We start from the raw sequence: 110567 nt of genomic DNA, 5'->3' as shown, positions 1-110567 counted from the left end.
CCTTCCATGCCGCCTTCGGGCTCCATGGGCTCACCCCAGGCTTCCAGCCAACCGGTCATCGTCTCGACCTCAGGACCCTGGGCGTCCTTGATCTTCGTCGCGAGATCCGTGATTTCCGGGCTGATGTCGTCCTTGGCGAGCATCATGTCGCTCATCTCCACCGCCTGCTGGTGGTGAGGGATCATCATCTGCGCGAACATGACATCCGCGTCATTGTGCTCCTCAGACACGGCATCCGAACCGGTGGTTGCTGACGCCTCAGCGGACGAGGTCGTTTCAGCAGCTGCGCTCGAGGCAGGAGCTGCCGCTTCGGTGCTGGTCGTGTCGGTGCTGGTGGTGCCGGAGTCGGCGCCGCAGGCGGAGAGGGTGAGGGCCGTGGCCAAACTCAGTGCGGCAAGGGAAAGGTAACGCTTCATAGTGGTCAGATCCTTCAAAGCTCAAAAAGTGGTGTGCTATCGGTCGCTCACCCCCGCCCAGACAGGGCCAACGGGGTGAGGCAGCGCCGGCTACGCCGTCGATCGACGCGCATGCATCGAGGGGCGTGCGGGCATGCTGGGATGTCGGCCTACCGCCCGTAAGGGGCGGGTACGGGCCGCGGATTCTATGTGCGACTGATGCAGAGTTGAGTCAGTGAAGGGGTAGGAGCTGGTCGGGACGCCCAGTACGTCAGGGGTGGTCCGCGGCGACGCAGCGAGGACGTGAGGGCCCGTCCGGTGGGGGTGAGGAGCCAGGCGATGCCGACGAGGACAAGGGCGAGCACGCACATGCTCAAGGCCATCTCGTCGGCGCAGTCCGCACCGCACCCTGCAGGCATTCCCTGATCCGCCAGGTCCCCGGCCGCCTGGGTCAGAGCGGGCAGCAGCTGCGCCGCAGCATCGCCGTGTGTGTGACCGGATGACACCACTGGGGACACTGCCGAAGACACTAGTGCGGAGCCAGAATGAATCGCGGTGGGGTCCGCCGGCGCGGTGTTCAGCGCTGTGGAGTTCGACGGTGTGGAACTCAGGGTCATGGAGCCGGCGCTGTGGTGCGCTGTCGCCCCGTGTCCGCCCATCCACACGTGCATGGCGAGGATCCCGACGATCACAGCGGTCAAACCGACGAACGAGAGCAGGGCAGGAAGCAGGGAGCCCAGGGACGTGCGGAGCATCGCGGGATGGCGCGTGCCGGCGCTGATCACCGTCCTCATCACGTCCTCATCTCCTTCCGGTTCCCTGACCGCCCTGACTGACCTTGCTGATCTTCATGCGCCTCATGCGGGTGCACTGACGCCGATAATGCTGATGACGCCAGGGTCAGGCTGACCGGTCGGCGCCGGTGCGGTGCTGCGTTCACGTCGTGGTATCTAAGCGTAACGAGATGCGTCCACGAGCACCGAACCTGCTCAACCAACCTGCCCAACGAACAGATTAGCGAGCAGGTTCAATGCCCGGGCGGAACACCTCAGAGGGGGTCGTCATCTCAGTGGGTGCTGATCCGTTCCGGCCTGAGGTCGATCCGCCGCAGCAGCTGCGCGTTGAGCGCCACCACGATCGTGGACACACTCATGAGCACCGCCCCGGCGGCGGGGGAGAGCAGGATCCCCGCGAACGCCAGGACACCTGCGGCCAGGGGAACGGCGAGCACGTTGTACCCGGTGGCCCAGATCAGGTTCTGGATCATTTTGCGGTAGCTGGCCCGGGACAGGTCGATCATCGCCAGCACGGCCCTCGGATCGTTGCCGGCGAGGACGACACCGGCGGACTCCATGGCCACATCTGTTCCGGCACCGATCGCGATACCGACCTCGGCCCGGGCGAGGGCTGGGGCGTCGTTCACGCCGTCACCGACCATCGCGACCCTCAATCCCCGGGACTGCAGTTCGGTGACCTTGGAGTCCTTATCCTGCGGCAGGACATCAGCGAACACCTCATCAATGCCCAGCTCCTTACCGACGACGTCGGCGACCTGGCGTGCATCACCGGTGATCATCGCGACCTTCACCCCACGGGCCTGCAGCGCTTTCACGGCGGCCCGGGATTCCTCCCGGACCTTGTCCTCCAGCCGGACCGCACCGATCACGGAGCCATCACGGATGACGTGCAGGACAGACGCGCCACGGCCCACCCAGTCCTGCACCGTCCCAGCGATATCGGAAGGAGTGCTCAGGCCGAGTTCCTTGAGCATGTTCGGGCCGCCCACAGCGACGTCAAGGCCGTTGACGGCCGCTCGGACACCGCGACCTGTCATCGACGTGAAGTTACTGCCCGTGTAGCCGAGGCTGGTTGCTGCCGGGTTGGTGCGGGCGGCGGTGACGATGGCCCGGGCGACGGGGTGCTCACTGTCGGCTTCCGCGGCCCCCGCCAGGGCCAGGAGCTCAGCCTCTGCGACACCGGTGACAGTGGTGGTCGCGGTGACCGCGTGCTGTCCTTCGGTGAGGGTCCCGGTCTTGTCGAACAGGACGACGTCGATGGTACGCATCCGCTCCAGGGCGATGCGGTTCTTGATCAGCACCCCGGCCTTCGCGGCGCGTTCGGTCGAGATCGCGATCACCAGGGGGATCGCCAGGCCCAGGGCGTGCGGGCAGGCAATCACCAGCACCGTGACAGTGCGGATGACAGCGTCATCCGGGCTGCCCAGGAGCATCCACGCGATGAAGGTCAGAATGCCGGCACCGAGGGCGAAATAGAACAGCAGGGCCGCGGCCCGGTCCGCGAGGGCCTGCGCCCTCGAGGAGGAGGCCTGCGCCTCGGCGACCAGGCGTTGGATCCCGGCCAGGGTGGTGTCCGCGCCGACCGCCGTGACCTGCACGCGGACTGCGTTGTCGGTCGCTACGGTGCCGGCGACGACCGTCTCCCCAATGGTGCGGGACACCGTGCGGGACTCACCGGTGATCATCGATTCGTCGAACTCCGCGGTCCCGTCGATGATCTGTCCGTCCGCGGGGACCCGAGCCCCGGAGCGGACGAGGACAACGTCCCCGGTGACCAGGGAGCTGACCGGCACGGTCTCGACCCGTGCAGCAGGTCCGGTCCCGGTGACCTTGTCTGCTTCGTCGGGCAGCAGGGCGGCCAGGGCATCCAGGGCGCCGGCCGCGGAGCCGAGGGCACGCATTTCCATCCAGTGCCCCAGGAGCATGATGACCACCAGCAGGGCCAGCTCCCACCAGAAGTCCAGGTCGAACCTGCCGATACCGAGCGTGGTCACCCACGAGGCGATGAAGGCGACGCTGATCGCCATAGCGATCAGCAGCATCATGCCCGGCTGCCGGGACTTCAGCTCCGTCACGCCGCCCTTGAGGAACGGGGCGCCGCCGTACACGAAGATGACCGTGCCCAGGATCGGGGCGATCCACCGCGAGCCCGGGAATTCTGGGGGCATGACCCCAAAGAGCATCGTGAACATGGGACTGAAAGCAACCACGGGAATCGCGAGGACCAGACTGAGCCAGAACTTGTTCTTGAACATCGCGGTGGAATGCCCCGCATGCTCGCCGTGGGAATGGACCTGATGATCCTCATCCGTGCCATGACCCGCGCCATGACCTGCGTGATTGCCCGTGCCATGACCCGCGTGATGACCCGTTCCGTGGTCCGGGTGGTTCGCGTGTTGGCCCGGTTCATGGTCTTTCTCGGGGTGCTCCTGGGTGGAGATCGCCGAGTGGGCGTGACCGTCGGGCATGGCCTGCCCGTGCGTCGATTCCGGTCCGTCCGGGTGGTGGTGCTGATTGTTGACGTTCTGATTTTTGCTCATGGTGACTCTTCCTTTGAGCCCGCTCGGGGAGAGGGGCCCGTGCCTGTGCCGGTCGGCTCAAGCGGTCGCGAGCTGGTAGCCGGCCTTCTCGACGGCGTCCTGAACGGACGACGCGGCAAGGGGCTGCGTGGTGGTGACGCTGACGGTGGACACGCCGCCAGGAACGAGAGCGATCTGAACATCCTCCACGCCGTCCAGGGCGCCGATGGCGGTACTGACACGGCCTGCGCAGGAACCGCAGGTCAGGCCAGTCACCGCATAGTCGGCAGACACGGTGCCTTCGATCGCCGGTTGCGGTGCCGTGGCCTGCTGGGGTGCGCAGCACCCACACGACCCTCCCGTAGGGGAGTCCGCATCCGAGTTCTGGGTTCCGCTGATGTCGGTGAGGTTCATCGGGGTCCTGACGAGGTCAGTCATGGTGGTCTCCTGCAATTAGTGAGCAACGAATTATTGAGGGAGCCGCGGCGAAGAACGTGTGAGTGCTGGTGAGGCCCTGGTTCCGTCGCGCAGTGCAGTTGACCTGTACGGCGTGCGTCCCGAGGAGAGGAGACTACCTTCTGAGGTACAGCCAAACTTATACCCCCCGGGGGTATAAGTCAAGGTGTGGTGCAACACAGCGGAAGTATCCGCTGGTAAGTCGATTCTGGGTGCGCGAAAACAGGCCTACAGCACAGGATGCCGCTGCGGATCGGGTTCGAGGCGGGGGTGGGGCTAGGTGTGGGGCTGTAGTGAGGGTGGGGGGTTAGCGCGGAAGCCGGCTGATGCGCTTGGGTTGCTTCCTTCACCTCGTCTCACAACTCATCACCTAGCCCCTCGAGGTCGCGTTCCTGTTACCGAAAAGAGCAGCCGAGATCACCCACCAAGAGCCTGCCGTGGTCTGGTGATCATTTTGTCCGCGACCTCGCTACGGCCGGCTGGCTGAACTGCTTTAAGTCATCGTTCTTCGGCAGGTACTGGCGCAGTAACCTGTTCGTCTTGTAACCTGCGTACTCCCCGCTTGATATTGAGTGCCGATGACCATTGTTATGTCAACTTTTGATGACGTCCGGGTCCGCCAGTTGGACGTTCGGGGAGTCTCGACCCCAATGGTCTTCGATGTCAGCGTCAGTGGCTGAACTAAGGGCTGAGAGCACTTAGTAGGAAGGTCAGGGGTTGTCTGGCTCGGGTGTGTGTCCGCGGGCGCTGATTACGGTTCCCAGGACCAGTAGCCCGACGCCGATAGAGACGAAGGTGTCAGCCAAGTTGAAGGTGGAGAACCAGGAGATGTAAAGGTAATCGACCACACCGCTGCCAAGCAGCCGGTCAAAGAAATTACCCAGTGCCCCACCAAGAAGGAAAGATCCTCCTATGTGACCCAACCGGCCCAGCGTCCTGACCGATGCCAGAAGGAACCATGCCAGTCCCGCGATGATTGCTCCAGTGCCCAGCAGGATGACGATCGGCGGAAGATTGGCTCCGAAGCTGAACGCAACACCTGGGTTGAAGTGCAGCCGCAAGTCCACGAATCCACCTTCGATGGTTTTCCCCTCACGCAGATGTCGCTCGACGATGGCCTTCACGGCGAGGTCAGCGCCGGCCAGGGCCAGAGAACCGACCAGCATCCACACCCGGGCTCTGTTGCGGGCTTTCAACGCAGCAGACGTGGCGGACTTGTCCTCACTCATCACGTTCTCCCGTTGTTGCTGCTACGCGCAATCCGAACGGTCTGGAAGAAAACCCAACGCCCTGATGCGGTAGGTAGGTGCACGCCGTCACAGGCCGAACGCTCCACCACTGATAAGAATGAACAGACCAAGAGCAATGAGGACGACCGGGAACAGGATGTGCTCCCAGCGTTCGAGGGCCTCAGCGACAGGACGTCGTGTGGCTACGAACTTGGCAAGCCACACGAGGACGATCACCAGGGCGAGGAAGACTACACAGTAGGCGACGACGGAGGTTGGCCCGACGTTCAGGAAGACCGGGACATAAACCCCGATATTGTCGCCGCCGTTGGCGAAGGTCACAGCAGCGACAGTCAGGACACCGACCTTCTTGCCGGCAACTTTCGCCTCGTCGTCGTCATCATCGTCGTCGTCTCGGTTGCGCCATACCTGCCATGCAACCCGAAGGCCCAGCAGCAAAGGTATGAGGCCGAAGTAGGGAATGGCCTCTTCGGGAAGGAAAGCACCTGCGCCGAGGGAGACGAGTAACGCGGCGCCCAGGATCCCGATGAAACCGAGGTACTGCCCGCCGAGGATTCGGGCTGTGGTTCCTCGTTGTCCCGCTCCGCGGGCAAAGAACAGGGCGAGGACGATGATGTCGTCGATGTTGGTGAGAAAGAACAGGCCGATGGCTGGAAGAACTGAGGACAGAATCACTCGGTCACCACCGCCTTCTGGCACCCCGGCAGAGAGCATCCAGCATCCAGGCACGGTGCTCCCTCGTTGACGGCGAGGCTCACCTCAACCAAGGAAGTGAGGACCTTAGCCAGGTGTGGGTCAGCGATTTGGTAGCGCGTCTGCCGGCCCTCAGAGTGAGCGATGACGATGCCGCAATCCCGAAGACAGGCGAGGTGATTCGAGACATTCGACCGGGTAAGTTCCAGTTCACGGGCAAGGTCCGCCGGATAGGCGGGATGGTCGAGCAGGGTCATAAGGAGACGGGACCGGGTCGGATCGGCCATCGCCCGTCCTAGCCTGTTCATCACGTCGAGGTATCGTTCATTAGTCAGCACGCGCTGTACTATACATGAATGGCTGAATTGGTAGGGTTGATGGCGTCACAAATGGCTCCGTGCCGCCCTCCTGATATCGACCACGGCCCCGGACTGCAGCGCTGGAGCGAAGCCTTCTGAATCAGCGCCGTCACTGTCCGCCGGTAGAATCAAGCAAGGCCATGCCATTGAGAACGAATGATGTAGCAGGAGCGTTGGGAGAGTCATGCATCAGATGATGCTCTTGAATCCCTCCGCCGTTCCCTCGCCCGCCCGGTGGTACCTGCGGGTCGTGGTTCTCCTGTTGGGCATTACTTTCCTGCACGTATGGGCCGGGCCCGCGCTTTCGACCAGCAGCGGCGTACCCGCACAGGCCGCCTCCATGACGACCATCACGCAGCAGGTCTCCGCAGCCCTGACACCTGGCGAGGTCTTTGAACAGGCTCCGCCGCCCCTCGTCGCGCCGGACTTTAGTCAGGACGTCCTCCTAGGAGATGTGTGTGCTGCCGCCTGCCCTGATGGGCATTTGGTGGCGACCGCGTTGTGTTCGATGGTCCTGGTCGTGGCCGGCTTCATTGGCCTTTATTGTCTGCGCGCCATGGTTCTTCTCCCCGGCAGTACTAGGACGCGCGAGCTCCGACCGCCGGTTGGTTCTCCTCTGCGTTCGGCCGGTGTCTGCCTGCTGCAACTGTCGGTCAGCCGCATCTAGGATTCAGCGCCCTCCCCGAGCCCGCCTCACTTTTCCGCCAGGTTCAACGACTGCCGGATGAGCCCTGCCTACTCTTCACACGGCTGCACGCTCTCTTGCTGCGCTGCCGTGTCCCAAGGACCCCACCTATGACTTCCCCCCATCACCTCCGGATCCACCACTATCCGGCGACCTCCGTGGCCTCGCAGGTGTACCGCTGATGACCATCGGCGAATACTTCGCGGACAGCGTCCAATCCGGAGCTTTACTGGCCGCGATACCTTTGGCGATGACCGCAGGACTCGTGTCCTTCCTCTCCCCCTGCATCCTGCCGCTCATTCCGGGTTATCTGGGCTATGTCTCCGGACTGGCGGAGCCTGGCCGCCCGGATAACCGGCGTCGACTGCTCACTGGTGTCGCCCTGTTCATCCTCGGCTTTGCCCTCGTGTTCACCTTCTACGGCGCCGCGTTCGGTGTCATTGGCTCCTGGCTCCTGCGCTGGCAAGACCCGTTGATTCGGGTCCTCGGCGTGTTCGTCATCGTCATGGGGGTGGCATTGGTTGGCCGGCTTCCCTTCCTGCAGCGGACCGCAAAGATTTCTTGGCGGCCCCGCACCGGTATTGCCGGAGCCCCCTTACTCGGTGTGGTCTTCGGCTTGGGTTGGACTCCCTGTATGGGCCCCACTCTCAGCGCTGTCCTGGCCCTGAGCACCACCACCGGTACGGCGTGGCGTGGAGCGCTACTGGGTTTTGTCTACTGCCTTGGCCTGGGCATACCGTTCATCCTCGTCGCGCTCGGAGTGCAATGGGTCACTACCGCCCTGTCCTTCGTTCGACGCCACATTCGCGTCTTCAACCTCGTCGGCGGCGCCCTGCTCGTGGGGGTTGGAGTCCTTATGGTGACCGGCGTCTGGATGCTGTGGATCTACCAGCTCCAGAACCTCGCAGGAACCTTCCTCACGCCCGTTTGATACTTCCACTGACCGCATCCATCCCTCGCGCACACCACGATCGGAAAGAGATCGCATCATGAGTGCCCCCGCCCGCATAAACCCAAACCGGCTCTATACACCAAGTGCCCCGTGGGCACCGCACACGGTCCGACGGGATGCATCCCCGCCCCGTATCTCGCTTCCCCGTACCCGCGCATCGGGTCTTGTCGCTCTGCTAGTGACGGCGGCACTTCTCATCACCGGTTGTTCTGCACAGAACAACTCCCTCGCTGAGCAAGCCAATGCCGGCGACGACAAAAACTACATCGCTGGAGATGGCTCAGTGGCGGAATACGCTGCGGGCACACGCAGCGATCCAGTGGAGATCGAGGGCACGCTATTCGACGGAACAACCGTCAGCTCCGACCAATGGGCCGGTGATGTCGTCGTCCTGAACGTCTGGTACGCAGCGTGCGCCCCGTGTCGCGTCGAAGCACCCATCCTGCAGAAACTCAGCACGTCATTCGCCCCCGATGGCGTCAGTTTCTATGGAATTAACGTCCGGGATGAGCAACCCACAGCCGAAGCCTTCGAGCGCAACTTCGGCGTCACTTATCCCAGCTTCGAAGATCTCGACGGCAAGCTTCTCCTCAGCCTCACCAACTACGTCCCGCCCCAGGCCGTACCCACCACCCTGGTCCTGGACAGAGAAGGACGCGTCAGCGCACGCATTCTCGGTATCGCGGACGAAAGTACCCTTCGAACCCTTATCGCCGACGTGCTCGCCGAAGACTCTGGGATCTCACCGGCTGCCTCGACCAGCAGTGGAACTGTCAGTGGACCCACTAATGTCCAGTAGTCCCTCGCCTGACCAGACCCCCCCACGGACCCCTACTCCGGCCACGGAAGACCCCGACCTCTCCTCACCCAGTCAAGGACTTGTCCCGCGCCCTGTGCAGAGGCAGGAAGTAGCTGTTGCCAGCCTCAACGCGCGCGAAATGCTCCGATGGATCTGGCGACAGCTGACGAGTATGAGGACGGCGCTTCAGCTGCTGCTGCTGCTGGCCGTCGCAGCCGTACCCGGAAGCTTGTTCCCCCAACGCAGAGCAAATCCCGCCGTCGTCACGCAATACATCAAGGACAACCCCGAGACAGGCCCCTGGCTCGATCGCCTACAGATGTTCGACGTATTCTCCTCGGTCTGGTTTTCCGCCATCTACCTATTACTCTTCACCTCTCTGATCGGATGTGTCCTACCCCGCACCAAAGCGCATCTCAAAGCTCTGCGCTCATCCCCTCCCCGTACTCCCCGCCGATTCACGCGACTACCCGAACACGGCACCCTTGAACTCCCCACTCCCGCCCCAGGATTCACGGCACGTGACCCGTTGACTGCCATCAATGACGCCGCAGCTGTCCTCCGGAAGCTGCGATATAAGGTCGACATCCGCGACGCAGGCACTGCAACTCCCTCCATCGGAGCCGAACGCGGGTTCCTCAAAGAAGCAGGCAATTTGCTCTTCCACACCGCTCTGATCGGAGTCCTCGTCTCTGTCGCCATCGGCGGTATGTTCGGGTACCGGGGACAGAAACTGATTGTCGAGGGTGAAGGCTTCACTAACGCCCTCATCGGCTACGACTCCTTTTCGCCAGGAACAAACTTCAACCCCGACACCCTGACGCCCTTCGCGCTGACCCTGAACGACTTCGACGTCCGCTTCAACCGCGACGAACCATCCACCTACGGCCAGCCACTGGACTTCACCGCATCCATGACTGTCCAGGAAAGCCCCGATAAGCCAGCTGAAGACCGAGCACTGAAGGTTAACGCGCCCATCGGCATCGGCGGCACCAACGTCTACCTCGTCGGTAACGGATACGCACCGCTCATCGAAATCCGCGACGGACAAGGGAACATCGCCTTCTCCGGGCCAGTACCATCCCAACCGACCGACTCGGCGTACACCTCGACGATCGTCATCAAAGCTCCCGATGCGCAACCGGATCAGCTCGGATTCGTCGGTTTCTTTCTCCCGACTGCCGTAGTCAACTCCGAAGGCCTCGCCTTCGGTTCTGACCCTGACCCCTTCAACCCCAGACTGAACCTCAACTCCTACTACGGAGACCTCGGCCTCGACGACGGAACACCGCGGTCCGTCTACCAACTCGACACCACGAACCTCACCCAACTCAACGGCCGAGACCTCGACGCCGGAGGTATCGTCCTTGAGCCCGGACAAACCTATGACCTACCCGACGGGCGCGGATCCATCACCTTCGACGGTCTCAAACGATTCGTCGCCCTCGACATCACCTACGACCCGGGGAAGATCGGCGCCTTGGTCTTCTCCACCCTCGCGCTAACCGGGCTCATCCTTTCGCTCGTCACCGCACGCCGTCGCATCTGGATCAGAGCACACACAACACCAGCGGGAAACACCATCGTCGAATACTCACTCCTCGCCCGAGGGGAGGACGCAGGCCTGCATAACGAGGCAACGAAAATCCGACACAAACTCTCATACCACTGGGGAATCGATCTCGATCAGCAACCCAGGGATCAGCCCATCACTACAGCTGCCAAGCAGCACCCATGACCGCCACTCGCACTAAGGCCACCACGCCCAAGAACCATCTCCAAGTAATCGGAAAGGTCCTCCTGCTCGTTGGACCTCTCATCGGCGTCGCACATGTACTGATCAACCCTCCGCAACGTCTCCCGCATATGCCCGCGCTATGGGACGCAGTGACTGGCTACCCCGCTGCCGCCCTGATCTTCATCCTCGGCGTCGTGCTCACCCAGCCTTCTCGCTGGAAACACCTGGCACCGAGCACGACCACACTTGATCCCACCCGGAGGACATCCATGAACCGACCGAACCACACTCCCGATCACCTTCCCCCCAACACAGAGAGCATCACTGCTCCTCAAAAGATTCTGTACGAGGAGAAGCTTTATCCCAGCCCGGGAATCTGGGTCATCACCGTCGGCCTCTCCACAGTCCCCGCGATCATCTTCGCTCCCATTGATGCACTCATCAGCCTCCTCGCGTCTGCGCTGACCCTCGCCGGCCTCGTGTTCGCCCTCTTCAACTCGACCCCAACCATCCGGGTCACTCCCACTGAGCTCCAGGTAGGAAGGGCTCGTATAGAGCGGCAATACGTAGGCCGAACGCAAAGCTTCATCGGTCCCAAAGCCACAGCCGAACGTGGCCCCAACTTGCACGGCCTCGCTTTCCTCTGTATTCGTGGCTGGATCGACGGGGTCGTACGCATCGAACTCACCGACAAAGAAGACAAAACGCCCTACTGGCTCGTCTCAACACGACGCCCCAAGGAACTCATCCACACGCTTCAGGGTTTGAAGTAAGGGAAAGCAGGAAATGAGACGAGGATGACATGCGACACACTTGAGTGAGCAGACATTCCACGGGAGCCCGAGGTCCGACCAGACGTAATTCTTGGCCCAATTCAGCAGAGTTCCTCACACCAGTAGCCACTCAGAGGGGATCAGCATGACCTCGACTTTCTCCCGCCCCGCGACGGCTCCGGGCACCGCGCCGGCCGTTCCCCGACCGTCGCCGTCGGCCGACCCGTGGCACTGGGCCGTGACGGGTGCCTGCCTCCTCGCGGTGCTCGCGGCCGCCACGAGCCTCAACGGTGTCGTCGAACCCTGGACGTGGCTCGCGCCCGTGGTCGGCACCCTCGTCCCCGTCCTGGTGGCGATGGCCGCCACGCGGGCGCTCCGCCTCGGCAGCATCATCACCGCTCTCGTGGGGGTTCTCGCCTTCATCGGGTCCCTGACCGCCCAGTTCTTCCCGCGCCAGAGCATCCTCGGGGTGGTACCCGGTCCGGGCACCTCGCTGGAACTGCAGCGCCTGCTCGCCCAGGCCGAGGAGACGGTGGTGTCCCAAGTCGCTCCCGTCCTGCCGAGTGCAGGGATCTTCCTCATCGTCTGCGCCGCGCTCGGGCTCATCGCGATCGTCGTCGACCTCTTCTCGACCACCCTGCGCATGCCCGCAGCCAGCGGCCTGGCCCTGATCACGGTCATGATCTCGCCGGCCGTCGTGAAGCCCACCGGTGTGGGCATGTTTTCCTTCATCACCACGGTCCTCGCGTTCCTGCTCCTCCTCGCCGTCGCGCAGTGGCGGGGGAATCGGCTCGCGTCGGGCGGGGCGCGTGCGTCCTCGGGCTTCGCCGGGCGCAGCGCGATGATCGGAGCCGCGGCCCTGGCCGTCGCCGTGGTCCTGCCGATGTTCGTGCCCGGCTTCACCTCGGGAGCCTTCCCGCAGGGCGCGCGCCTGAACCTGTGGGGCAATGCCACGGGGCTGAATCCCGCCGTCACCCTCGGCAACGACCTCCGGAACCCGACGGGCTTCGGGCGCATCGCCTACTCCACCAACGCGGACACCCCGGTCTACCTGCGGGCCGTGACGCTCGAGGACTTCAGCGGACGCCGCTGGGAGCCGGACGAGCGGAGGGGCGAACGCGAGGCGGGCGTCGAGGAGATCGGCGCGGAGACGGGAGCACCGGCTGCGGACGCCGAGGCCGAGCAGGTTTTCACGCGCATCACGACGCAGAGCTATGCGAGCCCCTGGCTGCTGTCCCCGTACGCACCCGTCGGTGTCTCGAACCTCGCGGGCAGCTGGGCCTGGGATCCGGCGAATCTGTCCATCCTCGCGACGGATGGCGGGTCGACGGCCCGGCAGGAGTACCTGGTGGAGACCCGCTCCGCGTCACTCACGCGGGAGGGGTTGGGGTCGATCGGGCCGTCGGACAGCGAGTCCGTTCCCGCGATCTTCAGCGAGCTGCCCGACGACACCCCGGAGATCGTCCGCACCAGGACCGACGAGATCACCGGGGAGTACGTGAACCCCTACGACAAGGCGATGGCCATCCAGAACTACCTGCGGGGACCGGAGTTCACGTACTCGGTCGAGGCCCCCGTGGAGGGCGGGTACGACGGCAGCGGCATGGATGTCATGGCCCGCTTCCTCGACTCGAAGTCGGGATACTGCGTGCACTACGCGGGGACCATGGCCGTGATGGCCCGGGCGGCCGGCATCCCCAGCAGGGTGGCCGTCGGCTACACGCCGGGAAGCCCGACCGGCGACACCGAGGAGGGCCCCGACGGCACCGAGCTCAACGAGTTCGTCGTCGACTCCCGCAATGCCCACGCCTGGCCCGAGCTGTACTTCGAGGGGGTCGGGTGGGTCCAGTTCGAACCGACGCCGTCCCGCGGCGTGGTGCCGACCTACGCGCAGCAGGCCTTCTCGCCGGTGGGACCGCGCGCGGACGACTCCGACGCCCTGAACCCGGGAAGCCTTCCCCGGGTCGGAGCGGAGGCCGACGCGTCGGCGGAACCCTCGGATGCTGCGGCGGGCGGCCAGGGTGCCGGACCGCGGAACGAGGCCTCGCCCGGCGCCGGTGCGGCCGCTCTCGGCGGGATCGCCCTGCTCGCCCTCGTCCCCCTGCTGCTGCGCACGGCCAGGACCCGGTCACGCCGCCGGACCGTCGCCGTCGCGGACGTGTCGACCGCCGTCGACGGTGCCGCGACCGCGGCCTGGGCCGAGACGACGGAGATCGCCGGCGACTACGGACACCCACTCGACGAGACCGACACCCCGCGCACCTTCGCAGCCCGCCTGGCCCACGAGGCGGATCTCGCGGGCGAGCCTGCCCAGTCGCTGGCCCGGCTCAGGAACGCCTACGAGCACGAGGAGTACGCCGCGCGGATCCCGGCGGACGGTGCGATCCCACCGGTCCGGCCGGGCGGCGGGAGCGGCGCGGTTCGCGGCGGTGGCTCCGCCACCCTCGCACGGCCCGTCCCAGCGCGCTGGGACGACGTCGATATCGTCACCCGTGCGCTGCGACGTGGGAGCCCGTGGTCCACGAGGGTCAAGGCCAGGCTGTTCCCGCAGTCACTGATGAACCGCTTCCGGTCCAGCCCGCGCGCGTAAGCATTAATGCACTCTCCTCAGCGCAATCAAACCATGAGTGATCAAGAGGTTGGTGCAGCACTATCACCGATATGGCGCGCCAGCTGTCTACGCCCACGATTTGCGAATGACCGTTGGTGAAAGAGTGGCTTGGAAGCTCACCCTCGACCTGATGAAGGCTGGTCAGCGAAATTCAGAATCGACACACCCCGACCCCCGAGGAATAGCTAGAGCCAAGAGGCACGACGGCAGACGTCAATGGAGGTCACTATCGGCGGACACGAGATGATCGCGGATCGGGACGCTGACCGTGACCAGGTAGGGCCGGGCGGCAACCGACAGCCGCAGCAGCCGGTCTGCGTAGGAGACCCTTTTATAGAAAGATGCAGCCATCGTCGGGGAAATGTGGAATTCAGGTGACCGTAGGACGAAAACTCGGTGAGTTTCTCATCGGGTCAGCGGACACCGATGAACATTGGCCGTGAAGGTGTCGCTGCCTCAATGATGATCGACCTCAGTAACGCAACCCAACCACCGGTTGCGGCGATACCCCTGCAGCTCTCGCGGTCGGTAGTCGGTCAAAGCCGTATAAGGGACTAACAAGACACCCCTGTCATCGAGCCGGGGGCCACGCCCTACTCATTGAGGACTCGGCCGCGATGGTGTTGGGAAGCTTCGGTTTTCTAGAGTGCCGAGGCCTGCGCTAGTGACCGGCTGTTGTCGTTGACCCCATCGAATGGGTTCTGTCATCTCAGCAGCCGCCCTATGGCTTGAGTCGCTTCCTTAATTCTCTGATCGATCAGACCTATGTCGGTTGTATCGCCGGTGATGTTCGTACCTGCTGCCTCCCGTGCAGCGTCTGCAACGCAATGCGTCAGGTGACTCTCAAGGAGCCCGAGACTGAAGGCATGCATGGCACTGTTGACGGCAGCGACCTGAGTGAGGATGTCGATGCAGTACTTGTCCTCCTCGACCATTCGGGCTATACCACGAACCTGACCTTCCATGCGCTTGAGCCGACGCAGGTAGGCACTTCTGTCAGCGGCGTAACCATGGTGAGTGCCACTACTCTCATCAACGTTCGGGGCTTCGCCCGATTGTGTCGCACCCCTGGAGGAGATGTCATTAAGGTTGTGTTCGGTGCGAAGTGTCATCTTTGCTTCCCTCATCATCATCGTCGACGACACGAGTGGCCCAGTGCGTTGACGACGCGGTTCTCAGCCGTGTGAGATGCACGGTCCCCTAAGTATCCGTGAAGAAGGTGAACCAGGTGAACGATCATCTGACCAAGAAGTTCCGCGTCGTATCTGGTCATCTGTTTCTCACCCCGTCACTGGCATCCTTCAGGAGTGTGCGTTATGGGAACGTGACAATCGATACCACCCTAGGGTATTGTCCTCACGTGACCCCGGCACCCGCCGAGTTCGCTCTCCCGCGCAGAATGCCGAGCCCTGCCGCTGCTCCCGGGACCCGTTCGCATCACCCAGTTGGCAGGGACGGGGGAACCACGTTTCCACCGGATCGCGACACGTCCCGTGTTGTTGATCCTCGGGGTTAAGCCGATCTACGAAGTCTGTCTGCCACGGTTCGTCCTATGACGCTGTGATGGATAGATCTTCGAGACGGCCGGGTGACTCCCATCCGAACCCGACAGCTCACCCCGCAGGCATGGGAGAGGCAATCACCATGTCACGATCGTCCATTCCGGCACGCCACCGCGCGGCCGTCACTCACTCCGTCGCCCTCGAAGGCCTGGCGTATTCGGCAAAGACCGGCGCCGTCGCACTGGGTAAGCCGGCCATCGTCGCCGCCGCAACCGGCGGCCTCGTCTTCGCCGTCGGAGCCCCCGCAGCGCAGGCAGGAACGTACTCCGAAGCCGCATCGACCGCCGTCACCACCCAGGCACCTGCGGTGCAGGCCCCCGCTGTCCAGACCCCTGTTGTTCAGGCGTCTGCAGCTGGTACCTACACGGTGGCTTCCGGTGACACCATGGGCGCGATCGCTGCACGCCATGGTGTGAACCTTGATGCGCTGCTGGCCACCAACGGCCTGTCCTTCGCATCGGTGATCTACCCGGGCCAGCAGATCAAGCTTTCCGGTCCGGCCGCTGCCAGTGCTGTTGTGAGCCCCGCAGCAGTGCCTGCCGCGCTCCCTGCCAACCAGGTCTTCTACAGTGCACCTGCCCCGGCACCTGCTCCCGCCGCAGCGCCTGCCGGCATCTCCCTCACCTCGGCATCCATTGCGCCCATTGCAGCAGCCCCGGCCGCTCCGGCTGCCGCTCAGCCCACTGTTGCCGCTAGCGGCGTCGGTGCTGCCCTGGTCGCCTCGGCCTACGCCCAGATCGGCTCCACCCAGGACTGCACCATTCTCGTCGAGCGGGCCCTGCGCTCGATCGGCAAGAACGTCGGGGACCTCGGCCCCATGCAGTTCTTCCAGTTCGGGACCGTCGTTGCCACCCCGGCTCCTGGTGACCTCGTCATCCGCCCGGGCCACGTCGCCATCTACGTCGGCGGCGGCAAGGTCATCAGCAGCGGCATGAACGGCATCAACGCCACCATGGAACACCCGCTGTCCGACCTCGCCGGATCCTCCTTCGTTCGCGTCAGCTAGTAGAACTGTCTGCTGAAGCGAATACCCTTGAGCTGAGATAGCGGCAAGTGCCCTGGACGGGGGTGCTTGCCGCTATTTCCTTTTCCACCTCCTCAAATCCCATCCACAGGCACCACGAGGAGGACAGCAGAACCGGCCCGACCACTGAAACCTGCACGTCAAAGTAACGAGCGTCGGCTCAAGTTCCACTGATGCAAGCCAGCCTGGTGCTGTTGCCTCGAGAGGTCCTCCTCACGCGACGCGCATTCGCTGTGGCACAGGCACGCATCACTGATCAGAACTCTTTGGCGGTGATGACCAAGGGGCGGCGATAATGAATGAGGAAGGGCGGGCAACAGTGAACGAACCATGGGTCAGCGGACCGGTATGGATACCGGAAGCACCTCCTTCATGGGCAACGTACCTGGCGCCAACCTTGCAGCCGATCCCGCTGATACCTGCAATCGCCTTACTACTGGGCCTTTTGTACCTGACAGGTGCGATCCGCCTGTGGACATCCGGTAGATCCTGGCCGGTGTGGCGGACAGCAGTTTTCCTCTCAGGGTGCATGATCATCATGATCACCATGGGTGCCGGAGTCGAGGGCTACGGGCTGCGAATGTTCTCCGTCTTCATGTTCCAGCAACTCACTCTCATGATGGCGGTGCCGCCCTTGCTGGTTCTGGGCCGGCCAGGCACGCTCCTCTTACGCGCAACTCCTCACCGTGGCCTCGGCCGACCGGTCCTGAGGCTTGCGCATGCTGGTCTAAAGTCCAGAACGGCTAGAATCCTGCTCCATCCGGCCTTCATGATCCCAGTGTTCCTGGTGAGCTTCTACGGGGTCTACCTCAGCGGTATCGCAGACGCGATGCTGCCCTCCTGGTACGGACACATCACGTTGGAGTTGCTGTTCCTGATTTCTGGAATCCTCTTCACGGTTCCAGTGCTGTCCACGGATCCGCTGCCGGTCAAACAATCCCATCTCGGTCGGTTCCTCGACATCTTCGCAGAGATGCCCTTGCATGCATTCTTTGGCGTCGTGCTGATGATGGCGACTACTCCGGTCGTAGATTTCTTCGGCACGTTACCGGCGGGATGGGATGTCGACCCGTTGACGGACCAGGGCATAGCAGGGGGGCTGGCCTGGTCCTATGGGGAACTGCCATCCGTATTGATGCTGCTGATCATCATGGTGCGGTGGCAGCGCGATGAGACAGTGACCTCAAAAGCAATGGACCGTAAACACAATCTCGAGGGCACACCGGAACTCGACGCATACAACGAATACCTCGAGCAGCTCAGGCAACGCGCTGCACGCCATGACCGCCACCGCTGACCATCACGAAGGACTACCCTTCCCCCAGCTGGTCCAAAGCGGCACTCCCGTCCACCCGATAGAAGTGAGCATCGAAGGAAAAGGCATCGTAGGAGACGGGCAACGCGCCATAGGCGGGTCCGCCGGACTCCTGGCGGTGCTGATCATCCCAATCGCACCTCCACTCGCGGCATCCTTGTTCCGCACACCCTTGTCCTGCGTTTAGCGTCCTGTAGTCCATGTTCTGGGTAGGGTCTGTGCGACGAGGGAGGCCCCGGTCCTAGGCTGCTCTCAGAGCATCCAGCCGCAGGTCAGCGTGCTACGAGTCGGACGGCCTCGCGAAAATCCTGGAGCGACGTGAGAGTGTTGTGGTTCTGGTCGTCGAGAAGAATTAGTGCCGGGGCTCGCGTCACGCCGGCGTGTGCGGCTTCAGCCTTGTCACTGTCGATCAAGGTTCGCACTTGCTCACTGTTCATGTCCGCTTCGAAGCGATCGCTGTTGAGTCCAAGCTCGCGTGCGATCATCAGGTACGTATCGGCCGTGATGGACGCGCTAAGACGGGGGCGTTCCTGCGCTTCGGGATCCAGTGTGAGGGCTTCCAAGTACTGAATGAAGTATCCCTGACGGTCCGCTGCCTCAAGGGCGCTGGCCGCGAGGTAGGCATCGTCCGTTGTGGGCAGGTGTCGTGTCACGAACGTTACCCGCCGTGAATAGTCAGTGCGGAGATTCGCCAGAAACTCCTGTACGGAAATCGTTCCGGGAGAATACAGGTCAATGAACTGAACGAGGACAGCGCGCTCGTGAGAAGCGCGCAAGATAAGTCTGTCGCTACTACTGACAGCCTGCCGAAGAGCAGCTTGCCGATTAGCTGCACTGGTGTTCGGCCTTACCTGATCACTCGTGGCCTGGTTGCTCGTGGCCTGATGACGTGGGGTCTGTTTAGAGACAGGACGTGCAGGCGGAGAGTCCTGGTCGGTGTCATTGTCGTTGGACAGGTACCCCTTACATCCAATGAAGAATGCTATCGATCCCAGGACCAGGATGATGGCTAGGGGAATCATTGCCGCAAACCAAGGATTCATGGGAAGCGTACCGGTCCTATCGCATCAGACCAGGCCCCACACCCTTGAGGTGTCGACGCCCGCCGGAGAGGTCATCTGCCGGCTTACTGCCGACACTGTGCCGCCTTGACACTAGGTACATCGTACCGTGAACAATTTAGGGTAATGATTTCCACCGCCAGCTGTGTCAATAGACCCCCGGTGATTGTGCTCAGTCCGAAGACCGTCAACCCAGACAAGTGCTGGTTGACGGGGGGGGGGGAGGGCAAGTTCAGGGGCCGAGCGCTGAACCGTCGGCCGTAGCCGGAATTTGCGGCTTAGATGCTCTTGGCATAGACGACGTAGTTGTCGTCGAATAGTCCGGTGGCGGGGTCGTAGCCGTCGCAGGTGATCAGGCGCAGTTCGGCGCCGTCGGTGTTGCCGTAGACGGTGAGGGTCGGGAAGTCGTTCTTGGGGTACTGCTCTCCGCGGTCGACGGCGAACTTCACGACGGTGCCGTCCTGCCGGGTGACCTCTACGACGTCGCCGGCTTTCAGGGCGCGGAGGTCCGCGAAGACACCGGGCCCGCCGTCGGTTGCGTTGACGTGCCCGAGGAGGACTGTTGGTCCTTGTTCGCCGGGGCTGGGGGACTGGTTGTACCAGCTGGCGGGAGCGCCTGGCCCGTCGGGTGGAACGTCGAGGGACCCGTTCTCACGCAGTCCCAGGGCCAGAAGATCCGAGCCTGCCCCGATCGCCGGGATGGTGAAGGACACCGGCGCTGATTCGGGGAGGAATTCTTCTGCGGCTTCGGTAGGAGCTGGGGTGGCGCTGGAGGGTGCGGCGGGTGCAGGTGTGACTGTCGGGGCGGCACTGCTGGTAGCCGGTACCGGGGCCGAGGAAGCGCTGGGTTGCTGGGTGGTTGTTGCTGTCTGCGGGTCTGCGGGTGCGCCGCATCCGGTGAGCAGAACAGCAGCGACCGCCGTTGAAACCAGGAAGTTTCGACGGCGGCCGCTGAGTGAACTAATCATGGTGTGAAATCGGTCCGATCAGTTCAGTGGTGCTCTGGTGTGACTAGTTGGTGCGGCGACGGACGGCGTAGGTTCCGCCAGCTGCAACGGCGAGGACGAGGCCGCCACCGAGGGCGAGCATCCCGGCGTTGCTGCCAGTCTCCTGTGCGACACCGGTGTCTGCTCCACCGGAAGGCATGGCGCCCATCTGGGTTGCGGCGAGGTTGCCACACAGTGCCGGCGAGGTGGCGCCGAGGGGGAGCGTGGGGTCGAGGTCGCTCGGGGAGTTGAAGACTTCCTCGGAGACGCCGGCCGTGGCGGGATCCAGGCCGTGGACGACGACAACGGCGGTGCCGGCGGCGAGAGCGTCCTTCGTGTTCTGGTTGACCTCGAAGCTGCGCTGGATATTGTAGGTTCCGCCCTGGCCACCGAGGGCGAGGTTCAGGCCCTCTTCGGGGCCGGTGGCCCCGCTGGTGGTGAGGGTGGTCTGGATTCCACCGTACTTGCCAGCACCTTCAGTGACGCTGACGATGCCGTCAGCGTTGGCGTCATCGGCGCTGGTCGGGCAGGTGCCCATGGCGAGGCCGTGGATGTGCTGGACGTGGGGGTACGGGCCGTCCATGAAGGTCTCGGCGAGGCCGTTGACCTGCAGGTTGACGGTAGCCGTGTCGCCCTTGACGTCGACGGTGACCGTTCCGGTACCGGTGGTGCCATTGAGCTGGCCCAGCGTGGACGAGTAGGAGCCATCAGCAGCCATGGCGGGGGCACCGGCCATGGCAACGACGCCAAGAGCCAGAGCGGGAACTGCGAGAAGCCGCATTTTCTTGTTCATGGGAAATCCTTCACTGTGCGGTGAGGGCGCACCCGTCGTAGGTGTGCCTGAATGTGATTCGGAGCACCCCGGTAAGCGGATGGGAAGGATGCGAACTAATTTTTTCGCGTCTGCCAGCCGCACGGCGCGTCCGGGTCGAGGTGCGCTTCGGGTCGGCTACGAACCTGCCCGAGGAAGAGTTCGACACCTCGTCCGAGCCGGGGTTTACGCCGACGTTCACCCCTAGGGGGTTATGCGGTGGTGAGTGCGCGACGGAGAACGATCAGGCTGTCCCTGATCCGGCTCTTGACCGTGGGGAGCGGAGCACCTTGGCGCACGGCAACCAGTTCGTAGGTCAGGTCCTCGTAGAAGGCCAGATAGATCGCTTCGCGCTGTACCGGGGTCAGTCTTGGGAGCAAAGCCCGAACAGTCTGATGTTCGACCCGGTCAAGTGCGGTCTCCGACGTGTCGTCGACCTCACGGCTGAGGTTGTTGATGAGGTATTGGAGTTCGTGGCGGTGTGCGCGCTCTTCGGTCGCTGCCCGGTCGAACGCACGGCGATGCGTAATAATCATGATCCAGGTGTCCGGGTGGCCACGGTCAGCATCGTAGGTGCCGGCTTTCCGCCAGATCTCGAGGAACACCTCCTGCGAGACCTCCAGGGCGATGCTCGAGTCAGCCACGACGCGTTCACTCCACGCAAAGATCCCAGGACCCATGAGCGACAGGAGCGCCCGATAGGCATCCTCGTCCCGGGCTGCGACAGCCTCGAGGAGAGACCGGAGCCTCACACGCACAGGAAGCGGCCGGGCATCAGCGTCCAGTGAGACCTCACCCATCACATTTCCCATCCCAACTCGTCCACCCAGACCTTCCCTGTTCAGCTTAGGAGCCGGATGAGCCAACACTGCTCGCCAGGGCTCGCACCGGTTTTGATCGCGGATACCTCTACCAGTGGAGAACGGGAATGGGGAGTAAGGTCGCCTGTCGCGTTTCGGGTCGTGGGAGGTTTTTCAGCGTCTTTGCAGAATCAGGGCCTACTGTTGGGTCATCCTCATGTGCGAGTGATCGGGACGGATGCATCTTCCATCTCACCCGGACGGCGCTGGAGATGGAAAAGAGCTGCGGTGAGCCCTTCCTCTCCGGCGCCGTCCGTCTCTAACCGTTCCCGCCCGCTACCAGGACCTCGATGACAAGACCCCGACTCAGCCGCTCGAGCACGGGCAGCCGCATATTGCAGCCTCAAATCCTCGCCGCCGACCGGGGTAAACCAAGCCAACGGGACCTGTGGTCCGAATCACGTCCGTCACGGTTCGCTTGCGGATCTCCGGACTACCAGGGGTGAATCCCATATGAGCTCATTCGGCCGCCCAGCTGCGTGCGTCGCGCTGGCCTTTCTGACTGCTGCCGCTCTAACCGGGTGCGGCGTCACCGAACAAAACCCGCTGAACGTCAATACCCAGGACGTCAATGCTCAAGGCTCAGCCAAACCGTCTGTCGGTGCGTCAGAGGCAGCCGACGCAGATGATGCTTCAAATGCGAGCGAAGCAGCTGGAGAGGGTCAGGAAGCGGCGTCCTTTCTTTCAGCGGACCTTGGTGATGATCCCTTGAACATCCGCGCGGACGGGGCCACCCTGTGCGGGGTGCAACCCAAGGACAGCTTCCTCCAGTACACGATCATGCTGCACAACCCAACCCTGGAAACCTTCACCTTCGACAGCGTCGACCTCGTCGATGCACAGGGCCTGCGGAAGATCGACGCCAAAATCACCCCTGCAAACCGGGAAGGCCACGGCAATCACGGCGCCTCACCCACCCCAGCCGGCGGGCACGGAGCAGGCCATAGTGCAACACCGACTCCAACACCCACGAAGAAGGAACCCAGTACCTTCTCCGTGAAGCCGGTTCCCGCCGTGGGGTACACGTTCGAGCCGGACCAGCACATCAACATTGTGGTATCCGTCGCTCTCGAAGACACTGTGACACGAGGCACCGCCGACGATGTCCTCGTCGGCTTCTCAGCACCAGGACGCGACTTCTCCGTCCCGCACGACCTCAACATCACCATCGACAAGACCACCTGCTCCTGAGGGACGGCCAATCGTCAGTGCAGTACATTCCCAGGGGGAACTTACGCGCATCAGTGAGAATAAGATCTATTTAGGCGCACCTAAAGCTGTTATCGTCGCCGCATGCTTCGTGCTCGCTCTCGCGCCGCCAACGACATTCCTCGCGTAGGTCGTCCGTCATCACGTGAGCCACGCGATCCGCTGGCATCCCGCTGGCTGTTGGGGCCAGCTCTCGTAGCGGGCGTGGCCTATCTCGATCCTGGGAACGTTGCCAGCAATATGACCGCTGGTGCGGCATTCGGCTACCTCCTCGTATGGGTCGTCGTCCTCGGTAACGTCATGGCCTGGCTGGTCCAATACTTATCAGCAAAGCTGGGTATCGTCACCGGCGAGAGCCTGCCGGAGATACTGGGAAAACGCATCAGATCGCAGTGGGGAAGGCGAGCCTTCTGGGCGCAGGCCGAGCTGGTTGCGATGGCAACTGACATCGCGGAGATCCTTGGCGGTGCGATTGCTTTGAACCTGCTATTTGATCTTCCTCTTGTCGTGGGTGGAATCATCACCGGGACCGTGTCGCTGGCCGTCCTGCAGCTACAGGGAAAGAACCGTCCCATGACTTTCGAACGAACCATCATCTCCATGATGGTGATAGTTGCCATCGGATTCTCAGCTGGTGTCTTCGTTAATCCACCCCAAGCTGCGGACGTGACCGATGGGCTGATTCCCTCGTTCGAGGGGGCCCAATCTGTACTTCTTGCAGCCTCAATTCTCGGAGCGACGGTCATGCCGCATGCGGTCTACGCGCATTCTGCCCTAGCTCGTGACCGTTTCCATGTCCGTCCGATCGCCATGGTTCCGCGGCTATTGAGAGCGACCCGTTGGGATGTGAGTATCGCGCTGAGTATCGCCGGAGCCGTGAACCTTGCCATTTTGCTGCTCGCCGCCACTTCCCTCCAGGGCCGGAATGACACTGACACCCTTCAAGGCGCCCATAGTGCACTCACCGATGTCCTCGGCCCCGTTATCGCAACTCTCTTCGCTGTCGGTCTTCTTGCCTCCGGGCTGGCTTCAAGCTCTGTCGGTGCATACGCGGGAGCTGAAATCATGCACGGGCTGCTGCGACTGCGTATACCCCTGAGTGCGCGTCGGATCATCACTCTGATCCCCGCCATCCTCATCCTGGCCTTTGGCGTCGACCCCACGCAGGCTCTGATCGCCAGTCAAGTCGTGCTTTCCTTCGGCATCTCCTTCGTACTGCTTCCGCTGGTCTACCTCGGGACCAGACCAGAGGTGATGGGAAAGCACCGAAACAAGTGGTGGACGACGCTGCTAGGGATGATTGTTGCAGGGTTGCTGGTGGCCCTAAACCTCACCCTCTTGTTTCTCGTCTTCACCGGCACGGGGTGAGTGCCATGACCTTCGGGCACATACGACGCCATCCAGCCCACGGGAGCAAGACTAAAACGCAAAGACTGTACGCCTGATCAGCAGCGATACCGAGGATGCTGAGAGATGACCGAAGACATGATGTAAGGAGCAGCGCCGTGAGAGCAGCGCAGAACTCGATGACAACGCGTGACGCCGGCTGCGATCGTCGCCAGCCCGATCAGACCCATGTGATATCTATGTGGCTGTGCAGCGGCCCGCGAGACGAGATCAGTTGATCATGACGACACAGCGCAAAGGCACTCTGCCGGATGCAGCCGTCGAGGATTACCTGAAGACCATCTATCAGCACACTGAATGGCAAGACGAGGCCATTACCCCGTCCGCCCTGGCCTCAAAACTAGGTGTGACTCCTGCATCAGTCACAGGGATGGTGAAGAAGCTAACCGCCCAGGGACTGATTGACCACGTGCCCTACGGGCCGCTCTACCTGACTCATCGAGGAACACTCCGAGCGATTGCCGTAGTGCGCCGGCATCGCCTGATCGAGACATGGCTTGTCCAGTATTTCGGCTACACCTGGGACGAAGTCCATGACGAAGCGGAACTATTGGAGCACTCAGTGTCCGATCGACTGCTCGCAGTGATGGACCAACGTCTTGGATACCCGTCCACTGACCCTCATGGTGATCCGATTCCGGGCACGACAGGCTTCACCCGACCAACAGGTTTCTCCCTCCTGGCAGAGCTTGGTCCGGATCAGCAAGCGGTCCTCTTACGGGTCGATGACAAGATCCCTGAACTGCTACGTGTACTGGCCGCCCACCAAATGCTCCCGGGCCGCACCCTCATGATCCAGGCGCGCCGTGGCAAGCATCTTTACATCTCCGTCCCGGGTTCGGAGGAAAACCAGACTGTGCGTCTGAACGCTTCCGACGCCAAGCGCATATGGGTGCGTTCGGTCACGGAGGAAAGTGAAACCTGAGGCGTAATCAGCCAAGCACTGCTAGATCAGCAGTGATCGTGACGGCCCGTGGCGGGTTCGAGCTGCAAGGTGGAGTGGCGGATGTCGAAATGCTCGCTGATGCAGGCATTGAGCTCGGACAGAATCTGCTCGGCTCGGCCGCTGGTAAAGGCACCAGAATCGATCTGTACATGCGCAGTCAGCGCCGGCAGGCCGGAGGTAATGGTCCAGGCGTGCAGGTCATCGACCAAAACGACTCCGGGCACTTCCTCCATGTGCCGTCGTACTTCGGCCAGATCAGTCTCCTCTGGGGTTGCCTCGAGGAGGACCAGGACTACAGCCTTCAAAAGGCTGTAGGCACGCGGCAGGATCAGCAGTCCGATCGCGATGCTGGCAAGGCCATCGGCGCGGGCAAATCCCGTGAATTGGATGACCACAGCGGCGATGATGACGGCGATGGAGCCGAGCATGTCGCCCAGCACCTCCAGGTACGCGCCCCGCACATTGAGGCTCTCCTTCTGGCCACCCATCAGAAGGCGCAGGGCGATGAAGTTTGCGATCAAACCAAGAGCCGCGGCGATGAGCATGATCGGTGCCTCGACCTCAGCCGGTGAAAGGGCTCGTTTTGTCCCCTCGATCAGCATCAGAACACCAATGACACCGACAATCAGGCCGTTGACCAGTGCGGCTAGGACCTCGACACGCTTCCAACCAAACGTCCGCCGCTCCGTTGCAGGGCGCGCTGCGAGCCACGTCGCGAAGATAGCGATCGCCAGGCCCAGGGAATCGCTGAGCATATGCCCGGCGTCGGCCAGCAGAGCCAATGATCCAGATACGGCCGCCCCGATAACTTCAATGAGCATCACCGACAAGGTGATAGCCAGAGCGCCCACAAGCCGACCTCTGTGGGAACCACCGACCGTCAGACCATGGGAGTGCCCATGACCTCCACCAGATCCGGCCGCCGTGCGGGTGTTCTGCCCTCCTACATGTGGGAGGTGTCCATCCGTCATGACCGAGCCCCTGCCGGTCGAAGCTCAGCCTTCGAGATCATGCTGGAAGCAACCAGAGAATCCGAAGGTCGGCCATCGGGGATGCCCGGGGAAGAGCCCGCGGGACTGACATCCACTACGTCGTCATGTCGCTCTGGAACACCGTGCATCTGGTTGTGCGAGTTCTGAACATCAGGTGCGACAAGTCGTTCTCCTGCATGGAGGAGATCATCCAATCCAGAATGGGCGAGTCTGTAGACAGTCGCGCGGCCCTCTGGCGTAGCCGATACGAGGCCGGCATCCCGAAGGAGAGCCAGGTGCGCTGACACTGTGGACTGAGCGAGACCGAGATGAGTGGAAAGCTCGCCGACACGGTGCGGTCCGTCAGCCAGACAGTGTATTAGCGTCAGCCTAGAAGGCTCCGCCAGCGCACGAAAGATCCTCGCTACGTCCTCGTGCTGATGAGCTTCATAATTAATCGGCATAGAACGTTTATATCGCTGATTGGCGATAAGTGCAAGTTGCGTTGAACCTTCGTCAGCTAGAACTCTCTGACAGCCTGCAGGAGACGGTCTTTGAGCCGCTGACGGAGACGTCGGCGAGCCAGGAGCGCGATGGCAGCGCTACCCCAAGCGGCGCAGAGGCAGAGGAGAGCGCTGTAGAGGATCGAGGCGGAAGGGGGGGTTGCGTCAACGGTGTTGAAGATCAAGGGTCCGAAGTACCACAGGAGGAGAAGCGCACTGAAGGCACATGCCACCCCCGCGATGAGCATCAGAGGTTGCTGTCGTGCTCGGGTTCCGTTCGTAGACAGCCCGATCGGCAGCAGGAGGAGCCCGGAATAAGTAAGGACCGGCCCGATGGCAACGATCGTCGACAACAAGGCTCCGATGACCATGAGCAACAGGGCAACGGCGACGATCCGACGGTGCACGAGGGGAAGCCTGATGGCGCTCGGCCCTGAAGTCAGGAGCACCTGAGCCAGCGTCGCTCCAATCTGTTGCTGGGTTGGTAGGGGCGGTTCCGCCGGCGGGAGAGCAGGTGTTGCCACGGCTGAATGTACCCCGAATTCGTCAGGATGCTCACCAGGCGCGTCGTCGCCCGTGTCAGCCCCAGGGGCCGCTGAGCCCTTCATCTGTTGCCTGACGTCAGCTGGTGAGGCTGGAACGACTTTCGAATCGATCAGGAGGACAGGTAGTAGATGCTCGGGCACGGACGGTCCAGTTTTGCGCGTGGCGGCCCGAGTGAGGCCAACATGGGCGTATGGGGCAAGGTCGGCTAGAGCCTGCTCGGTTCGTCGACGTAGCTCGTTGACCCGGGGAGTGGTGCCCGCATGCAAAATTTCGATGATCACGAAGAGTTTGTGACTTTCAGACGTCAGGAGTGGGAGCGGTAGGGCCGAGAAGGGCTCTGTCCGCCGACAAGTGTTCGATGTGCTGCTCCACGACCCTCCTCCCATCGTGTTGCAGAAGGAGGGCCGATGAGCTAAAGGCAAACAGCGGGGTAGGGCATCGGTGACGGAGACGAGACATGAAGCAAAGAGGGACCCGTGGGCGTCGACGAATCACTCCTGTCAGGCTCAGAGGGTGCTCTACCTCTGGTTCAGGCGCCGTCGGGTCAGCAGAATCAAAATCACGGCGACGATGACACCTCCAACGCCCAAGTAGACGACGAAGGCGGGCACAGTAGGAGCATCGGCGGCATCTGAGGAACCGGTCACCACGGGGTTGCTGTCCGAGCCTGAGGGCGTCGAAGAGTTAGTTCCTTCGGCAGTGGAAGCGGTAGCAATCGGTGAGCTGCCCGGCGTTACCGCGGGAGGTCCGGCTTGTGCAGCTTGACTCGTGAAGGTATAGGTCCCTTCGATCGGATGATCGTCCGAGGACACTACCCGCCACTGGGCAGTAAATGTTCCGGCCGGTGTGCCAGGCTTCAATGCTTGAACAGCGGTGTTGTTCACCACGGTCACCGGGCCTTCCGACCATGTCGCTCCAGCACTATCTTGGACGATGATCTCCGCCCCGATTCCCGACGGTGGATTGGTGAAGGTCAGCACTACCTCTGTGGGAGTAACTCCGACAGTGGCTTCGGCGGCGGGGGAACTTGAGGCGAGCTCATCGTGTGCCGCAGCCCCTGCGATGGGACCGACCAGAACGAGAATCGATGCTGCTATGAGGGCGAGGAGGCGACGGGAGTGCCGAAGGACGCGCAGACGGAAGTAGGGAAGGCGCGAGACTCGGGTCTCGACCTGCGGATCGATTGCAGACCTGGACGACTCTGCAAGGTGTGCGTTGGCGTGTGCACCAGTCGGCTGGGCGATATCAATGTTCATGTCTATTCCTTTCGGGCGGAACCACCAGGCGCAGGCACCCGTGAACGGACGCCTGCGCCTGGTGGTGTACCGGACTAGCTGTTGCGCTGACCTCGGGTGCGAGCGAGAGCGAGGGCCCCGACCAGCAGACCCAGGATCCCGGCGCCCAAACCGACCCACCCCACAGTGCTTCCTGCGGCATTTGATGTCGCCGAGGCCTGCTCGGTGTCAGGTGCGCTCATTTCGGACGCTGCGGCCTCATCCGTAGCTTCCGCGGTAGCTCCGCCGTGACCATCAGTGCCCTCGGACGCCGTTGTTACGAAAGAAGGCGCAGGGTTTTCGGGCTCATCCTCGCCTTCGACTGCAGGTTCGTCCCAGACCCGCTCCGTGCCGTCGGCATAGGACTGCGTAACCGGCAGCTCAACCGTCATACCCGCTTCGGGCAGCGTCCCTACCGACAGGGAGAACGTTTGGAACTGCTGAGCGTCGAGCTGGTGCTCCTCGTCAGTGGCGGTCCAAACCACCATCAACGGTGCTTCGGTCAGAGTTGCACCTTCCACTACGATCTGTTCGGGCAGGTCGCCACGGACGACCTCTGCAGTCCAACCCTCCACGGGTTTGACCCTGACGGAGGTGAACGGGGTTTCGGTTGGAAGGGCGACTTCGATCTTGTTGGTCTTCGTTTCGGTTGATTCGCTGGGGACGCTGAAGGTCAGCTGAGAGTATCCACCCTCTGTTGTGGACGTCGGCGTGACGCTGATATGGGCCGTAGCTGCTGCAGCACCGGCCAGAAGTAGACCTGATGTCGTCAGCAACGCAGCAACGGTGCGGATAGGGGCACGCCCGCGGAGCAGGTGTTTCGTGGTTACGACCTTGCCCTCGAGTGAGCGGTCGACGCGGGTTCCGTCCTTGGTGCGAGCAGCTGAGGTTGATCCGATAGAGATGTGCATGATGGTGTGCCTTTCAGACCCCGGCGCTTTCGTCAGCAGTCGCCGGGCATAGAACAGTGATGGATAGGAGGGGCCGTGCAGGCGACCGATCAATCACGTGTGAACACACGAGTCAGCAGGCCGCCACAATCCGGGGCAGGTCTGACGGGGGACCCCGTCGAGCGTCGACAGGCAGGGGTCGGCGTGCCGGCGGAGCAATCGGACGCTCGGAATAGCTGGCAAGGATTGGGTCAATGACGGCTGGCACAGGGTCGGCCACAGTAATCAGCGGCCGCAGCCAGGTCATCAGGAGGAAGATGGCGCTCTCTCCCCGGGCGAGGAGCGCGATCATCACCACAACAGCCACCAAGTGGCCCATCACCATCAGAGGCGCTGCACCACTGTCGATGAAATGAGGCAAAAAATGCCCGGAGGGCATTCCTGCTGATGTTGGTGCCGTCGACGTCGCGCACTGCGCGGCGGCGCCTGCATGACCAGTGCCACCGGCGTGACCTGCACTCGACGCACAAGAAGGCGACCTGGAAAGCATCTCAAATGAATGATGCAAGAGCACCTGCCCCCCAGCGACTAGCCCGATGAGAATCGGGAAGGACAACCGGCGTCGGGCAAGGAAAGCTACGGGCATCAAAGCGAGCGACGCCAAGCTGATCAGCACAGGCGTCGACGGCAGAATGCCGCCACCAACCACGTGAGCTCCTACAGCCAAAGACATCATGCAGAACGTGACAACAGCGGACCGCAGAAGACGCAAAGGGGCGCCGGTTCGTGTCACGCCACCCCTTCCGCCATCAATCACTGCCACCAGACCCATCTATCTCGTCAGTCCTGCCGACAATATCGCGATACTTTCCGATCGTTGGACCTGATTCGTTGCAGGGCTTCAGTTGGACCGCAACCACAGTCCCTCTTCCCTGCTCCGTGTCGCATCTTTCACCCCTCAATCAGATCGAGCACCTGGACTACTGCAGGACCTATGAGCTGAGAACCAACCAGATACCGTCTCACTACTCAGCACGACGTACCTAGCAGGCAAACGTCCTTAGATACACAGCGCCATGTATCATTGGGGGGGTGGAAACGTTGACCCTGCCAGCTGTCCTGGCGAAGTTCGGTTATGCCCTGTCGGATCCGACACGGGCCCAGGTGCTCCTGACCCTTCGGGAAGGCCCTGCATACCCGAGTGATTTGGCGGAGCTGGCGGGAGTGAGCCGGCAGAGCCTGTCCAACCATCTGACGTGCCTGCGTGGTTGCGGCCTTGTTGTCGCGCTGCCCGAGGGTCGGCGGGTGCGATATGAACTGGCTGACCGGAAGCTCGGTGACGCCCTGACCGCGTTACTGCAGGTCGTCGCAGTCGCAGATGCCGAGTGCTGCTGTACCGACGCGGCGAACCACGTCACCGGAAAGGCCTGCTGCTGATGAGCACCCACACCCCAGCCCGGACCTCAGCCCACTCCTCAGCCGATGGGGTTTCATTGGTGGACCTGGCTGCTTCGGGGCAATCACCGGTGCCGCCTGAGCGACGGGCGATCCTGGCTCGACGCATCCGCCTGTTCGTGGCCGCAACCATCACCTACAACGTGATCGAAGCTGTCATCGCAATCAGCGCGGGCACCGTCGCATCCTCGAGCGCGCTGATTGGCTTCGGGCTGGACTCGATCGTCGAGGTCCTCTCCGCGGCCGCTGTGGCCTGGCAGTTCGCCGGCCGTGACCCGGAGGCCCGGGAGAAGACCGCGCTGCGCCTGATCGCGTTCTCCTTCTTCGGGCTCGCCGCGTTCGTCACCTTCGATGCCGTCCGCGCGCTGCTCGGCGCAGCAGAGCCCCAGCATTCTCTGACCGGGATCATTCTGGCCGCGGTCAGTCTCGCCGTGATGCCGTTCCTGTCCTGGGCGCAGCGCCGTGCCGGGCGCGAGCTCGGCTCCCGCTCCGCTGTCGCGGATTCCAAGCAGACCCTGCTCTGCACCTACCTGTCCGGTGTCCTGCTGGTCGGCCTGCTGCTCAACAGCACCCTCGGGTGGTCCTGGGCCGACCCGATCGCCGCCCTGGTGATCGCCGCCGTCGCGATCAAGGAAGGCCTCGAGGCGTGGAAGGGCGATTCCTGCTGCGCCCCGACTTTCGGAAACCTCGGAGACGATGAAAGCGTTGAAAGTTGCGGAAGCACAAGCGCCGGCGGCGCTGATTCCTGCTGCACCAGCACAACCGACGACAAAGCCCCGCTTTCTACATCCCAAGTGACACCGGCAGTGGCCGCCCGGACGGAGCCCACCGTCCTCACACTGACCGACAGGCCAGCACAAGCACCAGCGACTGAGCGCACGACAGGGCAGACGTCCTGTGCCTGCTGCGCGAACGCCCAGAAGCACGACTAGATCACCAGCCCAGGGTCTGCACGCAGTGCAGACCCATCATCAGACCCATCGACCCGCCCGTCAGGGGTGGTTGAACGGTTGATAGTGACACCACGAGGAGACACCACCGTGCCCACCCCCGCTACGACACCGACAACACGCAAGGGTTTGAGCCTGCAGAACCGCATCGCCATCGGGTTGCTCGCCCTTGCAGCACTCGTCGTCGGACTGGTGATCGTGTTCAACAACCTCGGCGGCAACGCATCGCAGGCAGCCGATGCCGACGGGACCGCGGCCCAGATTGTCCGGGATGACAGCCACCGCTTGTCCCAGGCAACAGATGAGAAGGCCGTCCTCGTCGAGTTCCTCGACTTCGAGTGCGAGGCATGCCTGGCCGCCTACCCGGTCGTAGAGGACCTGTCCGCGGAGTACGGGGAGAACCTCACCGTCGTCGCACGGTACTTCCCGCTACCTGGTCACCCCAACTCTGAAACCGCAGCCGCCGCCGTCGAAGCTGCCGCCCAGCAAGGCAAGTTCAAGGACATGCACTCGGTGATGTACGAGAAGCAGACCGAATGGAGCCACACCAACGAAGACCGCTCCCCGGTGTTCCGCGGCTACGCCGAGGACCTCGGGCTGGACATGGAAGCCTACGACGCAGCTATTGCTGATCCGGCAACCATGGAACGGGTGAACCTCGACAAGAACGACGCGATGGCCATGAACCTCCAGGGAACCCCCACGTTCTTCCTCGACGGCGAAAAGATCGAACCCGCCACCCTTGAAGAGTTCCGCAGTCTCATCGAGACCGCGATCGCGGACTGACCCGCATGGCCTACACCGGACACGACACAACCGCTGATCCAGATCAGCGTGCAAAGCGGACTGAGGCAGCACGGCCGGCGGGTCCGGTCTTCGCCCAGAGGGTCCCCTTCGGTGCGATGCTCATCATCACCGGTATCACCGGCTGGGTCGCGGCCGGCATCCTGATCCTCGAGAAGCTCGAGCTCTACCGGGACCCGGACCACGTCACCAGCTGCGACATCAATCCGTGGGTGTCCTGCGGCCAGGTCATGGAGACCTGGCAGTCGGAGCTCTTCGGGTTCCCCAACCCCTTCATCGGCCTCGTCGGCTTCAGCATCATCATCACCACCGGCATGGCACTGCTCGCCGGCGCCCGGCTGGCCCGCTGGTACTGGCTCGGCCTGCAGGTGGGTGTCACCCTCGGGGCCGTCTTCGCGGTGTGGCTGTGGAGCCAGGCCCTGTTCGACATCTACATCCTGTGCCTGTACTGCATGATCGTCTGGGCGGCGATGATCCCCCTGGTCATCCTCACCACCCTCAGGAACCTGGCCCAGGGGGTCATCCCCGCGCCCGCCGGCCTCACCCGATGGCTCACGGACTGGGTCGGACCGATCATCGCCCTGACCTACATCGCCGTCGCCGCCTCCGTGTTCTTCCGCTTCCTCCACGTCTTCACCTGAGCGGCTACGGCGGATCCGGTACAGCAATGCCTCGCCCAACCCCACAGGAGTTCGAGTGCAGCAACCATTCGATCGTCTTCAAAAGGCACGTGACCGCACTGACTTGACTAGATGCAAACCCGAACCTAACGAGACTGGGCGGCCATGTAACGAGGTAGCCGGCTACCTGTGGGGCGAACCAAATAGGGTGTCAGTCGCACGAGAACCACCATGCCGACAAGCTCGATCAACGTCTGGGTCACGACTACAACGGGCGCCAAAGACAGTGGAACGGGAAGAGCCAAAGCCAGGGGAAGAACCACCAGCGAGTTCCTGGTTGCTCCGCTGAAGACCAAGGCCCGGGTTGAGCCGACGTCGAGCCTGAACAGCCGACCTGCGATGAGGCCGATGACGGTCATGGTGATCAGGAACCCTGCAAAGATCGGTACGAGGATCAGGAGCTTCGCGGCAACCGCGCCGACAGCGCCGGCTTGGGAGGCGACGACGGTTAAGAGGGTCATCATCATGAGCGGGACCATCAGGCCCAGCATGGTGCGCTCGATCAATCGGCCGATGCTGCGTTTTCTAGCTACCCACTGTGTGGCTGCGGCCGCGGACAGGGGCAAGACGATCAGGAGCAGGAACGCTCTCGCGAACGGGGCGACGTCGACGACCGCGACGCCTTCGGGGCCGAGGAAGATCAGCAGGTAGACCGGGAGCAGCAGGATCTGCGCGAGCATCAGCAGTGGAGCGGCCGCCAGCAACCGGTCGGACGCGCCGCCGGCGAGACCGGCGAACACGATGACGTAATCGATGCACGGTGTTAGCAGCACCAGAAGGACCCCGAAGAGTAAGGCTGGCTGATCAGCGACGAACCGGGACAGGCCATAGGCAACCATTGGTACGAGCAGGAAGTTCACAACCCCGACAGCGGACAGGAACCGGACATCCCGCAGGGACGCCCTGAGCGCTGTGAACGGCACACTGAGGAAAGTCGCGAACAGCAGCAACGCGAGGACGGGCTCGATACCGACCTCGAGATAGTGGGCTCCTGGCAATAGAAGCCCGAGCGCACCGCCAGTGGCGATAGCAAGTAAGTACAGGGCGATCTGATGGCGTTCCATCGACGCGATAGAGGCAGTCATCGGACAGGGAAGGTAGCGGGAGGATCGGCGGGACAGACAGGAAGGCAGGGCACGAGGATCAACGCTAAACGTTCGAGTCGCTTGAAGGTCAAGGAGCGTGGACGCCCGTAGGCTCGGCCCATGCGAATCTCCGCGGTCAGTCAGCGCAGCGGTGTGACCACGACCGCGTTGCGCTACTACGAAAGCATCGGCCTGATCACCTCCCGCAGGGCCTTGAACGGCTACCGCGACTACGACTCCGAGGTGCTGAACCGTCTGGACCTCATCGAGGCGAGCAAGGAGCTCGGCCTGCCGTTGGAGGACATCGGACGGTACCTGCGTTCTCTGGATGAGGAGTCCTGCACGACGGTCCGGGATAACCTGCGACCGTTGCTCGCTGAACGCCTGCGGCAGCTCGAGGAAAAACGAGCACGCCTGGATGCTTTGCGTGTGCGTCTCGACCAGGCTGATCAGGGCCTGGCGAATTGTCCCGACAGTGATGAGCATTGCTCCACTGAATGCATCTTCCGCGCACGTAACGCCGCACCGTAGGTAATAAGGGCGCCGATGCGACGCCGGGCGTGCGCTCAGGTGCGGATGCGTGATCGGTGTTGGCGGGCCATTCGGGAGATGACGTGGATTGTAGAAATCTACAGATGTTGGTCTGTAGATTCCGGATTGCTGGGCGCCGATGCCCCATATACGTCAGGCGCTCAGGTGAGAGTGTTCACTCACAGGTGGACGGCTTTGAGCTCCACCCTTCGGGCTCCACCCGTCCACAGGTGGATGACCACGCTCAAGAGTTCCGTGGCGCTGACTCTAGGGTTGTCGGGTGATCAGTGGTGGACAGGATCGGCCTCGTAGGGGCTTGGCGGCGATGTGCGTGTCGCAGACGACGAGCTGGGGGCTGCTGTATTACTCGTTGCCGGTGGCTTTGGTCCCGATCAGTGCGGACACGGGCTGGTCCGTACCCGCGATGACGGCGGCTTTCTCGGCCGGCTTGATCGTGTCTGCCATCGCTGGTGTCCGTGTCGGACGGATGCTGGACCGCACGGGACCGAGGCTGCTGATGACGGTGGGGAGCGTCATCGGTGTCCTGGCACTGCTGCTGGTCGGGGCTGCACCGAATTTTGCCGTGTTCGCGGCCGCATGGTTGGTCGCGGGGTTCGCGCAGGCCGCGGTGTTCTACCAGCCGGCGTTTGTGGTCCTCACTCGCTGGTACGGAATCCATCGGGTACGGGCGTTGACGATACTGACCCTCGTGGCCGGGTTCGCGTCGACGATCTTCGCGCCCGTCACGGCCGCTCTGATCGATGGGCTCGGATGGCGTACCGCCTACATCGTGCTGGCCGGGATTCTGGCCGTGGTGACGATCCCGTTGCACTGGTTCTTCCTTAACGCCCACTGGTCATCCGGGCCGACCTCCCACATACAGGAGGCACCGGTGCAGGACGTCCGGGCAGTAGCGCGAAGTGCCCCGTTCCGGTTCCTGCAGGTCACGATGGCCCTGTCCACGCTGGCGTTGTATGCGGTGACGTTCAACCTGATCGCCCTGTTCCTCGAGCGGGGAGTGAGCTATCAGACCGCGGCCGTTGCGTTCGGTCTGATCGGGGTCGGGCAGGTCATCGGGCGGGTCGCCTACTCGGCCCTGCCCGCAGGCATCTCGACTGTGGGACGGACCGTCGTGCTGACCGCAGCCGGCGCCGTCAGCGTATAGGCGCTGGCTTTGGTGCCCGGACCCACCGGGCTACTCGTCGTCGTCGCGGTCCTCGCCGGGATGGTGCGCGACTGCAACACCTTGCTGCAGGCCACAGCCGTGTCCGAGCGGTGGGGAACCCGGAACTTCGGGTCCCTGCAGGGTGTCTTCGCGGCGCCCGTGACCATCGTGGGCGCGTTGGCTCCCGCCGCGGGCCCGGCCCTGGCCGTCGTGCTCGGCGGCTACCCCAGCATGGGCATCGCCATGGCAGTCCTGGCCACCGTCGGCGTCGCCACCGCAACACGCACCCGCACCACAGCCCAGCCGCAGAACTGATATCCCATGACCGCGGGAGCGACTGTTCCGCGGCCTTCCGACTCCTAGACCCCGATGACGGTGAGCCAGCCGGCGAGGGCGAGGAGGGTGATGATCAGGACCGGGATGGTGAGGACGATCCCGGTGCGGAAGTACTGGCCCCAGCCGATGTGAATGCCCTTGCGGTCCAGGACGTGCAGCCACAAGAGCGTTGCGAGGCTACCGATCGGGGTGATCTTCGGGCCGAGGTCCGAGCCGATCACGTTTGCGTAGATCATCGCCTCCTGCGTCAGGCCCGTGGCCCCGGCTGCGCCGATGGCCAGTGAGGCGATCAGGACGGTGGGCATGTTGTTCATCAGGGAGGCGAGGACGGCGACGATCACTCCGACGCCGAGGGCAGTGATGAGAACCCCGTTGTTACTGATGTTCGAGAACACGCCGGCGAGTTCGTCAGTGAGGCCCTGATTCCTGAGCCCGTACACGACGAGGTACATACCGATGGAGAACAGGACGATCTGCCAGGGCGCTTCCCTGAGGATCCGGGGTACCGAGATCCGACCGTCCGGAAGTGCCGCAGCTCCGCCAGCTGAGAGGGACACCTCGTTGTTCGCGTCCGCGTCAGAGGTTTTCATATCGGCGGTGGAATGAGCGCTGTTCGCGGTGCCGCCGGTTGAGCGGTGAGCTGCGCCGACGGTTTCGTAGTCGAGGTCCGCTGCCCGATCATCAGCATCAGCTGCAGGCGTCACCACCTGCTTTGTCGACGCTGTCACCGATGTGGTCACCGGTGCTGCCACTGAGGCTGCTACTGGGACTGCGGTCCGGGGGAACAGGAACGCGGGTTTGCGGGATGCGACGAGCATGAGGACCACGGCGCCGAGGCCTGCCACAGCCGAGAGAGGAATGTGGAGTGGCTCGGCGGCGAAGTAGCCGATGAGCAGGACTCCGAGGATCACCCATCCGGTCTTGAACGTCAGGGGGTCCGCGATGGCGGATTTCGGTGTTCCCAGGACGCTCATGTCGTAGGTGCGGGGGATGGCTTTCCGGAAGAACAGGAACAGGACCCCGAGGCTCGCGACCACGGACACGATGCCCACGGGGACCATGACGACGGCGTAGCGCGCGAAGCTGATGTCGAAGAAGTCCGCGGTGACGATGTTGACCAGGTTCGACACGACCAGGGGCAGGCTCCCGGCATCGGCGATGAAACCACATGCGATCACGAACGCGAGAGAAGCCTTAGCGGGGAACTTCAGGGCCAGGAGCATCTGAATCACGATCGGGGTGAGGATCAGGGCCGCGCCATCATTGGCGAACACCGCCGCGATCGCGGCCCCGAGCAGGACGATCAGCGCGAACAGCAAACGCCCGTTACCCCTGCCCCACCGGGCGACGTGGAGTGCCGCCCATCTGAAGAACCCGGACTCGTCGAGGATGAGGGAGATGATGACGATCGCGACGAAGGCGAAGGTCGCGTTCCAGACGATGTCCCAGACCACCGGTATGTCCGACAGGCTCACCACTGTGGTGATCAGGGCGACGGCGGCGCCGCCGAGGGCGGACCACCCGATGCCGAGGCCCTTGGGCTGCCAGATGACCAGGGTCAGGGTGGCGAGGAAGATCAGAACAGCGACCACGGTCATGGCAGTCATAGCAGCAGGGCTCCTAACAGGAGGGCAGGAAGAAACGCACCGGTGAAGTCACTCATGAGCTCACCGGTGAGGAGGTGACAGTGGGGTCAGCTGGGGGTCAGCGGGTGGTGAGGGTGGTGTGAAGGGCGGTGACGCGCTCGAGGATGTCGTCGCGGACCAGACGCATCCGCTCGATACCGTCAATCCCGCGTTCGCTGGGCTCGTCGGTCTCCCACCGCTCGTACAAGGTTCCTTCGACCTCGTCGACCTGCGCCTCGGCACCCAGGATGACGACGACATCGGCCTGGCTCTGGTCCTCGACAGTGATCTGCCGGGGGACGTTCTGACTGACGTTAACGCCGACCTCGGCCAGAACCTCGGCAGACAGGGCGTTGACGGCGGACCCCGGCTTCGACCCGGCGGAGGCGGCAATCACGGAGCCCCCGGAGACCTTGTCCATGAGACCGGCAGCCATCTGGGACTTGCCGCCGTTCTTCACGCACACGAACAGGACGGAGGGCTTGTCGGCCTTGAAACTCACAGGAGTACTCGCTTCTTCTGGGCAAATAGGAATCAACCAGGACCCGGAGGGGCCTTAGGGCGACGTGGGGGGGGGTTACTTGGGTTCGGCAAGGACGCCGGCGAGGGCATCCAGCGCGCCGGGCACGATGGAGAAGTAGGCCCACACGCCGCGCTTCTCGCGGTGCAGGATCCCGGCGTCGACGAGGATCCTCAGGTGATGCGACACCGTGGGCTGCCCGAGGTTCAACGGTTCGGTGAGGTCACATACGCACGCCTCGTTCTCAGCACTGGCCGAGATGAGGGAGACCAGGCGCAACCGGTTCGGGTCCGCGATCGCCCTAAACTGCTTGGATAGCTCTTCAGCCCGCTGCGCGCTCATCGCCGGTGCCCCGGACGGCACGCAGCACCGATCCTCACTAACCACCTCTGTGGTCGCGAGGTCCGTATCTGCAGCCAGGATCCGGGGCTCGGAAATCGTCGTCATGCCACCCAGCATACCCGTACATTGACAACCATCGATATGGCTCCGCATACTCAATATCGAAGCCAGTCAATCTCTCCGAAGTGTTCGTACACGCGAGAAACCAGGAGTTGTTGACTCCTATCCACTATTCACAAGGCCTTTCCGGAGTGCCGGGACAGGGCGAAGACCGAAGGATTTCCCATGACCACCGAAACCTCTACGAAAGCAGCAGAGACGAACGCTACGGACACCCTGGCGGGTAAGAAGCCATCGGTCCTGTTCGTCTGTATTCACAACGCGGGCCGGTCCCAGATGGCCGCTGCGTACCTGAATCACCTTTCCGAGGGCCGTATCGAGGTCCTGTCCGCTGGCTCTCAGCCCGCCGACCAGATCAACCCATCAGCCGTGGAAGCGATGAAGGAAGAGGGTATCGACATCACTGCCGAGACCCCGAAGATCCTCACCACCGAAGCCGTGAAGGCTTCCGACGTCGTGGTCACGATGGGCTGTGGGGATAAGTGCCCGTACTTCCCGGGCAAGCGATACGAGGACTGGGTCCTCGAGGACCCCGCCGGTAAGGGCGTCGAGTCCGTCCGCCCGATCCGTGACGAGATCAAGGGCCGTATCCAGCAGCTCATCAGCGAACTCCTGCCCACCGGTGCCGGTACAGGCACGCAGAGCACCTGACTCCCAGCCCTCCCCGTTCGCCGCTTCCAAGATTTGAAAGGCACCGTCATGACAGACCTGCAGCAGGAAAAGATCATCATCGTGGGATCCGGCCCCGCCGGGTACACCGCGGCGATCTATGCCGCCCGTGCCGGTCTGAACCCGAGGGTCATCGCCGGCGCGGTGACAGCTGGCGGTGCGCTGATGAACACGACGGAGGTCGAGAACTTCCCCGGCTTCACCGAAGGCATCCAGGGACCGGAGCTGATGGAGAACCTTCGCGGGCAGGCCGAACGATTCGGCGCGGTCATCGAGTACGACGACGCAGCCACAGTCGAGCTCACTGGGAACCTGAAGACCGTCACGACCCTGAGCGGCATCACGTACCAGGCGCCGGCGGTAATCCTGGCGACCGGCTCCGCGTACAAGGAACTCGGGCTGCCTGACGAGAAGCGCCTCACCGGCCGGGGCGTGTCATGGTGCGCGACGTGCGACGGGTTCTTCTTCCGCAACCAGGACATCATCGTCGTCGGCGGCGGGGATTCCGCAATGGAGGAAGCCCTGTTCCTCACCCGCTTCGCGGCCACCGTCACCGTCGTCGTCCGCGGCTCGGCCTTGCGCGCGTCGAAGATCATGGCGCAGCGGGCCATGGACAACGAGAAGATCCACTTCGAGTACGCCAGCGCGATCACCAACATCCACGGAGATGAAAAGGTCACCGGGGTCACGCTCACCAACACGGTCACCGGGGACACCCGGGAACTGGCTGCCACCGGGATCTTCGTGGCCATCGGGCACCTGCCCCGCACCGACCTCGTCCAGGACCAGGTCACCCTCGACGCCGAGGGCTACATCGTCGTCGACGCACCCACCACCCTGACGAACCTCTCCGGTGTCTTCGCGTGCGGCGACGCCGTCGACCACCGGTACCGGCAGGCCATCACTGCAGCAGGATCCGGCTGCGCCGCAGCACTGGACGCCGAACGATACCTCGCCGCACTCGAGGACGCCCCCAGCATCGCTACCGCTCTCATCGAGGAGAACGCCCATGTCTGACACCACCACCATCAGCACCGCATCAGCCGCCGCGTCGGCGGACACGACGGGCGCCGGCGACATCACGGATCTACCGGTCGCCGTGATTGGTGCCGGACCGATCGGGCTGTCCGCGGCCGCGAACCTCCTCGAGCAGGGCCTGACCCCGATCGTGTTCGAGCAGGGAGACAGCGTCGGAGCAGCTGTTCGGCAGTGGGCGCACATCCGCCTGTTCTCGCCCTGGCAGTACAACATCGACCCCGCCGCCCGGCGCCTCCTGGAGACCACCGGCTGGTCCGAGCCACGCCAGACCGCCCTCCCATACGGGCGTGAACTCGTCGAGTCCTACCTCGAACCCCTCGCCGTCCTCCCATACGGGCGTGAACTCGTCGAGTCCTACCTCGAACCCCTCGCCGTCCTCCCGGCCATCGGGGAGACCTTGCACTTCAAGAGCACCGTCACCGCGGTCACCCGGCTGGGGATGGACAAGACCCGAACGAAGGACCGCGACACCACCCCGTTCCTCGTCCGCGTCACCAGCCCCGAGGGCACCACCGATCACCTTGTGCGCGCCGTCGTCGACGCCTCCGGCACCTGGGGCCAGCCCAACCCCCTCGGTCAGGCTGGCCTGCACGCGCCCGGCGAAGACACCGCATCCGCGTTCATCACCACCGCGCTGCCCGACGTCGTCGGCACCGAACGTGACCGCTTCGCTGGTAAGACCGTCATGGTCGTCGGAGCCGGCCACTCGGCCGCGAACACCCTCATCAACCTCGGCCAGGTCGCCAAGAACGAACCCGGTACCCGAGTCCTCTGGGCCGTCCGCGGGAGCGGATCCGCTCAGAAGCTCTACGGCGGCGGGGACCTCGACGGCCTGCCCGCCCGCGGCGCTCTTGGCAGCCGGCTGAAGACTCTCGTGGGCGACGGCGTGATCGAACTCGTCACGAACTTCACCATCACGAACCTCGATGCGACCGACACAGGTCTGGCCGTGACTGCGTCGACGCCGGACGGACCTCGTACCGTCGACGTCGACGTTCTCGTGCCCGCCACCGGGTTCCGCCCGGACCTCGACATCCTCCGCGAACTGCGTCTGGAACTCGATCCTGCGGTGGAGGCCCCGCGCGCCCTCGGACCCCTGATCGATCCGGAATTCCATTCCTGCGGAACAGTTCCCGCCCACGGCGCGGACGTCCTCGCCCACCCGGAGAAGGACTTCTATCTCGTGGGAATGAAGTCTTACGGACGAGCCCCTACGTTCCTCCTCGCCACAGGGTACGAGCAGGTCCGCTCCGTGACCGCGGCGATCGCCGGTGACCTCGAAGCCGCATCCCAGCTTCAGCTGGATCTTCCTGAGACAGGGGTCTGCAGCACCGACCTCGGCGGCTCCTGCGACACCATCCCTGCAACAGCCTCCGCGACCTCAACTGACTCCCAGGGTGCTGCGTCGACCTGCGGAACAGGTACGACCGGTGCAACGGGTGATGTTTCCTGCGGAACTGGCACACAGGAGAGCAGTAACACCTGCGGTACCCGTGGGGCCGGTGACGTTGTCGAAGCCGAGATGGCCAGTGGTGCTGATAAGGGCGGCTGCTGCTCCGCCCCGCAACTAGTCTCCGTCGGTTTCCCCACCGGGACAGCTCACGGCCGATCCGGCGACCCCGACTGCTGACCGGAGGCCCCTGTCCGGGCAGGAACCGGGGTGCGCACGTGAAGCAAGGGACTGGCAGGCGGACTCGACCGTCGGTCAGAGCACCTGAAAAGGACGAACAGATGCACGAGAGGCCCGTGATCAGGAAGGGTGTCCTCGGTACAGATTCAGGGTGTTCGGGCTGTGTGGCTCGTGCGACAAAGGGAAGGGACGTCCGATCCCGCTGTGTCATTTCCGCTACTTCTCTTTAGGCTGGTTAGCCTTTGGGGGAGGCGCTTCTGCGTCGTCCAGCCGCAGCGGTCATCTGGGGAGCCCGCCAACCGATGTCATAGCCGAGGTACCCGTATGCACCGTCCACCAGATCTGCCCCCCACTGCCTCCGATGGCGGGCACGGTCACGGCAGGGAGTCGCTGAAGGTGCAGAAGGCTCCGCGGCCGCGGGTCCTAATCGTGGCGACGGGCCGCGATCGGGGGGCCCTGGCCGCAGCGCGGGCGTTCAAAGCCGGCGGTTGGTACGTCGGTGTCGGGACCCCGGACGGCGGCGGTGTCCTCGGATCCTCGAAAGCCAGTGACGTTGCCTACCTGGTGCCGCGGCCTCGCAATGACGGGATGCCTTTTGTGGACGGTGTGCGTCGCGCTGCCACCGATGGAGGTTTCGACATCGTCTTCGGGGGAGGAGATGACTGGATGGCAGCGTTGGCGGCCTATCGGACGCAGATTCCGTTGCCGGTGGCGCACCCGGACTACGACGTCGTGGAAACGGTGCTGGATAAGGTCCGGCTCGCGGAGTATGCGCAGAAGGCGGGGTTGGCGTCCCCGCATACAGAACTAGCCACGGATCAGGCCCTTGCCGTCTGGTCGGGGCCATTGGTCATCAAATGCAAGGAGCACTGGGCGCCCAACCAGACGCACCCGCTGCGGATCGAGGCCAAGCTCTTCGCCAGTGCCTCGGCTGCCCGCGGGCAGGTCGAGCGGATCCGCAGTGCGGGGGCTGAACCGATCCTGCAGAAGCCGGTTGCGGGGAACCTCGGCGCCCTGATCGGGGTCTTCCATGATGGCCGATTGCATGGGCGTACCCAGCAGGTCTCAGCACGATTATGGCCCACCCCGAACGGAGCATCAGCCCGCGCTTACACGGTGCCTGTGGACGAGGCGCTGGTGGCAAAGGTCGAAGCAATGCTCCTGGAGCTCGGGTGGCACGGCCTGGTGGAACTGCAATTCCTTACCGGGGACGACGGGATCCCGTACCTGATCGACTTCAACGGCCGCTTCTACGGTTCACTCGCCCTCGCCGAGTCCGCCCGGCCCGGGCTCGTCACCGCATGGGCCGAGAGTGTCCTTGAATCCCGGACACCCGAGCTGCCGGACGCGCGTGTGGGCGCACGCTACTCCTGGGTTGCAGGGGATCTGCGACGGGCCCGGATCGAACGCCGCGGCGGGCTCACCCGCGACGTCATGAACACCTTGCAGTGGGCCGCGCGCGCCCGGCACAGCATCTGGGACCCCCAAGACATCCGCCCCTCGATCACCCTGGCCCTGGCACGGTTCCGCCGCTCCTGACCCGAACCTCCGGACCTCCGGACCTCCGGACCTCGAACCTCCGGACCTCGAACCTCCGGACCTCGAACCTCCGGACCTGACCCTACAGCCCAGTTCGCACTATTTGTTATCGGCGTTTGGCTGCCCTGAGCATCTCCAATGGGACGTGACGTTCAGGTGCGCGCAGCACGACCAGGCCCAGAATGTAGACGCCGAGGATCGCGACTCCGACAAGGCTTCCCTGCAGCAGGGCCCCGCTTCCAGCGCTGACGCGCATGAGGACGACGCCCACTGCTGCGGCGCAACCCCCGATCAGCGCGGCCCTGCCGAGCAGCCGGCTACCAGCCCGGGCGTCGAAGGCTTGGTGCCGGCGGGCCAGCAGCCAGCCGTTGGCGATTGCGGCGAACCCCAGTGAAGTGCTGGTCGCCACCGCGATCCCGGCCACGCCCATGATCGGGGCCAGGAGAATGTCGCCGGCGACGTTGATCGTCATCGCGATCAGGGAGACGACGACCGGGGCTTTGGAGTCACCAAGGGCGTACGAAGTACTGACCATGACCTGCCGGACACCCATCGCCACGAGCGCCGGCGCATACCAGAGCACTGCTACAGCGGTGGCCTGGGCGTCCTCGGTCGTGAAGGCGCCCCGCCCGTAAGCCACTACGGACAAGGGGAGTGCGGCGACCATCAGGACCACGGTCAGGGGTACGAGGATGGTCACGGTGACCGACAGTCCCCGGTACACCAGACGCCGCACTTCGGGAAGATTTCCCGCAGCGGCGCCGAGCGCCGGATACAGGGGTACCAGCAAGGACGCGATCAGGAGCGTTTCCGGCAGGTTCACCAGACGCCACCCATAAGACAGGGCGGTAATCGCCCCATCGCCGAGCGTCGACCCGACCGCCCGATCAACAAGGGAGTTCACATTTCCGATCGCGCTACCAACCAGCAGGGGCGGCATCAGCCGGGCAATCTCACGGAAACCCCGATCACCAAGATCCCACCGCGGCCTCACCCGCAATCCCAACGAGCGAAGGGGCGGGAACTGTAATATTAGGCGCGCCGCTGAGCCCACGACGAAACCGGCAGCCAAGGCCTCGATCCCGAAGCGCGGGCCAAAGAGTCCTGCAGCGCCGATCATGATGACGTTAAACGGGATCCCTTGCAACGAGGACCAGACCACCCGGCCATGGGCTTGTGCGACGGCGGCCAGGAGATCCGTGCCGGCGATCAGGACAGTGGCCAGCAGCACGATGCGGGTCAATAGTACGGCCAGGTCTGCCTGGTCACCCTCGAAACCAGGGGCTAGCACGGCTGTCACGGGACCCGCGCACAACCCGACCACAACAGCACCCAGGCCAAGAACCACCATGGTGACCGTGATCGCCGTATCGAAGCTTCGGTGGCTGCCACACGTAGGGCCCTCCGCGGTCACCTCCCGCGCGATCACCGGAGTCACCGATCGTGCCATTGCGTAGGCGACCAGGCCGAGGACCACATTCATCAAACCCTGTGCAACGAGGTACGCGTCTAGGGAGGGGCCCGCCCCGTACACGGCGGCGATCACCACGTCCCGGACGAACCCGAAGATGGTGGACAGCGCGGTCAGACCGGTCACGACAACAGCAGCCCGCGAGACACTCATCCACTGCCTCCCGGCCCTATGCACCCACTCGAAACCCTGCTCATCTAAGCACGGCGCCCGAAACAGCTGCCACTCGCGCTGAACCGTTGAATCCTGATTCACGCCGCCGATACATAAATACGAGGAACAGGACATGTGATCCCGACACTGCCGTGGAGCGGCTCGTTATAGGTGACCGGCGGCTTGCGCGGGCGCACCCAATACACCCACAGGCGGACGCTTATCAGCTCCACCGTCCGGTTGGAGCCGGCCAGTGATGGATGACCAGAATCACACCAACCATCAACCCGACCTTTGATCGGAATCCACACAGCATCGCTTGAAGATGCTGGTTGGAGGCTGTGTGGAGGCTGTAAAAGTAAGTAAAATTCCTAACCACTGACCCAGTAGGGCCTGAAGACTGGCAGCATGCTAGGAGTTCATCTAGGGGCGGCTTTGAGCTCCATTCGCCCACGAGTGGATGGTTAATATGGCGGACGACGAGCGAAATAAGTAAGCGATTGGAAGTAGCTTGGCGATGTAGCTCTGAGGACCACCGGTGAGCCGGGTATCCCCTGACCCACCAGTGGTCCTCTAGCGGACTCCTGACCAGGGCAGCGTTGGTGCTGCTGATTACAGCGTGGAGAGCAGTTGCTGCATCTGATCGATTTCGGCCTGCTGTGTCTTGACGATGGTTTCGGCGAGTTCGACCGGGTCGGGGTTTTGCCCGTGGTCGATCTCGTCCTGTGCCATGTCGATCGCGCCCTCGTGGTGCGCAGTCATTGACTCCAGGAACATGCGTGACGCTTCCACGCTTTCGGCGGACTCGAGTTCGGACATCTGCTCCTCGCTCATCATCCCGCCCATGCTCCCCATGTCGTGGCCTTCCATGCCACCTTCGGGTTCCATGGACTCACCCCACGCCTTAAGCCAGCCGGCCATCGTCTCGATCTCGGGGCCCTGGGCGTCCTTGATCGTGGTTGCGAGGTCGGTGACCTGCGAGTCGATGCCGTCATTGGCGAGGATCATCTCGCTCATCTCCACGGCCTGGCGGTGGTGAGGGATCATCATCTGCGCGAACATGACGTCCGCGTCGTTGTGCTCTGCCATTGCCTCATTAGAGGCATCCGACGACGCAGCAGCACTGGCCTCAGCGCTCGTTTTGGTGTTGAGGCCAGTGGTTGCGGTGGGGGCGGCCGTGGCGGAGCTTTCTTGGTCCATGTCCATGCCCTCCGTCTCGCCGCCGGAGGACGAGCCGCAGGCGGACAGGGTGATCAGGGTGGCCATGGACAGGGATGCTACGGAAAGAGAACGCTTCATGGTGGTCAGGATCCTTCACTACTCAGAGGGGACAAGCGATCAATCCCACGTGCCATCGACCAGAACGGTGTTGGCGTCGACGCAGGGGATGTGGCCGAGCCCCATATGGGGCGGGGCGCGGCCAGGAAACAGGCCTAGTCACCCCTTACAGCGAGGGTGAGTGTGGGCCGCGAATCCTATGTCCGACTGATGCAGAGCTGAGTCAGTGAAGGGGTGGGGGACGGTCGGGACAATCGGGCCAAAACGGGGGGGCCTCGACGGAGGACAGTCGAGAGTAGGGCACGGCCGGCTGGAGTGAGTAGCCAGGCGATGCCGGCGGTGATCATCGCCAGCACACACATCCCAAGCATCATCTCGTCCGCGCAGCTGCCGCCGCACCCGGCGAGCATCCCATCATCCATGGCATTGCCCGACGTCGCACTCGACGCAAGGGCCAGGGAAACGTCCGTTGCAGCAGCATGAATGGTGCTGACCGCAGCGACCGCGGCAGGAGTGAACGTTCCTCCTACTGCGGGGACGGAACTGTCATGGGTATGGCCCGGGCTGCCCACAGCATGATCGGCGACAACCTCGACCGCACTGACCGCGTTGAGCGTGTTGGCAGCGCCGGCCGTGCTCGGAACGGTGGGGGTGGTGGCGTGGTGGGAGGTCGAGCCATGTCCGCCCATCCAGACGTGCATCGCGAGAATCCCGACGATGATCGCCGTCAACCCGGAGAACGTTATCAGGAATGCCAGGAAGGAACCGGTCACAGACCGAAGCGCTGTGCGGGTACGGCGGCTCGCGATCACAGCTTTGGCTCCTTCCACGTCGTCCATTCAGTTCTTTGTGTCCTGTCCAGCCTAGGCAGAGGCTCCCGTCCACGGCCAGGTGCTGGTGATTTCGTACCGGTGCGCTGGCGTGCGTGGATGTTCAACGGCCCTACTTCAGGATGTGGTCACTGCCGCGCATGCGGGCGGCGAGGGCCCAATCGTCCGTGTGTCGGCTCTGCGACCTACCGCCCTGCCAGTAAGGAAAAACCGCGCACCCGGGAGGACGTCCACGCTTCCGTTGCCGCGACGCACCACCCATGCTCACCGCTGTTCATCGGTCCGCCACGTTAGTGAAATGGGCTTATCAGGGTCGGTAGATCTGGAGTTGGGTGAGGCTCGCGAGGGCGCGGAAATCCTGTGCGTCCTGGTCGTTGAAGCCTCGGGGCTCGGTATCGAGAATGCATAGTGCGCCGATGCGCCAGCCTCCGGGCCCGGTCAGGGGGTGACCGGCGTAGAAGCGGATGTGCGCTGACCCGCGCACGAGGTCGTTGTCCGCGAAACGGCTGTCCTCGCTCGCGTCGGGAATGACAAGGATCGTGTCATCGGCGATGGTGTGGGAACAGAAAGAAGTGTGCCGAGGCATATCACCGCCTAGGGGGCCGGTAGCCGACTTTATGACCTGCCTGTCCCGCCCGATGAACGAGATTGTCGCGGAGTTCACCGCAAACCTCTGCTGCGCCTGCCGGGTGATCCTGTCGAAGCGTTCCTCCGGAGCCGAGTCGAACAACCCGGTCGATCGAAGGGAAGCAAGGCGCCTGTTCTCAGCTTCTGCCGGGTCGAACATTGACGAAAGTCGGGTCTGCAGTGCTGGCCACGTACTTCCCGGGCGGGAGAGCCCGGTCGCCAGGAGAGCCGCCTTGGGTTTGTTCGTGTCCTGCAGGCGTTGTCCTGCCGGCTCGTGATCATACGGGGCACGTAGGACGGGCGGGTGCGCCGGGGTGTCTTGTCTAAGAACAGCGTCCTGCCCGACGATAAGGCGGGCAAGTTCGTCGTCGGCCACTCTTGGCCCCATGGGCTCAGTCGGATCCGTTAGACCTGGGGGCAATGCTGGTCCTGTCAGTTCTGCTGCGTCGCTGGGGCCTGTTGTCGATGGAGGATCCGCTGCCAGTTCCTTGAGGAGTTCGTTGATCGAATGGGCGATGAGGTCCCGCTGCATGGTCTCGAGGACGACGTGTCCGTGTAGATATGCTGCGACGCCGACGGGGTCGGAGGTTCCGCCGAGCCCGACGTAGCGCACCCACACATCGTCAACGGGGATGTTCGCGTGGGAGAGGACCGTGGCGGTGAGCCATTGCTGGTCGTGGGCGTGGATGACATGCCTCGCTGTCGATACTCGTACACAGGGACTGGACCTACAAGTGACGCAGGCGAAATCATCAGTGCGCTGACAATCCAGTGTGCGGGGCGGGGACCGGACAAGCCAAGTTTCAGGGGGTCCTGAACGACTGGATCGCCAGGGCGAAGATCCGCCCGTCGGCGCGCAAGTGGACTTTGAGGTTGTCCAGCGCGTACATGTCCGTGGGATCTGCTGCCAGCAGCTCGGCGCAGGTCTGCTCGAGGCGTTGCGCGCCCGCCATGTCCGCACTGGCCCCCAGCCCGACGACGGCGCTGTGCCATTCCTCCAGGTCATCCTGTGGATGAGCGCGATCAATGCGGGCCAGGCGTCCATCGAGCATGTCGGAGAAGGTCAGAACGAAGGCTGTGGCCTCCGCCTCTCCCACCTCATCACTCAGCCGGGCCAGGGCGCCGGCGTCGAAAGCCTGTTGCATGGTTCCTCCACGAAACCCCCATGGCGCAGAGCGTAGCTCAGAGACCGCGACCGTTCCCCGTGGCCACGCTAGTCAGTCCAGCCCCTACATGCTCTGAAAGTGCTGGGGCGCTCCCTCTGCGGCCGGAAGCGCCCCGGTAGTTACTTACTGCCATGGTTCTTTGTCTTCGGGTATCCATACGCCCAATCGATCAGCGAGGGGCGCACCCGTCGACGAGGCGTTCATTACGGGTGGAGGAGGACTTTGGTCCAGCCGTCTTCGCGCTTGTCGAACCGTGAGTAGGCGTCTACGGCGTCGTTGAGGGACAGTTCGTGGGACACGATCCAGGACGGGTTCGCCCGTCCGCGGATGATGAGGTCCCGCAGTTCCCGGTTGTACTTCTTCACCGGGCACTGGCCGCCGGCGATGCTGATGCCCTTGGTGAACGCTTCGCCGTAGTTGAAGCCGATCCGTCTCTGCCGGGCGTCCTCGTTCGCGGCTTTCGGGTCCTCGGGCACGTAGACACCGACGACACCGATGTGCCCGGTGGCCCGGACGACTTTCACGAGATTGTCGAGGACCATTTCGGGGTGTTCCTCGCCGTGGTGGTCATGGGCCTGGAACCCGACGGCTTCCACACCACAGTCGGCACCGAACCCGTCGGTGCCGTCCATGATCGCCTCGGCCGGGTCGGTGTTAGCGAAGTTGATGGCGGTCGCACCGATCTGCTCGGCCAGGGCGAGACGGTCTGGTTCCTTATCGACCACGAACACCTGGGACGCTCCTCGCAGGAACGCGCTGTGGGCGGCCATGAGACCGACCGGTCCGGCCCCGAACACGGCCACGGACTTCCCCGGGGTGACCATCGCCATCTCGGTGGCGTGGTACCCGGTGGGGAAGATGTCCGAGAGCATCGTGAAGTCGTTCTCGTGCTCCGTTCCCTCAGGAAGCTTCAGGAGGTTGAAGTCCGCCCAGGGCACGCGCAGCAACTCGGCCTGGCCGCCCCAGTACGGGCCCATCATCGGGTACCCGTACCCGGCACCGGGCTGACCGGAGGGGTTCGCCCGAAGGCAGGCCGAGGTGTATCCGTTGTTGCAGTTCCGGCAGGTGCCGCAGGCCAGGTTGAACGGGACCGACACACGGTCACCGACACTGATCCGGTCGACGCCAGCGCCGATGGCCTCCACGATGCCCATGTTCTCGTGCCCGAGCACCATGCCGGCGTCGAGCTCGCTGCGGCCCTCATACGGGTGCAGGTCGGACCCGCAGATGTTCGCGGTCGTGATCCGGATGATCGCATCCAGAGGACCCTGAATGGTCGGGTCATCGACGGTCTCGACGGACAGCTCGTACGGTGCTTTGAAGACTACTGCCTTCATAGGAGAACTCCCTCTACTGAAGATCGGCCCGATCGCTTAAGGATCCGGGCGGGCCCAGGTTGCCGGGCCGCTTGACCTGCGCGATGCACTACCTTCAACCTCAGGAAGGCAGTGCATCGCGGCGGTCCTGCCCAGCACCCAGCCGCTGCTTGACCAAATGCTAAGCCTACTGATGAGTCAACGCGACAAGCTGGACTGAGGTCAAGTAAGCACCGATCGTGGGGCACTGCTTGACGCTCCGGTATGGTGCGACCGACCCTGACAGAACGCCCTTCAGCTCCGGTGCATCCAGGTCCCACCATCAGGCCCGGCTGCCCAGCGGTGCATCACGCGTCCTGCGGCATCGCAACCTGCACCCATCCGAAAGACAGCATGCTGACGAATATCTAGGGTGAAAGACGCGCCCATGGCGCATCACCGACAGCACAAGCATTAGAAGGAGCCCTCCCTATGACGGAGATCGTCGCGCATCACGGCCTGTTCAAGAACACCAACCTCCACGTCGACGACACCGGCGGAACCGGTCGCCCCGTAGTCCTGATCCACGGGTGGCCGCTGTCCGGTGAGGCGTTCAAGAACCAGGTCCCCGCATTGCAGGCTGCCGGGTACCGGGTCATCACCTATGACCGGCGTGGTTTCGGCCGCAGTGACAAGCCGATGACCGGATACACGTACGACACGCTCACCGAGGATCTCCAGGCCCTGCTCGAGGAGCTCGACCTGCGGGACGTGACCCTCGTCGGGTTCTCGATGGGCGGGGGAGAAGTGGCCCGCTACTTCTCGAAGTACAGCCCGGAGCGCATCCGCAGCGTCGTGTTTGCCTCCGCGGTCCCGCCGTTCATGATGCAGGGCGAGGACAACCCCGACGGGCCTCTCACCAAGGACGCTGCGGCCGGGATGACCAAGGACCTGTCCAAGGATGAGGAGTCGTTCTACGACGGGTTCACCACCGATTTCTTCTCCGCCAACGGGGAGCTGAAGGTCACCGAGGGACAGCGTCTGGAAGCCCTCGAGCTGTGCCGTCAGGCCGACAAGAAAGCAGCCCTGGCGTGCATGGAGGCGTTCGGGACCACGGACTTCCGCGATGACCTGCTTAAGGTTTCCGTCCCGGCGTTGGTCCTGCACGGCGACGCGGACGCGACCGTTCCGTTCGAGGGCTCCGGGCAGCGCACCCACGCAACGTTGCTCGGTAGCGACCTCCACGTCATTGCCGGTGGCCCGCACGGGTGCAACGTCAGCCACCCCGATGAGTGGAACCAGGCCCTGATCACCTTCCTCGCCAAGTAGGTGCCCTGCCTTCCTGCCGATCCCACGTCCGATCCGGGATCGGCAGGAAGAGTCAGGTGGTCAGGTGAAAACATCCTTCGGTGCCTGACAGGACTGACGGGTACCAGGTGCCTGAAACCACTGTGGAGAACCCTCGCTACGGGTGGAAAGGACTGACGATGATTCACCGCAGCATCAAAGTCAACCACGGCATCACACTGCACGAACCTCATGTTCCCGGTATCGCCCGGAGGCGCAGACAAGGTCCTCAAGTAACGCATAGGCATGGTCGTTGAGTATGGCGAGCCTGGATGATCAGTCTCAGGAGTGGTCCACCAGCCGGCTCTTGTCCACAGCAGCCAGGCTGTGGGAGCGTGAACTCGCCAAAAATCTCCTCACTTCCGACCTCTCACCCGCGCAACTGGTGATCATGCAGGAGCTTTCAACCTGCACCGCGATCACCCAGGCGGATCTGGCCCGGAAGCTCCGCATCACGCCTCAGACCCTCGGGCGGACACTTCGCACCCTGGAAACACGGGGGTGCATCACACGGGCGCCCCGAACAGCGGGGCAACGACATATCGACATATCGCTCGCTCCAGCAGGAGCCCAGCTCCTCAGCTCGGTAAAGGCTGCCGACCACAACAGGCCGCACGAAGCAGAGCAAGATACAGGCCCGGGCCAACCAGGCCCGCCAACGCAATCGACAAGGATTCTCCCGCTCGAATCGTCATTCGTTGAGGAGGACCTGCGCCGCGATCTCATCGAACTCCTCACCCTCATAAGCGCTACGGCTACGGGATAAAGAACCCTCCGGCCCGGCACATTGGGCCGACCTACCGGTGGTCGATGTGTTGCGACCTTGTCGTTAACGGCCTTGGGGTGTCGCTCGCATGCCCGCTCGTACTGTTGTTTGTGGTGATTCCGCCGCTGTGGACAGGGAGGGCTTCCACGCCACCGGTACTGGTGCGAACAGCGGACGCAGGAGACTCATCGCTCCGCGACGACCGATGCAATGACGACCGATTAGGAGCGTCATGCACCGATAAATACTGCCCGGCCCAACACCGTCGATTGGACAGTCCTACGAACCCGCGATGTGGTCGTTGCCGCGCATGCGGACGGCAACGATGATGCCGGAGGCTGCGGTGAGGACGGCGACGGTGGTGATGGCTGCGGGGATCCCGTACCGGTCCGCGAGCAGTCCGGCGAGAAGTGCTCCGATGGCGAACCCGCCGTCGCGCCATAGCCGGTAGATCCCGACGGAGCGGGCCCGCCATAGAGGGTGGGCGACGTCCCCGATTGCGGCCAGTAGTGCGGGGTAGACCATGGCTGTTCCGAGTCCCAGGAGGATCGCGGCGAACAGCCAGGGCCCGAACGTGTGGGCTGCGGCGACTGTTGCGAGTCCTGCGGCTTGGACGAGCATGCCGGCGACGATGAGCCATTTGCGGCCCCACTTATCGGAGGCGGCGCCGGTGATGAGTTGTCCTGCGCCCCAGACCGCGGGATAGACGGCGGCAAGGATCCCTACCTGGTTCAGGCTCAGCCCGGAGCTGATGAACAGGACGGGGAAGAGGCCCCAAGCCAGGCCGTCATTGAGGTTGTTGACCAATCCGGCCTGACTCGCCGCGGACAGTGAGCGGTCCTTGAAGCTGGTAAGTGCGAAGACCTGACCCGTGGTGAGGTCGGCGTACGCACTGCCGCCTACACCGCCGCGTGTATTGCCGCGTGCGTCGATGTAGGTGGCGCCATGTTGGGAGGCTTCAAGTTTCGCATGGTGGTGGGTTTCGCGGACGAAGAGGACGGACAAGCCGAGGCCGAGGGCGATGTAGGCGGCGCCGAGGAGGAACGGGCCGGGCCGCAGCCCGTGTTCGGCGGCGATGTATCCGGTCGCCAGGGCTGTGATGGAGACTCCGAGGTAGCCAGCTGCTTCGTTCAGTCCCATAGCGAGGCCGCGTTGCTTCGAGCCGACGAGGTCCATCTTCATGATGACCGCTGTGGACCAGGTCAGGCCCTGGCTAACGCCCAGGAACACGTTCGCGGCCACTATCCATGCCCACGACGGCCCGAAGATGAGCATCAGCGGGACGGGGATCGCGACAAGCCAGCCCGCGACCAGGATGGGTTTGCGGCCGTACCGGTCCGAGAGGGTGCCGGCGAAGTAGTTCATCGCGGCCTTGGAGAGACCGAAAGCGATGATGTACGTCAGCGCGCTCGTGTACTGGTCCAGGTGGAATGTCCGGGAGGCAAGAAGGGGCAGGACAGTGCGTTCCTGGCCCAGCGTCCCGCCGACCAGGGCGTTGACTGCCACGAGCAGCATGAATTGCGCCAGGTTCTGCCGCAGCCCGAGCACCGCGCCCCGCGAACCTGATGGGTAGCGCGCGTGATAGCCCGGGTCATGGCGGGGGTGTGTGTTGCCCGGCATGCGTCATGCTCCGTTCAGGTGATGGGCGTGAAAGAGCCCGGGCGCACGTGGGGGCGGGCCCGGGCTCAGTGCCCGGAGCCGGTGGAGGCCGGCCCCGGGCGGTCTAGGGGGATCAGTTCGCGGCGGGTGCGTCCTGGTGTAACTGCTGGTAGGTGTTCCAGGCGTTGTAGCTGCCGTCGAGTTCGACGATGTCGTAGCCTGCCCGGCGCAGCGCGCTGGCGGCGACGGAGTTCCGGAGGCCGCTCTGGCAGTAGGTGACGATGGTTCCTTCGGTGGGGAGTTCGTCGAGGTGCCACATGACGCGGCCGCCGTTGAGCTGGTGGGCTCCGGGGACATGGCCTGCGCTGTGTTCGGTGCGGTTGCGGACGTCGAGGATCATTGCCGCGTCGACCTCTGGAAGGTCTTCGGGCTGCACGAGGGCGGGTGTGGTGGTGGGTAGTCCGTCGATGCTGGTGACATATCCGGCGACGTTGTCGATGCCGACGCGGACGAGGTGGTCCCAGATCTCCTGTGCGTGGTCCTGACTGGTAGCCAGCAGGACGAGCGGGTTCTTGTCGGTCTCGGGGTTCACGACCCACGCCCCGTAGGTCGCGATCGCGGCGCTGGCCGGGATGTTCAGGGAGCGAGTCACCGTCCCGGTGTGGACCTCGTTCGCGGAGCGGGTGTCGATAAACGTCATCGTGTCCGCGGCGATACCAGCGGCGACCCGATCCTTGTTGAGTTCGGTCAGGGGTGCACGCTCACCCATCACGGCCGGGCCTTCACGGTTTTCGCGCTTCATGCGGCTGAAGTAGGCGTGGGCGTCGGGCTGGCCGTCGAGGAGTTCGTTGATGAAGCCCTGCTCGTCGTTCGCGGCCAGGTAGGGGCCCCACCAGGAGTAGAGGCGTTCGTAGCCGACGGTGGTGGACGGGATCGCGCCGAGGGCTTTGCCGCAGGCACTGCCGGCGCCGTGGGCGGGGTGGACCTGGACGTGGTCGGGCAGGGTCAGGAACTTCTCTTGCAGGCTCCGGAACAGCTGCTTCGCACCTTCGAAGCGGGTGTCGACGCCGCCGGCGGCTTCGTCGAGGAGGTCGGGGCGGCCGAGGTCGCCGGAGAACACGAAGTCACCGGAGAGCAGGTAGCCGGGCTGGTCGCTGAACGCGCCGTCGGTGACCAAAAAGGACAGGTGCTCGGGGGTGTGTCCGGGGGTGTGGACGGCCTGGATGCTGATGTTGCCGACGGTGATCGTGTCGCCGTCGAGGAGGCGCTTGCCCTCGAACCCGTACTGCCAGTCGTCTCCGCCTTCACCGGAGACGTAGATCGCAGCTCCCGTCGCCGCGGCGAGTTCGCGGGTGCCCGAGAGGTAGTCGGCGTGGATGTGGGTCTCGGTGACGGCGACGATCTTCATGTTGTTCTTCGCCGCGAGGTCCTGGTAGACCGCGATGTCGCGGCGGCCGTCAACGACGACGGCGGTGCCGTTGGCCTGGCAGCCGATGAGGTAGCTGGCCTGGGCGAGGTCTTCGTCGTAAATCCGTTCGATCAGCATCTGGTGCTCCTTCAGTTCGAGAGGTTGGATACCCCCTGGGGTATCGCTTTGATGTCTAGCGTAATACCCCTAGGGGTATAGCGCAAGGCGGGGGATGCCTGCGGGGAAGGGTGCTGGGAGGAAGGTGCGTGACCGGGCCCGGGACGGGTCGGGTCTGGGCACGCACCCGGCTTATGGGGTCCGTCGCCGGGCCAGAGTTCGGCCAGGCTGTCGGCTGTGATGGTGCGCAACGGCCCGGGCGGGAGGTCCCTGTCAGGTGTTGTGTGGTGTGGCATCCGCGCGGAGTGTGTTTAGGTCCAGGTTCTTTACGGCCTGGACGAGTTCTTCCAGGCCTGCGGCGTTCAGGGCTCCGGGTTGGGAGAAGACCAGGGTCTTGTTCTTGAAGGCCATCAGGGTGGGGATGGAGGTGATGTTCGCTGCGGCGGCGAGGGCCTGCTCGGCTTCGGTGTCCACCTTGGCGAAGACGACATCCGGGTGCCTTTGGGCGGCGGCACCGTAGGTGGGGGCGAACATGCGGCAGGGCCCGCACCATGCTGCCCAGAAGTCGACGAACACGATGTCGTTGCTCTCCAGGGTCTGCGCGAAGCTCTGTTCCGTGACGTCGATCGTGGTCGTGGTTGTCATGGTCGTGTTCTGTCCTTTCCGGGTTCTTCTGGGGTGGGGCGTGGTCGTACGGCGGGTTCAGGTAGTGGGCAGACCCGCACGGGTCCAGGCGGTCATGCCACCGGCCATGGTGTCGGCGCTGAAACCGGCGCTGTTGAGGGCGTCCGCGACGCGGGCTGAGCGGTTACCGCTGCGGCACACAGCGATGATCGGGACGGCGGGATCCAGTTCGGGCAGGCGTGCCTGCAGGTCTCCCATCGGGATGTGCAGGGCGCCGGGGATCATGCCTTCGGCGACTTCGAAGTCCTCACGGACGTCGAGGATTTGCGCTGACGGGCGGCGGGCGTTGGTGTCATTGATCGTGATCTCTGCCATGGAGAGGTCCTTTCTGGGTGGGATGGGGTCGAACGCTGTAGGTGAGGTGGTGTTGGGATGGATCAGGCGGGTGTGGGTGTGTTGCGGCGCCGACCCCGCCGGCCCTGATCGTTACCGGTGCGGTGGCGGTTGCGGGTGTTCAGGGGGCATGCCGGGATGATGAATCGGCAGGCAATGAGAGCGGCGAGGGCGACGCCGGCGACGGTCGCGGCGAGGACGAGGCGGCTGTCCGCGGGTGCCTGCTGGATGAGGACGAACGCGCCCATGACCAGGACGAACCAGCCGAAACCCTTGCGGAGGGCAGCTTCGGGGATCCTGCCGGCGAGCTGGGCGCCGATCAGGGACCCAGCGATCGCAGCAGCGGTCACGGCCAGGGTCAGTGGCCAGTTGATCTCCACGGTGGTGAGGTACCCGGCGAGGCCAGCGAAGGACTTCATGGAGATCACGACCAGCGACGTGCCGACGGCCACGGACATCGGCAGTCCGCCGAGCAGGGCCAGGGCGGGGACGACGAGGAACCCGCCGCCGGCCCCGACGAGGCCGGTGACCAGGCCGACGACGACGCCGTCGAGGATGACCCGCTTCAGCGGCAGCTCACGCTTCACACCCTCGGATGGGGTGGAGCTGGTGGTTTTTCTGCGTCCGCGGATCATCGCGATCGAGGTGGCGACCATCATGAGGGCGAATGCGACGAGCAGGATCTGGCCGGGGATGAACCCGCCGAGCAGCCCGCCGATGAACGCACCAGCCATGCCGGCGGCGCCGAAGATCAGGCCGGTCCGCCACATCACGCGTCCGTTCCGGGCGTGGCTGATGACGCTGATCGCCGAGGTGACACCGACGACGAACAGGGATGCCGCGATTGCTTCCTTGGCCTCGAACCCGGCCACGTACACCAGGATCGGGACGGTCAGGATCGACCCGCCACCACCCAGGACACCCAGGGACAGGCCGATCAGGATCGACAGCGCCAGGACAAGGATCAGGGTCACGCTCACGCCACACCAGCTCCTTCACTCGCCGTGACGTCAGCCTTGCCGTCAGCCGTGTTCGCAGTCTGGGTGCTCTGGGCTGATGTGGCCGAGGTGGTGGTGGGGAGGGTGTGGATCGCGGATTCGCGGGTGGGTTCCTGGGCTGCCTTGTTCCACGGCAGGGCGGACAGGGCCTTGCCCATGGCGCAGGTGTTCGTCGCCGCGGAGAACGTGAGCCCGGTACCGATCACACCGGCGATGGTGCGGACCTTGGGGGAGACGAACCGTCCGCCGGCGAGGCCTGCGATGACGAGGGATCCGGCGACCATGCGGACCTGCCGCTCAAGGTCCCAGCGTGCCTTGCCGCGCACGACGTCGCCGCCGGCTGCGGCGTACCCGGGGACTCCGCCGGTCAGGACGTGGGCGGTGCTGATGCCCGAGGCGGCCAGGCGCTGGCGGGCCTGCTCCGCACGCACACCGGACTGGCAGGCCAGGACGACCCGTGAGCCCAGGCGGGACGCGACCTCGTCGGTGTGCTCGGACAGCAGCGGCAACGGCACGTTGTAGGAGCCGGGGATATGCAGGGACTCGAACTCGGCCGCGGACCGCACATCAATCACCACGAGATCCTGATGCCCGCTCTCAGCGTTCTGGCCGTCGAGCCAGGAGCGCAGTTCCTCGGGTGCCAGCGCCGTAATGGCAGGGGCAGCAGGGGCGGCGGTGGTGGCGGGAGCGGTGGCAGTGGGGGTGGGGGTATTCATGGGAACCTTCCGGTCAGTGCTGAAGTGGATACCCCCAGGAGTATTCCGCATACCCCCGGGGGTAGTCAAAATACGGGTGGGGGTATAAGCTTGAGGGAGTAGAAACGACCTTTGGAGAACACCATGCAGCTGGACCCGACCGAACTGACCCCCGTCATCAACCGCATGAAGCGAGCACAAGGCCAGCTGGCCGCAGTGGTCCGCATGCTCGAGGAAGGCCAGGACTGCAAGGACGTCGTCACGCAGCTCTCCGCGGTCTCCAAGGCACTCGACCGGGCCGGCTTCGCAATCATCGCCAGCGGCCTCGAGCAGTGCATCGTCCAAAAGGACGCCAGCCTGGACAAGAAGGAACTCGAGAAGCTGTTCCTCACCCTCGCCTGACCCTCGTCCGACACTGATCCGGACCCGCCCGCGATGAATCCATGCGGGCGGCCGGGCATATCGCGTAAAGGAGATCCGATGACCTACACCCACTCGATCACTGTTCCGCTGTCCTGGGAGGACGCAGTGCAGGGCACGCGTGAAGCCCTCGCCGCGCAGGGATTCGGGATCCTCACCGAGATCGACGTCCGATCCACCTTCACCACGAAGCTCGGGGCTGATGCCGGGGACGCGGTGGGGGACTACGTCATCCTCGGCGCATGCAACCCGACCCTGGCCAGCAAGGCGCTGGCTGCAGAGCCGTCCCTGGGAGCGCTGCTGCCCTGCAACGTCATCGTCCGCCGCAGCGCCGACGCGCAGGACACGACGATCGAGGCAATCGACCCGCTGACCATGCTGGAACTCAGCGACAGCTCCGCCGTCCGCGACGTAGCCCAAGACGCGGACGCCCGCCTGCGCTACGCCCTCACCAACCTCGCGGGGCAAGGTACGACGCCCATACCGGGCAGCTAAGCACACAGGAAGCTATCGGCGGAGACCCGGACGGGATCAAGCGGACAGCTGCCAACCGGGCTCGTTGTACTAGAGGGACCAAGGGATGGGACGTCTGACTGGGGTAGGCAAGCCATTCCTGCGTGGTACGGACGCTGTTGAGGTGGTTGACTGCTCGCCATGACCGACGCCGAGCAGACGCGCATTGAGCCGCACGACCCCGGGGTCGCCGCGCGGCTGAATTGGTTGCGTGCTGCCGTTCTCGGTGCCAACGACGGCATCGTATCGACCGCCGCCACCGTGATCGGGGTGGCAGGAGTGACGAACACCCTCACACCGATCCTGGTCGCTGGCACAGCTGCCGTCGTCGGCGGTTCCGTGTCGATGGCACTGGGCGAATACGTATCGGTCAGCAGTCAGCGCGACAGCCAGGAAGCGCTCATCGACAAGGAGCGCCAGGAACTCGCTGAGGACCCCGCAGGCGAACTCGCGGAACTCGCCGGGCTGTATGAGGAGAAGGGGTTGTCCCCGGAAACCGCACAGCAGGTCGCCAAGGAGCTCACCGCGCATGATGCCCTCGCCGCCCACCTTTCCGCCGAACTGAACATCGACGAGCTCGAGGTCGCCAACCCCTGGCACGCCGCCCTCGCCTCCGCGGCCGCCTTCGCCGCAGGAGCTGTCCTGCCACTGCTCGCGATCCTGCTCTTCCCCGCCGACATCAGGATCCCCGCCACCTTCATCGCCGTCCTCATTGCCCTGGCCATCACCGGCGCCCTCAGCGCCCACGCCGGCGGAAGCTCCCGACGCAGGGCCGTCATCCGCCTCGTCCTGGGTGGAGCGCTGGCCATGGGATTCACCTACCTCGTCGGCAATCTCCTGGGAGCCACTGGCATCGCCTGACAAGGGGCGACTCCACCTGCCCTGATCTGAGGCAGCATCATTAGCGGATCCGCCGCGTCCTTGCACCGGGTTGACCCTGATATACCGGCTCATCCGACCAGCACGTCGTCTGACCGGTAGTAGCTGCACCACCTTTCAGACGTGACTTACTCTGGGTGCACTGGTCTCAAACCCTTGTCGTGCCGACTTTACGGTCGGGTATCTCCACGAAGGAGTGCTTGTAATGGATCAGTTCACCGTGCGTCGGGAAGCCAACGTGTTGTTCCTGCGCTGGGCGCCGGGGGCGCACATCACCTACCTCGTAGCGGTCGAAGCAGCACGGGCCCTCAGACACATCAGCGACGGGGAGACGTTGCCGCTGGTCGTCTCCATGGCAGGCATCGACGGGCTGGCATTGAAGGCCCGCATGGGAATGAACACGTACCCCGGGTTCAGCGCTGTCGCACTGATCGGTGATAGCCCGGTCGATGAGGTTATCGCCGGATTCTCCCACCAGTCCCTCACCGACACCCGTTACTTCACCAGCGAGGAAGCCGCCCTGGCATGGCTTCGAACGAGAACCGAAACGGACGCCGCACCGGCAGGACGCACGGGAATGTCATTGACGAATGAGAACGAGGAATCCGCAGCCTGAAAGGACGGCAGGCCAGCTTGAGGATCAGTGAGCGACAGAGGAGATCGCTACTGACGGTCAGCGAGCAGTTCACACACGCCTTCCATGAGCAGCATGCGCTCCAGGTCCGGCAGCGGCATCAGCCCATACAAGAAGCCTTCCACGTCAATCTCGTCGAGCCGGCCGGTTAGACCGATGTACTGCACCCATACATCCCACGGATTAATGCTCTGATCCTGGAGTGTCTGCAGAATGCTCCTGCTGTGACCCTCAAAGCGAGGCTCGCCCTTCACCGTCAATCCCTACCTGTCAGTACCTCGGTTTTCTGGTCTGATTCCAGCGTAGAAGCGGCAGCGGGGCACCGGGCGTCTGTCTATAGGTTGTGCAGGAAGGAAATCCCGCCTACCGCCAATCTGCGGTCCCGAACCCCTTCATCAGCGCTATGGCTTCGCGTAGAAAAAGGGTAGTAGCTCACCCACAGGTGGTGCGGCGTCGGCCGCGCCCAATCCGTCGAGCTGTGCACAGCCCTCGTCGAGCACAAGTGGAACGAATCGATCATCCGCCCCCTGCTCGCCGGCGTCGACCCCGAAGCACCAACGCTCTTCTGACCATGGAAGGTCCCACTTGACCATCGCCTATCAGGCCCAGGGTGATGGGCGCGTGGGGCACCGATGGATGGGACGCCGGGTCCTGGCCCTACGTTTTTTTCGCCACCGCCACCCACCGAGACGAGACCGGCACCCTGTATAGGTACGGGACCTACATCGAGGGCGACACCTACACGCGCGGTGGGATGGGGTCGTTCCAGGACGTGGGCTATGAGGCCGCAGGGTACGCCGTCAACCGCCTGCGCATTGCACTGCGGCGCGGACGGTCCTGGTTCCTGCACGGTTGAGCATCGCGGACAAGAGGAAGCCCCCAGCGACTGCCGGGGGCCTTGTCGTTCCAGTGGCTATGACTACTCCGAATTCTCGGCGTGCCCGTAATGAGGGCACACAGTATCCGCTGGCGAATGCGCCCCGACCTCCGCGGCAGCTGGCAGGAGCCCCTGGCATCTGGAGCACAGGACAAGGCTCTTCTGAGCCCGATCCATCTCCATGATCTTCTTCGTTCGCTCGTTCGCGATGTAGCTCGCTGCGTAGGCCGCCAATCCCGCCACGGCGACAGCTTGGCCCGACCGCTGCAGGATGATCTTCCCGCCGGCGATTCCATACCCGCCGTTCGCAAGGGTGCCCAGGCCGACGCGAGCGAACGTTGCTCCCTGACGCGCCGCACCCTTGAGTGCCATAATCTTCGTGCCGGTACTCGAATCACCCTGCTCAGCCACCCAAATGATGGCCTTCTGTGCGAGATCTCCCGGCGTGCCATTCAACTCCGCAGCGCCTGCCATGGGGCTCGCCAACAGCGGCACTGTGACCGCTTGAACGATTTTCGCCGTCTTTCTTACCGACCTCGCCCTGGCTTTGGCCTGCTGCCTCATCGTGTCCTTCATCTGCTTGCTCCTCTGCCCGCAACCCATGTGCCCGTGCTTGGCACCTTCGCTGCACTCTACTGATCTCGATCCGCCGTCGAACAGGGTGACCGGTACGCGGACGTGGCGGTAGTGGGGTGGCGCCGCATACAAGAGCGTATGGACATCATGAACCGCACCCCGCCGGCGTTCCCACTGGCGGCCAGTTCGCCGCCGCCATCCACTTTGAGCCGCAGCTCTCCTCGCTCCCGCCGTCGAGCGGTCACCGGAAGCCCCGGACTTTGATCCCCAGTTCGAGGCCCCCTACGGCGCCGTCCTCACCAATCAGCTCCTGAAGATGCCGAAGCCGGCGTTCAAGGACACCCGATCTGCTTCCCGCCTGGCCGACTACATCCGCGAGTCCCACCCGGACTACATGGCCGGCGGAACCGCGCTGCACCAGCGCAAGGATGCCTTCGAGATGCTCGAGGGCGAGCTGTCGAACCTGGACGAGGACCGCCGCAAGCACTACGCAGGCCTGATCCGCTTCACTGTGCACAACGAGATGAAGCACTACTCGAACACCGAGCACGTCCTGAGCCCAGACAACGACTACGAGCTCATCATCGAGAAGGCCGACTACGACAACGAGGACGACTTCTGCCACCGCGGCCAGGACGAGAACCGCGAGCAGTGGGAACGCCTGGCCGACACCGCGTGCCTGGCAGCCCTCAACGAGAACATCCACGCCGGCCACCGCCTCCGCGAAGCCGCCTGACCACCAGTGCGTCGAAGGGGCCGTCCATCCGGGCGGCCCCTTTCTCGTACCCGGAGAGGCCTGATCGGGACTCGCTCTATGATCAGGGAGACCCCGACCGAGTGGAGACGACGTTGTCCGATGCAGCTGCCCCGCAAGCCGACCCCACGGTCGCCAGCACGATCACCGACCGCGAGGCGCGCGCGGCTGTGCACGTCCTGCAGGACGTCGCCAGCACGTACAACGGGACGATCACCTACGGGGAGCTGAAGGAGAGGGTCGCCGCGATCACGCACCAGCCCTCAGACCAGGTCGCCAATACGTGGGCGAATCGGGTGCTGAACCGGACGATCCGGATGTGCGAGGCTGACGGGCACCCGCGCCTGACATCGCTGGTGGTCCGGTCGTCGGAAGGCGGCGTCGGAGACGGCTTCAGGGGCGCGGTGCGAGGGTCCGGTCGGGACAACCTCGACGATCCGCACCAGCTCGAGGTCGTTGCCGCCGAAGAGCGACTGGAGTGCTACCGGCGGTTCTGCCCGGACCTGCCCGAGGACGCCGAGCCCACGCTCACGCGACAGTACAAGGACCACGTGATCCGCCGGAACAAGCCCGAGCCGCGGGATCGCCCAAACTGCCCGACCTGCCATGAGCAACTGCCGGCCACCGGCATCTGCGACCGCTGCGACTGACCCGGCACCGAGGTCCGCGGATCTGCGCCGGGGTGCGCCTACGCTTCAGACATGACCGGTCTCAACCTCTCCTTCGACTACCACGCCGACTCAGCCGGGAAGGACCCGGATTCGAGCAGCGCGCGGCTCAAGGCCGATCACCAGTTGCTCTGGACCAAGGAACTGCCCGACGGCAGTCCGTTCGAACTGCATGTCCCGGAAACGGCGAAAGAGCGTCGTAGCAACTACCTGATGTACGACCAAAGCGACGGCAAAAGCTTCACGGTCGGCAGCGACGCCATCACGAACTCCTACACCACATGGACGAAGCTCAAGCCGCTCTTCGAGGGCCTGAGCGATGCTCAGAGGACCCGTTACCTGGACCCTCCGTACACGATCGGCAGCGCCATGATCTGGCCGCTCAGGACGATCCACCTGCCAGCCATGAACACGGCCCGAGGCTTCGGACCCTCCGGCACCTTGATCGCGGACCGGATGGATCTGACCCTCGAGTGCATCCGCCGGCACTACGCGAAGGAGCCTGGTGGCCACCGTGAGGAAGACCCGCTCAGCCCTCTCGGCGACGTCACCACGAAGTACGCGGACTTCTTCGAACTCTTCGACGGGTTCCGTGGGTTCGTCGACTTCTTCCATTTCCAGGACCTCGTGCTGCCCGATTACGACGGCGTCCGGTTCCTCCTGCCCTTCAACGACTTCGCCCGATCGGGGCTGCCGACCACCGTCGATGAGTACGTCACCATCCGGGAGGCGACACTGGACTTCATCGGACGCAGGGGCACCCGGATGGCCGACTGGGTCGAGAAGAACCACCCCGACGTCGAAGTGATTCGCTGATCGGAAGCGCAGCGTTGATACAGCGACCGGTGAAATGTCTGGGGCATGCCGTACACATGTGCGCTATGGCATTCGTAAACGGCTCAGCCCCGACCATCGCCCTCGACCAGGACGGCAACCTCTTCGACTGGAGTACCCGGTTCGCCGACATCCTCCTGGATCTGGACCCCAATTTCCCCGTCGTCGCCGAGGGCCTGCGGACCCACTTCGACTACTTCTGGGTCGACGGCGCGGACAGGAACACGATCCTCGCGGCCCTCAATCACCCCCGCCTCTATGACGACCTCACACCCCTTCCTGGTGCCATCGAAGCGGCTCGGGAGATGCACTCGATGGGCATGGATGTCTTCGTCGTTTCGACTCCGACGTGGACCAATCCGGGGTGCGTTCCCGGCAAGCTGAAGGACCTCGAAAAGCACCTTGGTGAGGGGTGGGACAAGCGCCTGATTCTGACCCATGACAAGACCGTCGTGAGGGCGGATGTCCTGATCGATGACAAGCCTCTGATCACCGGAGCGCACACCCCGTCGTGGGTCCACGTCATGCGCGACCAGGACTACAACCGGTACATCGACACCCCTCACCGGATCACCGACTGGGCGAACTGGAAGGACGTCGTCATGCCCCTCCTCGAGGGCTCCGAGGTGCACGCCTAGGGCTCATCGCCTCCAGCGCAGCAGGTTCCGACAGAGGCCGCTTCCACTTCCGGAGGCGGCCTTCGTCGTGTGCGGGGTCCAAGGGGTCCTGGTCGGCGTCCGGAAGGAGCCGACAGCGGGTGATCGGGCAGTGCTCGTCGATGGAGGTCGAGGCGATGTCGGAGCGGAATCAGCGCTTTCGGCGACAGACTCCTCAATGTCGCTGCAGCGCGGCTGCATATCGGCAGCTGAAGCGTCCGTTGTTCCGATTCCTGCTTCAGGACACAAAAAAGGCCACCCTCTCGGTGGCCGTGGTACCCCTCGTCACTCTCTCTACGTTCCGTTCGATCCTCAGGGTACCACGAATCTCCAAATTCAATGCAAGAGCGCCCAGCGGGGCAATTCGCCTGTCCGACCATTGTCCACGCGTGTCCGACCGCTGTCCGACCACTGGTCGGACACGATTTCGAAGCATCGTGCCTAGTCAGAGCACCATTGGGTATTCCCAATCGGCTTGTCCGACCTGTCCGCCCGAAAAACAGGACACAGTATAAGGAGAGGGTATATATCCCCCTGGAGAGAGGAGGAGGCAACATATATGGGGCCCTATGTGTGGAGTAGTAATTAAGTGGTCGGACAAGTCATATCTATCTATCTATGGCCCCTCCTTCCCTTTGTTTGAGCGGAACTTCTTGTCCGACCACATGGTCGGACAATGGTCGGACAGGATGGACAGTGGTCGGACACGCATCGCGGGCCGATCCTGCCCCTGGCGGACTCCTCGTTGTGGCGGTGGAGGGCCGTGGAGCCTCGTTCTACGCATGCTTCAGGGCAGGAGGATCACATGCCCGCAGCAGCCACACGATCGACCCCGAGGGGTGCCAGCGCCAAGAAGGCTGCGCCCACCCAGCGGACCGCGAGGGCTAAACCCGCACAGTCTCGGGCGGCCTCCTGCAGGACCACGCCGAAGGTGTCCGCCGCCGCTGAGAAGACCAATGCAGGCAAGACCTCCACCCGGACGACCTCCCGTCGGACGGCAGCGCCATCCAAGCCCGCGGCCGCCTCGAAGGCTGCGTCGAAGACCGTGCCGAAGGCGACCGCGAAGACCGGGTCCACAGTGGCATCGACCGCTGCGCCGGCAACCAGGAAGCGGACCTCCCGGGCGCCCCCAGCCCGTCGGCCGTGAGGCGCTCTACTCGGGCAAGATCTTCCGCTCCCGTCTCGAGGCCTGATGGGCGATTTTCCTGGACCTGCTCGACGTCAACTGGGACTACGAACCCAGCCACAACCAGGCCGGCCCGGAGCTCTTCTACCTGCCGGACTTCTACCTCCCCGAGCACCAGCTCTGGCTCTAGGTGAAGGGCTCGGCCTTCATGGACGCACGGTCTTTCGAAAGGATGCTCGACTTCCAGCGCCAGCAGCCCGAAGGCTGGCACCGGATGCAGCTCCAGCAGCTGGCCGCCCGCAACGAGCTGGTCGGCATCGTGAAGGCTGAACGGAAGACCGTTCCGGTCGAGGAGAACGAGCACTTCACGACGCACCCGCTCTCGGCCCTCGAGTTGGAGATCGACCGGCGCATCATCCATGACGACGACAACGACGACGTCCTGTCGACCAAGTCGATCTATGAACTGGCCGCGGACACGGGCCGGGGCTACGGAACCGTCAACATCAAGCTCCTGGCCAAGGCTCGCAAGAGGGCGTGCCGGAACCCGGAGCTCCAGGACTGAGCGAGCACTACAGCCCAGCACCGGCGCCAGTGCTTCATACTGCAGGCGTCCGTGCTGGTTGCTGCCGGCGCCGCACACATATCGGGCATGACGACCTCGCTGACCCAGCCCCGCACCCCCGCCGGCCTTCCCACGGGCGGCCAGTTCTCGGCCGCACTCCACGCAGAACCGGCAGTCACCCTGTCGACCGAGGACCGGCAGCGCGAGCTGTACCTTGCGGCGACCGGCGCGCTGAGCGTCGGTAATCGGACCGCGGCCGTCCGCGAAGCCATCAATGCCCGCGACACCGGCGCCGAGACCTTCAACGACGGTGAGATCGACCTGCTCGACCACCTTGTCGACGACGACCGGGCGCTGCTGAAGGCCCTGCACGACAACCGGAGCCTCGAGGTCGGGGAGCAGGGCGACTTCGGATCGATCCTCGCCACCGACCTGATCGAGAACGCCCACCGGCACGAAGCGGCCCAGATGCAGGCGCAGTGGCGCAGCTCGCCGCGGCCATCGGTCGACGTCGAGCCGGACCTTGCCTACGACATCCGCGACCCGAAACACCCCGGATTCCTGGACCGCGTTCTCGGTTGAACTGGTCATCCCTACCTGCCCGCGGCGGATCCGCCCGCGTGCGCGGCGACGGAAATACCTGTTCGTCCCTGACGCCTGACAGGTGTGATCCCAGGGTCGGTGCCCGGTGCTACCGTTTGTGTTTCTGATCACTTGGGGGAGCCGGTATTCCTGTCTGGAATGCGGGGCGGTTTTGTACGCACCAGTCCTTCGGTGAGCCATTCCGTTTTCCACCAGGGGGAGTCCATCGTGACCCAGTACCAGCCATTTCCGAACCAAGCACCTGAAGCGAAGCCGTCCCGGCCGTGGTTCAAGAAGAAGCGTGTGATCGTCCCTGCGGGGGTCTTGGCACTGTTCATCTTCATCGGAGCGATCGGCGGTGGCGGCGAGGACGAGACTGTCGCGGCCGCGTCCACCGAGACCACCCAGGCCGCCGTTGAGACGACGCCGGCGGCGGAGGAGACCATGTCGGCCGCCGAGGCCAGCGCGTCCGCCGAAGCGCAGGCCAGCGCTGATGCGCAGGAGGCAGCAGAGGCTGAGGCCCAGGCTTCCGCGGACGCCGCAGAAGCGGAGAAGAAGGCGCAGGAGGAGGCTGACGCGAAGGCAGCCGAAGAGGCCGCCGCCGCAGAAGCCGAGAAGAAGAAGGCCGAGGAAGAGGCCGCGGCCAAGGCTGCGGAGGTCGCCAAGAACGGAACCCCCAGCCAGTCCAACGCGCTGCGCAAGGCCGCCGACTACCTGGACTACTCCGCCTTCTCCCAGTCCGGTCTGACCGACCAGCTGATCTTCGAGGAGTTCTCGCCCGAGGACGCCGCCTGGGCCGTCGAGCGTGTGACCGTCGACTGGAACGAGCAGGCCGCGCTGAAGGCCGCCGACTACCTGGAGTACTCGGCGTTCTCCCGGGCCAGCCTGTTCGACCAGCTGGTCTTCGAGGGATTCACCCCGGAGCAGGCCGAGTACGGAGTGAGCACGACCGGACTCTAGCCACACCGCCGGCAGGCATGATGCACCATCGAAGCGGAGGGTCCACCAGGGCCCTCCGCTTTCGTATGCGGGCGACCGTCGTGGAGCCGCACACAACGGGGCATGAGTACCTCACCCCTAGCCCGTGTCGATGCGGGCGTCCCGTCCGGCGGGCAGTTCACTGCACGCCGCCGTACCGAGCCGACAGTTTCGCTCGGTGGTCCGGTCATCCCTGCCGGCCAGCTCCGCGCCCTGACCAATCTCGATCCGATGATGCCGACCATCGACCTGACGGATGACCAGCTGATCGAGCTGCAGGGCTCCGTCGCGGCGTCCGGGGACTTCACCTCCCGGGCTGTCCGCAGGGGCGCCGAGGAGCTGTACCGGAACGAGCGCGGGTATTCGCCCGATGAGTACGCGGAGTATGTCCGGACCGTCGGGGACAGCTCGGCCTATCCCGGAGACTCGAGGGCGGTACGCCGCGACATCGAGCAGATGCGCAAGGACGCACTGCGCGGACGGACGTCGTAGGGGATAGCGCCGCCCTGCACGCCGATCGCGGCTTCCGGTGACAGGCTGTGTGGATGGAAGAACGGATCATCACCGCGGCCATCGGCGCAGCTTTCGTCGGCGTCGGGGTCCTGTGCGCCCTGCTGATCCCACGGATCAACCGGTTCCGTGCCACGCTCAGGAAGCCCGTCAATCCCAGGAGGGCCCTGAGCGTCTTCACGGCGTACGGCATCAGGAACTACATCGGCTTCTGCATCGGGACGGTGCTCTTCGGCCTTCTGCTCATCTTCGTCGGCGCGACCGACCGCGTGCACGGCTGGGAGCGGCAGTAGGCCTCGGCGTCTCTCAGTTCCGGCGCCGGCTGCTCGAGGCGCCGCACACATGGGGGTATGACCACCACACAGAGCCGAGAGTCCAAGGGTCGCCCCACCGGCGGCCAGTTCGCTGCAACCGCACACGCCGAATCCGGTATCAGCCTTGAGCCGCGGAAGCGGAAGGTCACCTCCAAGGGGACCGAGTACATCGTCACGCTGCCCGACGGCACGACAGCGAAGCGCACCAGTGCCCGCGCATACTCGCACGTCGTCGTCGCCAGTGAGGAGCGGCCGGAGCTGGTCATCGCGAACCGGCTGCGCCGCAACGAGGAGATCCGTCTGCAGAGCGAAGCGATCGACCGAGCGCTGGCCAACCCGGTTGCCAAGATCAAGAGCCGCGGCTTCACGCCCACCTCGCCCGATGGCGATCCTGACAAGGACTACCGCGGCGAGCCGTCCTACCACTCCCACGTCGCCACCATCCGCGACCCGCAGACGGGCGAGATCCTCGAGCACACCTGGGCCAACTCGAAGGGCATCTGCCGGGGCGGCTACGAGGAGGACGGCGAGTTCAACGTGCACAAGCCGTCGAATGCCAGGACCTACATGCTCGAGTCGCTGGCCAAGAAGCGCAAGGCCAACGACGAGTACATCGCGGCCAACCTCAAGGACATCGAAGCGGTCGAGGCGGGCACGTACCCCCTCCGCGGCCCGGGCGTCCTGCGCTGGTCGAGTCGGCCGGACCTCGCCCAGAAGGCCGCGTCCGGCGAGTTCACCTACACCGGCCAGACCAGGGAGATCACCGTCCAGGCGATCGACGAGCCGTAGGCCACCTGCGCCGGGGCGGGCACATCCGCTCCGGCGCCGCCCGGCCGCACACAGATAGGCATGAGCAACCAGCAGCGCGTCAGCCGGGGAATACCCACCGGCGGCCAGTTCAGCACCACCTCCCGCCAGGAGTCCGGCGTCACCCTCACGGCGCCGGCACGCAAGCGGGATCGGCGCGGCACCCACTTCACCGTGACCCTGCCGGACGGCACCGTGGCCACTCGGGCAAGCCAGGCCAGCACCTACAGCCATGTCGTCGCAGCCAGTGCGGAGAAGCCCGAGCTGGTCATCAGGGAGCGGTCGCTTCGAGTCAGCGAGAGCGTTGCCCGGATCGAGGTCATCGACCGGGTCATCGCGAACCCCGACATCAAGATGCGCCACGAGCTCGTCTCCCGGGGCTGGGAGGGCGGCACCGATCCCCAGGGTCGGAAGCACTACGGCTCCTGCCGGGCCGTCATCGAGCACCCCGATGGCACGCAGGATCATCCGCTGGCCGCGGTCTACTGCGACAGCTCGGGCACCACGCAGGGCGTGCGCCGGGACGACGGCAGCTACGATTCCTTGGCCCTGCAGTCGGCGCGCGATGCACTACTCGCACAGCTGAAGCGTGAGCGGGCCAAGGAGGAGCGGACCGCCAAGAATGCACTGCGCGACATCGCCAGGGTCGAAGCCGGAACCTACCCGCTCGAGCCCGCGAAGGTGGAGCGCTGGTCCTCACGCGAGGATGCAGCGCTGAAAGCTGTGCGCGGCTTCGACGGGCCGCACCAGACGCGAGAAATCATGGTGCTGCCGGTCGACGAGCCGTAGATCTAGGAGTGCTGCGCTGCCAGGTACTCCTGCAGGGCCGACTCCGGAACGCGGAACGAACGGCCGAACCGAACGCTCGGGAGGGCACCGGAGTTCACCAAGCGGTACACCGTCATCTTCGAGACCCGCATCTGCTCTGCTACCTCTGCCACGGTCACGACCGGACCAATTACTTTGCTCATGTCACTGCTGCCTTTCATCCCAGTAATCCCCACTACTCACTCTGATACCTCTGGCACCACCCGAATAGAGTGGTGACTACCTGTCTTTGGGGAGCTGAAGGCGAGCAAAGATACCTGCCGCTTGACCTGCATCTAGAAGGCAGGGGGTCGAGGGGCCCGTGGCTCGTCGAGGGGAGTTCGACGACGTGCGCCAGGCGCTGGTGCGCAACCCGAACACACCGGGGGATGTGCTGCACTGGTCTGTCGCGTTTCACGACCCCGAGCACGGCCAGGGGCTTCGGTACTCGCGGGATCCTGCGAAGTCCCTGATCACGCCCGTCCTCGAGCACCCGAACGTGGACGATGAGACGCTCAGCCTCATCGCCTCGCAGGGCGACGAGAACGACGGCCGCCGGGCAAGGGCATTGCGAGCCACAAAGTTCCGGTCGGCGTCACCAGCCGGGAAGCTGCGCATCCTCAGGTCACGCGCCAGCAGGTTCCTGCTCTGAGCGCCGGCACGGGTACTCCGACGACCAGCGCCGCACACATGGCTCCCAGGACGAGCCCCGTCCACCCGAGGAGGCAACAGCTGTGAGCTCACCGATGTTCGATCTGCCAGTCCACGCATCCATTGGGCTGAACAGCGACGGCAACGGGCCCGAGTCGGACCCCGCCCTGATCGAATCGACCGTCTGCTGGGAGGACGGCCTGCCCTGGCCCTGCCCCGACGCGGAACCGGAGCTGCCGGCGCTTGGCAGATCGACAATTCCAACCGGCATTGATTCTGTACGCCAATAGGTAATTTCCGCGTCATTCCGGGCATTCAGCGGGACTCCGGAAGCAATTTCCGGAAAACGCCCACACGGCTTTACTTTTGTGGAATGCGTGCCCTAGAGTTCTACATGTTGGTCCGAGTGGACCACGAGCAATCCGAGTGTGAGAGGAAGCCATGAGCGCCACGACGTTTACCGCCGCAGCGAATCGCCGCTTCCTCCTGCCCGCAAACGGATTGAACCTCACGCCAGCCCGCCAAGGGCTGAAGCCGGCCTATGGCCAGCAGTGGGCACATTCACGGCACCGGAGTACTCGACCTTAGCTGCATTGCAGCAGGATCAAGGCCGCTTCGGGTAAGTCCAGCCCAGAGGTGGCCTTCCTTTTTGCCCGGAAACGGGCCGGTCACCTCCGACCAGGATCCGCACGGCGGACCTGGGGATGTAGCTCAGCTGGTAGAGCAACGGTCTCCAAAACCGTAGGCCGCAGGTTCGAACCCTGTCATCCCTGCGCAGTACCCGCACGCCCTCGGGCGATGCAATCGAGTATTGAGAATTCCATAGTGAACGTGATTTCAAGCGCGTGCGGAAGTTGTTGAAGGCCATATTCAGCAGCTGTTATTCCGTCATGCGCAAAAACAGTCGGTGACCGCCCCGCAGGCGCATTGTTTGCGGGGCGGGAACCAGCATTGGCGGATTACCCGAGAGGCCAAAGGGGGCTGACTGTAAATCAGCTGACGCACGTCTACGGGGGTTCGAATCCCTCATCCGCCACGGACCCTCCGGGGCCACGCCCGACTGGCGAAATTTGGCAGACGCACTGGGTTCAGGACTCAGCGCCGCAAGGCATCGGGGTTCGAGTCCCCGGTTGGGCACATGACAGCCGGAAAGACGGCATACGGGGGCATAGCTCAGCTGGTAGAGCACCTGATTTGCCGTCAGTACGTCGCAGGTTCGACCCCTGTTGCCTCCACGGATGTTCCGGACTCTGTAAGTCTGGATGTTCCAGACCACCGATACTCACCGACCCACCTGAAGGGAGGGGCCATGTACGTCTTCCACGACATCGACGGCGCAAGCCACGCCTGCGACAACCACCCTCCCCGCGCGACCACCGGGTGGCTGGGGGACTGGGTGCCCATGACGGTGGCCGGCGCCTACCCCGGCCACATCTCGCTCGAGCTCGTCAGCCAGCTCAACGACTTCACCGCACATCCGGACCTGGTCAACGTGTGGCTGACGAACTGGGAGACCGCAGCCGTCACCGAGTACGCTCCGTCGATCGGGTTGAACGGCACCGATTGGGTGGTACTCGAGGGACTGGAGAACGACGCGTCGTGGGACTGGTGGAAGCTGGCAGTTTTGCGTCACTTCCTCGGGGATCAGCCCGCCGAACCCTTCATCTGGATCGACGATGACATCGGATCCCACCCCAGCGCCCTGGAGTGGATCGACTCTCTGGCGGTCAAGCCGCTCATCGTGATCCCCAAGACAGGCCGCGGCATCACCCGGGCCGACATGGCCTTGATGCGGGCGTTTGGCGGCCGTTAGTCGAGGTTGATCGACGAGTGGTTCTCCGCGCAGGCATCGACAACCCGATTCCGCTGCATGAAGTACGCCACGCCGCTGTCCTCACTGAAGCTGGACTCGTACTCAGCGGCGTAGTCGTGTGCCTCCTGAATTGTCAGCCGCACCTCGCCCTCGGCGATGTCAGCCGCCCGACCGAGATCGTCGACGTGGCTCGAGAAAGCGCCCTTCGCCTCGTCCGGAGTGGAGTCCGGATCGTCGATGACGGCATCCAGATATGTCGCCGATGACTCGACCGCTTCGCAGGCGTCGGCACTGTTGGGGGATCCGCAGGCGCTCAGGGGCACCATCACGAGTGCGGCAAGTGCGAAGACAGCAGGACGACGATTCACGGATTCCCCCAAGGTGATCTGACACAGAGACTCTCGAATCCTAATCGGCTCCGAGTGAGCATCATGACGGCCGGAAAGACGGCACCTGCCTCTGTAGCTGAGATGGTTTAGCATCTGACTCTTAATCAGAAGACCCGGGTTCGATCCCCGGTGGGGGCACGCAGTACGACGACACCGCGCGCGGCAGGACGCAGCCACATGAATGCCGGCGGACACCGGGGTCGACGTATGCCGAACAGGGAGCCTTCCCTGGCTGCCGTGCATGCAGCCGAAACAGGCCACCGTCCGGCTGGAGCCGCAGGCAGGTCGACCCTGCTCAGGCGCGGAGTTGCCCGCGCCGCGGATGCACCTCCAGCCGGACCCAATCTTCCCGGGGCAACCCGGGGCGGCGGACAACCGCCATTCCCCCGTAGCTCAACTGGCAGAGCATCGCACTGTTAATTCGAGGGTTAAGGGTTCAAATCCTGTCGGGGGAGCAGTGCGCACAGAGATCGAGGCGCAATCGTCCCGTTGTGCCCGGTGGAAGCCCGGACCGTACTCCATGGGGTAACTGGCATCCCGCCGAGCTCTGGACTCGGAGATTCCTGGTTCGAATCCAGGTGGAGTAGCGCGATGAGCGCGGGGAAGACCACCGCCTCCGCCGCACACATGCCCCTTGCCCTGTGGGCGAACTGGGAGAGCCGCCGGGCTTTGGACCCGGAGTTTCCAGGTTCGAATCCTGGTTGGGCAGCACACCGCCGCATCACGCGGCATAACTTCGCCCCCTACACCGCGGGGACGACGATCAAGCCTTGAAGGAGGCCGCACCATGGAATTCCCCATAGCGCTCAGCGGCGCCAAAGCATCAACCCTCATGTGGGCACCCGAGCACGAAGTCGAGCTGGCCGCCCTCCAGCAGCTGCGCAACATCGCGGCTCTCGATTATGTTCATGGGCTTCGGGTGATGCCTGACGTCCACTTGGGCAAGGGAGCAACGGTCGGATCCGTCATCGCGATGGAGTCGGCCATCTCCCCGAGCGCCGTCGGCGTCGACATCGGCTGCGGCGTCTCCGCGGTTCGCACTTCGCTCACGGCCGCCGATCTGCCCGAGGACCTCAAGCCCCTACGACTGGCAGTGGAGGCCACCATCCCGGTCGGCTTTCGCGGCCACGACGAGCGACTGAACCTCAAGCGCCTCGGTGTGACGGCCGGTCTGGATGCGTTCTGGGGCAGGTTTAAGGACCTCCACAGCGGCGTCCAGAAGCTCGAATCGAGGGCCCACTCGCAGCTCGGATCGCTCGGGGGAGGCAACCACTTCCTCGAGATCACCCTCGACTCCGAAGACCGCGTGTGGCTCACGTTGCACTCGGGGAGCAGGAACATCGGCAAGGAGCTGGCGGAGCGGCACATCTCGATCGCGAAGACCCTGCCGCAGAACCAGGACCTGCCAGACCGGGACCTCGCGGTCTTCCTCAAGGGGTCGCCCGAGATGGACGCCTACCGGCGCGACCTCGACTGGGCGCAGGAGTTCGCGATGCGTTCCCGCAAGATCATGATGGAGCTCTTCAAGGACACCCTCCGGTCCTCGCTGCCGACGGCGGACATCCGCTTCGACAATGAGATCTCGTGCCACCACAACTACGTGGCCGAGGAGGAGGTCGACGGCCGCCCCATGCTCGTCACCCGCAAGGGTGCCATCCGCGCGGGCTCCGGCGACCTGGGCCTGATCCCGGGGTCGATGGGAACCGGCTCGTACATCGTGCGCGGGCTCGGGAACCCGGCCTCGTTCCAGTCAGCGTCCCACGGCGCTGGCCGGCGCATGAGCCGGACCAAGGCCAAGGTGACGTACACGGTCGAGGACCTCATCGAGCAGACGCTCGGCGTCGAGTCCCGCAAGGACTCCGGCATCGTCGATGAGATCCCCGGCGCCTACAAGGACCTCAGCAAGGTCATCGCGGCGCAGTCCGACCTGGTCGACGTCGTGCAGCACCTGCGCACGATCCTCTGCGTGAAGGGCTGAACTACCGGCGGTGCAGGGCGAGCTGCACCGCCATCGGGCTCCCTAGCTCAACGGATAGAGCACCTGAATACGGATCAGGCGGTTGTGGTTCGACACCCCAGGCGGGCACGGATGGACGGACCTCCGCACACATGAGCGGCAGCGCCCATCACCGAGAAAGGAGACCCATAACCGAAGACAACGGGACAGCGCCGAAGGCGCCGGGAGCCCTCGTCGATGCCTACGCTGCGGCGAAGGCACAGCCGAAGCCGGAGGAGCCAGATTTAGGCGTAATCCTTGAGCCTCGGATCAGATGCGGCCGCGCAACTTCTCTCTGACTTCTGCCTCTTGTCCCTTGCCATTAGGTGCCACACTGGCTTGTGTCCCGCGCATCATCGCCTGCATCAAATCCGTCGAGTCAGGGGCTCGCCTACGATCTCTCACATAGGACTTGAGCGTCTCAGCGGGCGAGATGTGGCCTAACTGCTTCTGCGCGACTTCTACGCCCACAGCTTCGGCGAGCATCGTGCCAAGCGTGCGCCGGAACGTATGCGGGGTAACGGTCGCTAGGTCCACCTCTTGAGGAACGTCAAGACTCGAGGCCAAATCGGTGCGGACGACTCTCCACCGACCCCTCCAGTTGGCGGGCTGCATCCATGAACCATTTCGTGCCGGAAAAATTGCACCATTCGGATTGTCGCCAGTCTGAGTGGCTCGCCGCCTGCGCAACGTCTCGGCAACACGTGAGTCGAGTTGAAGTTCGTTCTGCCCTCTGCTGTTCTTGATGAAGTTGTGGCGCACTATCCCCTTCCCCTTCTCCATACCCACCTTCCCATTGACGAAAAGCTTGTAAGGGCCATCCGGGCGATCAATGTCTACATCACACCAGCGAAGACCGAGTAGCTCGGAAATCCGTACCCCCGTGGCCAGGAGGAGCTCGACGCCGTCGGGAACGTCCAAGTTTGCTTTCGGGCCTGGACGGCATGGCGGAGCTTCACAGTGCGAGCGGACAGCAGACAGGAAGGCAGCTACATCAACCGCTTCGATAATGTTCACCTCCCGCTTCTGGACAGCAGGGAGTCGGGAGACGTCTCGTACGGGGTTCCACGTCATCGCACCTTGACCTGCGGCCCACTTGCAGAGGCTGGACAGGACGACGCGATTTATCGCAGCCTTCCTGCGCAGACGCTGCCCTTCCGGGATGCTGTGGAGATACCGGGCACAGGATGCGACGGTGATTTCCTGCACGGGGAGTTGGCCGAGGGCGGGTAAAATATCCTGCCGGCACACCCGCACGTATTCAGCTGCAGTGCTGGCCCGCACCTCGTTCGACTCCTGGATATGGACAATCCATAGCTGGATGACGTCCGAGAACCGGAGCACATCGGGCTCGACAGGGGCGTTGCGTTTCGCCCACCCTTCATGGTCGGCCTCCCTAAGAGCACTCAAAGACCGGAGGACAGCCCTCTCAGCGCTGCGCGCCGTCTTCCCTGAGTACTGACGCTGAATCCACTTTCCGTCCAGGTTTTTGTACCTACCGCTTGAGTGCCAAAGCCCTTCCGGCCCCAGTTTTGCTCGCTGGATGCTGCCCAGTGATCCAGGCTCGATACGTCCGGGCTTGCTGGCTCCAGTGCCGGGTGCTTTCATGCCGCTGCCGTTCCGGGAACGATTTGCGGTTCCAGCCACGCGATGATCTCGGACTTGCGGTACAGAACTCGCCCGTCGGCGACGGGGATGAAGCTTGGTCCGGTTCTTTTGCTGGCCCAGTTCGCCAGAGTGCCGGGAGAGCGCCGAAGGAGAAGGGCTGCTTCGTCTCGCGAAAGGAGTGGGGGGAGGGCTGAAAGCTCCTCGGTAAGGGTCGTGTTCATATGGGCTTCTATGCCGCAAGGGTGGCGACGGGTGCTGGTTCTACGCCCACAGCCGTTTCTTGGGTTGAGATAACACGGAAAATAACACTCCGGTGTGAGAGGACGTGATTGTGGGTGAATCAACCAGCCCACAGGATCACCCCCCAAGGGGGTGTTTGCGCAGGTCAGGTTGGGTTTCGTGAAAAGACGTGATTCAGTATGAAGTCGGTATCTCTGAGAAAAGGTCGGGGGTTCGATTCCCCCAAGCTCCACAGTTCCCGTCCACGGACGAAGCGAGGCCCTTGGTCACCAGGGGCCTCGCTTCGTCCGTGGTGCAGCGGTGTGGTCAGGTCACCGGGGCTGGTACTGGCCCGGCTGGTAGGAACCGGCCGCGCCGTACCCCTGCTGGGGCGCCTGTCCGAGCGGGTAGCGCGCTGCGTCGGGGCCGAGGTAGCGGGCGCCGCCGTAGGACAGGACGAAGTACATGATCAGGCTGAAGAAGAAGATGAGCACTGCTGTCCCGGCGCCCTTGCCGAACACCTTGGCGAGGTTGATGGCGAGCAGGACGAGCAGGACGATGTTCGCGACCGGGATGAAGGACAGGATCACGAGCCACGGGGACAGGCCCGAGATCTTCAGGAGCACGATGATGTTGTAGAGGGGGACGAAGGCGGCCCACGCGGGCTGTCCGGCCTTCTTGAAGATCCCCATGAGCGCGAAGCCGGTGATGGCGAGAGCGATCACGGCGCCGAGGAGGCCACCGACGGCAGCGCCGGCGGCCGCTGCGGGGTCGGTCGTGGTGGTCGTGGTGGTCGTGGAGGTCATCGCCGGGATCATGCCTGCGGCAAGGGCGGAAGTCAGTGTCGTATCGCGAACAGTACCGTCGTTTTAATGAATTCGGGACGAACTGTGGCTGGCCGTTCCGTGGCTCGCCGCGGCAGAGGCTCGGACCTCACTCCTCGGCGGACCTGCGGGTCCAGGGCCGCGCGGCCACGATGCGGGCCAGGGGCGCGAGCCAGGACATCACGACGAGCAGTGTGAAGGTGCTGCTGAGGGAGGAGCCGAGGCTCGTCGACGGCAGCAGCTGGTGCACCCCGACGAGGATCACCGCCACGAGCATGAGCTTCTTCACGCCGTTCAGGACGTGGAGCGGAACGGGCCGGGGCCAGGGCGTGAAATCGACCGGGTCCTGGGTCTCCCGGGCATCCTGCGGACTCATCGCGACCCCCTTCCTCTGCATCTTGGCTGCATCGTGTGCACCCATTATCCCCACGGAGGCCCGGCAGGGCACGCTGCCGGGCGGTCGACGACGGGGAGCCGTCAGCCGAGGACCGCCCAACCGCGTGCAGGCACGAGCGCTCCGGCGCCGTCGACGGCCGCTTCCCCCGCGAGGACGCCCGCGGCGCCACCCACGTCGACCCGTGCGGGCCCGTGCGAGAGATTGAGGGCCACCACCAGTTCCTCGGGCCCCTCGGCCGTGACGCGGTAGGCCAGCACCTCGTTGGAGAGCTGCAGCACCTGCGTCGTCGCCCGGTGCAGCCACGCGTGCCGGCGACGCAGGCCGACGAGCTGCTGATGGACGGCGAACACGCCCTGGCCGACCGATGAGAGGTCAGCGGGTGCGGGCGGGAACAACGGCCTGACGTCGTCGTCGCCGCCCGCCCTGTCCTCCTTCACACCGCGATACCCCTGCTCGTCGCCGTAGTAGACGGAAGGGGTCCCGCCGAGCGTCATGAGGAGGACGACGGCGTGCGCCACGAGGGCCGGATCGGTGAGCCTGCTGGCGATGCGCGTGACGTCGTGGTTGCCGACGAACGTGAGCGGCACATAGGACGCCAGCAGGGCATTGTGCCGTTCGAGCGCCGCGGACAGTTCGAAGAAGTTGGCGTCGTTGAGCGAGCTCCAGATGGCCTTCCACAGTCCGTACTGGGTCGCGGCGTCGAGACCGCCCGCGCCGACCTCGGCCGCGTAGTCGCCGTGGATGTACTCGCCGACCAGGTAGGCGTCGGGATGGGCGGACCGGACCCGGGCCGTGACGTCGGCCCAGAACGGCGCCGGGACGGCATAGGCGGCATCGAGTCGCCAGCCGTCCGCTCCGCGGTCCAGCCAGTACCCCATGACCTCGACCACGAGATCAGCGACGGCGGGCTCGCGGTGATCGAGGGCGACGAGGTGGTGGTGGCCCTCGAAGTCTCGATAGCCGGGTTCGGTCCCCGGGCCTGCGCCGTCGGGCCAGTCCAGGACGAACCAGCGGGCACTTCCCGCTCCCGGTCCTTCGGCGAGGACCTCCTGGAACGGCTGGAAGGACCGGCCCACGTGGTTGAACACCCCGTCCAGCAGGATCCTCAGCCCGCGCCGGTGGGCCTCGGCGACCAGGGTGTCGAAGTCATCGAGTGTGCCGAGGCGGGCGTCGATCCGGAAGTAGTCGGTGGTGTCGTAGCCGTGCGTCTCGGAGGCGAACACCGGTCCGAGGGCCAGCCCCGACGCGCCCAGCTCCACCGCGTAGTCCAACCACGGAAGCAGGTCCAGGAGCCGATGCTCCGCGGCGGGCCGGTCGGTGGCGGTCTTCTCCGCCCCGACGAAGCCGAGGGGGTATACCTGCCACCAGATGACGTGCTCTACCCAGGGGGCGCTCTTCACGGGCAACGGCCTTCCAGCTGGTGGTCGCCGACCGAGGGTCGGCGTACCGCTCCGACGGACCGGCCCGATCAGCCTACGCGGCCGAGAAGGTGTCCGCCGGATGCGAGTTGGTGGACGTCGGCGGGCTGCAGGTGGGCGGCCTCGGCGATGTCGACAATCGCAGCTCCGCCGTCAGCGGCCACGAGCACTGCCGTCTCGAGCTCGTCGGTGATCTGGTCCAGGTGCCACCGGACGTCCTCGAGATCGGCGGCTGCGGCTGCGACCCGGCGGAGTGCCGGGGAGAGGGGGAGGGCGAGATCCTTCGGCTCCTCGTGGGAGAGCTGGAAGCCGCAGGTGCAGGCCCAGACGAGTTCGACGTCGAACCCTCCGGCCGGCTGCTCGATCATGCCGTAGGAGGTGCCGCGCCAGGAGGTCTCGCGCAGGGTCATCGGCCCGCCACAGTGGAGGGGCGCTCCGACGGCGGTGTCACCGGCACCCAGGGAGCCACGGATGGTTTCACTGATGGTCTGCGTCATTGCCCGCCCTCTCGCTCAGGAATACGAACCGTACTGTCAACTAGTTCGGCTAACTAGTTATATGCCGACTGACAGACATCTGTCCACCCGGATCGTCGAGAGCCTCAGTCGTCGAGGATCCGCCTGCGCGTCTCCCGATGCTCGTGCTCGCTGATCACACCGCGACGATGGAGGTCGTCGATCTCGCGGAGGCGGTCCTCCTTCGTCCGAAAGTGGTGCGCGGCGTCCGGGCGGGATCCGGGGGTGCGCCCTGTGCCCGCTGTCCACTGTGCGGTCCAGGCCCCCTCCGGGCCGCCGAGCCCAGGAGGATCACCCCGGCGATCACCGCCACCACCAGCAGGAATCCGAGGATCACGATGATGTGCCATCCCTCGAGGCGCACGGCTCAGCCCTGCTCGGCAGCGGCGAGGGTGGAGTCGACGAGGCCCTGCAGTTCTTCCTGCGTACCCTCGGGAAGCGTGTCCTTGGCGGTGCGGACGGCCGTCACGGCGAGGTCACCGCGGGTGCCGACGATGGTCATGGTCTGCTGCGTCGCCCCGTCCGGGGTGGTCTGTACCGCCAGCGTCCCGGCCGTGCGGTCGGCGTCCGTCGTGGCCTCCACCGCCTCGACGGTCTGGTCGATCGACACTCCCGAGGCCTCGACGCTCATCGAGGAGCAGGATTCGAGCGCTTCCGCGGTCTCGGCGGCCTCCTCCTCGCCGGCGGAGGCGATCTCGGCCGCGGAGGCCGCCGAGAGGATGGTCTGTACGGCGTCTCCGTCCGCGCTGGAGACGCCCGTCGCGACGCCTGCGCCCTCGGGCGCCTCCAGGCTGTTCGACACGAAGACCGCGCACTCCTCGGGGCTGACCGTCACGCCGGCCAGGAACTGGCGCGCCTGCTCCATGCTCTGCTCGATCTGGGCCGTGGGGAGCATCTGCAGGGTACTGCCGTCCGCCTGCGTGACCGATGCGAGGATGGCCGAGAGGTCGTCCGACGAGTAGGTCCCGCTCCCTTCCGCCGCATCTGGAGACGCGCCGTCGGACGCGCCGTCGGACGCGCCGTCGGATGCGCTCCCGGACGCGTCAGTGGAGACTCCCGTGGACGGCTCCGCCGACGAGGCGGATGCCGGCGCGGATGCAGGCGCCTCGCCCGCATCCGTCGATGTCGAGCAGGCCGTCAGGACGACCAGGGCGGCAAGGGACAGTCCCGTGATCGGGGCGAAGCGTGGCATGCGTGATCCTCCGGTGGTTCGCCGGGCCCTCGGCCCGCTCCGGCAAGGCTACACAACGCGCCCGGACGCAGGGCCGCTGGAGGAGGCTCCTGCGCGTCGGCGTCCCGCACGTCCGGTCCGCCGGTACACCTGCAGGCAGAAGACGACGAGCAGCAGTACGTGCACGGCGTCACCGCCGTAGTACATGAGCTGCGCGGCCGCCGCTGTCCCGTCCGGCATCCCGGCAGTACCGGACAGTGAGTACAGATGCTTCGCGATCATCCCGTGCGCTGCGATGGAGACGAGGATCGCTCCTGCACGCAGCGTGACGGACGCCCGGTGGGGCTGGGGATCCACCCCGACGACGGCGTAGGCGAAGAGTGCCCCGGAGGCCACGAAGTGGACGTGGAGGGCCGGGCCGGCCACGGGGTCATGCAGCAGGGCGAGGGCCGAACCGTCCCGGTACAGCAGGGCCATCGGCGTGATCGAGAGCACCAGTGCGGTGACCGGATGGGTGAGGATGCGGATCGGCGGACTGCCGGCCAGGCCTGCGAGCCGCCGCCCGGCATGGACTGGGACGGCTCGAAGGACCAGGGTTATGGGCGCACCGAGGACGAGCAGGAGCGGCGCGAGCATCCCCAGCACGAGGTGGACCGCCATGTGGGCCGTGAAGCTGTTCCCGGCAGCCGACGCGACAGGACCCACGGACACCACGAGGCCGAGCAGGGCGCCCGAGAGCCACGAGGCCGTGCGCGCCGCCGGCCAGGAGGTGCGGCCGCGCAGCACCGCGGCGCGGTCGGCGACGAGATAGCCCGCAGCCAGTCCCGACCAGGCGAGGACGACGGCGGTCCGCACCGCGAAGGTGACGGCATCACCGTCGCCGGCCGCCATCCCGCCACCACCTGTAGGGTGCTGCATGACGTCGCCCAGCACGGCGTCGCCCAGCACAGCGGAGAACCTCACCCCCGCCGGCGCTCCGCCCGGCCGACGGCGAGCAGCACGAGGACCCCGGCGACCAGGAAGGTCAGCGCCGCGCCGTTCCACGCGAGGTCGTAGGGCAGGAGGTCCACGCCGTACCGGACCTCGTGCAGGCCGAGCAGCTTGTGCTGCACCAGGCCGTCGAACAGCTGGAAGGCGCCGACGCCGACCAGGATCCCGCCCGCCCAGCGTCGGGCGTCCAGTGCACCCCGTCTCCTCAGGTCCGCGAACAGGAAGAGCGAGGCGACCGTGGCGAACCAGCTGAACGCGTGGAACAGGCCGTCGGACACGAGGCCCGCCGCCTGGGTGGAGCGGTCGTAGAAGTGGTGCCAGTGGAGGAGCTGGTGGAACACGGCCTCATCGAGGAAGGCGATGATGCCGCAGCCGAACAGGATGCCCACCAGGACGTTCCGCCGACGCAGGTCGGGCGCGCGGGCACCACTTCCCGGCGGGGCGGGAGGGCGCGTGGTCGAAGCGATGGTGTTCCCCGTCGTCGAAGGGTGCGGTCGTTGTCAGCGTGCCAGTGCCGCGCGGGGAGCGTCCAGCACTTTCGGGTCCGCGCCGCCCTGAACCCGGAAGACTCCCGCCGTGCTCCGACGGCCATGGTCCGGCGCGGATGGCGATGCGCCGGACTGCAGTGGGCCTGTGGAGAAGAACCCGTGCGTTCGGCGAGTACTTGAAGGCAGGACGGAAGCTGGTCCGCCAGGAGGACGCGGAGCTGCGCCCCTGCGTCCGTCGGCTCAGCCCGCGTCGAGCCGGCCCCGGAGGATCGAATCGCCCGAGTGTGCCGGATCGCCGTCGTCGGGCTCGCTCGAGATGTCGACGACGGGCAGCGACGAGAGGTCCACGTCGTCCGGCACCCGGAACGCGCCGTCCACCCCTTCCATGGCGCCGAGGCTGACCATAGTGCTCGCGTCCGGGGCGAGGAGCCACACCTCGCGGTGCCCGCGGGACGCGGTGGCGGCCGAGTGGACCACGAGCATGCGCCCACCATCGGACATGAGGTCAACGCGGGCACTCCCGGCATCGGCGTAGGATCCCATCGCCGTGAGTCCGGCCGTGGCCATGGTGCGGGGAGCCGCGGTGTCCCCCCGCGCGTTGCCGGCCTCCGGTGACGGACCAGGGGCCTCGGCGACGGCGGTCCACAGGAGGGCGGCGGCCGCAGCCGCCGTCAGGGCGCCGACGACTGAGCGACGACGGCCGCTCATCCTGCGGGACCTGCCGGGCCGAGCGGGATGGCTGGTGCGGGCGGGTTCATGCGGCGACATGGCGCCGACCTCGGCGTGCGCCCCGCCGGGCGTGCCCAGGGGGTCGGGCCGGAGATCCTCGCCCAGCTCCAGCTGCCGATGGATCGCCTCCCAGACCGACGGTGGTGGGAGGTCCGTGGCCGGAGCGCCGGCCGCGTCCATCCAGAGGAGGCGCTTGCGGACGCGGGCCATCGCCTCGGTGCACGCGGGGCAGGACTGGACGTGCTCGCGCCGGCCGTCACCGACGTCCTCCCCGAGGGCGATGAGGGTCATCGTGGCACGGTCAATATGGCCCACGATCCCCCTCCTGTCCTTCTGCGGTCGAGGAGCGGGGCGGGAACACCCCGATCCGGTCGGTCCTGCGGACCTCCGCAGTGCCGGTGTCGCCCCGGAGGCGGCCCGGGAACCGGTCGAAGGAGCAGTAGCTCACAGATGATTCGTCCGGTAGGGGCCGGAGGATGGTCGCGGGGCATGACGGGAATCACGCGGATCCCGGGATCGCCCGCGGGACCAGGGTTCGCCCGTCGGTCAGGAGGCCTTCTCGCCGTACCACCAGTGGGCGTCCTGCACCGGGCGGGCGGCCCGGGTGAGAGGCACCACGACGCCGGTCCGCTGCGGATGCGTGAGGACCATGCGGAGCACCGTGAGGAGGGCGGCGGGCAGCGAGACGAGGACGGCGACGGCGATCGCGTACATCGCGAGGGCCGCGTGCAGCGGCGAATGGTAGAGACCCTCCATCAGCGCTGCGCTGCCGAGCCACAGCCACAACCAGAACAGGCCGATCACGTAGAGCAGCGATCGCGCGCGCCTGTAACGCAACGGATAATGCATCCGCCTACGCTCCATATTCGTCTCCCCAGACTTATGTACCGGGACCCGCCCCAGGCAGGTCCACAGATGAATGATAGACCTCGATTCAGTCTTTGCCGACGTCCGGTACGAGAATGAGACGTGACGAAAACCGGGGGCTCCGACGAGAGCCCGGACATCAGGGTCCAGAGGGTCCAGGGCGACGGCGTCTGGGCCCGGGTGAGCTCGGCGGGCGAGCCGGGCGAGAGGCCCTTCGTGCTGGTCTCCGGCATCGGCGTCTCCTCGCACTACTTCGAGCAGCTCGCCCCGCACCTGATGCAGTTCGGGCCGGTCTACGCGCTGGACCTTCCCGGCTTCGGTGGTGTGCCGCACGCGCGGCACGCACTGTCCATCAGTGAGTTCGCGGACCTCGTCGGGACGGCGATCGACGAGCTCGGCCTGGAGGACCCGGTGGTGGTGGGGCACTCCATGGGGACGCAGATCTGCGCCGATCTGGCGGCCAGGCGGCCGGGCCTGTCCACCCTCGTGCTCATCAGCCCGGTGATCGACGCATCGAGGAGATCCACCCCGGCGCAGGCGGTGCGGTTCCTCCGGGCTGCCCTCCACGAGCCCTCCCGCGTGAAGCTGCTCGCAGTCGTCGCCTACCTCACCTGTGGTTTCGGCTGGTTCTTCAAGATCCTGCCGCGCATGATGTCCTACCCGATCGAGCGGACCGCAGCCCGCGTGGGGGCATCGACACTGATCATCCGCGGCGAGCACGACGCCGTGTGCCCGCGTTCTTGGGTCACGCGCCTCAGCGAGGCGTTCCCCAGGGTGGCGTCGGTCGTGGAGATCGAGGGCGCGGCGCACTCCGTCATGCACGCGCACGCGCAGGAGGTGGCCGATCTCTGCGTCCGCCATGCCGCCGGGAAGCTCGGCGAGCCCTCGGTCGGTGAGCTGGAAGGTACCGACGACGCAGCATCGAGGCGCCACCGGGATCAGCTGCAGGAGCGGAGTTCAGCCGACGGCATCACGGTGGTCCCGGAGCTGCCGGACCAGGAGGTCTCCCTCGACCCCGTCGACGCGGTCCGGGCGATCGCCGACGAGGTGCAGGGTGTGGCCGTCGAGCTGAAGGGCAACCGGACCGACGACGACCACCTCGTGGAGCAGGGCAGGGAGCAGCAGGCCGAGGCCAGGTCGAGGGGCCGCGGCTGAGGCCGACCCTCGGCGGACTAGCGGGTCAGGGCCGCGTCCGGGAGATCGGCCTCCGTGGTCGCGTCGCCCAGGAGCCGGACGTGGTCGGGGTTGAGGTCCTCGATCCTGTCGACGCCGAGCAACTGCATGGTGCGGGCCGTCTGGGTGCCCAGGATCTCGATGGTGCGGTCGACGCCCTTGCGGCCCCCTGCCATGAGGCCGTAGAGGTAGGCGCGGCCGATCAGGGTGAAGTCGGCACCGAGGGCCACGGCGGCGACGATGTCGCCGCCGCTCATGATGCCGGTGTCGAGGATGATGTCCGTCTTGCCCTTGAGTTCGGCGGCGACGCGGGGCAGCAGGTGCAGGGGGATCGGGGCGCGGTCGAGCTGCCGTCCGCCGTGGTTGGAGAGGATGATGCCGTCCGCGCCGTGGTCCACGGCCTTCTTCGCGTCGTCGAGCGTCTGGATGCCCTTGACCACGAGGTTCCCCTTCCAGACGCTGCGCAGCCAGTCGAGGTCCTCGAACGTGAGGGTGGGGTCGAACATCGAGTTGATGAGGTCCGCGACGGTGCCCGAGTAGCGGGAGAGCGAGGCGAAGGACAGGGGTTCGTGCGTCAGGAAGTTGAACCACCAGGCGGGGCGGTAGGAGGCGTCGAGGACGGTCTTCAGTGTCAGGGCCGGAGGGATGGTCATGCCGTTGCGGACGTCGCGGAGGCGGGCCCCGGCGACGGCCGTGTCCACGGTGACCATGAGGGTGTCGTTGCCGGCCGCTGCCGCGCGCGCGATCAGTTCCATGGAGCGGTCACGATCCGTCCACAAGTACAGCTGGAACCAGTTGCGCCCGTTCGGCGCGGCCGCGGCGACGTCCTCGATCGAGGCGGTCCCCATGGTCGAGAGCGTGTAGGGGATGCCCGCTGCCTCGGCGGCCCGGGACCCGGCGTACTCACCCTCCGACTGCATCATGCGTGTGAAACCGGTCGGTGCGATGCCGAAGGGGAGGGCCGAGGTGCCGCCGAGGATCGGCGTGGCCGTGCTCACCGTCCGGACGTCCCGGAGGATGCCCGGCCGGAACTCGAGGTCGAGGAAGGCGTCCCGGGCGCGGCCGAGGGAGATCTCCGCCTCGGCGGCGCCGTCGGTGTAGTCGAAGGGTGCGGTGGGTGTGCGGCGCTTGGCCATGTCGCGGAGGTCCCAGATGGTGTTGGCCTGCTTCAGACGCGCTGCGGACCCGAATTCCGGCTTCTTGAACTGCATGAGGGGAGCGAGGTCGGCGACCTTCGGCACGCGGCGCCGGAGGGCCGGCGGGACAGCGGTGCGGGCGGCGGGATTCATGGAGGGTGTCACGGGGGGTGCCTTTGCTCGAGGGAGGGATCGCGGCGGTGTGCCGGGCGGCTGAGGTCTGACCACAGATCCTACGGCGTGTGGTCCGACCACACAAGATAGGCTGGCCCCATGCGTACCCATCAGGTCGTCTCGGCATGGCTCGAGCAGGAACTCGCGGCCGGCAGGCTCGCCATCGGTTCTCGGCTGCCGGGCGAGCGCAGCATGGCGGAGCAGCTCGGCATCAGCAGGGCGTCGGTGCGCGAGGGTACCCGCGTGCTGGAGGCACTCGGCGTCGTACGGGCCGGCGTGGGATCCGGCCCGCAGGCCGGGACGATCGTCACGGGCAACCCGGCGGTCGCCCTCGACTCCGCGCTCCGGCTCCACGTCGCCAGCGCGCACCTGCCGGTCAAGGACATCGTGGAGACACGCCTCCTCCTCGAGGCGTGGGCCGCGGAGCATGCGTGGCGCGGCTCGCCGGCGCTCGAGCGGGCCGCGCGGCTCCTGGACGAGATGGACGAGCCGGACGGGGACGACGCCGGGCCGGGGTCCTTCCTGGAGCGCGACGCACTGTTCCATGTCGCACTGGCCGAAGCCGCCGGAAATGTGCTCGTCGGGGCCATGATGGGTTCCCTGCGTGGATCGATCGCAGCCTACACGCAGCGCCTCACCGCCGACCTCCCGGACTGGGGTTCCACCTCCGACCGGCTGAGGCACGAGCACCGGGCGATCCTGGCGGCGATCGTCGCGGGCGAGGGACGCAGGGCTGCCGGCCTGGTGCGGGATCATATCGAGCGGTTCTACCGGGAATCCGGTGTCCACGACCAGCATCCCGAGGGTTGACAGCCTGCTGACCTTCCCACAATGAGGAAGCTCACCTAGACTGCTCCTACTGGTCGAGCAGAAGGCCGTGGACCCACCGGACGTGGAGCTGACCATGGAACGCTTGCCGCAGACACTCGACCATCCCACCGCTCAGGAGAAGGCTTCCACGCCGTCGCGGGATCTCCTGCTGCACACCGTCGAAGCTCCGCCGGCGACTCCCGGATCCGCGTTCCCCGAGGACCTCGCGACAGTCACGACACGCGAGCTGCGGCTCCTCTGCAACCGCACCTTCCAGCACCTTGACACGGATCACCCGGCACTCGAGGCGAGGGAGCAGTACGACGCCCTCATCGAGGAGCTCGAGCGCCGTGAACGCCAGGCTGCGCCGCGTGGGTCGGCGGACTCCGCCCGGGAGACGTTCCGGGACAACGCCCTGTTCTCGCGCTTCGAGCTGTTCCGCAACGGCGTCATGGTCGGTTACGTGCAGTACGACATGCGCGGTGGACATGTGCTCCTGCTCCACTCGGTGATCGACCCGCGGTTCCAGCGGATCGGTGTCGAGTCGGTCCTGATGCAGGCCGTCCTGCTCAACGCGCACCGCAGGCGCCTCGCCGTCATGCCCTACTGCCCCGAGGCGCAGGACTTCCTGGCCGCCCACCCCCGGTTCCTCTCGCTCATCCCCGCTCGGCAGCGCCGCCGCTTCACCCTGCTGATGGCGTCGCGTGCCGAAGCGGCACCGCGGGACGACGCATGAGGTCGGTTGACGCCCTGGTCGAGGCCTTCGGCCGCCTGCCCGACCTGGTGCACGCGGCTGTCCAGGGCCTCGACGCCGAACAGCTGTCCGTCCGCCCGGGGGGATCCGGCAACTCCGTCGCCTGGCTCGTCTGGCACCTCGCCCGCGTGGAAGACAGTCACCTCGCCGAGGCTTTCGGGCATGACGACGTCTGGCTCTCGGACGGGTTCGCCGATCGGTGGGACCTCGCGATCGACCACTCGGACACCGGGTTCGGACACACCTCCGAACAGGTGGACGCCGTCCGGGTCCGTTCTGGCCGGCAACTGCTCGACTACTTCGACGCCGTGCACCGCGTGACCGAACGCCTGGTGGGCGGGCTGGTCGAGGCGGACCTCGAGCGGGTGGTGGACGAGGACTGGGATCCACCGGTGACGCTTCTGGTCAGGCTCGTCAGCGTGGTCGACGACGCCGTCCAGCACGCCGGCCAGGCCGCGTACGCGCGCGGCATCATCCTCTCAACGGGCTGACCCGGTTCAGGAGAGACCCGTCTCGCGCAGGGTGATGTTGAGCCGGCCCTCGAACCCGATGCCCGCAGGAGCCGTGCCCGGGAGGGTGCGGACCACCCCGTGGTACGCGAAGCGCGAGGGACCGCCGAAGACGAAGAGGTCCCCCGAGGCCAGCTCCACGTCCTGCCATGGCCGGTTGCGGTTCTCGGTGTTGCCGAACCGGAAGACGCACGAGGTCCCCAGGCTGAGCGAGACGACGGGTGCGTCGGTCCGCTCCTCACGGTCCTGGTGCATGCCCATCCTCGCGGCGTCGTCGTAGTAGTTGACGAGTGCGGCGTCGGGCTCGTACCGCGCGGCCTCGTCCGCGCCGTAGGCGGCGGCCACGGCATCACGGCCGAGCGTGCGCAGCACCTCCGGGAAGGGCGCGACGGCGGCACCTCCGACGTCGTCGGCCGTGCGGCTGTACCGGTAGGGCAGCCAGTGCCAGCCGAGGCTGACGCTCCGCACGGACATGACGCCGCCGTTCGGCATGCGAGGGGAGCGCATCGGCACCGGGCCCCCTGCCCATGCACGGCACAGGGTCACGAGCTCGCGCTGCCGGGCGGGATCCAGCCAGTCCGGCACCAGGACCGCCCCGGGAGTGAGCTCGCGGCGCGGCCGGGGGATCAGGGCGTCGGGCAGATGGGTCACCCTTCCATTGTCCGCCGACCGGAGGGTCGACATCCCGTCCACACACCGCCGCGCACGCACACCGCGGGGACGGGCCAGCCGTCGCGTGGACGCCCGACCTGCGGGAAGGCTACGGGATTCGTTGACCTTTTCTTCGGTCTCAGTGCCGGGCTGGGTCGAGGGTGGCAGGGAAGACTCGAGACCGAAGCGCGGAGCCCGGCTGGGCGGCGGCGCACTACCCATGCCAGGGACGTCGGACGACGGACCCGTGGTGCCGGTCTCGAAAGGAACACCCACATGACCATGACGCGCAGTGCACCCCGGAACAACGCGGAGCCCGAGCCGGACGACGCGCAGCCGGCGCCCTATGCGACGAAGGGCAGGCTCGACCGCATCGTCGGCCTCGTGATCGTCGGGCTCGTCACCCTGGCCGCGGCGCTGCTGTGGCTGGCCGTCGCCGCGAACGGACCGGACACCTCCATCTCCGAGTCGCACGACGCCGTGGTGGGCATCTGGAGCGTCCTCTACAACTCGGACGCCCCCGAGATGAACGTCATCCTCTCCGCGATTGCCCTCGCCCTCCTCGCGGGAGCCGGCCTGGCCCTGGTGGAACGGCGCATCGCGACGAAGGCGCGCCGCTCCATGAACCCGGGACACCAGCCCCTCGCGCCCAAGGTCGTCATGTCGGCCAACCGTGGTGCCTTCTCCGGCGAGGTGACGGTGACGGTGCTCATCCCCGCACACAACGAGGAGGCCTCGCTCCCACAGACCATCGCCTCGCTCAAGAGCCAGTCGCACCGTCCGGAGCGCATCATCGTCGTCGCCGACAACTGCACGGACGCGACCGTGCGCCTGGCCCGCGAGGCCGGCGTCGAGGTGATCGAATCCGTCGACAACTCGCACAAGAAGGCCGGCGCCCTCAACCAGGCGCTGAAGACGGTCCTGCCGCAGCAGGGGGACAACGACGTCGTCATGATCATGGACGCCGACACGCAGCTCGACGACGGCTTCCTCGCCAACGCCCTGGTGCGCTTCGTCGACGATCGCGCGCTCATGGCGGTCGGCGGGCTCTTCTACGGTGAGGACGGCCACGGGTTGATCGGCCAGTTCCAGCGCAACGAGTACATCCGCTACTCGCGCCAGATGCGCCGTCGCCGCGGGCGCGTGTTCGTGCTGACGGGGACGGCGTCGCTGTTCCGCCCGTTGGCGCTCCGCACCATCGCCGCGAGCCGGGGCAGGACCCTCCCGGGCACGCCCGGGGATGTGTACGACACCGCCGCACTGACCGAGGACAACGAGCTCACCATCGCCATCAAGTCACTCGGTGGCCTCATGATCTCCCCGCAGGACTGCACGGTCGTCACCGAACTGATGCCCTCCTGGCGCACCCTGTGGAACCAGCGGCTGCGCTGGCAGCGGGGGGCGCTCGAGAACATCGGCGCCTACGGGGTGACGGCCCCGACCATGCGCTACTGGGCCCAGCAGCTCGGCATCGGGTACGGCGTGATCGCGCTCACCGCCTACCTGGCCCTCATCCTCATCACCGTCGTGTCCCTCGAGACCTGGATCTGGTTCCCCTTCTGGCTGGGCCTCGGCCTGCTGTTCACCCTCGAACGGATCATCACGGTGTGGAAGGGCGGCTGGAAGGCGCGGCTGCTGGCGGCCACACTCTTCCCCGAGCTGTTCTTCGACATGTTCCTCAACCTCGTCTACGTCAAGGGGGTCGTCGACCTCTCCTTCGGCCGCAAGGCCAGCTGGACGCACCTCACCCACGCCGCCTCGGCGCCCGCACTCGAATCCCAGGAGGCCTAGGCCATGTTCAGTACCTCAGTAGGTCCGATCGTCCCCACCGGCATCCTCCTCCCGGAGACCGTGCTGCACTCCGGCCTCTTCGCCGTCCTCGCCGCGTTCGTGGCGATCAACACGGTCATCTACGCCTCGCTGGCGCTGGCGAACGTGCTGCCGAAGATCTACCCCTCGGACTGGGTGACGAACCGCAACCGCCGCACCGAGACCAGGAGCATCTACCCCGAGACCCGGGACTGATCCCGCCGCACCCGTGAGCAGTCGTCCGGCTAGTCGTCCGGTCGGTCGTCCGGGCGCTTCTCGCCGGCTTCGACCGGCGCGGCGAGGACGTTGCCCTCGACCGGCGCCGGGCACGTGCCGAAGGGGGTGAAAGCGCTCGGATAGTTGATGGTCCGGTTGAAGTCGAGCAGCACCGTCCCGTCCGGGCGCGGCCGGCGCGTGACCACCTTGCGCCACGGTGCCGTGGTGACTCCGTTGGTCCGGTCGTGGAAGGTGATGGCGAGGGACCCTGCCTCCTCCTGGGAGGCGCGGAGCCGGAACTCGCCGTCCTCGCCGGGGAGCCGGAACACCACCTCGCCGACGGAGCGGTGCGTTCCGGGGACGTCCGGATGGGCCGTCGGGATCGTCTCCTCCCGGGGCGCAGCGAACGCTTCGAAGCGCCCCTCGACCACGAGGTCCGGCCGGTAACCGAAGACGGGGACGCCCGTGAAGTGCGCCAGGGCGGGTGCCTCGACGTCCCGGGTCCGGACGGCGTAGCGCCCGGCACGGCGTGCGAGCTCCACGACCACGCGGCGCCCGTCCGGGCCGCCGAAGGCCACCCAGCTGAGGGACTCCTCGTCGTCGAGCGCCGCCGTGATGGTGCCGGTGACGAGCCGGCCGTTCGTCAGGTCCGTCAGGCCGTCCGCCCCCTCGGCGGTGACGGCGGCGTGGGTCGTGGCACCCGACCAGTCGCCGGGTACGCCCTCGAGGACGCCGGGTGAGTCCGCCAGCCACTGGAAGGACGTGAGCGTCAGCCAGCCGTGCGGCTCGGCGAGGGCGGCGTCCCGGGCCGTCCGGAAGTCCGACCAGCGTTGCTCTGCCGTCCGGGTCGTGGTGCTCATCCTGGCCTCCTGGTGCGTCTGATCCTGCACCGCCTAGAACCTGCGGCGCGCGGCCGGCATTCCCGCCGACGCTGCCGGCCGGCGGCCTCCACTGCGCGGCGAGGACCCGGCGCCGCACCCGGACCCGTCACCTCGCGGAGAAGCCGCCCGGTCCGGGCTGGAGGTCCGCCTCCGACGGGTCAGGTGCTGTAGCCGGCCGATGCGCCGATTCCGGCGAGGACGACGACGAAGAACACGATGACACCGACGATGGCCAGCACGTTGAGGATGGTCACGATCCAGCCGAGGATCTTGCCGGCGGTCGCGGGGACTCCCAGGCGCTCGGCCTTGGACGCCTGCCAGATGGCGAGCGGCCCGAGGACGAAGCCGGCCATGAAGAAACCCACGATCCCGAGGATGAGGGACAGCTGGGCGGCGCTCGCACCCTCCACCGCTTGGGGGGACGGCTGGTAGTAGCCGGGCTGGTAGCCGCCGGCGGCGAACGACGGCTGGTAGGGCTGCTGGTAGGGCGGGACGGACGGGTAGGGCTCGGTGCCCTGCCGCTGGTCGCCGCGGCCGGCGTCGTCGTACGGATTCTCGTGGTGTCCTGCCCGGGGGCGCTCACCGGGATAGGGATCGTGGGACATGGCGCTTCTCCTGATCGAACGGCGGGACGCGGAACGGCGGGCCCTGGGTAGACCATCATCGCGTGCGGAGCGCCGCTCCGCACGCGCAGCCGGGAACCGGGTCAGGCGTCGACCGCCCCCCGCGCACGGAGGCGGGAGTGGCGGTACCCGTAGGCGAAGTACACACCGAAGCCGAGGACCAGCCACGCGGCGAAGAACAGCCAGGTGACGGTGGCGAGGTTGAACATGAGGTACAGGCACAGGGCGGCCGAGGCGATCGGGATGACCGAACCGAAGGGGACCCGGAAGGCGGGGGTCAGATCGGGACGCTTCCGGCGCAGCACGATGATGCCGAGGCTCACCGTGATGAAGGCGGACAGGGTGCCGATGTTGATCATCTCGGCCAGCACCTCCACCTGCGTGAAACCGGCGAGGAGGGCGACGACGATGCCGCACAGGATCTGCGTCCGGGCGGGGGTCGCGTGCTTGTCCGACGTCCGGCTGAGGCCCCGGGGCAGCAGCCCGTCGCGACTGAGGGCGAAGATGACGCGGGCCAGGCCCATGAGCAGCACCATGATCACGGTGGTCAGGCCGATGAGGCTGCCGAGGGAGATGACACCCGCGGCCCAGTCCGCCCCCACGAGCTGGAAGGCGGTGGCGAGCGAGGGCGCTCCGGAGGCGCCGAGCTCCGTGTAGGGCACCATGCCCGTGACCACGAGGGTGACGAGGATGTAGAGGACGCTGACGACGGCGAGACCGGCGAAGATACCGCGGGGGAGCGTGCGGCTCGGGTTCTTGACCTCCTCCGCGGAGGTGGCGACGACGTCGAACCCGATGAAGGCGAAGAAGACCAGGGCCGCGCCGGAGATGATGCCGGTGAAGCCGAAGGCCGCCGGCGAGGCGCCGCTGAGGAAGGAGAGGAAGGGCTGATCCGCCCAGCCCGTGCCGCCCTCGGCGGCGGGCTCGGACGCGGGAACGAAGGGCGTGTAGTTCTCGGGGCTCACGTAGAAGAAACCGACCACGATCACGAACAGGACGATACCGATCTTGATGACGGTGAAGACGCTGTTGACGCGGGCGGAGAGCTTGGTCCCGTAGATCAGCACGGCGGTGAAGATCGCGACGATCAGCAGCGGTCCCCAGGTGAGATTCAGGCCCAGCAGGCTGATGTCGGAGGGGATGTCCAGGTCCAGCACGCTGAAGAGGTCCGAGAGGTAGACGCCCCAGAACTTCGCGATGACGGCAGCTGCCATGAGCAGTTCGAGGATGAGGTTCCAGCCGATGATCCAGGCCAGCAGCTCGCCCATGGTCGCGTACGTGAACACGTAGGCGCTTCCCGCGACCGGCAGCGCCGTCGCGAACTCGGCATAGCACATGATCGCCAGCGCACAGGTGATCGCTGCGAGGACGAAGGAGATGGTGACGGCGGGGCCGGCGTTGAACGCTGCGGCCTGTGCCCCGACCGAGAAGATCCCGGCGCCGACGGCGACGGCCACGCCCATGATCATCAGATCCCAGGTGGTCAGCGAGCGTTTCAGGCCGTGGCCCTTCTCATCGGAGTCCTTGATCGACTGCTCGATCGACTTCGTCCGGAACAGGTCCATGGGTGCTGGTCCTTCGCAGGGTAGGGCGTGGAGGAGGAACCGGCCGCAGGGCGGAGGTCCCCGTCGAGGATAGGAGGATCGGCCCGTCCGCCGCACATCGTGACGCGCGGCGGACGGGGACGACGGCGGGCCGGACCCTAGGAGTCGCGCCGGAGGAGGGCGTGGCGGGGGCTGTCCGGATTCATCAGCGAGTTGCGGCGGCCATAGAAGAAGTACACGGCCAGGCCGATCACCAGCCAGACACCGAAGCGCACCCACGTCTCCCAGTGCAGCTGGAGCATGAGGAAGAGCGACGCCAGGACACCGAACGCCGGGACGATCGGCATGAGGGGCAGCTTGAAGGTGCGGGGCACCTCGGGCCGCGTGCGGCGCAGGACGATCACGGCGACGCACACGACCACGAAGGCGGCGAGGATGCCGATGTTGGTGAGGTCCGCGACGGCCCGGATGGGGAAGACCCCGGCGAGCAGCGCCGAGGCGATGCCGGCGATCCAGGTCACGCGCTGCGGGGTCCCGTTGCGGTCCGTCGTCGAGAACCAGGCCGGCAGCAAGCCGTCACGGCTCATGGAGAACCAGACGCGGGTGACGCCGAGCAGGAAGGTCAGCATGACGGTGAGGATCGAGAGCACGGCGAAGGCGGAGATGATCGTCGCGACGACGGGCAGGCCCACGGACTGGAAGGCGGAGGCGAACCCGGCCGTGGGGCTGATGTCCTCGTAGTTCTGCATGCCGGTGAGCACCAGGGTCGCGAGGACGTACAGCACCATCGCGATCAGCAGTGACAGGAGGATGGCCTTGGGCATGTGCTTCTTGCCGTCGGTCGCCTCCTCGGCAGCCGTGCTCATGGCGTCGTAGCCGAAGACGGCGAAGAAGACGGTGGCTGCGCCGGTGAACACGGCGCCGAAGCCCGAGGGCAGGAACGGGGAGTAGTTCTCGGCGTCCACGTAGAAGAACCCGAGTCCCACGATCCCGAGGATGAGGAGGATCTTCAGGCCCACGGCGACGAGCTCGAACCGGCCGAACGTCTTGGTGCCGCGACTGAGGATGAACGTGATGAGCAGGCAGACCGCGATCGCGGGGAGGTTGATCAGACCGCCCTCGATGGTGTCGGGCGTGCCCTGCATCCAGGTGGGGACGGTGATGCCGATGCCGGACATGAACTCCGTGAAGTAGCCGGAGATGCCGATCGCGACGACCGCCACGATCGCGATGTACTCGAGGAGGAGGTCCCAGCCGATGAACCAGCCGATGATCTCACCGAGGGCCACGTAGCCGTACGTGTAGGCGGAGCCCGCCCGGGGGATCATCCCGGCGAACTCGGCGTAGGACAGCGCGGCGGCGGCGCTCGCCAGGCCGGCGACCAGGAAGGAGATGAGGACGGCCGGCCCGACGGCGGTGCCGTCCTCGCCCCCGTTGGCGACGAGTCCGGCGAGGGTGAAGATCCCGACGCCGATGATGCCGCCGACGCCGATCGCCGTCAGCTGCCACAGCCCCAGGCTCTTGAAGAGGCCGGTACGGCCGGTCTCGTCCTCGACGTTGTCGATGGGTTTCCGCCGCAGTACCGACTGCGATCCCCGTGCGCCTGCATGCTCCGACATCATCGTCCGTTCGTAGGTGGGTGGTGCTTCGTGCACCCAGCAAGTATGGGGCGGTCGGTGCGTCGGGGGAAGTCAGGAGAATCGACGATGATCCGTTGGTTCTCCTTACCTGTCGATCGGGGCGCGGCGCAGGCCGTCGAGCAGGATCTCCAGGTAGCGGTCGAAGCCCGTCGGCAGGCTGCCGTTCGATCCGCTGTCGGGCGCCTCGCGCTCCTCCGGGGCGTCCATCGGCTGTGGTGCACCGGTCCGCGTCGGCGCGTCGGCCTGCTCGCGCGTCAGGGAACCGAGCATGCGGATCAGGACCAGGAGATCCGCTCCGGTCAGGTCGGGGCGGGCCGCGCCGTCGTTCCGCATCCGACGCGCGAGCTCGTCCGCGGTGGGGGAGAGCCGCTCGCGCAGCAGTGCGACTCCGGCGGACACGAAACCGTGGTCGTCGAGCAGGTCGCGCAGGCTCCGGTCGTCGATCTGCATGCGGGCCACCGAACCCACGAAGGCCGGGACCGCCGCCCAGGGGTTCTCGAGGGCGAGGGCTTCCGTCGCGGCGCGGTCGACGTCCGCCCTGCGCTCCTCGAGGAGCGCCTCGATCAGCGTGCGGCGGTCCGGGAAGCGCCGGTACACGGTGCCGACACCGACGCCGGCTTCCCGGGCGATGTCCTCGAAGCTGCACTCGGTGCCGTGCTCGGCGAACATGCGTCGGGCGGCGCGGAGGACCACCTCGCGGTTCCGGCGGGCATCGCGCCGGAGCGGCCGTACGACGGCGTCCGCCCCGGACGCCGTCGCCCGGCCCGCAGGGGGACCTGACCGTGCACCGGTCTCAGGCGGCGTCACGGAGTGCCGCACGGTGCAGCCGGAAGGTCAGGAAGAGCCGGTGGGCGGTGATCACGACCGCGAGCCAGGCGATCCCGAGCGTCCACGCGACGAGCACGTCCGTCAGCCAGTGGTGGCCGAGGAACACGCGGCTGAGGCCCATGGTGACCGCGAAGAGGACGGCGAGCGTGACGGTCAGGGCCCGGGTGCGCTTGCGGTGCTGCCGGAGCACGAGGAGGTAGGCGACGATCCCGGCGATCACGAGCGCGTTGAGCGAGTGCCCGCTGGGGAACGAGGGCGAGGACTCGTAGGGCGGGACGGCGAGATCCATGGGCGGGCGGAGGCGCCCGATGGCGTCCTTGCCCGCGACGGTCATCAGCAGCGAGCCGAAGGCGGCGGCCGGGATCAGGATCACGGGAGTCCATGAGCGGCGGCTGACAGCGAGCAGCACCATCACGGCGAGGGCGAGGATCGGCATGCCGACGGGGCCACCGATGTCGGTGTATCCCGTGATGAAGGCGTCGAGCCGGTCCTGGCGGAGCGAGACGGCGAGGTCCAGGGCGGGCCCGTCGAGTGCCGCGACGCCGTCCGACTCGACGACCGACTCGTACACCTCCGCCGACGCCGCCGTCAGCAGCGCCGCGATCCCGCCGCCGACGGCGATGAGCAGGAGCAGCGCCGCGTGCGGGCCCAGCCTGGATGCGAGGGGACGGATGCACCGCACGAGGAGACGGCCGACGGGGGTGGACCATCGGGTGAGGTCGCGGGGGCCGACGTACTGGTCCTGATGGGCTGGCATCCCCTGACTCTATGCGCCCTGCCCTGCAGGGGCACCGGGCACCGGGCTGCGGGAACTGCGGCCGCGGTGTGTGCATCCGGCGCCCGTCCTGCTAGGGCACCCTCCACCGGCCGTCGGCGCGGCACCGGAACGTCTCGGCCCGGGTCTAGGCTGGCGGCATGAGCGATCCAGGTCCCATCCGCGATATCGTCCGTGGCGTTCCCGTGTTCCCCGACGAGATGCCGCCCTTCGACCCGGCCTCGGCGCCCGCCTCGCCGCTCGACCTCTTCCTGGACTGGCTGCGCACGGCGGTGGCGGACGATGTCGCAGCGCCCCACGCGGTCCATCTCGCCACCGTCGACGCCGACGGCGCGCCGGACGCCCGCGTGGTGATCCTCAAGGACCTGACGGAGGACGGATTCCAGGTCGCCTCGAGCAGGGACAGCCCCAAGGGCCGCCAGCTCACGGCCACCCCGAAGGCTGCCCTCACGTTCTTCTGGCCCGCGGCAGGCCGCCAGGTGCGGATCCGGGGCGGAGTGTCCACGGGCACCACGGAGGAGAACGACGCGGACTTCCAGCGCCGCCATCCGGTGGCCCGTGCGCTGGTGCTGGCCGGCAGCCAGAGCTCGCCCCTGCAGGACAGGGCAGGGCTGGACGCCGCCGTCGAGAGCCAGGTGGAGCGCATCGAGGCGACCGAAGGACTCGCGTCCACCACCTGGACGGTGTTCACGGTGGCACCTGACGCCGTCGAGTTCTGGCAGGCCGACCAGGAGCGCCGCCATACCCGCCTGCTCTACACCCGTTTCGGGGAGGGCTGGCGGCGCGAGTTGCTCTGGCCGTAGCGCCTAGTGTGCGGCTGACGGTCCTGTGGTGGAGGTCCGCGTCGTCGCAGGGGCACTGCCCGCACGCAGCCGGTGGACGAACTCGAGCTTGGCGATGACCGCCGGCGGCAGCACGAACGGGTAGAGATCGTTCGCGCCCATGCTGCGGTTCACCTGGTTGAGGGCCACCGACAGCGGGATCCAGGTCTCGCGCACCACCTCGCCGAAATCGGCCGTCGTGTCCGGTCCGGGTCCGCCCGCCACGCCGTACTGCAGGGCTGTATCGACGGTGTCACAGATGTGCAGGTAGTGGGCGAAGGTCTCGGCGAAGTCCTCGTACGGGTGCATGGTCGCGTACTGCGAGATGTGGTTCTTCTCCCAGCCCTCCGGCGGGCCCTGGTCGTAGTGCCGCTTCAACGCATCCTGGTAGCTGTCGCGGTCGTCGCCGAAGATGTCGCGCGCACGCTCGGTCATCTCGGGGTCCGAGAACACGAGGGTCCCCTCGACGTAGTGACCGGTCTCGTGCCGGAAGTGCCCGAGCATGGTGCGGTACGGCTCGTCCAGCTTCGCGCGCATCTTCTCCCGGTGGGAATCGACCGTCTCTGCGAGGTCGATGGTGATGAGACCGTTCTGGTGGCCGATCACCACCTTCTCCTCGACACTGGAGAGGAGGTCGAAGGCCAGTCCCCGCTCCGGGTTGCTGATTTTGTCCTCGATCGGCAGGCCGAGGGTGTCGAGTTCGTAGATGAGGTGCCGCTTTGACCGCTCCGCGTCCAGGAACTGCGCCAGCCCGGTGGTGTCGTGGTCGTCCGGGCGGGTGCGCGTGAGGGTGCAGCTGAAGCACTCGTCCCCTTCCTCGCGCACCAGCCAGGTGCAGCCGGACAGCGTCAGGTTGACGCACCGCACGAGGGACTGGCCCGCGCGATCGACATAGCGGCCGTCGTCGTCGAGGGCGGTGATGCTCCGTTCGCCGCGGTGGAAGCCGAGCTGCGTGCCGCAGGCGAGGCAGCGGGAGTTCTCGAAGAACAGGGGGGAGGCGCACACGGCGCAGGTGAAGCGTTGCATGGGGTCCTGGGGGGAGGCGGGGGCGGAAGAACGGTCAGCCGAAGAAGACGAGCCGGATCAGGGCGGCAGTGCCGATGACGAGGATGGTGGCGCGCAGGGCGAGCGGGGAGAGCCGCCGTCCCACCTTCGCTCCGAGGAGGCCGCCGAGCGTGGCGCCGACGGCGATGATGAGGACGACGGCCCAGTCGATCGAATCCCAGGCGAACAGCATGAAGGTGATGGCGGCGACCGCGTTGACCGCCGTCGTGAGCACGTTCTTGATCGCGTTGATGCGCTGCAGGCTCTCGATGGTGACCATGCTCATCAGGCCGACGATCAGGATGCCCTGCGCCGCTCCGAAGTAGCCGCCGTAGACGCCCAGGACGGCGATGCCGGCGAGCAGGAGCAGCGAACGACGCCGGGAGGGGCGGGTGTCCGGCGCGGCCTCGCCGGCCTTCGCCGCCGCGGCCCGCTGCACGCGTGGCGCCAGGGCGACCATGGCGAGTCCGGCGATGATGAGGATCGGGACGATCGCCTGGAAGGCCTCGGGCGGAAGGACCAGCAACAGGAGGGCGCCGCCCAGTCCGCCCAGCACAGACAGCGGGAGCAACCGCAGGAGCAACCCCCTGTTGGCGCTGATCTCGCGTCGGTACCCCCAGGACCCCGACAGGCCTCCCCCGACGAGCCCGATGTTGTTCGAGATGTTCGCGACGATCGGCGGGTAGCCGAAGAGCAGGAGGGTGGGGAAGGTCACCAGGGTGCCCGAACCGACCACGACGTTGATCATGCCCGCCCAGAAACCGGCGACAAGGATCACGGCGATCTCGAGCACGCGCCCACCATCCTCCCGGCATCGGTCCATGGGTTCCGGTCGGGCCCGGCGTCGGCCGCGGTGCGCCGGTCAGGGCGCTCGGGCTGCCGGGCAGGGAAGCACCTCGACAAGGATATGCCGAGGTGGCGGGCCGCCGTGACGCCCGTGTGCCTCGGGCATCCTCGCGGTCGGGGCTCCCGAGGATGCAGGTGGACTGGTTCCCGTCCGAGAGGGTCGCCGTGCTCCGTGCCGTCCACCGTGGCCGGTGACGCCGATCAGTGGCCGAACTCGTCCGAATCGACGATCTCCACCTCCTGGCTCTCCAGGAGGTAGAGGCTCGCCACTTCCTCGCCCGAGAGCTCGACGTCGAAGACGTCGAGGTTCTGCGCGAGGCGCTCGGGATGCGAGGACTTCGGGATGGCGACGAGGCCCTGCTGCACGTGCCAGCGCAGCACCACCTGGGCGGGAGTCATGCCATGGGCCTCCGCGATGGCCCGGACCGCCGGCTCGTCGAGCAGTCCGCTGCCCTGCCCGAGCGGGCTCCAGGACTCCGTCACGATGCCGTGCTCGTCGTGGAAGGCGCGGTCCACGATCCGCGGACGCTGCGGGTCGAGCTGGATCTGGTTGACGTCGGGCACGATCCCGGCATCGATGACGTCCTGCAGGTGTGACGGCTTGTAGTTGGAGGTGCCGATCGCCCGGACCAGGCCCTCGTCCATGAGTGCGGCGATGCCCTGGACGGCCTCGACGTGGCGGCCCTGCCCAGGGTTCGGCCAGTGGACGAGCAGGAGGTCCACGTAATCGACGCCGAGCAGGTCCGCGCTCGTCTCGAAGGCCCGACGGACGCCGTCGACGCTGTGGTGCTCGCGGTTGAATTTCGTCGTGATGAACAGCTCCTCGCGGGGGACCCCCGAGCGGCGGACACCCTCACCCACGCCCTTCTCGTTGCGATAGTTCTCGGCGGTGTCGATCAGCCGGTATCCCGCGCTGATCGCCCGCTCGACGGTCGTGGCCGCCTCGTCGTCCTTCAGGGGCCACGTGCCGAGGCCGAGGAGGGGCAGGCGTGCGCCGCTGCGCAGCTGGACGGTGGGAGCGAGTGCCATGGGATCTCCTGATCGGGGGTGGGGGGCAGGTCAACCCTGTCCCGGGGGCGAGCACGCCGTCAACCGTGCCGCGGCAGTATCTCCATGATGGAGATATCATGGGTGGATCGATGGCGCGCAGCGCCGGAAAGGGGCCCCATGCCCTCGCGCATCCCCGCCGTCTGCACCGCCGTCGCCCTGATCCTGACCCCGGCGTGGCTCATCGCCACGAATCCTGCCGTCCCGCGGTCGCATCCGCTCCTGCCGTCACTCCTGGCCGTCGCCCTGCTCTCGGGACTCCTCGTCGCGGCGCTGCTGCTCCGGTCCCGGCGGCGGGACGTGCGGGTCGGTCGGCGCAGGGCGGTTCTCCAGGGCCTCGCGGCCCTCCTGGTGATCGGCGTGATGGCGGCCCTGGCGTGGCTCGCACCGTTCCCGTTCCGCGATGATGCCGGACGGCTCGGGGAAGGGGTGGCGCTGGTGGACGTGGGCCTCGTGGAGGACGCGACGTCGATCACCCTCGTGTCGACCGGGGACGCACCGGAGGTCGTGACGCGTGGTCTGGTGTTCTACCCGGGGGCACGGGTCGAGGCCCTCGCCTACGTCCCGCTGCTCGCGGAGGTGGCGAGGGAGGGGACGCTCGTCGTCGTGCTCAAGGAACCACTCGGCATCTCGCTGGTCGATTCCGCACAGGCGGGTCCGGTGATGGAGGCGCACCCCGAGGTGGTGACCTGGGCCGTGGATGGACACTCGCTCGGAGGCGTCTCGGCCTCGATCTTCGCAGCCGGCGACGCGGACGTCAGTGGCCTGCTGCTGTGGGCCTCCTACCCCCTCGACGATCTCTCGGGGAGCGGCCTCGAGGTGCTGTCCGTCAGCGGGTCCGAGGACGGCCTGACCACGCGTGCCGACATCACCGCGTCACGGGAACTGCTGCCCACCGGCGCCCGCTTCACCGAGGTTCCCGGGGGTGTCCACGCCTTCTTCGGCGACTACGGGCAGCAACCCGGCGACGGCGCCGCGACGGCCGGGAGGGACACCGTGCAGTCGGACATCATCGAGGCGACGAAAGCGTTCATGGGTTCGTTGTGAGGGTCTGCCGTGACCGGACGCACCCCACCCCCTGCTGCGCCCCGGGATCCTCGACCGGGACCGGGACCGGGACCGGGACCGGGACCGGGGATCAGGCGATCATCCTCCGCGTGGCGACACCCGACCCGAGGGCCGGCGACACCCGGCGGGTACTGCACGTCTCGCTGTAGGTCGCGCGCGGGGACCGGACGGCGAGGCCTGCCGCGGTCAGGTCGTCGAGCAGTTCGTTGACGGCCTGCGCAAGACAGTCCCGCTCCTCGCGGGGCAGCGGGGCGAGGCCGTGGAGGTAGGCGTCGATCTCGAGGCGGTCGAAGGAGCCACCGGAGTTCACGTAGTGCCGGTGGACCTCGTCGAGCGTCAGCAGTGACGTCGTCATGGCCGAGTGGGCGGTCTCGAACTGCACGGCGGGCTCCTTCGGCCATGACTGCACGGGTGCGGCGGGACCCGTCTGCTCCGGTCACCGTAGCGCCCCGCGCTTCAAGCCCTCCCGTGTGAGACCTCAAGATTGGTTCAAGGGCGACCGGCCGGCCCCGGCGGCGCGGTCGAAAGTAGTAAGGGTACTTAATTTCACATCGGGAAAGAATCGGCCTATAGTCTCAGCAGGGCCTAGCAGCGGGCCATCGAACCACCATCGTGGAGCTGACCATGGAAACTTCCCCGTTCGTCGAATACCGTCCGCAGTCGATGCAACCAACCGAGCAGGATCAGTTCGGGTGGGGTGCGGCACCGGCGATCACGACCGTCCCGTCCGCCCGGGCCGATGACGCGGACTTCCCGGACGACCTGACCGTCGTGTCGACCCGCCAGCTGCGGGTTCTCTGCAACCAGACGTACCGCCTCCTGGACCGGGACTTCCCTCCGATGGACGCCCTGCACCAGTACGAGGTGCTGGTCGAGGAGATCGAGCGGCGAGAGGTCCAGGCCGAGTCACGCGCAGAGCCCGCGCGCACCCGCAGCGGGTTCCGCGACAACTCCCTGTTCTCCCGCTTCGAGCTCTTCAGCGACGGCACCATGGTGGGTCACGTGAAGTACGAGATGAAGGGGTCGCACGCGGTGCTCATCCAGGCCGTCGTCGATCCGCGTTTCGACGCCGTGGACGTGGAGCCCGCACTCATCCGGCAGGTGTTCCTGAGCGCTCACCGGCGACGCATCGCCGTCGTGCCCTATTGCCCCCGCGTGCGCGAGTTCCTCGTGGAGTTCCCCCAGTACAGGCTGCTCCTTCCGGCCGATCAGCGCCGGCGGCTCGAAGCGTCGCTGCGCTCCCGCGGCGAGGACTAGGGCAGGCAGGACGACGCGGGGACCACGTACAGGTTGCGTTTCCGGAGGAGGCTGCGCAGGTGCGGCCGGAGCAGTCAGCGCTCCGCCACCGGCCCGACGGCGCCGAAGGGCGCCGAGACGGGGCGATCCTCTCGACCATGGTCGTCGAGCCGTCCTCCGACGGGAGCTCGTGCACGTGCCCGAAGGCTCGCGATGGCGGGCCCGCTGCGGGATCGTGGCTCAGACGCGGACGAGCATCTTTCCCGTGTTGGCGCCGCTCATCATGGCGAGGAACGCCTCGGCGGCGTTCTCGATGCCGTCCACCACCGTCTCGTCGAAGACCACACTGCCGTCCGCCAGCCAGCCCGTCATCTTCTCCGCGAACTCCGGCTGCAGGTCCTGGTGCCGGCCGACGATGAAGCCCTCGAGCTTCAGTGAGCGCGTCACGAGGTTGGCCATGTTGTCCGGCCCCGGCGAGCGCTCGGTGCTGTTGTACTGGGAGATGGCGCCGCACAGGGCCGCGCGGCCGCCGGTCGTGAGGCGATCGAGTGCCGCCTCGAGGTGGTCCCCGCCGACGTTGTCGAAGTAGACGTCGATGCCGTCGGGCGTGAGCGCGAGCAGCTGCTCCCGCACCGGGGCGTCCTTGTAGTTGAAGGCGTCGTCGTAGCCGTACCTGTCCGTGAGCAGCGCGACCTTCTCCGCCGACCCCGCCGAGCCGATGACGCGGGAGGCGCCGAGCTTGCGGGCCACCTGCCCGGCGATGGATCCGACGGCGCCTGCGGCACCCGAGATGAACACGACGTCGCCTTCCCTCAGCCCTGCGACGCGCTTGAGTCCGGCGTAGGCCGTGAGTCCCGTCATGCCGGCCGCACCCAGGAACACGGAGAGGGGCAGGCCGGTCTCGGGCAGCGGCGAGAACTGCGTGGCCGGAGCCTGGGCGACATCCCGCCAGCCGAGCCCGTGAAGCACGCCGGTCCCGACCGGAAGGGTGTCGGACCTCGACTCGACGACACGTCCCACGGCTCCGCCGCTCATCGTCTCGCCGAGGCCGAACGGCGGGACATAGGACTTCGCATCGTTCATGCGGCCACGCATATAGGGGTCGACGGAGACGAAGTCGTTCCGGACGCGCACCTCCCCGGGAGCCAGGTGGGGAAGTTCGACCGATGCGGTCGAGAAGTTCTCCGGGCCGGGAGTGCCGACGGGGCGGGAGGCGAGCTGGATCTGGGTGCTGACGGTCATGACTGGTCCTTCGGATCGGCGATGTCTCTACCTGCTTGAACAGTTATCCGGAGGATTTATTCCACTTAGAGGGCGCGAGCCAGCCGGGCCCGGAGCTCTCCTGCCGCCGGCTTCGCCTCCAGTGCCGATCCTGCCGTGCGGCCCCACAGCCACAGGAGCATCCCCTCGGCGTCGGCCCTGACCGCTTCCTGCCCGTCGGCCGCGGCATCCCGATCCACCACGGCCCGCGCGGGGGCGAGGTGCACGTCCCAGGAGTGCCCGCCTGACTCGAGCCGCACCGTCGAGCCGGACGCCGTCGGGTCGGGACGGCCACGCCCCAGCATCACGGTGAGTACCTCGTCGATCCCGTCCATCGCCAGGTCCACGTCCATGGGCGTGGTGTCGGCTCCTGCGGCCTCCTCGAGGTCGAAGCGGTGGATGGCCGTCTCGTGCGTCAGGCGCCGGATCCAGAACCCCACGGTCTGGTCCTCCGCTACCCATGTCTCGGCTCGATCGCCGGCCTCGTGTCCGTCGAACTGTTCGACGAGCCGGTCGTAGCAGTGGGCGAGCAGGGCTGCCGGAGGGAGGCTGCCCACGCTCACCGGAGGCCAGCCGTGACTCGGCCGTTCACCCGTCCGGATGGTCTCGGCCTTGTGCAGGAAGACGATCGCGGTATGCCTCGCGAGGTCCTCGCCGGTCCAGCCCGGGCATGCCGGGACCGGCCGATCCAGGGTGGTGTGGACGAGGTCGGCGAGCATGCGGTACTCGCGGTCCAGCAGCTCCCGATACCGGCCGAAGGACAGGGCATGGGGAGAAGGGGGCGTCATCAACCGAGTCTAGGCTCGCCGCCGGAGCAGGGCTATGTTACCGACGAGTAATATGACCGGCATGCACCTGATCCTCCGCACGCTTCTGCTGCTGGTGATGTCCCGCCGGCGATCGCCCCTCGGGATCTGGCAGCCCGGCACCATCGGGCTCCGGGTCCTTCCCACGGACATCGACATCGCGATGCACATGAACAACGGCATGTACTTCTCCGTGTTCGATCTGGGGAGGTTCGACCTCATGGTGCGCAGCGGGGTCTGGCGCCGGATGCGCCGGCGCGGCTGGACTCCTGTCGCGGCGGGCGAGACCATCAGTTTCCGCAAGTCGCTGCAGCTGGGCCAGCGGTACACGATCGAGACGAGGATCATCGGCCTGGACGAGCGCGCCATCTACTTCGAGCAGCGCGCGGTGGCCGACGGCGAGATCTACGCGCGGGCCGTCATCGCCACGCGCCTCGTCTCGCCGGCCGGACCGGTGCCGAACGAGGAGATCATCGCGGCGTTCGGTGCGCCGCCGGTGGAGCTCGTGCTGCCCGAGTGGATCCATGCCTGGCGCCTCAGCAACGCCCTGCCGAGCACCCGGAAGCCCGCACCGCACGCGTGGTGACAGGACGGCGTCGTGCCCCGGCCAGCCCTACGATCCGGTGCGGGCCCCGGTGCGCCCGCGCACGAGCTTCTGGACCGCGTACAGGGCGAGCCCCACCGCGAGGAGGACGGCGGTGCGGAGCCAGATCTCCCCGGTCTGCTGCGTGAGGAGCAGGACGCAGGACGCGATGGCCAGGTACGGGAAGATCGCCGGGATGCGGAAGTGCTGGTGCTCCACCCGGTCCTTCCGGAGCACGATCACGGCGATGTTCGTGCTGAGGAAGACGAAGAGCAGCAGGAGGACGACGGTCGAGGCGAGGGACTCGAGTCCGCCGGTGAGGCTCAGGGCCATGGCGACGAGGGTCGTGGCCACGATGGCGACCCAGGGTGTGCGGCGACGGGGGAGGACCCGGCTGAAGACGGAGGGGAAGAGGCCCTGCTCCGCCATCCCGTACGTGAGGCGGCTGGACATGATCATGGTCAGCAGCGCGCCGTTCGCGACGGCGATCAGGGCCACGAGGCTGAACAGCCAGGTCGGGATGCCCGCGCCGGTCGCGGCGACGACGTCGAGCAGGGGTGAACTCGATCCGGCGAGCTCCTCCGGGGCGAGTGCTGCCGAGGAGGCGAGTCCGATCAGGAGATAGACGACACCGGCCGTGAGCAGGGCGCCGAAGATGGCCTTCGGATAGACGCGGCTGACATCCCGCACCTCCTCGGCGACGTTCGCGGACACCTCGAACCCCACGAAGGAGTAGTAGGCGATCAGCGACGCCGCGAGGACGGCGGACGCCGCGCTGACTCCGGGCGGGAAGTCGTTGACCCGCGAGAGGTCGCCGTTGCCTCCGGCGAGGAAGATGCCGACCACGACGATGACCAGGACGAGCCCGGAGACCTCGATCACGGTCATCACGACGTTGCTGCGGACCGATTCCTTGATGCCGCGCATGTTCAGCAGTGCCAGCAGGACGAGGAACACGAGGGCCGCGGGAACGGCGGGCACGTCGATGAAGGTGGTGAGGTACCCGCCGGCGAAGGCCTGCGCCAGGCCCGCCGCGCTGGTCACGCCGGCCGCCAGCATGCAGAACCCCACCAGGAACGAGATGAACGGCTTCCTGAAGGCACGCTCGGCGAAGACCGCGGCCCCGCCCGCCTTCGGATACTTCGTCACCAGTTCCGCATAGGAGCCGGCGGTCAGCAGGGCGAGCGCGAGCGCCACCATGAGGGGCATCCAGATGGCACCGCCCACTTCCGCGGAGATCACCCCCACCAGCGCGTACACCCCGGCGCCGAGGACGTCGCCGAGGATGAACAGGTACAGCAGGGGGCCCGAGATACCGCGCTTGAGCCGGGTATCGGTGGTCTGTTCCGTGATGGCCATGAGCGCCAGTGTAGGGGAAGTGCTAAGGGTGCTGGGTATCTTTCGGTGGAGGGCGCCGCTCGGCGCGCCAGACCTACCGCCGGTCGTCGCGCATTCGCCAGTTCGGTGTGACGCACAGCATAATTGCCTTCATCAACGATGGCCGGGGGGCGGCCACTCATTCTGACAGAGAGGTTATCGATGAGTTGGCTCGACCGCGACCACACCATCGCGCCACCGGGATTCAACCGATGGCTCATTCCACCGGCGGCTCTCGCCGTCCACCTGTGCATCGGCCAGGCCTATGCGACGAGCGTCTACAAGACCGCTCTGGTCAACCACTTCGACGCGACCCTGACGCAGATCGGCATCATCTTCTCGATCGCGATCGTGATGCTCGGCCTGTCCGCCGCCGTCCTCGGTACCTGGGTGGACCGCAACGGCCCCCGCAAGGCCATGTTCACCTCGGCGCTGTTCTGGACCTCCGGCTTCCTCGTCGGAGCGCTCGGCATCTTCACGAACCAGTTGTGGCTCGTCTACATCGGCTACGGCGTGATCGGGGGCATCGGCCTCGGCATCGGGTACATCTCACCGGTCTCCACCCTGATCAAGTGGTTCCCCGACCGGCCGGGACTCGCCACCGGCATGGCCATCATGGGCTTCGGCGGCGGCGCGCTCATCGCGAGCCCGCTCTCCACGCAGCTGCTGCGCATGTACGACCCGAACTCCGGTGCCGAGGGCTGGGTCGCCAGCGGTGACGCCGTCGGCAAGCTCTTCCTGACCCTCGCCGTCGTCTACCTCGTCTACATGATGTTCGGAGCCTTCACCATCAAGGTGCCGGCGGACGGCTGGAAGCCCGACGGCTTCGACCCCTCCCAGCTCAAGTCCAAGCCACTCGTCACCACGGACAACGTCTCCGCGGCCAACGCCATCAAGACGCGCCAGTTCTGGCTCGTCTGGATCGTGCTGTTCTGCAACGTGACGGCCGGTATCGGCATCCTCGAGCAGGCGTCGCCGATGATCCAGGACTTCTTCCGCGCGGCGGACGGCACGACGGCGGTCACCGTCGCCGTCGCCGGCGGATTCGTGGGCCTGCTCTCGATCGGCAACATGGGTGGCCGCTTCGTGTGGTCGTCGACGTCCGACATCATCGGCCGCAAGCGCATCTACATGGTGTACCTCGGCGTGGGCGCCGTCCTCTACCTGGTGCTGGCGCTCGCGGGCAGCTCGACCACGCTCCTCTTCGTGGCCCTCGCCTTCGTCATCATCTCCTTCTACGGCGGCGGGTTCGCCACGGTCCCGGCCTACCTCCGCGACCTGTTCGGCACCTATCAGGTCGGCGCCATCCACGGCCGCCTGCTGACGGCATGGTCCGCCGCGGGCATCGCCGGACCGCTGATCGTCAACGCGTTCCTCGATGCCCAGGGCACGCCGGGTGAGCTCACCGCCGGCGCCTACCAGCCGGCGCTGCTCACCATGGTGGGGCTGCTGATCATCGGCTTCATCGCCAACCTGCTCATCAAGCCCGTCGACCCCCGCTTCCACGAGCCGGTCAAGGGTTCACAGCGCGAATCTGTAAGGGAGGCCTGACATGACCGGAGCACGCATCGCCGTCGTCTGGGCGCTCGTCGGACTGCCGCTCGCCTACGGGATCTTCCAGACCCTGACGCGCGTCGCCGCCCTCTTCGGCGGCTGACGCCGACCACGCGGACGCCCGCCCTGAACGCCGACGGCAGTGCCGTCGGCGTTCATCGGCGGGCGTTCCGGCGTGG

At 65.7% G+C, this 110567-nt stretch carries 118 protein-coding genes, 7 tRNA genes and 1 riboswitch (1 of these 126 cut by a window edge); of the genes, 63 read left to right on the top strand and 62 right to left on the bottom strand.

Annotation, left to right across the window (positions count from 1 at the left end):
• From ACTIMO_RS01950 to cmtR, 6 genes are all read right to left on the bottom strand, one after another.
• Positions 1-416, bottom strand: the 5' portion of a protein-coding gene (locus ACTIMO_RS01950) for a DUF305 domain-containing protein (RefSeq protein WP_448181485.1). Its footprint begins 280 nt before the window's first position; only the first 416 of its 696 coding nucleotides appear in the window; its start codon is at positions 414-416; its stop codon lies off the left edge, out of view.
• Positions 417-1461: 1045 nt separating this feature from the next.
• Positions 1462-3660, bottom strand: a complete 2199-nt coding sequence (locus ACTIMO_RS01945) for a heavy metal translocating P-type ATPase (protein ID WP_448181484.1) — start codon at positions 3658-3660, stop codon at positions 1462-1464.
• A gap of 129 nt (positions 3661-3789) precedes the next feature.
• On the bottom strand, positions 3790-4149 hold the full coding sequence (locus tag ACTIMO_RS01940) for a heavy-metal-associated domain-containing protein (protein WP_448181313.1): 360 nt from the start codon (positions 4147-4149) through the stop codon (positions 3790-3792).
• 728 nt (positions 4150-4877) lie between these two features.
• A complete protein-coding gene (lspA, locus tag ACTIMO_RS01935; protein WP_448181312.1) occupies positions 4878-5396 on the bottom strand; it encodes a signal peptidase II in 519 nt (172 codons plus the stop codon).
• Positions 5397-5483: 87 nt separating this feature from the next.
• Positions 5484-6092 (bottom strand): cadmium resistance transporter, encoded by a 609-nt coding sequence (locus ACTIMO_RS01930; protein WP_448181311.1) that lies wholly within the window; start codon positions 6090-6092, stop codon positions 5484-5486.
• A complete protein-coding gene (cmtR, locus tag ACTIMO_RS01925; RefSeq protein WP_442884927.1) occupies positions 6089-6448 on the bottom strand; it encodes a Cd(II)/Pb(II)-sensing metalloregulatory transcriptional regulator CmtR in 360 nt (119 codons plus the stop codon). The genes ACTIMO_RS01930 and cmtR overlap by 4 nt, the downstream gene beginning before the upstream one ends.
• 361 nt (positions 6449-6809) lie before the next feature.
• Between cmtR and ACTIMO_RS01920 the strand changes: the two genes are divergently transcribed.
• The 6 genes from ACTIMO_RS01920 (at position 6810) to ACTIMO_RS01895 (ending at position 14006) form a co-directional block, all read left to right on the top strand.
• Entirely contained in the window at positions 6810-7136 is a 327-nt protein-coding gene (locus tag ACTIMO_RS01920; RefSeq protein WP_448181310.1) for a hypothetical protein, read from the top strand.
• Between the two features lie 199 nt (positions 7137-7335).
• Positions 7336-8085 carry a cytochrome c biogenesis CcdA family protein gene (locus ACTIMO_RS01915; RefSeq protein WP_448181309.1) on the top strand — a complete coding sequence of 250 codons (750 nt, stop codon included), beginning with the start codon at positions 7336-7338 and terminating at the stop codon, positions 8083-8085.
• Positions 8086-8278: 193 nt separating this feature from the next.
• Complete coding sequence (locus tag ACTIMO_RS01910) at positions 8279-8905, top strand: TlpA family protein disulfide reductase (RefSeq protein ID WP_448181483.1); 627 nt, start codon at positions 8279-8281, stop codon at positions 8903-8905.
• 139 nt (positions 8906-9044) lie between these two features.
• On the top strand, positions 9045-10643 hold the full coding sequence (resB, locus tag ACTIMO_RS01905; protein ID WP_448181482.1) for a cytochrome c biogenesis protein ResB: 1599 nt from the start codon (positions 9045-9047) through the stop codon (positions 10641-10643).
• On the top strand, positions 10640-11416 hold the full coding sequence (locus ACTIMO_RS01900) for a DUF3093 domain-containing protein (protein WP_448181308.1): 777 nt from the start codon (positions 10640-10642) through the stop codon (positions 11414-11416). Before resB ends, ACTIMO_RS01900 begins: the two co-directional genes overlap by 4 nt.
• Positions 11417-11561: 145 nt before the next feature.
• A complete protein-coding gene (locus tag ACTIMO_RS01895) occupies positions 11562-14006 on the top strand; it encodes a transglutaminase family protein (protein ID WP_448181307.1) in 2445 nt (814 codons plus the stop codon).
• A gap of 725 nt (positions 14007-14731) precedes the next feature.
• Here the strand turns inward: ACTIMO_RS01895 and ACTIMO_RS01890 are convergent.
• Positions 14732-15139, bottom strand: a complete 408-nt coding sequence (locus tag ACTIMO_RS01890; RefSeq protein WP_448181306.1) for a metal-sensitive transcriptional regulator — start codon at positions 15137-15139, stop codon at positions 14732-14734.
• Between the two features lie 311 nt (positions 15140-15450).
• Positions 15451-15669: riboswitch (cyclic di-AMP (ydaO/yuaA leader) on the top strand.
• 2 nt (positions 15670-15671) lie between these two features.
• On the opposite strand from ACTIMO_RS01890, the gene ACTIMO_RS01885 reads away from it, so the two are divergent.
• Positions 15672-16595, top strand: a complete 924-nt coding sequence (locus ACTIMO_RS01885; protein ID WP_448181305.1) for a LysM peptidoglycan-binding domain-containing protein — start codon at positions 15672-15674, stop codon at positions 16593-16595.
• A gap of 313 nt (positions 16596-16908) precedes the next feature.
• Positions 16909-17910 carry a cytochrome c oxidase assembly protein gene (locus tag ACTIMO_RS01880; protein WP_448181304.1) on the top strand — a complete coding sequence of 334 codons (1002 nt, stop codon included), beginning with the start codon at positions 16909-16911 and terminating at the stop codon, positions 17908-17910.
• Positions 17911-18200: 290 nt separating this feature from the next.
• Here ACTIMO_RS01880 and ACTIMO_RS01875 read toward each other — a convergent pair whose 3' ends face one another.
• The 4 genes from ACTIMO_RS01875 to ACTIMO_RS01860 all read right to left on the bottom strand — a co-directional run bounded on the left by ACTIMO_RS01875 (position 18201) and on the right by ACTIMO_RS01860 (position 21586).
• Positions 18201-18971: a DsbA family protein gene (locus ACTIMO_RS01875; protein WP_448181303.1), complete on the bottom strand. Its 771-nt coding sequence runs from the start codon at positions 18969-18971 to the stop codon at positions 18201-18203.
• 296 nt (positions 18972-19267) lie between these two features.
• A complete protein-coding gene (locus ACTIMO_RS01870; protein ID WP_448181302.1) occupies positions 19268-19702 on the bottom strand; it encodes a sortase domain-containing protein in 435 nt (144 codons plus the stop codon).
• 298 nt (positions 19703-20000) lie between these two features.
• Positions 20001-20768: a hypothetical protein gene (locus ACTIMO_RS01865; protein ID WP_448181301.1), complete on the bottom strand. Its 768-nt coding sequence runs from the start codon at positions 20766-20768 to the stop codon at positions 20001-20003.
• 230 nt (positions 20769-20998) lie between these two features.
• On the bottom strand, positions 20999-21586 hold the full coding sequence (locus ACTIMO_RS01860) for a sigma-70 family RNA polymerase sigma factor (protein WP_448181481.1): 588 nt from the start codon (positions 21584-21586) through the stop codon (positions 20999-21001).
• Positions 21587-22099: 513 nt separating this feature from the next.
• Here ACTIMO_RS01860 and ACTIMO_RS01855 point away from each other — a divergent pair.
• From ACTIMO_RS01855 to ACTIMO_RS01845, 3 genes are all read left to right on the top strand, one after another.
• Entirely contained in the window at positions 22100-22837 is a 738-nt protein-coding gene (locus ACTIMO_RS01855; RefSeq protein WP_448181300.1) for a hypothetical protein, read from the top strand.
• Positions 22838-22939: 102 nt separating this feature from the next.
• Positions 22940-24223, top strand: a complete 1284-nt coding sequence (locus ACTIMO_RS01850; RefSeq protein WP_448181299.1) for an Nramp family divalent metal transporter — start codon at positions 22940-22942, stop codon at positions 24221-24223.
• A gap of 259 nt (positions 24224-24482) precedes the next feature.
• Entirely contained in the window at positions 24483-25187 is a 705-nt protein-coding gene (locus ACTIMO_RS01845; RefSeq protein WP_448181298.1) for a metal-dependent transcriptional regulator, read from the top strand.
• Between the two features lie 26 nt (positions 25188-25213).
• On the opposite strand, the gene ACTIMO_RS01840 is transcribed toward ACTIMO_RS01845, so the two are convergent.
• The 4 genes from ACTIMO_RS01840 to ACTIMO_RS01825 all read right to left on the bottom strand — a co-directional run bounded on the left by ACTIMO_RS01840 (position 25214) and on the right by ACTIMO_RS01825 (position 29413).
• Positions 25214-26179 (bottom strand): cation diffusion facilitator family transporter, encoded by a 966-nt coding sequence (locus ACTIMO_RS01840; RefSeq protein WP_448181297.1) that lies wholly within the window; start codon positions 26177-26179, stop codon positions 25214-25216.
• On the bottom strand, positions 26176-26643 hold the full coding sequence (locus ACTIMO_RS01835) for an ArsR/SmtB family transcription factor (protein ID WP_448181296.1): 468 nt from the start codon (positions 26641-26643) through the stop codon (positions 26176-26178). Before ACTIMO_RS01835 ends, ACTIMO_RS01840 begins: the two co-directional genes overlap by 4 nt.
• 1103 nt (positions 26644-27746) lie before the next feature.
• Positions 27747-28484: a copper resistance CopC family protein gene (locus tag ACTIMO_RS01830; protein WP_448181295.1), complete on the bottom strand. Its 738-nt coding sequence runs from the start codon at positions 28482-28484 to the stop codon at positions 27747-27749.
• A gap of 74 nt (positions 28485-28558) precedes the next feature.
• Positions 28559-29413, bottom strand: a complete 855-nt coding sequence (locus ACTIMO_RS01825) for a YcnI family copper-binding membrane protein (protein ID WP_448181294.1) — start codon at positions 29411-29413, stop codon at positions 28559-28561.
• Positions 29414-29646: 233 nt separating this feature from the next.
• On the opposite strand from ACTIMO_RS01825, the gene ACTIMO_RS01820 reads away from it, so the two are divergent.
• The 5 genes from ACTIMO_RS01820 to ACTIMO_RS01800 all read left to right on the top strand — a co-directional run bounded on the left by ACTIMO_RS01820 (position 29647) and on the right by ACTIMO_RS01800 (position 33242).
• Positions 29647-29808: a hypothetical protein gene (locus ACTIMO_RS01820; protein WP_448181293.1), complete on the top strand. Its 162-nt coding sequence runs from the start codon at positions 29647-29649 to the stop codon at positions 29806-29808.
• 676 nt (positions 29809-30484) lie between these two features.
• Positions 30485-30829 carry an ArsR/SmtB family transcription factor gene (locus ACTIMO_RS01815; RefSeq protein WP_448181292.1) on the top strand — a complete coding sequence of 115 codons (345 nt, stop codon included), beginning with the start codon at positions 30485-30487 and terminating at the stop codon, positions 30827-30829.
• Positions 30830-30894: 65 nt separating this feature from the next.
• Positions 30895-31779 carry a cation transporter gene (locus ACTIMO_RS01810; RefSeq protein ID WP_448181480.1) on the top strand — a complete coding sequence of 295 codons (885 nt, stop codon included), beginning with the start codon at positions 30895-30897 and terminating at the stop codon, positions 31777-31779.
• Between the two features lie 108 nt (positions 31780-31887).
• Positions 31888-32583 carry a DsbA family protein gene (locus ACTIMO_RS01805; protein ID WP_448181291.1) on the top strand — a complete coding sequence of 232 codons (696 nt, stop codon included), beginning with the start codon at positions 31888-31890 and terminating at the stop codon, positions 32581-32583.
• Positions 32584-32588: 5 nt separating this feature from the next.
• Positions 32589-33242: a vitamin K epoxide reductase family protein gene (locus tag ACTIMO_RS01800; protein WP_448181290.1), complete on the top strand. Its 654-nt coding sequence runs from the start codon at positions 32589-32591 to the stop codon at positions 33240-33242.
• Positions 33243-33367: 125 nt separating this feature from the next.
• Here ACTIMO_RS01800 and ACTIMO_RS01795 read toward each other — a convergent pair whose 3' ends face one another.
• Positions 33368-34366 (bottom strand): arsenic resistance protein, encoded by a 999-nt coding sequence (locus tag ACTIMO_RS01795; RefSeq protein WP_448181289.1) that lies wholly within the window; start codon positions 34364-34366, stop codon positions 33368-33370.
• A gap of 120 nt (positions 34367-34486) precedes the next feature.
• Here ACTIMO_RS01795 and ACTIMO_RS01790 point away from each other — a divergent pair, with 120 nt between their 5' ends.
• From ACTIMO_RS01790 to ACTIMO_RS01780, 3 genes are all read left to right on the top strand, one after another.
• Positions 34487-34897, top strand: a complete 411-nt coding sequence (locus ACTIMO_RS01790; RefSeq protein WP_448181288.1) for a MerR family transcriptional regulator — start codon at positions 34487-34489, stop codon at positions 34895-34897.
• Between the two features lie 331 nt (positions 34898-35228).
• Positions 35229-36062, top strand: a complete 834-nt coding sequence (locus tag ACTIMO_RS01785; RefSeq protein ID WP_448181287.1) for an MFS transporter — start codon at positions 35229-35231, stop codon at positions 36060-36062.
• Between the two features lie 12 nt (positions 36063-36074).
• Positions 36075-36377, top strand: a complete 303-nt coding sequence (locus ACTIMO_RS01780) for a hypothetical protein (RefSeq protein ID WP_448181286.1) — start codon at positions 36075-36077, stop codon at positions 36375-36377.
• A 44-nt stretch (positions 36378-36421) separates the two neighbouring features.
• On the opposite strand, the gene ACTIMO_RS01775 is transcribed toward ACTIMO_RS01780, so the two are convergent.
• From ACTIMO_RS01775 to ACTIMO_RS01765, 3 genes are all read right to left on the bottom strand, one after another.
• Complete coding sequence (locus ACTIMO_RS01775) at positions 36422-38005, bottom strand: arsenic transporter (RefSeq protein ID WP_448181285.1); 1584 nt, start codon at positions 38003-38005, stop codon at positions 36422-36424.
• A 97-nt stretch (positions 38006-38102) separates the two neighbouring features.
• Positions 38103-38525: an arsenate-mycothiol transferase ArsC gene (locus ACTIMO_RS01770; protein WP_448181284.1), complete on the bottom strand. Its 423-nt coding sequence runs from the start codon at positions 38523-38525 to the stop codon at positions 38103-38105.
• Between the two features lie 75 nt (positions 38526-38600).
• Complete coding sequence (locus tag ACTIMO_RS01765) at positions 38601-38990, bottom strand: ArsR/SmtB family transcription factor (RefSeq protein ID WP_448181283.1); 390 nt, start codon at positions 38988-38990, stop codon at positions 38601-38603.
• 180 nt (positions 38991-39170) lie between these two features.
• On the opposite strand from ACTIMO_RS01765, the gene ACTIMO_RS01760 reads away from it, so the two are divergent.
• The 4 genes from ACTIMO_RS01760 to ACTIMO_RS01745 all read left to right on the top strand — a co-directional run bounded on the left by ACTIMO_RS01760 (position 39171) and on the right by ACTIMO_RS01745 (position 43881).
• On the top strand, positions 39171-39656 hold the full coding sequence (locus tag ACTIMO_RS01760) for an arsenate reductase ArsC (protein WP_448181282.1): 486 nt from the start codon (positions 39171-39173) through the stop codon (positions 39654-39656).
• Between the two features lie 48 nt (positions 39657-39704).
• Complete coding sequence (gene trxB, locus ACTIMO_RS01755) at positions 39705-40691, top strand: thioredoxin-disulfide reductase (RefSeq protein WP_448181281.1); 987 nt, start codon at positions 39705-39707, stop codon at positions 40689-40691.
• Positions 40684-42342, top strand: a complete 1659-nt coding sequence (locus ACTIMO_RS01750; RefSeq protein ID WP_448181280.1) for an NAD(P)-binding protein — start codon at positions 40684-40686, stop codon at positions 42340-42342. Before trxB ends, ACTIMO_RS01750 begins: the two co-directional genes overlap by 8 nt.
• A 429-nt stretch (positions 42343-42771) precedes the next feature.
• On the top strand, positions 42772-43881 hold the full coding sequence (locus tag ACTIMO_RS01745; RefSeq protein ID WP_448181279.1) for an ATP-grasp domain-containing protein: 1110 nt from the start codon (positions 42772-42774) through the stop codon (positions 43879-43881).
• Positions 43882-43987: 106 nt separating this feature from the next.
• On the opposite strand, the gene murJ is transcribed toward ACTIMO_RS01745, so the two are convergent.
• The 6 genes from murJ to ACTIMO_RS01715 form a co-directional block, all read right to left on the bottom strand.
• A complete protein-coding gene (gene murJ, locus ACTIMO_RS01740) occupies positions 43988-45505 on the bottom strand; it encodes a murein biosynthesis integral membrane protein MurJ (protein ID WP_448181278.1) in 1518 nt (505 codons plus the stop codon).
• A gap of 612 nt (positions 45506-46117) precedes the next feature.
• A complete protein-coding gene (locus tag ACTIMO_RS01735; protein ID WP_448181277.1) occupies positions 46118-46771 on the bottom strand; it encodes a DUF305 domain-containing protein in 654 nt (217 codons plus the stop codon).
• Positions 46772-46980: 209 nt separating this feature from the next.
• On the bottom strand, positions 46981-47622 hold the full coding sequence (locus tag ACTIMO_RS01730; protein WP_448181276.1) for a hypothetical protein: 642 nt from the start codon (positions 47620-47622) through the stop codon (positions 46981-46983).
• Positions 47623-47920: 298 nt separating this feature from the next.
• Positions 47921-48616: a GAF domain-containing protein gene (locus ACTIMO_RS01725; protein WP_448181275.1), complete on the bottom strand. Its 696-nt coding sequence runs from the start codon at positions 48614-48616 to the stop codon at positions 47921-47923.
• A gap of 427 nt (positions 48617-49043) precedes the next feature.
• Complete coding sequence (locus ACTIMO_RS01720) at positions 49044-49385, bottom strand: hypothetical protein (protein ID WP_448181274.1); 342 nt, start codon at positions 49383-49385, stop codon at positions 49044-49046.
• Between the two features lie 224 nt (positions 49386-49609).
• On the bottom strand, positions 49610-50743 hold the full coding sequence (locus ACTIMO_RS01715; protein ID WP_448181273.1) for a glutathione-independent formaldehyde dehydrogenase: 1134 nt from the start codon (positions 50741-50743) through the stop codon (positions 49610-49612).
• Between the two features lie 450 nt (positions 50744-51193).
• Between ACTIMO_RS01715 and ACTIMO_RS01710 the strand changes: the two genes are divergently transcribed.
• Positions 51194-52030, top strand: a complete 837-nt coding sequence (locus ACTIMO_RS01710; protein WP_448181272.1) for an alpha/beta fold hydrolase — start codon at positions 51194-51196, stop codon at positions 52028-52030.
• Positions 52031-52307: 277 nt separating this feature from the next.
• Positions 52308-52814: a MarR family winged helix-turn-helix transcriptional regulator gene (locus tag ACTIMO_RS01705; protein WP_448181479.1), complete on the top strand. Its 507-nt coding sequence runs from the start codon at positions 52308-52310 to the stop codon at positions 52812-52814.
• 279 nt (positions 52815-53093) lie between these two features.
• On the opposite strand, the gene ACTIMO_RS01700 is transcribed toward ACTIMO_RS01705, so the two are convergent.
• The 6 genes from ACTIMO_RS01700 to ACTIMO_RS01675 form a co-directional block, all read right to left on the bottom strand.
• Positions 53094-54434, bottom strand: coding sequence for an MFS transporter (locus ACTIMO_RS01700; protein WP_448181271.1), 1341 nt, complete (start codon positions 54432-54434; stop codon positions 53094-53096).
• 112 nt (positions 54435-54546) lie between these two features.
• A complete protein-coding gene (locus ACTIMO_RS01695) occupies positions 54547-55959 on the bottom strand; it encodes an MBL fold metallo-hydrolase (protein WP_448181270.1) in 1413 nt (470 codons plus the stop codon).
• Between the two features lie 252 nt (positions 55960-56211).
• Positions 56212-56583 carry a thioredoxin gene (gene trxA, locus ACTIMO_RS01690; RefSeq protein ID WP_448181269.1) on the bottom strand — a complete coding sequence of 124 codons (372 nt, stop codon included), beginning with the start codon at positions 56581-56583 and terminating at the stop codon, positions 56212-56214.
• A 57-nt stretch (positions 56584-56640) separates the two neighbouring features.
• A complete protein-coding gene (locus ACTIMO_RS01685) occupies positions 56641-56937 on the bottom strand; it encodes a rhodanese-like domain-containing protein (RefSeq protein WP_448181268.1) in 297 nt (98 codons plus the stop codon).
• Positions 56938-56999: 62 nt separating this feature from the next.
• The gene (locus tag ACTIMO_RS01680; RefSeq protein WP_448181267.1) at positions 57000-57935 is read right to left on the bottom strand and encodes a sulfite exporter TauE/SafE family protein; all 936 of its coding nucleotides are present in this window, start codon (positions 57933-57935) and stop codon (positions 57000-57002) included.
• The gene (locus ACTIMO_RS01675) at positions 57932-58669 is read right to left on the bottom strand and encodes a rhodanese-like domain-containing protein (protein WP_448181266.1); all 738 of its coding nucleotides are present in this window, start codon (positions 58667-58669) and stop codon (positions 57932-57934) included. The genes ACTIMO_RS01680 and ACTIMO_RS01675 overlap by 4 nt, the downstream gene beginning before the upstream one ends.
• Positions 58670-58792: 123 nt before the next feature.
• Between ACTIMO_RS01675 and ACTIMO_RS01670 the strand changes: the two genes are divergently transcribed.
• The 4 genes from ACTIMO_RS01670 (at position 58793) to ACTIMO_RS01655 (ending at position 61076) form a co-directional block, all read left to right on the top strand.
• A complete protein-coding gene (locus ACTIMO_RS01670) occupies positions 58793-59050 on the top strand; it encodes a metal-sensitive transcriptional regulator (RefSeq protein WP_158505439.1) in 258 nt (85 codons plus the stop codon).
• 78 nt (positions 59051-59128) lie between these two features.
• Positions 59129-59563, top strand: coding sequence for a DUF302 domain-containing protein (locus ACTIMO_RS01665; protein WP_448181265.1), 435 nt, complete (start codon positions 59129-59131; stop codon positions 59561-59563).
• 159 nt (positions 59564-59722) lie between these two features.
• A complete protein-coding gene (locus ACTIMO_RS01660) occupies positions 59723-60442 on the top strand; it encodes a VIT1/CCC1 transporter family protein (protein WP_448181264.1) in 720 nt (239 codons plus the stop codon).
• Positions 60443-60665: 223 nt separating this feature from the next.
• A complete protein-coding gene (locus ACTIMO_RS01655) occupies positions 60666-61076 on the top strand; it encodes a DUF7793 family protein (protein WP_448181263.1) in 411 nt (136 codons plus the stop codon).
• Between the two features lie 47 nt (positions 61077-61123).
• On the opposite strand, the gene ACTIMO_RS01650 is transcribed toward ACTIMO_RS01655, so the two are convergent.
• On the bottom strand, positions 61124-61261 hold the full coding sequence (locus ACTIMO_RS01650; RefSeq protein ID WP_448181262.1) for a hypothetical protein: 138 nt from the start codon (positions 61259-61261) through the stop codon (positions 61124-61126).
• Between the two features lie 446 nt (positions 61262-61707).
• On the opposite strand from ACTIMO_RS01650, the gene ACTIMO_RS01645 reads away from it, so the two are divergent.
• Positions 61708-61950 carry a hypothetical protein gene (locus tag ACTIMO_RS01645; protein WP_448181261.1) on the top strand — a complete coding sequence of 81 codons (243 nt, stop codon included), beginning with the start codon at positions 61708-61710 and terminating at the stop codon, positions 61948-61950.
• 63 nt (positions 61951-62013) lie between these two features.
• Here ACTIMO_RS01645 and ACTIMO_RS01640 read toward each other — a convergent pair whose 3' ends face one another.
• Positions 62014-62547 (bottom strand): hypothetical protein, encoded by a 534-nt coding sequence (locus ACTIMO_RS01640; RefSeq protein ID WP_448181260.1) that lies wholly within the window; start codon positions 62545-62547, stop codon positions 62014-62016.
• 316 nt (positions 62548-62863) lie between these two features.
• On the opposite strand from ACTIMO_RS01640, the gene ACTIMO_RS01635 reads away from it, so the two are divergent.
• The 4 genes from ACTIMO_RS01635 to ACTIMO_RS01620 all read left to right on the top strand — a co-directional run bounded on the left by ACTIMO_RS01635 (position 62864) and on the right by ACTIMO_RS01620 (position 65441).
• Positions 62864-63283, top strand: coding sequence for a hypothetical protein (locus ACTIMO_RS01635; RefSeq protein WP_448181259.1), 420 nt, complete (start codon positions 62864-62866; stop codon positions 63281-63283).
• 101 nt (positions 63284-63384) lie between these two features.
• On the top strand, positions 63385-63951 hold the full coding sequence (locus tag ACTIMO_RS01630) for a hypothetical protein (RefSeq protein WP_448181258.1): 567 nt from the start codon (positions 63385-63387) through the stop codon (positions 63949-63951).
• Positions 63952-64002: 51 nt separating this feature from the next.
• A complete protein-coding gene (locus ACTIMO_RS01625) occupies positions 64003-64785 on the top strand; it encodes a DUF6994 family protein (RefSeq protein ID WP_448181257.1) in 783 nt (260 codons plus the stop codon).
• Positions 64786-64850: 65 nt separating this feature from the next.
• Positions 64851-65441, top strand: coding sequence for a 5' nucleotidase, NT5C type (locus ACTIMO_RS01620; protein WP_448181256.1), 591 nt, complete (start codon positions 64851-64853; stop codon positions 65439-65441).
• An 819-nt stretch (positions 65442-66260) separates the two neighbouring features.
• Here ACTIMO_RS01620 and ACTIMO_RS01615 read toward each other — a convergent pair.
• Positions 66261-66536, bottom strand: coding sequence for a hypothetical protein (locus tag ACTIMO_RS01615; protein WP_448181255.1), 276 nt, complete (start codon positions 66534-66536; stop codon positions 66261-66263).
• Between the two features lie 257 nt (positions 66537-66793).
• On the opposite strand from ACTIMO_RS01615, the gene ACTIMO_RS01610 reads away from it, so the two are divergent.
• The 7 genes from ACTIMO_RS01610 (at position 66794) to ACTIMO_RS01580 (ending at position 71130) form a co-directional block, all read left to right on the top strand.
• On the top strand, positions 66794-67150 hold the full coding sequence (locus tag ACTIMO_RS01610; RefSeq protein WP_448181254.1) for a hypothetical protein: 357 nt from the start codon (positions 66794-66796) through the stop codon (positions 67148-67150).
• A gap of 87 nt (positions 67151-67237) precedes the next feature.
• On the top strand, positions 67238-67732 hold the full coding sequence (locus ACTIMO_RS01605) for a hypothetical protein (RefSeq protein ID WP_448181253.1): 495 nt from the start codon (positions 67238-67240) through the stop codon (positions 67730-67732).
• A 303-nt stretch (positions 67733-68035) separates the two neighbouring features.
• Positions 68036-68692 (top strand): Ltp family lipoprotein, encoded by a 657-nt coding sequence (locus ACTIMO_RS01600; protein WP_448181252.1) that lies wholly within the window; start codon positions 68036-68038, stop codon positions 68690-68692.
• A 102-nt stretch (positions 68693-68794) separates the two neighbouring features.
• Positions 68795-69202: a hypothetical protein gene (locus ACTIMO_RS01595; protein WP_448181251.1), complete on the top strand. Its 408-nt coding sequence runs from the start codon at positions 68795-68797 to the stop codon at positions 69200-69202.
• Between the two features lie 53 nt (positions 69203-69255).
• Positions 69256-69513: a hypothetical protein gene (locus ACTIMO_RS01590; RefSeq protein WP_448181250.1), complete on the top strand. Its 258-nt coding sequence runs from the start codon at positions 69256-69258 to the stop codon at positions 69511-69513.
• A 57-nt stretch (positions 69514-69570) separates the two neighbouring features.
• Positions 69571-70323, top strand: a complete 753-nt coding sequence (locus ACTIMO_RS01585; protein WP_448181249.1) for a hypothetical protein — start codon at positions 69571-69573, stop codon at positions 70321-70323.
• Between the two features lie 60 nt (positions 70324-70383).
• Positions 70384-71130, top strand: a complete 747-nt coding sequence (locus tag ACTIMO_RS01580) for a hypothetical protein (RefSeq protein WP_448181248.1) — start codon at positions 70384-70386, stop codon at positions 71128-71130.
• A 2-nt stretch (positions 71131-71132) separates the two neighbouring features.
• On the opposite strand, the gene ACTIMO_RS01575 is transcribed toward ACTIMO_RS01580, so the two are convergent.
• Positions 71133-71312 (bottom strand): helix-turn-helix domain-containing protein, encoded by a 180-nt coding sequence (locus tag ACTIMO_RS01575; RefSeq protein ID WP_448181247.1) that lies wholly within the window; start codon positions 71310-71312, stop codon positions 71133-71135.
• Positions 71313-71470: 158 nt separating this feature from the next.
• Between ACTIMO_RS01575 and ACTIMO_RS01570 the strand changes: the two genes are divergently transcribed.
• From ACTIMO_RS01570 to ACTIMO_RS01545, 6 genes are all read left to right on the top strand, one after another.
• Complete coding sequence (locus ACTIMO_RS01570; protein WP_448181246.1) at positions 71471-71800, top strand: hypothetical protein; 330 nt, start codon at positions 71471-71473, stop codon at positions 71798-71800.
• Positions 71801-72499: 699 nt separating this feature from the next.
• A tRNA-Trp gene (locus ACTIMO_RS01565) sits at positions 72500-72572 on the top strand.
• A gap of 180 nt (positions 72573-72752) precedes the next feature.
• Positions 72753-72835: transfer RNA gene (locus ACTIMO_RS01560), tRNA-Tyr, on the top strand.
• Between the two features lie 18 nt (positions 72836-72853).
• Positions 72854-72936: transfer RNA gene (locus ACTIMO_RS01555), tRNA-Leu, on the top strand.
• Positions 72937-72961: 25 nt separating this feature from the next.
• Positions 72962-73034, top strand: a tRNA-Ala gene (locus ACTIMO_RS01550).
• 74 nt (positions 73035-73108) lie between these two features.
• Positions 73109-73612, top strand: coding sequence for an HAD domain-containing protein (locus ACTIMO_RS01545; RefSeq protein ID WP_448181245.1), 504 nt, complete (start codon positions 73109-73111; stop codon positions 73610-73612).
• On the opposite strand, the gene ACTIMO_RS01540 is transcribed toward ACTIMO_RS01545, so the two are convergent.
• Positions 73609-73980 (bottom strand): hypothetical protein, encoded by a 372-nt coding sequence (locus ACTIMO_RS01540; protein WP_448181244.1) that lies wholly within the window; start codon positions 73978-73980, stop codon positions 73609-73611. The two genes, ACTIMO_RS01545 and ACTIMO_RS01540, sit on opposite strands and share 4 nt — an antisense overlap.
• Before the next feature lie 87 nt (positions 73981-74067).
• Here ACTIMO_RS01540 and ACTIMO_RS01535 point away from each other — a divergent pair.
• From ACTIMO_RS01535 to ACTIMO_RS01520, 4 genes are all read left to right on the top strand, one after another.
• Positions 74068-74139 (top strand) — tRNA-Lys (locus ACTIMO_RS01535).
• A gap of 244 nt (positions 74140-74383) precedes the next feature.
• Positions 74384-74456: transfer RNA gene (locus ACTIMO_RS01530), tRNA-Asn, on the top strand.
• 180 nt (positions 74457-74636) lie between these two features.
• A tRNA-Gln gene (locus tag ACTIMO_RS01525) sits at positions 74637-74710 on the top strand.
• Positions 74711-74788: 78 nt separating this feature from the next.
• The gene (locus tag ACTIMO_RS01520; protein ID WP_448181243.1) at positions 74789-75979 is read left to right on the top strand and encodes an RtcB family protein; all 1191 of its coding nucleotides are present in this window, start codon (positions 74789-74791) and stop codon (positions 75977-75979) included.
• A gap of 288 nt (positions 75980-76267) precedes the next feature.
• On the opposite strand, the gene ACTIMO_RS01515 is transcribed toward ACTIMO_RS01520, so the two are convergent.
• From ACTIMO_RS01515 to ACTIMO_RS01465, 11 genes are all read right to left on the bottom strand, one after another.
• Entirely contained in the window at positions 76268-77605 is a 1338-nt protein-coding gene (locus ACTIMO_RS01515) for a tyrosine-type recombinase/integrase (protein WP_448181242.1), read from the bottom strand.
• Positions 77602-77826 carry a helix-turn-helix transcriptional regulator gene (locus tag ACTIMO_RS01510; RefSeq protein ID WP_448181241.1) on the bottom strand — a complete coding sequence of 75 codons (225 nt, stop codon included), beginning with the start codon at positions 77824-77826 and terminating at the stop codon, positions 77602-77604. Before ACTIMO_RS01510 ends, ACTIMO_RS01515 begins: the two co-directional genes overlap by 4 nt.
• A gap of 330 nt (positions 77827-78156) precedes the next feature.
• Positions 78157-78630 (bottom strand): DUF5684 domain-containing protein, encoded by a 474-nt coding sequence (locus tag ACTIMO_RS01505; RefSeq protein ID WP_448181240.1) that lies wholly within the window; start codon positions 78628-78630, stop codon positions 78157-78159.
• A 127-nt stretch (positions 78631-78757) separates the two neighbouring features.
• Entirely contained in the window at positions 78758-79024 is a 267-nt protein-coding gene (locus tag ACTIMO_RS01500) for a hypothetical protein (protein WP_157365717.1), read from the bottom strand.
• Between the two features lie 101 nt (positions 79025-79125).
• Positions 79126-80445 (bottom strand): alpha-amylase family glycosyl hydrolase, encoded by a 1320-nt coding sequence (locus ACTIMO_RS01495; RefSeq protein WP_448181239.1) that lies wholly within the window; start codon positions 80443-80445, stop codon positions 79126-79128.
• Between the two features lie 68 nt (positions 80446-80513).
• The gene (locus ACTIMO_RS01490; protein WP_448181238.1) at positions 80514-80960 is read right to left on the bottom strand and encodes a hypothetical protein; all 447 of its coding nucleotides are present in this window, start codon (positions 80958-80960) and stop codon (positions 80514-80516) included.
• 385 nt (positions 80961-81345) lie between these two features.
• Complete coding sequence (locus ACTIMO_RS01485) at positions 81346-82170, bottom strand: hypothetical protein (RefSeq protein ID WP_448181237.1); 825 nt, start codon at positions 82168-82170, stop codon at positions 81346-81348.
• Between the two features lie 48 nt (positions 82171-82218).
• Positions 82219-83112: a cytochrome c oxidase assembly protein gene (locus ACTIMO_RS01480; RefSeq protein ID WP_448181236.1), complete on the bottom strand. Its 894-nt coding sequence runs from the start codon at positions 83110-83112 to the stop codon at positions 82219-82221.
• Positions 83109-83528: a DUF2243 domain-containing protein gene (locus tag ACTIMO_RS01475; RefSeq protein ID WP_321166879.1), complete on the bottom strand. Its 420-nt coding sequence runs from the start codon at positions 83526-83528 to the stop codon at positions 83109-83111. The genes ACTIMO_RS01480 and ACTIMO_RS01475 overlap by 4 nt, the downstream gene beginning before the upstream one ends.
• Before the next feature lie 339 nt (positions 83529-83867).
• Entirely contained in the window at positions 83868-84671 is an 804-nt protein-coding gene (locus ACTIMO_RS01470; RefSeq protein WP_448181235.1) for an anti-sigma factor domain-containing protein, read from the bottom strand.
• 231 nt (positions 84672-84902) lie between these two features.
• Entirely contained in the window at positions 84903-85205 is a 303-nt protein-coding gene (locus ACTIMO_RS01465; RefSeq protein WP_055766843.1) for a hypothetical protein, read from the bottom strand.
• 120 nt (positions 85206-85325) lie between these two features.
• Here ACTIMO_RS01465 and ACTIMO_RS01460 point away from each other — a divergent pair, with 120 nt between their 5' ends.
• Positions 85326-86378 (top strand): alpha/beta fold hydrolase, encoded by a 1053-nt coding sequence (locus tag ACTIMO_RS01460; RefSeq protein ID WP_448181234.1) that lies wholly within the window; start codon positions 85326-85328, stop codon positions 86376-86378.
• 17 nt (positions 86379-86395) lie between these two features.
• Here the strand turns inward: ACTIMO_RS01460 and ACTIMO_RS01455 are convergent, their stop codons facing one another.
• Complete coding sequence (locus ACTIMO_RS01455) at positions 86396-87685, bottom strand: alpha-hydroxy acid oxidase (RefSeq protein ID WP_448181478.1); 1290 nt, start codon at positions 87683-87685, stop codon at positions 86396-86398.
• Positions 87686-87805: 120 nt separating this feature from the next.
• Between ACTIMO_RS01455 and ACTIMO_RS01450 the strand changes: the two genes are divergently transcribed.
• From ACTIMO_RS01450 to ACTIMO_RS01440, 3 genes are all read left to right on the top strand, one after another.
• A complete protein-coding gene (locus ACTIMO_RS01450; protein WP_448181233.1) occupies positions 87806-88516 on the top strand; it encodes a FadR/GntR family transcriptional regulator in 711 nt (236 codons plus the stop codon).
• A gap of 94 nt (positions 88517-88610) precedes the next feature.
• On the top strand, positions 88611-89252 hold the full coding sequence (locus ACTIMO_RS01445; protein ID WP_448181232.1) for a GNAT family N-acetyltransferase: 642 nt from the start codon (positions 88611-88613) through the stop codon (positions 89250-89252).
• On the top strand, positions 89249-89761 hold the full coding sequence (locus ACTIMO_RS01440) for a mycothiol transferase (protein ID WP_448181231.1): 513 nt from the start codon (positions 89249-89251) through the stop codon (positions 89759-89761). The genes ACTIMO_RS01445 and ACTIMO_RS01440 overlap by 4 nt, the downstream gene beginning before the upstream one ends.
• A gap of 6 nt (positions 89762-89767) precedes the next feature.
• On the opposite strand, the gene ACTIMO_RS01435 is transcribed toward ACTIMO_RS01440, so the two are convergent.
• Entirely contained in the window at positions 89768-90430 is a 663-nt protein-coding gene (locus ACTIMO_RS01435; RefSeq protein WP_448181230.1) for an alpha-ketoglutarate-dependent dioxygenase AlkB family protein, read from the bottom strand.
• A 276-nt stretch (positions 90431-90706) separates the two neighbouring features.
• Between ACTIMO_RS01435 and ACTIMO_RS01430 the strand changes: the two genes are divergently transcribed.
• Entirely contained in the window at positions 90707-92221 is a 1515-nt protein-coding gene (locus ACTIMO_RS01430; protein WP_448181229.1) for a glycosyltransferase, read from the top strand.
• Positions 92222-92224: 3 nt separating this feature from the next.
• Positions 92225-92455, top strand: coding sequence for a hypothetical protein (locus ACTIMO_RS01425; RefSeq protein ID WP_152813129.1), 231 nt, complete (start codon positions 92225-92227; stop codon positions 92453-92455).
• Between the two features lie 29 nt (positions 92456-92484).
• On the opposite strand, the gene ACTIMO_RS01420 is transcribed toward ACTIMO_RS01425, so the two are convergent.
• From ACTIMO_RS01420 to ACTIMO_RS01395, 6 genes are all read right to left on the bottom strand, one after another.
• Positions 92485-93315, bottom strand: a complete 831-nt coding sequence (locus ACTIMO_RS01420) for a DUF1684 domain-containing protein (RefSeq protein ID WP_448181228.1) — start codon at positions 93313-93315, stop codon at positions 92485-92487.
• Positions 93316-93494: 179 nt separating this feature from the next.
• On the bottom strand, positions 93495-93941 hold the full coding sequence (locus ACTIMO_RS01415; protein WP_448181227.1) for a hypothetical protein: 447 nt from the start codon (positions 93939-93941) through the stop codon (positions 93495-93497).
• Positions 93942-94042: 101 nt separating this feature from the next.
• Positions 94043-95524, bottom strand: a complete 1482-nt coding sequence (locus ACTIMO_RS01410) for an APC family permease (RefSeq protein ID WP_055766863.1) — start codon at positions 95522-95524, stop codon at positions 94043-94045.
• 137 nt (positions 95525-95661) lie between these two features.
• Entirely contained in the window at positions 95662-97122 is a 1461-nt protein-coding gene (locus ACTIMO_RS01405; protein WP_055769065.1) for an amino acid permease, read from the bottom strand.
• A gap of 105 nt (positions 97123-97227) precedes the next feature.
• A complete protein-coding gene (locus ACTIMO_RS01400; protein WP_448181226.1) occupies positions 97228-97950 on the bottom strand; it encodes a TetR/AcrR family transcriptional regulator in 723 nt (240 codons plus the stop codon).
• The gene (locus ACTIMO_RS01395; protein ID WP_055766870.1) at positions 97937-98728 is read right to left on the bottom strand and encodes a phosphatase PAP2 family protein; all 792 of its coding nucleotides are present in this window, start codon (positions 98726-98728) and stop codon (positions 97937-97939) included. Before ACTIMO_RS01395 ends, ACTIMO_RS01400 begins: the two co-directional genes overlap by 14 nt.
• Positions 98729-98886: 158 nt before the next feature.
• Here ACTIMO_RS01395 and ACTIMO_RS01390 point away from each other — a divergent pair, with 158 nt between their 5' ends.
• Positions 98887-99549, top strand: a complete 663-nt coding sequence (locus tag ACTIMO_RS01390; protein ID WP_055766873.1) for a pyridoxine/pyridoxamine 5'-phosphate oxidase — start codon at positions 98887-98889, stop codon at positions 99547-99549.
• A 3-nt stretch (positions 99550-99552) separates the two neighbouring features.
• Here ACTIMO_RS01390 and ACTIMO_RS01385 read toward each other — a convergent pair whose 3' ends face one another.
• The 3 genes from ACTIMO_RS01385 to ACTIMO_RS01375 all read right to left on the bottom strand — a co-directional run bounded on the left by ACTIMO_RS01385 (position 99553) and on the right by ACTIMO_RS01375 (position 102486).
• The gene (locus ACTIMO_RS01385) at positions 99553-100593 is read right to left on the bottom strand and encodes a zinc-binding metallopeptidase family protein (RefSeq protein ID WP_448181225.1); all 1041 of its coding nucleotides are present in this window, start codon (positions 100591-100593) and stop codon (positions 99553-99555) included.
• 34 nt (positions 100594-100627) lie between these two features.
• Positions 100628-101404 (bottom strand): sulfite exporter TauE/SafE family protein, encoded by a 777-nt coding sequence (locus ACTIMO_RS01380; RefSeq protein ID WP_448181224.1) that lies wholly within the window; start codon positions 101402-101404, stop codon positions 100628-100630.
• A 254-nt stretch (positions 101405-101658) separates the two neighbouring features.
• On the bottom strand, positions 101659-102486 hold the full coding sequence (locus tag ACTIMO_RS01375) for an aldo/keto reductase (RefSeq protein WP_448181223.1): 828 nt from the start codon (positions 102484-102486) through the stop codon (positions 101659-101661).
• A gap of 138 nt (positions 102487-102624) precedes the next feature.
• Between ACTIMO_RS01375 and ACTIMO_RS01370 the strand changes: the two genes are divergently transcribed.
• Positions 102625-103551 carry an alpha/beta hydrolase gene (locus tag ACTIMO_RS01370; RefSeq protein WP_448181222.1) on the top strand — a complete coding sequence of 309 codons (927 nt, stop codon included), beginning with the start codon at positions 102625-102627 and terminating at the stop codon, positions 103549-103551.
• 91 nt (positions 103552-103642) lie between these two features.
• Here ACTIMO_RS01370 and ACTIMO_RS01365 read toward each other — a convergent pair whose 3' ends face one another.
• Positions 103643-103954 carry a hypothetical protein gene (locus tag ACTIMO_RS01365; RefSeq protein ID WP_422390750.1) on the bottom strand — a complete coding sequence of 104 codons (312 nt, stop codon included), beginning with the start codon at positions 103952-103954 and terminating at the stop codon, positions 103643-103645.
• Positions 103955-104196: 242 nt separating this feature from the next.
• On the opposite strand from ACTIMO_RS01365, the gene ACTIMO_RS01360 reads away from it, so the two are divergent.
• A complete protein-coding gene (locus ACTIMO_RS01360) occupies positions 104197-104829 on the top strand; it encodes a GNAT family N-acetyltransferase (RefSeq protein ID WP_422390749.1) in 633 nt (210 codons plus the stop codon).
• 219 nt (positions 104830-105048) lie between these two features.
• On the opposite strand, the gene ACTIMO_RS01355 is transcribed toward ACTIMO_RS01360, so the two are convergent.
• Together ACTIMO_RS01355 and ACTIMO_RS01350 are read right to left on the bottom strand one after the other, a co-directional pair.
• Complete coding sequence (locus ACTIMO_RS01355; protein WP_448181221.1) at positions 105049-106050, bottom strand: NADP-dependent oxidoreductase; 1002 nt, start codon at positions 106048-106050, stop codon at positions 105049-105051.
• A gap of 65 nt (positions 106051-106115) precedes the next feature.
• Positions 106116-106856 carry a maleylpyruvate isomerase family mycothiol-dependent enzyme gene (locus tag ACTIMO_RS01350; RefSeq protein WP_055766890.1) on the bottom strand — a complete coding sequence of 247 codons (741 nt, stop codon included), beginning with the start codon at positions 106854-106856 and terminating at the stop codon, positions 106116-106118.
• 61 nt (positions 106857-106917) lie between these two features.
• Here ACTIMO_RS01350 and ACTIMO_RS01345 point away from each other — a divergent pair, with 61 nt between their 5' ends.
• Positions 106918-107460 (top strand): acyl-CoA thioesterase, encoded by a 543-nt coding sequence (locus ACTIMO_RS01345; RefSeq protein WP_055769072.1) that lies wholly within the window; start codon positions 106918-106920, stop codon positions 107458-107460.
• Positions 107461-107487: 27 nt separating this feature from the next.
• On the opposite strand, the gene ACTIMO_RS01340 is transcribed toward ACTIMO_RS01345, so the two are convergent.
• Positions 107488-108816 (bottom strand): APC family permease, encoded by a 1329-nt coding sequence (locus ACTIMO_RS01340; RefSeq protein WP_055766893.1) that lies wholly within the window; start codon positions 108814-108816, stop codon positions 107488-107490.
• 180 nt (positions 108817-108996) lie between these two features.
• Here ACTIMO_RS01340 and ACTIMO_RS01335 point away from each other — a divergent pair, with 180 nt between their 5' ends.
• Positions 108997-110385, top strand: coding sequence for an OFA family MFS transporter (locus tag ACTIMO_RS01335; RefSeq protein WP_448181220.1), 1389 nt, complete (start codon positions 108997-108999; stop codon positions 110383-110385).
• Between the two features lies 1 nt (position 110386).
• Positions 110387-110491 carry an MFS transporter small subunit gene (locus tag ACTIMO_RS01330; RefSeq protein ID WP_414826595.1) on the top strand — a complete coding sequence of 35 codons (105 nt, stop codon included), beginning with the start codon at positions 110387-110389 and terminating at the stop codon, positions 110489-110491.
• The last annotated feature ends 76 nt before the right edge of the window (positions 110492-110567 follow it).

It is taken from the genome of Arthrobacter sp. CP30, from assembly GCF_053470025.1.
Note: the sequence above shows the minus strand (reverse complement) of the source record. Positions and strands in the feature narration are given on the sequence as shown.

Coding starts and splice junctions, on each gene's coding strand:
- ACTIMO_RS01945 (WP_448181484.1), bottom strand. CDS start 3,660: ATGCCCGACGGTCACGCCCACTCGGCGATCTCCACCCAGGAGCACCCC.
- ACTIMO_RS01940 (WP_448181313.1), bottom strand. CDS start 4,149: ATGACTGACCTCGTCAGGACCCCGATGAACCTCACCGACATCAGCGGA.
- lspA (WP_448181312.1), bottom strand. CDS start 5,396: ATGAGTGAGGACAAGTCCGCCACGTCTGCTGCGTTGAAAGCCCGCAAC.
- ACTIMO_RS01920 (WP_448181310.1), top strand. CDS start 6,810: ATGACGACCATCACGCAGCAGGTCTCCGCAGCCCTGACACCTGGCGAG.
- ACTIMO_RS01915 (WP_448181309.1), top strand. CDS start 7,336: ATGACCATCGGCGAATACTTCGCGGACAGCGTCCAATCCGGAGCTTTA.
- resB (WP_448181482.1), top strand. CDS start 9,045: ATGCTCCGATGGATCTGGCGACAGCTGACGAGTATGAGGACGGCGCTT.
- ACTIMO_RS01900 (WP_448181308.1), top strand. CDS start 10,640: ATGACCGCCACTCGCACTAAGGCCACCACGCCCAAGAACCATCTCCAA.
- ACTIMO_RS01895 (WP_448181307.1), top strand. CDS start 11,562: ATGACCTCGACTTTCTCCCGCCCCGCGACGGCTCCGGGCACCGCGCCG.
- ACTIMO_RS01890 (WP_448181306.1), bottom strand. CDS start 15,139: ATGACACTTCGCACCGAACACAACCTTAATGACATCTCCTCCAGGGGT.
- ACTIMO_RS01885 (WP_448181305.1), top strand. CDS start 15,672: ATGTCACGATCGTCCATTCCGGCACGCCACCGCGCGGCCGTCACTCAC.
- ACTIMO_RS01880 (WP_448181304.1), top strand. CDS start 16,909: ATGAATGAGGAAGGGCGGGCAACAGTGAACGAACCATGGGTCAGCGGA.
- ACTIMO_RS01875 (WP_448181303.1), bottom strand. CDS start 18,971: ATGAATCCTTGGTTTGCGGCAATGATTCCCCTAGCCATCATCCTGGTC.
- ACTIMO_RS01865 (WP_448181301.1), bottom strand. CDS start 20,768: ATGAACAAGAAAATGCGGCTTCTCGCAGTTCCCGCTCTGGCTCTTGGC.
- ACTIMO_RS01860 (WP_448181481.1), bottom strand. CDS start 21,586: ATGGGTGAGGTCTCACTGGACGCTGATGCCCGGCCGCTTCCTGTGCGT.
- ACTIMO_RS01855 (WP_448181300.1), top strand. CDS start 22,100: ATGAGCTCATTCGGCCGCCCAGCTGCGTGCGTCGCGCTGGCCTTTCTG.
- ACTIMO_RS01850 (WP_448181299.1), top strand. CDS start 22,940: ATGCTTCGTGCTCGCTCTCGCGCCGCCAACGACATTCCTCGCGTAGGT.
- ACTIMO_RS01845 (WP_448181298.1), top strand. CDS start 24,483: ATGACGACACAGCGCAAAGGCACTCTGCCGGATGCAGCCGTCGAGGAT.
- ACTIMO_RS01840 (WP_448181297.1), bottom strand. CDS start 26,179: ATGACGGATGGACACCTCCCACATGTAGGAGGGCAGAACACCCGCACG.
- ACTIMO_RS01835 (WP_448181296.1), bottom strand. CDS start 26,643: ATGCCGATTAATTATGAAGCTCATCAGCACGAGGACGTAGCGAGGATC.
- ACTIMO_RS01830 (WP_448181295.1), bottom strand. CDS start 28,484: ATGAACATTGATATCGCCCAGCCGACTGGTGCACACGCCAACGCACAC.
- ACTIMO_RS01825 (WP_448181294.1), bottom strand. CDS start 29,413: ATGCACATCTCTATCGGATCAACCTCAGCTGCTCGCACCAAGGACGGA.
- ACTIMO_RS01820 (WP_448181293.1), top strand. CDS start 29,647: ATGACGGCTGGCACAGGGTCGGCCACAGTAATCAGCGGCCGCAGCCAG.
- ACTIMO_RS01800 (WP_448181290.1), top strand. CDS start 32,589: ATGGCCTACACCGGACACGACACAACCGCTGATCCAGATCAGCGTGCA.
- ACTIMO_RS01795 (WP_448181289.1), bottom strand. CDS start 34,366: ATGACTGCCTCTATCGCGTCGATGGAACGCCATCAGATCGCCCTGTAC.
- ACTIMO_RS01790 (WP_448181288.1), top strand. CDS start 34,487: ATGCGAATCTCCGCGGTCAGTCAGCGCAGCGGTGTGACCACGACCGCG.
- ACTIMO_RS01775 (WP_448181285.1), bottom strand. CDS start 38,005: ATGACTGCCATGACCGTGGTCGCTGTTCTGATCTTCCTCGCCACCCTG.
- ACTIMO_RS01765 (WP_448181283.1), bottom strand. CDS start 38,990: ATGACGACGATTTCCGAGCCCCGGATCCTGGCTGCAGATACGGACCTC.
- ACTIMO_RS01760 (WP_448181282.1), top strand. CDS start 39,171: ATGACCACCGAAACCTCTACGAAAGCAGCAGAGACGAACGCTACGGAC.
- trxB (WP_448181281.1), top strand. CDS start 39,705: ATGACAGACCTGCAGCAGGAAAAGATCATCATCGTGGGATCCGGCCCC.
- ACTIMO_RS01750 (WP_448181280.1), top strand. CDS start 40,684: ATGTCTGACACCACCACCATCAGCACCGCATCAGCCGCCGCGTCGGCG.
- murJ (WP_448181278.1), bottom strand. CDS start 45,505: ATGAGTGTCTCGCGGGCTGCTGTTGTCGTGACCGGTCTGACCGCGCTG.
- ACTIMO_RS01735 (WP_448181277.1), bottom strand. CDS start 46,771: ATGGCCACCCTGATCACCCTGTCCGCCTGCGGCTCGTCCTCCGGCGGC.
- ACTIMO_RS01730 (WP_448181276.1), bottom strand. CDS start 47,622: ATGGACGACGTGGAAGGAGCCAAAGCTGTGATCGCGAGCCGCCGTACC.
- ACTIMO_RS01720 (WP_448181274.1), bottom strand. CDS start 49,385: ATGCAACAGGCTTTCGACGCCGGCGCCCTGGCCCGGCTGAGTGATGAG.
- ACTIMO_RS01715 (WP_448181273.1), bottom strand. CDS start 50,743: ATGAAGGCAGTAGTCTTCAAAGCACCGTACGAGCTGTCCGTCGAGACC.
- ACTIMO_RS01710 (WP_448181272.1), top strand. CDS start 51,194: ATGACGGAGATCGTCGCGCATCACGGCCTGTTCAAGAACACCAACCTC.
- ACTIMO_RS01705 (WP_448181479.1), top strand. CDS start 52,308: ATGGCGAGCCTGGATGATCAGTCTCAGGAGTGGTCCACCAGCCGGCTC.
- ACTIMO_RS01700 (WP_448181271.1), bottom strand. CDS start 54,434: ATGCCGGGCAACACACACCCCCGCCATGACCCGGGCTATCACGCGCGC.
- ACTIMO_RS01695 (WP_448181270.1), bottom strand. CDS start 55,959: ATGCTGATCGAACGGATTTACGACGAAGACCTCGCCCAGGCCAGCTAC.
- trxA (WP_448181269.1), bottom strand. CDS start 56,583: ATGACAACCACGACCACGATCGACGTCACGGAACAGAGCTTCGCGCAG.
- ACTIMO_RS01685 (WP_448181268.1), bottom strand. CDS start 56,937: ATGGCAGAGATCACGATCAATGACACCAACGCCCGCCGCCCGTCAGCG.
- ACTIMO_RS01675 (WP_448181266.1), bottom strand. CDS start 58,669: ATGAATACCCCCACCCCCACTGCCACCGCTCCCGCCACCACCGCCGCC.
- ACTIMO_RS01670 (WP_158505439.1), top strand. CDS start 58,793: ATGCAGCTGGACCCGACCGAACTGACCCCCGTCATCAACCGCATGAAG.
- ACTIMO_RS01665 (WP_448181265.1), top strand. CDS start 59,129: ATGACCTACACCCACTCGATCACTGTTCCGCTGTCCTGGGAGGACGCA.
- ACTIMO_RS01660 (WP_448181264.1), top strand. CDS start 59,723: ATGACCGACGCCGAGCAGACGCGCATTGAGCCGCACGACCCCGGGGTC.
- ACTIMO_RS01655 (WP_448181263.1), top strand. CDS start 60,666: ATGGATCAGTTCACCGTGCGTCGGGAAGCCAACGTGTTGTTCCTGCGC.
- ACTIMO_RS01645 (WP_448181261.1), top strand. CDS start 61,708: ATGGGCGCGTGGGGCACCGATGGATGGGACGCCGGGTCCTGGCCCTAC.
- ACTIMO_RS01640 (WP_448181260.1), bottom strand. CDS start 62,547: ATGAAGGACACGATGAGGCAGCAGGCCAAAGCCAGGGCGAGGTCGGTA.
- ACTIMO_RS01635 (WP_448181259.1), top strand. CDS start 62,864: ATGCCGAAGCCGGCGTTCAAGGACACCCGATCTGCTTCCCGCCTGGCC.
- ACTIMO_RS01625 (WP_448181257.1), top strand. CDS start 64,003: ATGACCGGTCTCAACCTCTCCTTCGACTACCACGCCGACTCAGCCGGG.
- ACTIMO_RS01620 (WP_448181256.1), top strand. CDS start 64,851: ATGGCATTCGTAAACGGCTCAGCCCCGACCATCGCCCTCGACCAGGAC.
- ACTIMO_RS01610 (WP_448181254.1), top strand. CDS start 66,794: ATGGACGCACGGTCTTTCGAAAGGATGCTCGACTTCCAGCGCCAGCAG.
- ACTIMO_RS01605 (WP_448181253.1), top strand. CDS start 67,238: ATGACGACCTCGCTGACCCAGCCCCGCACCCCCGCCGGCCTTCCCACG.
- ACTIMO_RS01595 (WP_448181251.1), top strand. CDS start 68,795: ATGAGTACCTCACCCCTAGCCCGTGTCGATGCGGGCGTCCCGTCCGGC.
- ACTIMO_RS01590 (WP_448181250.1), top strand. CDS start 69,256: ATGGAAGAACGGATCATCACCGCGGCCATCGGCGCAGCTTTCGTCGGC.
- ACTIMO_RS01585 (WP_448181249.1), top strand. CDS start 69,571: ATGACCACCACACAGAGCCGAGAGTCCAAGGGTCGCCCCACCGGCGGC.
- ACTIMO_RS01580 (WP_448181248.1), top strand. CDS start 70,384: ATGAGCAACCAGCAGCGCGTCAGCCGGGGAATACCCACCGGCGGCCAG.
- ACTIMO_RS01575 (WP_448181247.1), bottom strand. CDS start 71,312: ATGAGCAAAGTAATTGGTCCGGTCGTGACCGTGGCAGAGGTAGCAGAG.
- ACTIMO_RS01545 (WP_448181245.1), top strand. CDS start 73,109: ATGTACGTCTTCCACGACATCGACGGCGCAAGCCACGCCTGCGACAAC.
- ACTIMO_RS01520 (WP_448181243.1), top strand. CDS start 74,789: ATGGAATTCCCCATAGCGCTCAGCGGCGCCAAAGCATCAACCCTCATG.
- ACTIMO_RS01515 (WP_448181242.1), bottom strand. CDS start 77,605: ATGAAAGCACCCGGCACTGGAGCCAGCAAGCCCGGACGTATCGAGCCT.
- ACTIMO_RS01510 (WP_448181241.1), bottom strand. CDS start 77,826: ATGAACACGACCCTTACCGAGGAGCTTTCAGCCCTCCCCCCACTCCTT.
- ACTIMO_RS01505 (WP_448181240.1), bottom strand. CDS start 78,630: ATGACCTCCACGACCACCACGACCACCACGACCGACCCCGCAGCGGCC.
- ACTIMO_RS01500 (WP_157365717.1), bottom strand. CDS start 79,024: ATGAGTCCGCAGGATGCCCGGGAGACCCAGGACCCGGTCGATTTCACG.
- ACTIMO_RS01490 (WP_448181238.1), bottom strand. CDS start 80,960: ATGACGCAGACCATCAGTGAAACCATCCGTGGCTCCCTGGGTGCCGGT.
- ACTIMO_RS01485 (WP_448181237.1), bottom strand. CDS start 82,170: ATGCCACGCTTCGCCCCGATCACGGGACTGTCCCTTGCCGCCCTGGTC.
- ACTIMO_RS01465 (WP_055766843.1), bottom strand. CDS start 85,205: ATGCATTATCCGTTGCGTTACAGGCGCGCGCGATCGCTGCTCTACGTG.
- ACTIMO_RS01455 (WP_448181478.1), bottom strand. CDS start 87,685: ATGAATCCCGCCGCCCGCACCGCTGTCCCGCCGGCCCTCCGGCGCCGC.
- ACTIMO_RS01450 (WP_448181233.1), top strand. CDS start 87,806: ATGCGTACCCATCAGGTCGTCTCGGCATGGCTCGAGCAGGAACTCGCG.
- ACTIMO_RS01445 (WP_448181232.1), top strand. CDS start 88,611: ATGGAACGCTTGCCGCAGACACTCGACCATCCCACCGCTCAGGAGAAG.
- ACTIMO_RS01440 (WP_448181231.1), top strand. CDS start 89,249: ATGAGGTCGGTTGACGCCCTGGTCGAGGCCTTCGGCCGCCTGCCCGAC.
- ACTIMO_RS01430 (WP_448181229.1), top strand. CDS start 90,707: ATGACCATGACGCGCAGTGCACCCCGGAACAACGCGGAGCCCGAGCCG.
- ACTIMO_RS01425 (WP_152813129.1), top strand. CDS start 92,225: ATGTTCAGTACCTCAGTAGGTCCGATCGTCCCCACCGGCATCCTCCTC.
- ACTIMO_RS01420 (WP_448181228.1), bottom strand. CDS start 93,315: ATGAGCACCACGACCCGGACGGCAGAGCAACGCTGGTCGGACTTCCGG.
- ACTIMO_RS01415 (WP_448181227.1), bottom strand. CDS start 93,941: ATGTCCCACGATCCCTATCCCGGTGAGCGCCCCCGGGCAGGACACCAC.
- ACTIMO_RS01410 (WP_055766863.1), bottom strand. CDS start 95,524: ATGGACCTGTTCCGGACGAAGTCGATCGAGCAGTCGATCAAGGACTCC.
- ACTIMO_RS01405 (WP_055769065.1), bottom strand. CDS start 97,122: ATGTCGGAGCATGCAGGCGCACGGGGATCGCAGTCGGTACTGCGGCGG.
- ACTIMO_RS01395 (WP_055766870.1), bottom strand. CDS start 98,728: ATGCCAGCCCATCAGGACCAGTACGTCGGCCCCCGCGACCTCACCCGA.
- ACTIMO_RS01390 (WP_055766873.1), top strand. CDS start 98,887: ATGAGCGATCCAGGTCCCATCCGCGATATCGTCCGTGGCGTTCCCGTG.
- ACTIMO_RS01385 (WP_448181225.1), bottom strand. CDS start 100,593: ATGCAACGCTTCACCTGCGCCGTGTGCGCCTCCCCCCTGTTCTTCGAG.
- ACTIMO_RS01375 (WP_448181223.1), bottom strand. CDS start 102,486: ATGGCACTCGCTCCCACCGTCCAGCTGCGCAGCGGCGCACGCCTGCCC.
- ACTIMO_RS01370 (WP_448181222.1), top strand. CDS start 102,625: ATGCCCTCGCGCATCCCCGCCGTCTGCACCGCCGTCGCCCTGATCCTG.
- ACTIMO_RS01360 (WP_422390749.1), top strand. CDS start 104,197: ATGGAAACTTCCCCGTTCGTCGAATACCGTCCGCAGTCGATGCAACCA.
- ACTIMO_RS01355 (WP_448181221.1), bottom strand. CDS start 106,050: ATGACCGTCAGCACCCAGATCCAGCTCGCCTCCCGCCCCGTCGGCACT.
- ACTIMO_RS01350 (WP_055766890.1), bottom strand. CDS start 106,856: ATGACGCCCCCTTCTCCCCATGCCCTGTCCTTCGGCCGGTATCGGGAG.
- ACTIMO_RS01345 (WP_055769072.1), top strand. CDS start 106,918: ATGCACCTGATCCTCCGCACGCTTCTGCTGCTGGTGATGTCCCGCCGG.
- ACTIMO_RS01340 (WP_055766893.1), bottom strand. CDS start 108,816: ATGGCCATCACGGAACAGACCACCGATACCCGGCTCAAGCGCGGTATC.
- ACTIMO_RS01335 (WP_448181220.1), top strand. CDS start 108,997: ATGAGTTGGCTCGACCGCGACCACACCATCGCGCCACCGGGATTCAAC.
- ACTIMO_RS01330 (WP_414826595.1), top strand. CDS start 110,387: ATGACCGGAGCACGCATCGCCGTCGTCTGGGCGCTCGTCGGACTGCCG.